We start from the raw sequence: 115,343 nt of genomic DNA, 5'->3' as shown, positions 1-115,343 counted from the left end.
CATAGGCCGGCATGGTGGCGAGCAGGGTTTCGCCGAGCTGCGCGCCGAGATCGCGCAGCGACATGCGGAAGGATGTCAGCGTCGGCTGCAGGAAATGTGTGCGCGGTTCTTCGCGGAAGCCGACGACGGCAAGGTCGCGGCCCGGCACGATGCCGGCTTCCGCCAGCCGCCGGTAAAGCCCGATCGCCATCAGTTCGTGGATCAGGATGATCGCGGTCGGCCGCTCTTCGATCATCAGCAGTTCGTGGCCGGCCTGATAGCCGCCCTGTTCGCTCGATTTGACCCGGATGACGAGGGCCGGATCGAAGGGGATACCGTGGCGTTTCAGCGCCTGACGGTAGCTGTCCAGGAAAATGTAGCCGAGATTGATATCGGAGGAGGGGGCAGCCACCGCGATCCGCCTATGGCCTTTTGCGACCAGCCGGTCGACACCGCGCGCCGCCACGCCTTCGAAGTCGAGATCCATCCAGGTATAGCTGCCACCCGAGGCGCTGCGGCCGAGCGCCACGAAGGGGATGCGGGCCTTTTCCAGAAGCTCGATGCGCCGGTCGGTGCGCCGCGTCGCCGAGATGATCAGCGCGTCGACGAGGCGGCGCGCGACCATGCGCTTCAGATATTCGTGCGGATCCTCGTCATCGGGGCAGGGCAGCATGACCAGATCGAGCTTGTGGCGGGAGAAGACGCTCTGCAGCCCGTCGGTGACGCCGAGGAAGAAGTCGTCGCTGTTTTCGACCGTCTCGCGACTTACCTCGAGCATCAGGCCGATGACATTGGTCATGCCCTGGCGAAGGCTGCGGCCCGACTGGTTGGCGACGTAACCGAGTTCTTCGGCGGCGGCGAGCACGCGCCGGCGCGTTTCTTCATTGACATCCGGCTTGCCGTTCAGCGCCCGGGACACCGTCCCGATCGAAATGTCGAGATGCTCGGCGAGCTGGCGAATTCCCTTCATGTCAGGCGACTTTCCTCCCCACCCGATCGCGTTACGCCCTTCTTGCCACAGGATTGCGCCCGCGAAAAGCCAGGGAGAGAGGTTAGGGCTTGAAGCTCTGGCGGATGACGAGTTCCGGAATGACGCGTTCGTAAGCCGGCGGCGCGTCGGGGTTTTCAAGCCGCCGCTCCATCAGTTCCACGGCGCGTTGCGCTATGGTCAACGGGTCCTGGCGGAAGGTGGTCAGCCGGTAACTCAGCCAGGAGGATTCCGGAACGTCGTCGAAGCCGATGATGGCGACATCTTCCGGAATGCGCAGCCGCGCTTCCTGGCGCACGACATCCATCAGCCCGAAGGCGATCAGGTCGTTGGCGCAGAAGACGGCGTCGGGCTTTATTCGCTCCGAGAAGAGTGCACGGCCGGCGGTAACGCCGCCCTCATAATCGGAATCTCCGCCGCGCGTGACGACAATGGATGCGCCGAGCGACTCGGCGGCTGAAAGGAAGGCGCTTTCGCGCTCGACGATCGCAGGCGTTCCCGAATTGGAGCCGATCACGGCCAGGCGACGCCTGCCGCTTTCGTAAAAGGCCGTCGCCGCCCTGCGCGAGGCTTCGGAATTGCCGGCGCGCACATGATCGGCGTCGGGCTCCGATCGGCCGATGACGACGAGCGGCTGGCCGTTGCGCTGGGCGAGTTCGAGGAAACTTGCAGGCGGTGAGCCGGACAGGATGATGATTGCCTCGGCGCGGTGGCCGATCAGCATCTTCTGGGCGGCGAGCAGTTCTTCTTCCGTCTGACCGGTATTGATCAGGATCGGGATGCTGCCCCGCCGGATCAGCGATTTGGCAAGGGCGGCGGCCAGATGCGCGCGAAAACCCACTTCCGGCCGGGTCGCGACGATGCCGACGAGGCGGCTCTGATTGGCAAGCACGCCGCGCGCCAGGTCGTTGACGTGGTAGCCCAGTTCTTCGGCCGCCCGCAGCACCTTTTCGCGCGTCGCCGGAGCGACGCTCGCGCCTGGTGTAAATGTGCGGGAGACGGCCGAGCGCGAAACGCCCGCCAATTGCGCCACCTGCTCGGCGCTGACGAAACGCATGCGTTCTTTCTTCGGCGTCTTGCCGCCGTTCACCGGGCCATCAATCATGGCCCTTCAGCTATTTGCCGTCTCTGACAGCCAGATGACAGCTGGCCGCACGGCAGCCAGATTTTTTCTAAAAGGGAGATAATCGCAAAGTACAGGCGATTTCGTTGCGGACAGCTGCCGGGCTGGCGAATTCAACCTCGGCTGAGGGAGTGAATGAGCGGCGCCGACAATGCTCAGGGGGCGCCGCTCCGAGAAGTTCGGCTACTCGCAGACGCGGACCGTTTCGGCGTGATAGCCGCCGTCATAGCGGTTGCGCACGTCGCGGTCCTCATACCAGCATCTCGGCTGGGGTTCGACATAGCGGGGGCTCTCCACATAACGAGGGCCGTCATCGACGTAACGCGGGCCGCCATTGGCGATCGCGCCTCCGATCAGACCGCCGACGACGCCTGCGGCAACACCTCCGGCGATGATGCGGCCGGTGTCGTTGTGGTGATGACGGTCACGCGCGGCAGCAGGCTGAATAGCCGATCCAACAAGGGCCGTCGCGATCAACAGGCTGCTAATAATTCTCTTCATAATATTCTCCTCAGTGGCACTTGCCCCGGATAAGAGGGAAATGCGGCAGCAAGGCGATTGTTCGTTCAAACTTTGCGACAGGCGTTAATGCAGGGCAAAGGGGTATCAGGTCGCCGATTCCGTCGTCGTCTCTTCCAGCACGTCCTCGGGAATATCGTCGAAGGAGGCATAGTTGAGGTTATAGAGCCTGGAATAAAGCTTGCGGTTCTTCATCAGTTGCCGATGGTTGCCGCTTTCGATGATTTCGCCGTTCTGCAGCACGATGATGCGGTCGGCTTCGCGGATCGTCGCAAGGCGGTGGGCGATGACGAGACCGGTGCGGTTTTCCAAGAGCTTCACCAGAGCCTTCTGGATCAGCATCTCCGTATAGCTGTCGATATTGGCCGTCGCCTCGTCGAGCACCAGGATCTTCGCATCCGCCACCAGCGCGCGGGCGAAGGAGAGGAGCTGGCGCTGGCCGAGTGAAAGATTGCCGCCGCGCTCGCCGAGCATGCTGTCGTAGCCTTCCGGCATGCGCATGATGAAGTCATGCGCGCCGACCGCCTTGGCGGCTTCGATCACCTGTTCGCGCGTCGCTTCCGATTTGTGGTAGCGGATGTTCTCGAAGACGGTGCCGGTGAAGAGAAAGGGTTCCTGCAGCACCATGGCGATCTGAGCGCCGAGCGAATCCTGTGTCAGCGCGCGCACGTCATGCCCGCCGACCAGAACCTGCCCCTGCTGCACCTCATAGAAACGGTGGATCAGCGACATGCAGCTCGATTTGCCCGATCCCGTCGGGCCGACCAAGGCCACCGTCTCGCCGGGATTGACCTTGAAACTGACGTGCTTGAGTACAGGATGCTTGGGATTGTAGCCGAAGACGACGTCGCGGAACTCCACCGAGCCGTCCATGTCTGCCGACAGCACCTTGGCATTGGGCGCGTCCTGGATCTCGATTGGTACGTCGAGCACGTCGGTCAAACGCTGGCCTGACGCCATGGCGCGCTGCATGACGGAATATTGCAGGGTCAGCGAACGGATAGGGTCGAAGAAGCGCTGGATATAGAAGAGGAAGGCGACGAGCACGCCGACGTCGAGCGCCTGGTTCAGGACGCGGGCACCGCCGACGACGATGACGAGCGCCATGGCGATGCCGGTCAGCGAATCGACGATCGGCACCATGATCTGGGCATAACGCGCCGCCGTCAGATGCGTCAGCAGGTTGGCATGCGCCTTGTCGTCGTAGAGCTGGAAGTTGACTTCCTGCCTGTCCATGCTCTGGACGGCGCGAACGCCATGGATCGCTTCGGCAAGCGCGCCGTTCGCCACGGAGTTCGTCTCGTGTGCGGCCATGAAGGACTTGCGGGCGAGCGGCAGCCAGAAGAGACGCACGACGAAGAGAACAGGCAGTGCGGAAAGCGTCAGCAGGCCGAGCTTGAAGTCGAGATAGAGCATCACGAAGACGATGCCGAAGAGCAGAAAGATGTCGCCGACCGACAGAACGCAGGTTTCGAGGAATTCCTGCATGGAGTTGACGTCGCCCTGCAGGCGCGACATCAGCCGGCCGACCTCCGTCTTGTCCATGAAGGAAAGCGAGACGCGCTGCAGATGCGAGAACATCGCCCTGCGGATATCGAAGAGCACGTTTTCCGCGACGCCGCCGACCAATGTCTCCTGCCAATAGCTGGCGCCGTAGTTGATGAGAATGGCGATCAGGAAGGCGACGATCGCCGAGATCAGCGCCGAATTGCCACCCGGCTGCATGCCGTGGTCGATGGCGTAGCGGATGATCAGCGGGATCATGAGCTGCATGGCGGTGAAGACGAGCACCGAAACGACCGACAGGATGACATCGCGCCGGTAGGGGTGCACGAAGGCCCAGATGCGCTTGATGATGTTGGAATCGAAGACCTTGCCGAAGATTTCCTCTTCGACGCGTTGCGATCCGACGACCGCCCGCGGCGGGCGCCTGCCATCCTCGCGAACGTCGGAGCGTTCGGTTTCCAGTTCCTCGGCCATCAGTTTCCTCCAGCGCCGGTTTCTTACGCGCTCAAAGCTCGTCGCCCGGCCGCACCTGCAAATCGTAAAGCGCCTTGTATCGCCCGCCGAGCGAAAGCAGCTCGTCATGCGTGCCCTGTTCGACGATGCGGCCGTCCTCGATGAAGAAGATCCTGTCGGCATGCATCAGCGAACTCAGGCGATGGGCGACGATGATGGTGACGCGGTCGGCGGCATAGCGGCGCATCGCGCTGCGGATGCGCTGCTCCGTGGCTGCGTCGATTGCCGCCGTCGAATCGTCGAACACCATCACTGCGGGTTTGAGCATCAGCGCACGCGCGATCGAAAGCCTCTGGCGCTGGCCGCCCGAAAGCGAGACGCCGCGCTCGCCGACAACGGTGCCGTAGCCTGTGGGGAGGCCGAGGACATAGTTGTGGAGCTGCGCGCTTTCGCTGGCGCGCTCGATGCGGCTTTCCTTGGCCCAGGGGTCGCCATAGGCGATATTGTTTTCGATCGTCGTGGTGAAGAGGAAGGAATCCTGCTGCACGACGGCGACGGCGCGGCGCAGCGACTGCAGCGTCGCCTTGCGGATATCCTGCCCGTCGATGGTGATCTTGCCGCCGGTCGCGTCGTAGAAGCGCGGGATCAGATGCGCCAGCGTCGACTTGCCGCTGCCGGGCGGGCCGACGATGCCGATCGTTTCGCCGCGCTTCGCCTCGAAGCTTACGTCGTGCAGCACCTCATGCATCGGCGAGGCCGGATAGGCGAAGCTGACATTCTCGAAGCGCAGGGTGCCATCGGTGACATCAAGCTCCCTGGCATCCGGCGCATCGCGCACGGCGATCTCCAGGTCGAGAAGATCGAAGAGGCGCGTTCCGCAGGTCGAGGCGCGCGCGAAGGCGTTGACCATCAGGCCGAGCTGGCGCACCGGCATCTGCAGGATGGTCATGAAGGTGAGGAAGGAAGCGAGCGTACCGACGGTGATCTCGCCTGAGAGCACCTTGCCGCCGCCGACCCACAGCACGAGACCCATGGCTGCGAAGAAAGAGAAGGTCATGGCGCTGGTATTGGTGACGCGGATGCCGACGCGCTGATGGGCAAGCTCCAGTGCATTCTTCGACGCTTTCTCGAATTTCGAGAGTTCGTGCTCCTGCGCCGCGAAAGCGCGCACGACGCGGATGCCGCCGAGATTTTCTTCCATGATGCGGGTCAGCACCGAAAGCCGTTGCTGCAGGTCCAGCCAGGTGGCGCGCAGGCGAAGCTGGGTGACGGACGAGCGCCAGCCTACGAAGGGGACGAAGGAAAGGGCCAGCAGGCCGAGCACCACGTCCGTCGACAGCAGCATGTAAGCCCCGATGCCGATCAGCATCGAAAGCAGGAAGACACGCACGAGCGCCGTCGAGAAGTACATGCGCACGCCTTCCAGGTCGAGCAGGCCGATGGTGATCAGGTCGCCGGAGTGCACGGTGTCATGAAAACTGAAGGAGAGGCGCTGGATCTTTTCGTAGCAGGCCAGACGCAGCTCGTAGCCCATGTGATGGCCGACGGATTCACTGAAATAGTTCTGCACCATGGTGAAAATGCCGCGCAGCACGCTGGCGCCGAGCAGAAGCAGCGCCGTCGTCAGCAGCGCGTCCTGTGCCTGCTGCCCGATCGTGCCGCCGTGAAGCGCCACCTGCGTATGATCGACGGCCTGGCCGAGAAGACGGGGGATCAGAAGCTGGAAGGTGGAGGCGATCAAGGTGGCGCCGATGGCAAGCCCGGCTTGCCAAGGGTGACGGAAGGCCATGACGGTGATGCGGAACAGTGTGTAGAGGCCCTTGCCCCACCCTGCCGCGGTTGCAAGCGCCATCGAAGCCGAAGGCTTCGCCGCGCGTATGGACGCATCGCTGCTCACGGTATTTTTTCCAATAGATGTGTGGTCGGACGCTGGCCCGGAAAGACGGCAAATCCATGAAGGGATTGATAGCACCGTCACTTTTGCCGATTCCATTTGGCCGTTCAAGTAAAGAATTCACCATCTGGTTATTTTTGCGTGAGGCCTCCCATATGCCGGCGGGAACAATCAGCCCGCGGGCGGGCTGCAGCAGGCAACCCTTTTCAGCAACCGTTACCGGGAGAGACACATGCCGCTGAAAGCCCTCGCTCTCAACGCCACGCTGAAGGCTAGCAACGCCAAGGATGCATCTTCGACCGAGCGGATGATCGGCCTCATCGACAAGGCAATGTCGGCGCATGGCATCACGACCGAAGTGATCCGCCTTGCCGATTTCAACATCAAGCCGGGCGTCACTTCGGACGAAGGCGACGGCGATGACTGGCCCGCGATCCGCGCGAAGCTGCTGGACGCCGATATTCTGCTCATGGCGACGCCGATCTGGCTCGGCCAGCCCTCCAGCGTCTGCAAGCGGGCGCTGGAGCGCATGGACGCCTTCCTCGAGGAGACGGATGATCAGGGCCGCATGGTTTCCTACGGCAGGGTCGCGGCCGTCGCCGTCGTCGGCAATGAGGACGGCGCCCATCACGTATCGGCCGAACTCTATCAGGCGCTGAGCGATGTCGGCTTCACCATCCCCGCCAATGCCGTCGCCTATTGGGTCGGCGAGGCGATGGGGTCCACCAATTTCGTCGATCTCGACAAGGTGCCGAAGCAGGTGACGACATCGGTCGATATGTTGGCGCGCAACGCGGCGCATTTGGCGGGTCTTTTGCAGGCGAAGCAGTATCCTGGCGAAGGCGGCTGACCGGAGAAAGTCGCTTCGGTAGTTAATATCTTTTTATTTCAATTAGTTATGGGGCGGTGCCGTAAACCCTCTTGCCACATCAGGCTTTTGGGGCTTTCATACACGACTAGTTTAATAGACTATGGGTGAGCATGATCGCCCTTTTATCTCTTTTGCGGGCCGCTGGCCGGACCCAATCCTGCGGCGGTGTTTGTGAATGGCCGTATGAACCTCAACAACGCGTGATCGCTTTATGCGTTGAAACCTCGATCGACAGACGGTGCGGCTGAAACCGCAAAGGAGTTGCGATGACGGTTCAGGGACTTTTTTCCGCGAGAGCCAATGCGGCGGCGCAAATTTCGGCCGTACCGCGCATTGCGATCGTCGGGCGGGGCTTTTCCGGAATGATGACGGCGATTGCGCTGATGAAGACGGTGCGCACGCCTTTCCACCTGCAGCTGTTCGATCCGCATTCGTCGGTGAGCGGCGGTCAGGCGCTGGCCTCGGTCCGCTCCTCTACGATCCTCAATACCCGTGTGCGCGATCTTTCGGTGTCGCTCGGCGACAATGACGATTTCAACGACTGGCTCTGCAGCAACGCCGCCTTCCGCGCCGCCGTGCCGGCCGCCATTCCGGGCTTTCGGCAGATCTTCGTGCCGAAGGAGATTTTCAGCGACTACGTCTACCAGCGCTTTTCGGAAGCGCTCGCCGCCCGCAAGGACATTACCGTCCAGGTGTGTACCGATCCTGTCGTGGCGATCCGCAGGAGCCACGGTAACCGCTTCCTGCTTGAAAGCGCCAATCCCGCCAACCCGCTGTTCGATACCGTCATCCTCGCTACCGGTTATGGTCTGGCACAGGCCGATGCCGGCGCGCAGGAAGCCTCGCCGATCAGGGCTCAGCGCCTCGTCGCCCGGCCGCATACGGTGCTGCTCGGCAGCGGCATCCGCGTCGTCGACCAGTTGCTGCAGCTGCGCGATTCCGGTTATGACGGCCAGGTGACGATCATTTCCCGGCGCGGCTTCCTGCCGCAGAGCCATACGCCGAATTCCGCCGATCCGGTCTTCCCGGCTGAAGCGCTGCCCCAGAGCCTGCCCGAGATCGTGCGCTTCATCCGCCAGGCCTGTCGCGAGGCGGAAGAACAGGGCCGAAGCTGGCAATCGGTGATGAACGGCTTGAGGAAACATGCCCGCTCGCTCTGGCGCTCGCTGCCGGCGCGCGACAAGCACCAGTTCAACCGGCATCTGAGGGCAATCTACGACAGCCACCGCAATCGCCTGCCGGAGGCCATGCACCTGCGCCTGAAACGCGAGCTGGCCGAAGGCCGTACGGTGCTGCGCCGCGGCCGCGTCGGCCGCCAGGGATTGAGCGGCCTGTTCTTCACGCCGGCCGGCTCATCCGCTGAAGAGGTCATTCATGCCGAGCGCATCATCGACTGCCGCTGTCAGGCGCCCGATCTTTCCGCGCCGCTGGTGCAGAGCCTGCTTTCCGCCGGACTCGCCATGCCGGACGAACTCTCGCTCGGCCTTGCGGTCAATGCGCGCGGCGAGCCTTTTCTCGACGATGGCTCGACGGTCGCCGGTCTCTTTGCCGTCGGCCCCCTCGGCCTCGGCAGCCTGCCCGATATCGATCTCGTGCCCGAAATCGTCTCGCAGGCCTATGCCGCGGCCGAGCGTGTCGCCGAACGGTTCTATCCGCAGGTCAAGGCCGTCTGAAAATTTGAGGAGGGTCCGGAACCATTCGCCTGCGGCTGCGTTATGTGCGCTGGTAACGCAGAGGGGCAGATGGAAGTGCTGGATCGACATGATACGTCTCTTACCGAAGAGGGACGCTTTCGCCTTTTGGTCGATGCCATCACCGACTACGCCATCTATATGCTCAGCCCCGAAGGCATCGTAACGAGCTGGAATACCGGCGCGCAACGCTTCAAGGGCTACAAGCCTTCCGAAATTCTCGGCCACCATTTCTCCCGCTTCTATCTGGAAGAGGATCGAGCCGCGGGAATTCCTGAGCGAGCGCTCGCCACGGCGGCCAAGACCGGCCGGTTCGAAGGGGAGGGCTGGCGCCAGCGCAAGGATGGCAGCCGCTTCTGGGCTCATGTGATCATCGACCCGATCCGCCATCCCTCCGGGGAACTCATCGGCTATGCCAAGATCACCCGCGACCTGACCGAACGCCGGGCAGCCGAAAACGCGATCCGCCAGAGCGAGGAACAGTTCCGCCGGCTCATCCAGGGCGTTTCGGATTACGCGATCTACATGCTCGACCCCGAGGGCAATGTCAGCAGCTGGAATTTCGGCGCCGAGCGCATCAAGGGTTATCGGCCCGAAGAAATCATCGGCCGGCACTTCTCGACCTTTTATACTCCCGAGGACCGGGCAGCCGGCGTGCCTGAAACCGCGCTTAGCGCCGCGCGCGCCGAAGGCCGGTTCGAAAGGGAAGGCTGGCGTGTTCGCAAGGACGGCACCCGTTTCTGGGCCAGCGTCGTCATCGACGTCATCCGTGACGACGATGGCCAGGTGCTCGGTTTCGCCAAGATCACCCGCGATATCACCGAGAAGATGGAAACCCAGCGGGCATTGGAGCAGGCCCGCGAGGAGTTGTTCCAGTCGCAGAAAATGGAGGCAATCGGGCAACTGACCGGCGGCATCGCCCATGACTTCAACAATCTGCTGATGGCCGTGCTCGGCAGTCTCGAAATCCTCAAGAAGCGCATGCCGCAGGATCTCTCGCTGACATCGCTGGTCGACAATGCCATGCAGGGCGCTCAGCGCGGAGCGGCGCTGACGCAGCGCATGCTTGCCTTCTCCCGCCGGCAGGAACTGCATGTGGAGCCGATCGACGTTTCCGGCCTGGTCCGCGGCATGATGGATATGCTGAGCCGTTCGCTCGGTCCCCTCACCATGATCGATACGTTCTTCCCCGTCAGGCTGCCGACGATCCTTACCGATCCGAACCAGCTGGAAATGGCGATCCTGAACCTCGTCGTCAATGCTCGCGATGCCATGCCGTCCGGCGGCAGAATCGTGCTTCGCGCTGCCGAGGAAGTGGTGCCGTCAGGCAAGGGCCGTCTGTCGCCCGGCCGCTACGTCCGGATCGCAGTGGTCGATGAGGGCGAGGGCATGGATGCCAGGACGCTGGAACAGGCCGTCACTCCCTTCTTCACCACCAAGGGCGTCGGCAAGGGCACCGGTCTCGGCCTTTCCATGGTGCAGGGCCTTGCGACCCAATCCGGCGGTTGCCTCTTCCTGGAGAGCACGCCCGGCGAAGGCACGACGGCCGAATTGTGGTTCCCGGTCGTCGTTGCCAAACAGGCGGCCGAGGCAGCGGCGCCGCTGCCGCAACGCGCAAAAAACGCGCCGCCGGGCCTGCGCGTCCTCGCCGTCGATGACGACGGTCTGGTGCTGATGAATACGACGCTAATGCTGGAGGATCTCGGCCATACCGTGCTCGAAGCAATGGCCGGATCAGAGGCGCTCGACATCCTGCGCAAGGAGCCGGTCGATCTGGTGATCTGCGACCATGCCATGCCGCGCATGACCGGCGCGCAGCTTGCCCGGGCGATCCGCACCGAATGGCCTGAGATGCCGATCATCCTTGCAACCGGTTACGCAGAGTTGCCAGAGGGGTCCGGCATGGCCAATCTGCCCCGGCTCGGCAAGCCTTTCTCGCAGGCACAGCTCGCCGAAGCGATCAGCCGGGTCGCTTGTTAGAGCATGTCGCGCAAAAGTGTGCAGCGGTTTTGCGCCAAAGACATGCGCAAACCAAAGACTTAAAGCGTGGCAAGCGAATCTGAAAGATCGCGACACGCTTTAGGCGTCCGGCTGGCGGCGCTCAATTCTCGGACGCGAACTGGTCCAGCGAGTGTTGTCGAGTGCCTGCGCCGGAAGCTTTAGGCGCGAAGCTTCTCGTCGCCATTATCCTGGATGATCGAGTGTTCGGCTCGCTCCCGGAGTTCTGCCTCCGTCGGAATTGGCGGTTCACCCGCCGAGGCTGAAGCTGCGCCGTCCAAGAGGCGCTTTTCAGTCTCATGCAGGTCAAGGATCGCCCGTTCGATCGTCTCCGCCGGAGTTTCGCGCGAGGGGATGCGCCACCGATGATGCTGCCACAACCCGACGAGCAGGCGTCGGCTCGGAACTTCTATCGTCTCATGAATGAACCATGCTCCTGCTGCCGCAACGAAAAGCGCCACCAGGATGAGCGCCGGTTCCGGCATCAGGGCCTCCAAGGCCCGGCGTACAAGGAACATTATGGGGACGTGGAAAAGATAGAGCGAGAAGCTGATCGTCCCCAGGAACCGTACGGGTGCAGATGCCAGGACATGGGCTGCGATGGGAGGTTGTCGAGCGACGAGCGCCACAATGACGGCTGCGGCGGCCGCGCTTTGCAGGCTCCAAAACTCAGGCGAGAAACCCGGCAAGATATTCCTGTACGTGAAGAACACCGCCAGAAGGAAGAGCGTGAAAGCTCCCGTGAGGGCGGATGGCGTCCATTTATCCCAGTAGGAATGCATCGCCCCGGCAAGGGCGCCGAACAGGAAGTAGGGGAGCTTGGAAACGAGCATTATCCCGGGCCCCGGCAATCCGAGCAGGCCATCCACCATGACGAACACCGTCAAGCCTACGATCACGCCGCTGTGGCGGTGCGGGCGGGCTAAGCAGAGCCAAAGGATCGGGAAGAACAGATAGAATTGAATTTCGGGCGGAATTGACCAGAAAACGCCGCTCGAGCCCAGAAGAAAGACATGGCGGAGAAAGTCCGTGCCGCCGATGATCGGCTGAACGAAATTGAGATCTTGGATGCTCGACAGCATCGCCACGAGCAGGACGGCAACCAGATAGACCGGATAGATCCGGGCAAAGCGGCTCACGAGAAAATCCAGGACGGTTTCTCTGGTCAACGGCCGCGAGCCGTAGAGATGAGCCATCAGAAAGCCGCTGAGGGCAAAGAACAAGCCGACGGCTTCGCTGCCCATGGTCATGGAATGCAAGGCTGTATTGGGAAAGATGAGCCCGATGTGCGCTTGCACGACCAGAAGCGCGGCGATACCGCGCAGACCATCGAGACTGGGGATGTAATCCGGCCGGCTCATGTGCAGCTTCAATATGTTCTCTTCAGGCAAGCAGTATCGGACATCGCTTTACAAGAGATTAATCCGGTGCGCGCGCAACTGCTGCTGCTTGCCGGAGCGTCCGCACGAGTGCAAAACGACGGCGGGTGCCAGGAACTACGCTCGGCGGTCTCTTCCGATCTCGCCGCGAAGAATGAACGCCAACAATGCCAGCACCATCGCCGCCAGCCCATACCAAGTGATCGCATAGACGAGATGGTTGTTCGGGAAATGGATGACGGTGAGGCCGCCGACCGGCAGGCCGCCGGGATTGGGCGTGGCATCCGCATCGATGAAATAGGGCGCGACCGCACCGATGCCGCGTTTCTCAGCGATTGCGGCGACATCGCGCGAATACCAGCGGTCGGCGGCGGTGTCGTTGGATTGCAGCAGCGATCCCTTCGGCTCCGTCATCCGCATGAGCCCGGTGATCTCGACGGGGCCCGACAGTTCGCCCTCGCGGCGCGAAGCCGGATCGCGCTTGTCGCTCGGAACGAAGCCGCGGTTGACGAGAACGGTTGCCCCATCGGCAAGCATCAGCGGCGTCATCACCCAATAGCCCGGGCCGAGCATCGTGGACGCATAGACCAGCGTCTCCCTGTCGTTTGCCAGAGTGCCAGTTGCCGTCACCCGCCGATATTCATCGTCGGCGGCATTGATCTTGTTCCAGTCGGTGGGGGCGGGGGCCGGCACGGGTGCCGCATGCACCCGCTCGTCGACGCGCGCGATGAGGTCGCGTTTCCAGGCGAGGCGCTGCACCTGCCAGGTGCCGAGTGCGGCGAGGGCCGCTGCCAGCAGCGCCAGGCAGAGGCAGAACATCGCGACCTTTGCCGGCGAACGCCGTCTTTCCGATTTTTCCGAGAAAGCCTTGTTCATGGGAACCGCCGAGGGCGGCGTTGCCGCCGCCCTTTTTTCACAATCACGGCATGTTCTTCATCATCTCGGGGCTCATCGGCATCATATTGGTGTTGAGATGATGCATGACCCAGAGGGAGCCGGAGAGCGCAATCGCGACGATGATGATCGTGAAGATCAGCGCCATCATCGTCCAGCCGCCCTCGCTCCTGGGATTCATGTGCAGGAAGAACACCATATGGACGACGATCTGGATCGCGCCCAGACCCATCACCAGCACCGCGGTCAAAGCCGGGCTGGCGACGACGCCTGACATGACAAGCCAGAAGGGGATGGCGGTGAGGATGACGGAGAGCACGAAGCCCGTCATGTAGCTTTTGAACGTGCCGTGGCCGGCCTGATGACCGTGGCTGTGGCCGTGGTGAGCCTCGTGGGCATCCTCATGTGCGGGGGCTTGCGAACTCATCCGAGAACTCCCAGGAGATAGACGAAGGAAAAGACGCCGATCCAGACGACGTCGAGGAAGTGCCAGAACATCGAAAGGCACATCAGGCGGCGGCGGTTGGCTTCGATCAGCCCGTGCATCGACACCTGCACCATCAGCGTGATCAGCCAGATGATGCCGAAGGTGACGTGCAGCCCGTGGGTGCCGACGAGCGTGAAGAAGGAGGAGAGGAAGGCGCTGCGCGTCGGCCCGGCGCCCTCGTGGATCAGGTGGATGAACTCGTAGAGTTCGAGCCCGATGAAGGCTGCGCCGAACAACCCGGTCACGGCGAGCCAGAACAGCGTTTCCGCCTTCGCGTTCCGCTCCATCTGCAGCATGGCGAAGCCATAGGTGATCGATGAGAACAGCAGCATCGACGTGTTGAGGGCGACGATCGGCAGATCGAAGAGATCGGCCGGCGACGGGCCGGCGGCATAATTGCGGCCGAGCACGCCATGCGTCGCAAACAGCACCGCGAAGATCAGGCAGTCGCTCATCAGATAGAGCCAGAAGCCGAGATTGGTGCTGTTCTCCGGATGATGATCTTCCGTCAGGTAGAATTCAGGCTTTTCGGCCGTGTCGACAGTGTGATCGCTCATGGTCATTACACCTGCTCGGCAAGCAGCGTCGTGCGCTTGCCTTCCGTTTCCGTGACTTCTTCGGCGGGGATGTAGAAGTCGCGCCTGTAGTTGAAGGTATGGCCGATCGCCACGGCGATCAGGGCGACGAAGGAGACGACGACCAGCCACCACATATACCAGATCAGGCCGAAGGCGAGTGCGACGCTGATGGCCGACAGGATCGCGCCGGCGCCGGTATTCCTAGGCATGTGGATCGGCTTGAAACCGCCGAGCGGACGCTCGTAGCCGCGCTTCTTCATGTCGTACCAGCTGTCATGATCGTGCACGACGGGCGTGAAGGCGAAGTTGTAGTCCGGCGGCGGCGAGGAGGTCGACCATTCCAGCGTGCGGCCGTCCCACGGATCGCCGCTGTCGTCGCGCAGTTCCTCGCGCTTCATGAAGCTGACGACGATCTGGATCAGGAAGCTGGCGATGCCGAGCGCGATCAGGCCGACGCCGAAGGCGGCGATGATGAACCAGATCTGCAGCGACGGATCCTCGAACTGGCTCATGCGGCGGGTGACGCCCATCAGGCCGAGCACGTAGAGCGGCATGAAGGCGAACCAGAAACCGATCTGCCAGAACCAGAAGCTCATCTTGCCCCAGAAGGGATCGAGCTTGAAGCCGAATGCCTTGGGGAACCAGTAGTTCACGCCGGCGAACATGCCGAAGAGAACGCCGCCGATGATGACGTTGTGGAAATGGGCGATGAGGAACAGCGAATTGTGCAGCACGAAGTCGGCCGGCGGCACGGCAAGCATGACGCCCGTCATGCCGCCGATGACGAAGGTCACCATGAAGCCGACCGTCCACAGCATCGGCACCTCGTAGCGGATGCGGCCGCGATACATGGTGAAGAGCCAGTTGAATATCTTCGCCCCTGTCGGGATGGAGATGATCATCGTGGTGATGCCGAAGAACGAGTTGACGCTGGCGCCCGAGCCCATCGTGAAGAAGTGGTGCAGCCAGACGATGTAGGACAGGATCATGATCACGCAGGTCGCGTAGACCATGGAGGCGTAGCCGAACAGGCGTTTGCCGGAGAAGGTGGCGACGACTTCCGAGAAGATGCCGAAGGCCGGCAGCACGAGGATGTAGACCTCCGGATGGCCCCAGATCCAGATGAGGTTGATGTACATCATCGGATTGCCGCCGAGGTCGTTGGTAAAGAAGTTGGTCCCGGCATAGCGGTCGAGCGACAACAGCACGAGCGTTGCCGTCAGGATCGGGAAGGAGGCGACGATCAGCACGTTGGTGCAGAGCGCCGTCCAGGTGAAGACCGGCATCTTCATGAAGGTCATGCCGGGGGCGCGCATCTTGACGATGGTGGCGATCAGGTTGATGCCCGAAAGCGTCGTTCCGACACCGGCGACCTGCAGGCCCCAGATATAATAGTCGACGCCGACGCCCGGACTGTAGGCGGCGCCCGACAGCGGCGGGTAGGCGAGCCAGCCCGTCTGCGCGAATTCGCCGATGAAGAGCGACAGCATGATGACGATCGCGCCGGCGGTGGTCATCCAGAAGGAGAAGTTGTTGAGGAAGGGGAAGGAGACGTCGCGCGCGCCGATCTGCAGCGGCACCACGAAGTTCATCAGGCCGGTGACGAAGGGCATCGCCACGAAGAAGATCATGATGACGCCGTGGGCGGTGAAGATCTGGTCGTAATGATGCGGCGGCAGCGGGCCCTCATTGCCGTTGAAGGCGATCGCCTGCTGGACGCGCATCAGGATGGCATCGGAAAAACCGCGCAGCAGCATGATGACGGCCAGGATCACATACATGATGCCGATCTTCTTGTGATCGACGCTGCAGATCCAGTCGTGCCAGAGCGGACCCCAGAACTTGAAATAGGTGATGGCGCCAAGCACGGCGAGGCCGCCGATGACGACGCCGATGAAGGTCACGACCAGAATCGGCTCGTGATAGGGGATGGCATCGAGGGTCAACCGGCCGAAGATGAACTTCAGGAGGTCAGGATTGGAAAACATGGAACAACCCGTTCATTATGTCTTGCGACGCAAAGCGCCAGGTTAATTGTTATTGTTGAGCTGCGCCGGCGCAGGATCGGCACCATTGCTCATGCCGGGCATGGAATGGCCATCATGCTGCATGTCCATTCCGGGCGTGCTGTGCATGCCGGGCATGTCGTGCTGCATGCTGTTGCCATCGGTGCTTCTGGCCGGCTCGCTGCGTGCCGGAGCACCCGTTGCCGGCACGGTGGCAGCCGGCGCCACGATGCCTTCGTCGGCATGGCGATTGTCGTATTGCAGCTTCTCGCGATTCTCCGCGCTTTCCTTGCCGCCGCCGCCCATCATGTCGATGTGCATCATCTCGTTCATGCACATCTTGCCCGGCGTGGCGCACATATTGAGGATGGCGTTGTAAAGATCCGCATCGGCGCTGGCATAGTAGCGTACCGGCTCTTTTTCGCTGGGCTTTTCAAGCTTCAGATAGGCGTCACGGTTGAGCATCGTGCCCTGCTGCTTGACCCGAGCCACCCAGGCGTCAAAGCCTTCTTGATTGAGGCCGTGGAACTTGAAGCGCATATGCGAGAAACCGGCGCCGCTGTAATTGGCGGAAAAGCCTTCATATTCGCCTTCCCGGTTGATGACGGCGTGCAGCTTGGTCTCCATGCCGGGCATGGCATAGATCTGGCCGGCAAGGGCAGGGATGTAGAAGGAGTTCATCACAGAGGAGGCGGTGATCTTGAAGTTGATCGGCATGTCGACCGGGGCAGCAAGTTCGTTGACGGTGGCAATGCCGAGCTCGGGATAGAAGAACAGCCACTTCCAGTCGAGCGCCACGACCTCGACGGTCAGCGGCTTGGTATCGGCCGGAATGGCGCGCTCCGCATCGAGACGGTCGAGGGGACGGTAGGGATCGAGTTTATGCGTGGAAATCCAGGTGACGGCGCCGAGCGCAATGATGATGGCGAGCGGTGCGGACCAGATGACGATTTCGAGGCGGGTCGAATGGTGCCATTCCGGGTCGTAAGTCGCGGCCGTGTTGGAACGGCGGTAGCGCCAGGCGAAAAGCAGTGTCAGGAAGATCACTGGTATGATGATGATCAGCATCAGTACCGTCGAGACGAGGATGAGATCGCGCTGCTGCGCGGCGATGTCGCCGGAAGGCGCCATGACCACCATGTTGCATCCTGCCAGGAAAAGCAGCGGCAAGACGGATAGAAGGCGGGAAAACTTCACGAGTTTTGGCACGTCTCTAAGCTCTTGTTGTTTCGTTTGGTTCGCGACTAAAGCACTGAACCCGATAGCGACATGAGGCGGAAGGTCGCAGTGCAGCATGTATGCCGCAGTGCGGCAGAAATCATTTAGGCTACCGCTTTGAAATCCTGATGAAAACAGAAAGGATTCTTCGCGGTGCGGGATCGTTGCGATCAATATATCCGCAAGCGCCGGACAAGCCAGCTTTCCCGGGAAAAATAGCCGGCCGGCGGCGCGATTCTTCTCCTGCGCCTCATTTTCAGCCGTGATGATGAACTATTTACGTCTTACGGGCTTGATAAGCCTGCGGGTTTGATCAAGATCACGCTTGAGGCGCTTTGCCGGAAGCGCCTTAACGAGGAGGCGTTTCATGGCAACAGCATCGCATTACGGACCGTCATCGTCGTCGCTCGAACGCGACGCGCGGCGCATTCACGACGACAAGCCGGTTTCCCCGGGCAGCATCGCCGTCGGCGTGGTGATCGGCCGCATGTCGGAATTCTTCGATTTCTTCGTCTATGGCCTTGCCTCGGTCCTGGTTTTTCCACAGCTGGTCTTCCCCTTCGCTCCCGACAGGCTGACGGCCACGCTCTATTCCTTCGCGGTCTTCTCGCTCGCCTTCCTGGCCCGCCCCGTCGGCTCCGTCGTCTTCATGACGATCGACCGGATGTATGGCCGCGGCACGAAGCTGACGATCGCGCTCTTCCTGCTCGGCGGTTCCACGGCCTCGATCGCCTTCCTGCCGGGTTATAACGAGATCGGCGTCTGGTCGATCGCGCTTCTGGCGCTCTTCCGTCTCGGCCAGGGCTTCGCGCTCGGCGGCGCCTGGGACGGTCTTGCCTCGCTGCTCGCCCTCAATGCGCCGGCCAATCACCGCGGCTGGTATGCGATGATCCCGCAGCTCGGCGCGCCGATCGGCTTTGCGCTGGCAAGCATCCTGTTCGGTTATTTCGTCGCCAATCTTTCGAGTGAGGATTTCCTCTCCTGGGGCTGGCGTTATCCGTTCTTCGTCGCCTTCGCGATCAACGTTGTGGCGTTGTTTGCGCGTTTGCGCCTCGTCATGACCAAGGAATTCGGCACGCTGCTGGAGCAGCACGAGCTTGAAGCGGCCCCGATCCTGGACGTGCTGCGCATTCACGGCCGCGACATCCTGATCGGCGCCTTCGTGCCGCTCGCGAGCTTCGCCATGTTCCACCTCGTCACCATCTTCCCGCTCGGCTGGATGAGCCTTTACGGCAACCAGCCGATCGGAGCCTTCATGGTGGTGCAGGTGATCGGCGCCATGGTCGGCGTCGTCGCCATCATCACATCGGGCCTGATCGCCGACCGCATCGGCCGGCGCGCCCAGCTTGCCGTCTGTGCCGTCATCATCGCCGTCTTCAGCTTTGTCGGCCCGATCCTGATTGCATCCGGCAACAGCGGTCACGATGCCTTCGTCATCATCGGCTTCGGTGTGCTCGGCCTTTCCTTCGGCCAGGCGACGGGCTCGATCTCGTCTCGTTTCGGCCGCGGCTATCGTTACACGGGTGCTGCCTTCACCTCGGACCTTGCCTGGCTGGTCGGCGCGGGCTTTGCGCCGCTGGTGGCCCTCAGCCTCTCCAGCCGCTTCGGCCTGACCTTCGTCGGCTACTACCTGCTCTCCGGCGCCATCTGCACGCTGGCGGCACTCGCCTTCAGCAAGGCGCTGGAACAGCGGGAATAGAAATGTAGACACGGGTTGCGCTCCAGACGCCGGCCCCTCATCCGCCTGCCGGCACCTTCTCCCCGCGCGCGGGGCGAAGGAGGCAAGCCGCAACGTCTCCGTTCCCCATCAGCCTCTCGCAGGGCACGTCCCCTCGCCCCGTTTACGGGGAGAGGGTTAGAGTGAGGGGCAGCCAATCGGTGTGAATTCGGCAGCAGCCGTGGACTTGTGGAGGGTGTAGCGTTGGTTTCCCGCTAAATGACGCAGGCGGAGAGCAAATGAAGAACAGCGCTTACGCACCCTCATCAGATAGCCAAATCCGCAATTGGCCGACCGACTTGTGGCGCCATCTGCGCGCGGCGGCGCGGGCCTTCAGCAGGCGTTGGAACAGTGTGAATAGAATGTGGACACGGGTACACACGCCAGATGCCATTACAATAATTAAATGCATTGCAATCTATAATTAATTGCGTATCATTGTTGGCCTGAACGAGGATATGTCATGACCGCCGAGACTATCGATCATTCGACCCTTTCCCGTCTTGTCGAAGCTGGAGCGGTCGATGCTGCGCATGTCGTCGGCAAAGCCGGCGGCTGGTCCGTCGTCATCCGCTACGGCAAAGCCGAACGCCCGCTCGCCGCCCAGCGCAGCCGGCAGGTGCGGGTGTTCAAACGCATCGACACTTTGGTTTCTTATCTCAAGGATGTCGGCATTGCGCAGTTCGATGTCGATGCCGGAGATTACATGCCTGAAACGGCCGCGCGGCCCGATCGAGCCGAAGCTCTGCGTCGTACCCATGAGGCGGCGGAATACGACAAGTGGTTCCGCGATCAGGTCGAAGAGGCGATCAGGGAAGCCGATGATCCGAACACGGTCTGGATCAATGCAGAAGATGCCGAAGAGCGAATGGACAAGATTCGAGCCGAACTGCTCGCGCAGTTGGAATCCGGAGATAAGGCTTGATCGTCAAATGGCTGCCACAGGCTCTTCTGGATCGGGAAGGTCAGATCCGGCACATCTTCACCCAAAATCCCAAGGCTGCAATCGCATTGGACGATGTCATCCGACATCAGGTAAGAATGCTTGCTGATCATCCGGAGGCAGGACGCGGCGGTCGTCTCGATGGAACGCGAGAACTGGTTGTTCCGCGTACCGCATTTTTGCTGATCTACCGCATCGACAGAAAAGTACAGAGAGTGGAAATATTGCGCTTTCTTCATGGCGCGCAGAAATGGCCGCCGAAACGCTGAATGCGTTCTACTGCGCCATCTGCGGCTGCTTTGCCGCGCGCGCCGCGGTCAACTCCGCTGTGGTGTGGTTCAGGCGATCGGCCAGCACCCTCATGATTTCCACCGCCATTTCGGGGAAGTCGCTGAGCAGCTTCAGGAAGTGCTCCTTGCTGATGCGCAGCACTTCGAGCGGCGAGGTGGCGCGCACCGTTGCCGTGCGTGAGACATCGCAGAGGATGGCGATTTCGCCGACGATGGAATTGAGCTCGACGTCGGCAACCTTGATCTCGCCTGCCGGCGAGGAGACGATGATATCGGCGCTGCCGGAGAGAATGACATAGGCGGCGTCGCCGACGTCGCCCTGATGAAAGAGATCCTGACCGGCCTTGTAGGTCATGCGATCGGAGGTGAAGGCCAAAAGCTTGAGCTTTGCTGGTGCAATCCTCGAAAAGATCGGCACCCGGCGCAGCATTTCGACTTCGTCTCTCAACAGCATGAGCGTTTCTAACCCCCTGCCGCATGGTCCCTGTGGAACCAGGCGCCTTCAACATTCCAGGGCGTTCCACCGGGAACGCCTACTACCGCCGCCCCAATAGAATATTACGATAACAGTTCCTTGAACATACCGTTTTTCTCGGAAAGTTCCGGATAGTTCCCGGCTTCCGCCAATCCGCCGCGGTCGAAGAGCAGGATGCGGTCGAACATCTCGGCGAGCCGTGCATTGGTGAGCACCCAGATGATCGCCGGCCGATGGCCTTCCTCGTGCAGGTCTTGGATGATGTTGCGGGTGATCTGATCCTGGACACGCTGATCGAGCGCCGAAAGCGGCCGGTTGAAGATGAAATAGTCCGAGCGCTTCAACAGCGCGCGGGCGAGATTCAGCTTCTGCCGCTGCACCATGGTCAGCCGCTTGCCGCCGGAGCCGACGTCGAATTCGAGGCCGATCGCCAGCACGTCGTCATAAAGGTCGAGCGCGTCGAAGAGCTCGCCCATGATGGCGCGGATACGGTCGGAGGCATCGGCCTGCTGGTAGGCGATACGGCCGAAGAGCACGTTGTCCATCAGGCTTGCCGAGGGAGTGAAACGCTCGGCGTCGTAGCGCTCGATCAGTTCGGAGAGATCGGCCGGAATATGCTCGTGGAACTGCTTGCGGGCGCTGACGATCTTGTCCATCAGCTCGTTCGTCAGCAGACCGAAGCGGTGGCGCGGCTCGATATAGGCGAAGCTCAGCCGGATGATGGCCGAGCGTTCCTCTGGCGTGGCGTCCTCGAAGCGGCGGCTCTGCAGCTTCTGCAGCAGCGCCTGGTAGGTCGGAATATCGTCCGCCGTCATGAAGGTCAGCTGCTGGAAGAACGGATGGTCCGGCGGCAGGTCGTGGAAGAGTTCCACCGCGTTCTCGGCGATTTCGAGGCCCATGGCGTAGAGATCGGTGCTCAAGCCCGTCTCGCGGAAAAGCTGCTGGAAATAGGGATGCGCGGCGAGCCTGCGATTGGTCATCAGAGGCCGCTTCATCGTGCCGAAGAGCAGGTTCTCGCCAACCGTCGCCTGGGCGTTGTAGGCGTCGAAATCGAAAGGCACGACGATGCCGTCGAGACCTTCGTCGCGCAGCCGGTCTCTCAAGGAGGCGCGCAGCGCCACGACATGGTCACTGACCGCCACGTGCACGTCGGTATTGACGTTCGAGCGCAGCGCCAGGTCGAGGATATCCTGCGAAATCAGAACGGCGTCGAGCACCGGCCGGATTGCTTTCAGGAGGTCATCCGGCCCATTGGCGCCGGCCGCCTTGTAATCCACCCAGTCGCTGTTGAGGTCGAGCGTCGGATTGCCGGCCTTCACCGCCTCGATGGAATGCCATTTATACTCCTGTGCTTCCTTCTCGTCGTAGACGGCATCGGTCATCGGCGCGTGCTTGAGGCCGTAGAGCAGATTGCTGGCGAGCGTGCCATGGAAGAAGAAGGTGTCGGCCGAGGCATAGGAGATGCGCCGGCCGGTGATCGATTCCGGCAGGTCAAGATGGTCGCGGCCGTCGATGGTGATGCGGCCGGAATCCGGCCAGACCATGCGGCCGAGCGCCTCGGCGAAGGCTTCCGCGCCGCTGCCGTTCGGGCCGACGATCGCAACCGTCTCGTTCGGTTTGATCTCGACGGAGACGTGGTCGACGAGGCGGGCGCCGCTGTCGTCGGAAACCGAAAGGTTGGTGACGACGAGCGCGCTCGTCAGCGCCCCGACCGGGGCGGTCGCGAGTTCCTGGATGCGGCTGTCGATCAGCGGCTCGACGTTGAATTGCTCGTAGACCTGCTGGTACTTCACCTGCACGTCCTGGCGCATCTGGTCCCAGTCGATCAGCTCCTTCAGCGGGCCGGGCAGGTCCTTGTAGGCCGAGATGACGGCGACGAGCTGGCCGATGTCGAGCCTGCCCTGCAGCGCGAGGTAGCCGCCGATCGCGTAGAACAGGAAAGGCGTGACCTGGGCGAGGAAGTTGTTGATGAACTTCACCAGGAATTTCCACTGGTAAAGGTCGTAGCGGATCGAAAAGATCCGGCCGAGCCGCGAGGCGATGTCGGCGCGTTCGAGGTTTGATGTGTCGTTGCCGTGGATCGTGCCGATGCCCTCGACGATTTCGCCGACACGGCCGGAAAGCTCGCGGGCCGTCAGCTGCCGCTGGCGGCCGAGCTCCAGCAGGCGCTTGCGCATGCGGGGAATGACGACCGCCTGCACGCCGACGATGCCGGCGGCGATCATGCCGAGCCAGAAATTCTGTACGATGATGAAGGCAAGCGCCGTGATCGCCTGGCCGCCGAGAAGGGCAGGCGAGACGAAGGCGTCGCCGGTGAAGCCGCCCATCGGCTCCACCTCATCCTTGATCATCGTGGCGATTTCGGCGGATTTCACCCGCTTGAAATGGGCGGGCGGGAAACGCAGCACCCGGTCGATCAGTTCGAAGCGGATGCGGCGCAGCATGCGTTCGCCGAGCCGGCCCTTATAGGTGTTGATATAGAATTTGAAGAGGCCGTTCAGCACTACCAGCGCCAGGAAAACCAGGCTGAGAGCCATCAGCATCTGAAAGCGGTTGAGCTGCAGGCCCTGAAAGAATTCGACATGACCGATCAGCGGAATGTCGTAGGCGATATGCATGAACCTCTGCGTTGCGCCGGGGCCTTCGAATCCGTCGCCCTGGATCGGCCCGTTGACGATCTGCTTCGGCAGGTCGAAGGACAGGAAATAGGGGATCATCGAGGCGGCGACGACGGCCAGGATCCACAGCTGCTGCAGCCGCGTGTTCTTCCAGATGTAGCGGGCGAGGCTTTTTTCCATGGCTAACCGTCAGCTTGCTGGGAAATTCCGGTGGCGCGATCCGGGCGCCGGGATGGAAGGATCTTTGAGAACAGGATCATGCAGCCGGACCGCCGATATCGCAACGAAAACAAGGCGAAGCGACCGGCCGCAAAACGCCGATTCTCGCCGGAACCTTGCTTATATCACAGGAATTTTGGATTAGGCGAGCGATTCGGCAATCATGGATCGAATGATGCCGGCCGTCTTCTCCGCCCCGTCGAGATCGAGCAATGCCGGCCGCCGTCGCGGCGCTGCGAGCGCCTTTTCGACGGCCTCCTTCACATGGCTCGATGTCAGCCCGTTTTCCGGCAGGATCTCGGCGAGATCAAGCGCCTGCAGCCGTTCTGCGCGCACCGTCTGCTCGGTCTCGCCGCCGGCGACGAAAGGAATGAGGATCGCGCGGCATTCGGTGCGCAGCAGATCGCCGACGGTGTTGTAGCCGGCCTGCGAGATCGAGACTTTGGCGCCGCGCAGCAGCGAGGGAAAATCCTTGCGGAAGCGCACCAGCGTTACATTCGGGGGCGCGTCCTGCGACAATGCGGCGAAATCGGCCTCCGGCAGGTTCGGACCCGAGATCAACAGCCAGCGAAGGTCGGCGGGCAGGAGCGCCGCCGCCTCTTTCGCCGCCCCGATCAGCTCGGCGCCGACCGCGCCGCCGCCTGCCGACGCGATGATGTCGAAGGTCTCGGTGGGTTCCGGCGCCGGCGGCGCTGCGACGAGGCCGGTATAGCGCAGCCTGTCGGCGATTTCGGGCGTCAGCGGGAATGTATCCTCGAGCCTGATGAAATCGGGGTCGCCGTGGACCAGCACGGCGTCGAAATGGTTCTTGACCAGCGCGACCGTCTCCGCGTCGCGGCCGGCCTTGCGGTTTTCCTGCAGGATGTCACGCACCGAACTCAGGAGCTTCGGCCGCGGTTCGGCCTTGTCGATCGCCTCGAGCAGCGGCAGCAATTCGAAGCGCATCTGCCGCCGGCCGAAGGGAAAGGCTTCGATGATCACGACGTCGGGCCTTGCGGCATGAAAGGCCTCGAGCAACCGATCGCGGCGGGCGGCGAGGAAGTCCTCGCCCGCCGGCCGGCCATCGGCATCGGCAAGGCCGGAGAAACCGGCGTTGCTGGCGACGACCGCCGGCAGGGCGACGGTCTTGACGCCCTCGCCGGGAAAGCCCGGCACCGGCAGGCCGCCGGTTACGACCGTGACGTCGAAACCGTCCTTGACGAGCGCATTGGCGATGCGGCTGGCGCGGGCGATGTGGCCGATGCCGAGCAGGTGCTGGACATAGAAGAAGATACGCGGTGCCGTCATGAGGCCTTCTGCCATTCGGCCTCGAACAGGCCGGTGAGCTGTCGGATGCTGGAATGATAGTCGAAATGTTCGCGCACCTGGCTTTCGGCGGCGTCGCCGAGGCGCCTGCGCAGCGCCGGATCGCGGATCGCCGTCTCCAGCGCCCGGGCCAGCAGCGCCGGATCTTCCGGCGGCACGACGAGGCCGTTTTCACCGTTCTTCAGGAGTTCCGGCACGCCGGATACGTCGGTCGAGAGGCAGACGAGCCGCTGGCTCGACGCTTCCACAAGCACGTTCGGCAGGCCGTCGCGGTCGCCATTGGCGGCGATCCGGCAGGCCAGCGCGAAGAGGTCGGCGCGGCGATAGTGATCGAGCACGTCTTCCTGCGCCATGGCGCCCTTCCAGACGATGCGGTCGGCGAAGCCGAGTTCGGCTGCGAGCGCCTTCAGTTTCGCAAGCTCGTCGCCGCCGCCGATATGGTCCATGCGCCAGTGGAGGTCGGCGGGCAGTAGTGCCAGCGCCCGCAGCAGCACGTCGTAGCCCTTCTTTTCGACGGCGCGGCCGACGCTGAGGATGAAGACCGGGTCATCGGGGTCGCTGCCATTCCGATCCGAACGCCGGCCGGCGAAATGACCGAAGCGTGCGAGGTCGAGACCGTGGTAACTCAGATGCACCGCATCCTTGCGTGATGTCAGGCCCCGCATGTGCTCGTAACCCGTTCTGGTGCAGGTGACCGCCCAGCGGGCGCTGCCGAGTTTTTCGTGGAGCTCCCAGTCGGGCGATGTCCAGATATCCTTGGCGTGCGCCGAACAGGTCCAGGGCGTGCCGGTCAGGATGCTCGCATATTCCGTTACCGAGGCCGGCGTATGAATGAAATGCGCATGCAGCCACTCGCCGCCGTCAGGCCATTCGCGGGCCAGGACGAGCGCCTGGCCGAGGCGGCGGAAGCGGTTGCGGGAGATGTCGCGCTTGAGGTCGGCGAGGAAACGTTTGATCAGTGCCTTGAAGCCAGGTTTCGAGAAGCCGGCGATGAGGCCTTTCAGCACGCGGATCGGTTCCTCATGCAGATATTCCGGCAGGTAGACGACGCGCGCCTTGATCTCGTCATGCACGGGATGGCGCTTCTTGTCGGTCGGCCGGCGCATCGAAATGAGCGTGAGGTCGAACCCGGCCTTTTCGAGGCCGAGCAGCTCCTGGGCGATGAAGGTTTCCGAAAGGCGGGGATAGCCTTTCAGCACGACGAGGATCTTGCGGCGTGGCGGCAAGGTTTTGCCCTATTCTGCGACGAGGGCAAGGTGGCTGGCGCGGCCGTCGATCCATCGGCCGACGGTCTGCGAAATATGATCGAGCCCTTCGAGATGCATATTGCTGCCGCTCTTCGACGGCGGCAGACGGGAGGGCAGACGCTTCAGCGCCTCTGCCATGATGCTCGGATCGGCCGACTGTTCCGGCAGCAGCATATCGACAAGGCCGAGCGCGCTTGCCCGCTGGGCGCGCAGCAGCTGTTCCTCGCGCGGCTTGACGCGCGGCACGATGAGGGCCGGCTTGTCGAAGGAGAGAATCTCGCAATAGGTGTTGTAGCCGCCCATGGCGACGACGCCGGTGGCGCCGTCGATCAGTTCTTCCATGTGATTGTCGAACTCGATCACTTCGATATAGGGAATGGCTTCCCCCTTCTGCACCAGCTTGGCGCGCTCGGCCGCCGGCATATAAGGCCCGAGCACGACGAGCGCCTTCTGCGTCAGCGTCGGATCGGCCTCGTAGGCGTTCATAACGTCGTGGACCAGATCGGAGCCGTCGCCGCCGCCGCCCGTGGTGACGAGGAGGTAATTGTCCTTGCGGGCGTTGACCGAGCTCTTGCCCCTGGAGACGCTGCGCTGCAGGAAGCCGACGAAATCCATCTTCCGGCGCAGGCTGGCCGGTACGTCGAGACCAACGAGCGGATCGTAGAAATCAGGCGGACCGTAAACCCAGACGCTGTCGTAATATTGGTCGATCTTCTGCATGATGCCGTTCTTCTTCCACTCGGCGTCGAGCAGATGCGGCGCGTCCATGATCTCGCGAAGCCCGAGCACCAGCACGGTGCCGCGGGCCTTGAGATAGGCGAGCGTATCCTCGACCTCTCCCTTCAGCCCCATCGGCTCCTTGTCGACGATGAAGATATCGGGCTGGAAGGTCTCGGCCGTGTGGCGAATGCTCGATTCGCGCATCTTCAGCGTTTCGTGCAGGTCGATATGGCTGGCAAGCGACGTATATTCGCCGTTGCGCAGCTTGATGACGCTTGGGATCTTCACGAAGTCGACGCGGGCGCGGTAATCGAAGGCGCCGGCGATCGTGGCGCCCGAAATGATCAGGATGTTGAGACCGCGATAATCTTCCACCAGCGCATGGGCGATGGCGCGACAGCGCCTGAGATGGCCAAGGCCGAAGGTGTCGTGGCTATACATGAGGATGCGTGCATCTTCGAGACGTCTGGCCATGGGCGTTCCCTCCGGGGTGAACAACATTTTTAGCACCCCCACCGTCCGGAGGCCACGAGGCGGGGGCGGTGCCGGAAGGCGCCGCCGAGCTTGCTGCTATTTGTAGGGATCTGCCGCATCACGCAAGCCGTCTCCCAGAAAGTTGAATGCCAAAATGACAAGAACAACAGGAATGATCGGAAAGAGCAGCCAAGGATAGAAGGCGATGACGCTGACGCTTTTTGCCTCGGTCAGCAGAATACCCCAGCTGGTGATCGGCGGGCGAAGGCCGAGGCCGAGGAAGGAAAGCGCGGTCTCGCCGAGGATCATGCCGGGGATCGAAATCGTCGCAGAGGCAATGAGGTGCGACATGAAGCCCGGCACCAGATGCCGGCCGATGATGCGCGGCGTGCTGGCGCCCATCAGCTGTGCGGCCTGCACGTAATCCTCCTCGCGCAGCGCCAGCAGCTTGGAGCGCACGGCGCGGGCAAGGCCCGTCCAGTCGATGATGCCGAGGATGACCGTTATGCCGAAATAGATGACGATCGGGCTCCACGTCACCGGCATGATGGCGGCCAGCGCCATCCACAGCGGCAGGCTCGGCAGCGACTGCAGCACTTCGATCAGGCGCTGGACGATGAGATCGAAAATGCCGCCCCAGTAGCCGGCGAGGCCGCCGATGACGATGCCGAGCACGAAGCTGATGGCGATGCCGATGAGACCGATCGTCAGCGATATCCGCGCGCCGTAGAGGATGCGCGAGAGGACGTCGCGGCCGAGCCGGTCGGTGCCGAGCAGGAACATCTGGCCGCCGATCGACGGGCAGACCAGATGATAGTTCGAGGCGACGACACCCCAGAACTTGTAGGAATCGCCACGGCAGAAGAACCGGATCGGCTGCACGTCGTTCGGCCTATCGGTATAGACGCGGTGCAGTGTATCGAGGTCGAGCGTCATGGTGCGCCCGTAGACGAAGGGACCGACAAACTCACCCTTGTCGAAGAAGTGGACGCGCTGCGGCGGCGCATGGATGAAATCGACGTTGCGCGTGTGCAGGCCGTAGGGCGCCAGGAACTCGACGATCAGGATCATCAGGTAGGTGACGGCGAGAAAGATGCCGGAGATCAAGGCAAGCCTGTGCTGCTTGAACTTCCACCACATCAGCTGCTTCTGCGAGGCGAGATGGATGCGCGACTGCGCAGCCGTCATCGTCTCGGTCGCGTGCGGATCGAAAGGAGCGGTCGAGACGTAGTGCGGAAGCGGCGCGCCGGGTGCGGGAAGGGGCGACATTATTTGGTGCTCCTGCCTTGCAGACGGATGCGGGGATCGAGGAAGCCGAGCGCGATATCGGAAATCAGCACGCCGATGACGTTCAGGAAGGCAAGGAACATCAGGAAGGAGCCGGCAAGGTACATGTCCTGGCTCTGCAACGCCTTGATCAACATCGGCCCGGTGGTTTCCAGCGACAGCACGATGGCGACGATCTCGGCGCCCGAAATGATCGAGGGCAGGATCGAGCCGATATCGGCGACGAAGAAGTTGAGCGCCATGCGCAGCGGATATTTGACCAGCGCCCGCATCGGATGCAGGCCCTTGGCGCGGGCCGTCGTCACATATTGCTTCTGCATCTCGTCGAGAAGATTGGCGCGGAGCCGCCGGATCATGCCGGCCGTGCCGGCCGTACCGACGATGATGACGGGAATCCAGAGATGGCCGAGGATCGACTTCGCCTTTTCCCAGCTCATCGGCGCATTGAGATATTGCTGGTCCATCAGATGGCCGATCGACAGCCCGAACCAGACATTGGCGAAATACATCAGGATCAGCGCCAGCATGAAGTTCGGGATGGCGATGCCGAGCAGGCCGAGGAAGGTCAGCCCGTAGTCACCCCAGCTGTATTGATGCGTGGCCGAATAGATGCCGATCGGGAAGGCGATCAGCCAGGTGAGCAGGATCGTCGTGAAGGAGACGAGGATCGTCAGCCACAGGCGGTCGCCGACCACGTCGGAGACCGGCAGCTGATATTCGAAGGAGTAGCCGAAGTCGCCGTGCAGCATGCCGCCGACCCAGTAGAAATAGCGCACGATCTCCGGTTTGTCGAAGCCGTATTGCTGGCGCATCTCCTCGATTTCCTGGAGGTTGGCGGTCTCGCCGGAGGCGCGCAGCTCGGCGATCTGGCTCTCGAAGAAGTCGCCCGGCGGCAGCTCGATGATGGTAAAGACCAGCGCCGAAATGACGAAGAGCGTCGGCACCATGGCGGCGATGCGCCAGAGAATGTATCTGAGCACGCCTCAGGCCTCCTTGTACCAGAATGCATCCGGCATGTAGACGCCGAGATAGGAGGTGGGATCGAAGCCGTAGAGCGCTTTCTCCGGCAGGTTCTGCAGCTTGGCGGCGCGAAGGATCGGCTGCAGCGTGCTGTTGATGAGGCCGATCGAGAAGACCTGCTGCGTATAGAGCGACAGCATCTTGTGCCAGATCACCTGGCGTTCCTCGAATTTCGCCGTCGACCCCCATTGTTTGAGAAGATCGACCAGTTCGGCCGCCTCCGGCAGGTCGGGTGCGACGCCTTCCTGGCCGGCGGAGAGGTAATGCATGCCCCAGAGCGGCCATTGCAGCTGATCGTCGAGCGTCGGCGCGAGCCCCGAGGGCGACATGTCGGCCGTCGGCACGCCGTTGTCGAGGCCATACCAGATCGACATCATGATCGAGCCGCTCATGGCGCGGTTGCGGAAGACGTCGCGCTGCGACGTGCGGGTATAGAGCGCAAGGCCGATATTGGCCCAGTGGTCGTGCACCAGTTCGAGCACGTCGGTATCGAGATTACTCTCGCCGGCGGTCTCGACGGTGATCTCGGCGCGACGCCCGTCGGGCAGCAGCCGGATGCCGTCATCGCCGCGCTTGGTCAGGCCGAGTTCGTCGAGCAGGCGATTGGCCTCGTCCGGATCGAACTTCACGAAAGCATCGGCATATTCCTGCTTGAAGAGCGGGCTGTCGGGCAGGACGGTATCGGCGCTCGGCGTGCCCAGGCCATAGAAGGCGACCATGTTGATCTCGTGCCGGTCGATCGCCAGCGACAGGGCCCGGCGCAGGCGCACGTCGCGGAAGAGGCCGCGCCACACCTCGTCGGCGCAGTTGAGGTTCGGCAGCAGCGTGATGCGCGAGCCGCGCGCGACCTTCCAGAGGTTGACCTTCACCGGGAAACGCTTCTCGGCCTCCTTCAGGAAGGTGTAGTCGTTGAAATCGATGCCGGTCGCCTGGAGGTCCGCTTCGCCGGCGCCTGCCTTGGCGGCGATGATCGATGAGGAGGAGACGTTGAGGACGAAACGGTCGAGATAGGGAAGCTGCCTGCCGTTCTCATCGACGCGGTGAAAGAACGCATTGCGCTCGAAGACGAATTGATCGGCCGGCAGCGGTGTCGTGTTGTGCCAGGGATCGAGCGTCGGCAGGTTCGGATTCTCGGGGCGGTAGGAGCGCGCCATCTTGATGTGCAGGTCCTGCCACTTCTTGACGCGGCTGGCCTTCATCATCTGTTCCATCTTCGCCTCGTCGGGCTGGAACTTCTTGTGGAACTGCTTGAGGTAATGTGCCGGCCCGAAGATGACGAGCGGCTGGGGGCCTGCCAGCGTCGGCAGGAACATCGGATTGGGCTTTTCCCAAGTGTAGCGCACGGTCAGCGGATCGAGCATCTCGAAGCGCGGCAGATTGCCGTGCGGGCGCAGCTCCAGCGCGCCGCCGCCGGGCGTCAGCTTGTCATTCAGGATGACGTCTTCCCACCAGTAGCGGAAATCGTCAGCGGTGAAGGGTTCGCCGTCGGACCATTTATGGCCCTCGCGCAGCGTGAAGGTGAAGACCGTGTCGTCCTCGGACTGGAAGGCCGCCAGGATATCAGGCTGGAATTGCAGGTGCTTGTCATAGCCGACCAGGCGGGAATAGCCGTAGATCGTCATGAAGCGGATGTCGCGCTGACTGCCGATGATGGTGCGCACCGTGCCGCCATAGGCGCCTGGGGCGAGCCCCATCTCCTTCAGGTTGACGATGCGCGGGCGAAGCGGAATGCGCTCGGCCATCGACGGCAGGCTGCCGGCGCTAAGCCGCTCCTTCAGGAATTCCGGCTCGGCGATTTGTTGGGCGCGCAGCACCGCGGGCGCGATCGCCGCGCCGACGAGGCCGCCGAGGAATGTGCGACGCGTCACCATCAGCGCAACTCCCTGATATCGGCGCCCTTGCGGGCGCGCACCAGATGGCCGTCGCCGAGGTCGGCATAGGCAAGCTCGGACGCGTCGTCATGCTCGGCGGTGAAGGTTACGCCCCAATTCTGCTTGTCGGCGGCGCCGTTTTCCCGGAGCGCCTTGAAATCGAGCGGCCGGTCGAGATCGGGGAAGGGGACGGCGGCGAGCAGCGATTTCGTATAGGGATGCACCGGATCGCGCAGGATGATTTCGCGCGGCGCGATCTCGACGATGCGGCCCTTGCACATGACAGCGATGCGGTCGGCCATGTAATCGACGACCGCGAGATTGTGCGAGATGAAGAGATAGGTCAGCCCCAGCTCTTTCTGCAGGTCCTTCAACAGGTTGAGGATCTGCGCCTGTACCGAGACGTCGAGGGCCGAGACCGGCTCGTCGAGGATGACGAGCTTGGGGCCAAGCGCCAGAGCGCGAGCGATGCCGATGCGCTGGCGCTGGCCGCCCGAAAAACTGTGCGGGTAACGGCTGAGGTAGCGCTTGTCGAGGCCGATCGCGCCCATCAGCCCCTCGACCTTGCGCTTGCGCTCGGCGCTGTCGCCGCGGTCGTGGATTTCGAGCGGTTCGCTCAGAATGTTGCGCACCGTCATGCGCGGCGAGAGCGAGGAGACCGGGTCCTGGAACACCATCTGGATCTTGGTGCGCAGTTCCTGCAGCTCTGAGCCCTTGACGGAGAGGACGTCGATCACGTCCTTGCCGTCGTTGAACACCACCGCACCATTGTCAGGCGTGACGGCGCGCATCAGGATCTTGCTGAGAGTGGTCTTGCCACAGCCGGATTCGCCCACCAGGCCGAGACATTCGCCCCGGCGGATGTCGAAGCTGACATCGTCGACCGCGTGCACGACGGTGGCTTCCTGCCTGCCGAGCAAACTGCGCTTTCGCGTCCTGTAGGTCTTGGAGAGATTGGCGACCGAAAGCAGCACGCCAGGCGTCTCCGCCTGCAGCGGCTTCTTCTTGCCCACGAGCGTTTCGAGATTGACCGGCACGTCGCGCAGCGCTTTCAGCCGCTCGCCGGGCTTCATGTCGAAATGCGGAACGGCGGCCATCAGCGCCTTGAGATAGGGGTGCTGCGGATTGCGGAAGATGGCCTCGACCGGCCCGGCCTCCATGATCTCGCCGTGATAGATGACGACCACCTCGTCGGCCATGTTGGCGACGATGCCGAGATCGTGGGTGATGAGCAGCATCGCCATGCCGAGCTTGGCCTGCAGGTCGCGCAGCAGTTCGAGGATCTGCGCCTGGATCGTCACGTCGAGCGCCGTCGTCGGCTCGTCGGCGATCAGCAGCGCCGGCTTGCAGATCAGCGCCATGGCGATCATCGCGCGCTGGCGCATGCCGCCCGACAGCTCGAACGGATACATGTCGTAGGTGCGGTGCGGATTGGAGAAGCCGACGAGGCCGAGCATCTCCTCGGTCCTGGCGCGTGCCTCCTGCTTGTCGACGTCGGTATGAATCAGCAGCACTTCGCTGATCTGGTTGCCGACCGTATGCAGCGGCGAGAGCGAGGTCATCGGCTCCTGGAAGATCGTCGCCATGCGCTTGCCGCGCAGATCGCGCATCTCCTCGCTGTCGCGCGGCAGCGACAGGATATCGGTCGTGCTGCCGTCGAGCGGATCGGTGAAGAGGATACGGCCGGAAGCCTTGGCCGGATTGGGCAGGATGCCCATGACGGACTGGCTGATCACGGATTTGCCGGAGCCGGATTCACCGACGAGAGCGGTGACCTTGCCCGGAAGGATGCGGAGATTGGCTTCCTTTACGACACGCAGCCGGTCGCCGAAAACCGAGAAGGAGACGTCGAGGTTCTCAATACGCAACAGATCGGCAGCAGACGCCATACCAATGAAATTCCCCAGTCTTCTATGTTCCCGTTAAGGCACACTATCGTACCGCAAACGGGGTGTCTAGCTGATGACAATTGCAGGGGAAATCGCCGCGTCCCGCCGAAGCTACCGGGCGGAGCGCGCTCATTTTACAGGGGTTGCAGCTCTTACTGGATGAACTTCTCCATGGTTGTGCGATTGACCTGTTTCTTGGCGTCGCGATGCAGGAGGATGACTTGCTCCGCTTCGGAAAGCCCGTTCTGCACGGCCTCGCGGAAGCCCTCGCCGGCGTCGATCTCGGGGGCCGGCGCACGCGGCTGCAGCACCGTCACCTTCTGGCGGATGCCGCGCAGCTTTTCCTCTCCGAGCGTCGTCCACTCGCCGCCGCAGTAACCGGCGAAGGCTTGGCTGGCGACGACCTCGCGGCCGTATTTCTTGGTAAGGATCTGCAGACGCTGGACCTCGTTGACCGCCGAGCCGAAGGCGGAGAAAGTCAGGCGGTCCTTGAGGCCGACATTGCCGAACATGACGTTGCCGACATGCAGGCCGATGCCGTAGCCGACCCTGGAAAGACCTTTCTGCTCGCGGTCCCTGTTGAGTTCGGCGACCCGCGCCTGCGCCTGATGGACGGCCGAAAGAGCGGCCTCGCAGGCGATTTTCGACGGGTCCTTGTGGCGGCCGCAGGGATAGACGGCGAGAAAACCGTCGCCGAGGAAGCTCAGGATTTCGCCGCCATTGCGGTTGAAGGGGGCGGCGATCGCGTCGAAGAACTGGTTCAGCGTGTCGATATAGGCCTGCCGGCCTTCCTTTTCGGCATACATCGTGGATTCGCGCATGTCGCCCATGACGAGCGCGGCGCGGATCGTCTCGCCGTCGCCGCGGCGGATCTGGCCGTTCAGCACCCGCTTGCCGGCATCGCCGCCGAGATAGGTGGTCAGCATGTTGTTGGCGAGCTTGCCGAGCACCGCCATCTTGGCGGCGACCGCCAGATGATCCTGCATCCGGAGCAGTGCGTCGATCATGTCGTCGGAAAAGCCGTTGTGGTGATCCGTCGACCAGGAGCCCATCATGCCCTGCACGGAACCGTCGCCGAAAGGCTGCACGAAGGCGAGGTAATCGGTGATGGCGTCCTTGCGCAGGTCCTCGAAGATCGGGAATTCGGCCGGTCCCTCCTGCATCAGCCGGCGCCGGATGTGCTGCAGGTTGTTGTCGAGCAGATAGTAGTAGGGGCTCTGCAGGAAGCGATCCGGCTTCTGCCCTGCGGGCATGCGGAAGCCCTCGATAGTGACGCCGCTGGCGCGCCGCCAGGTGAAGCTCAGTGCATCGTAGAGCGGATGCAGCATCGAAAAACTGAGATGCACGCGCGCTATCGGCAGGCCCGCGGCCGCAATCCTCTCGCAGAAGCCGCGCACGATGTTTTCAAGATCGTCTCCAGCCAGCGAAGAGTTCGTCAGCCATTCAGCGACCCGGTCCAACAGGATGGAGGACACGCTGGATTCGGTCGTGCTCATTCTCGGTATGATCCTCATAAGGCACGCCATCCCCAAGAACAGAAACCCCCTTGGCCGGCACATTTTCATGCGCAGGACATAAGGAAATCAGGATGTACGAGCGGTATTATTGTGTCAACGATCTGCCGGGAGCCCGGCAGCAACGCCCCTCAGCTCCCCGGTCGGAGATCGGACGGGCAGTCCTTTCATGGCGGTTTATTATCAAAAGACAAAATAGGGATGCTGCAAATGCGAAACAATGGGAGCCGGATTTTTTTGTGCGCTCAAGTTGTAGCAAGGCGGCCACCGGGGTTTTTCGGTCACACCTTGGATAGGGGGAGCCACCGGCGCGGAAGGACAGCGCGCTGGAGAAAGAGGAAGATCCACGCGCGGGTTTAATTTGCAGCGATCATGCATTAGATCAGCTTCCTGAGCTTCCCCATCTGAAAGATCCCGCCTTGGCCTCCTCCACCTTCGATACGCTTTTGCAGAAGATCGAAACCCGCGCGGCGCGTGCCGGCATCATCGGGCTCGGCTATGTCGGCCTGCCGCTGGCGATCGCGGTGGCGCGCAGCGGTTTTGCGGTCACCGGCTTCGACATCGATCCCGGCAAGATGGTGGCGCTCGAGGCCCGCCGCTCCTATATCGACGCCGTCAGCCACGAAGCGCTTGCCGCCGAGATCGAGGCGGGGCGGTTCCAGGCGACGACGGATTTCGCCGGCCTCGCCGCATGCGACGTCATCATCATCTGCGTGCCGACGCCGCTCACCAAGCACCGCGATCCCGACCTTTCCTTCGTCGAGGCGACGTCACGCTCGATCGCTCGGCATCTGCGCCCCGGCCAGCTCGTCGCGCTGGAATCGACCACCTATCCCGGCACGACCGACGATATCGTCAAGGTCATTCTCGAAGGCACAGGACTGAAATCCGGCTCGGATTTCTTTGTCGGTTTCTCGCCGGAGCGCGAAGATCCCGGCAATCAGCATTATCACACCGCCACCATCCCCAAGGTCGTTGCCGGCGACGGCGCCGAGGCGCTGGCGCTGATGAAGGCCTTCTATGGCGCGGCGGTCTCGGCCGTCGTCCCGGTCTCCTCGAATGCGACCGCCGAGGCGGTGAAGCTTACCGAAAACATTTTCCGCTCGGTCAACATCGCGCTCGTCAACGAGTTGAAGACCGTCTATGCGGCGATGGGCATCGATGTCTGGGAAGTGATCGATGCGGCCAAGACCAAGCCCTTCGGCTACATGCCCTTCTATCCCGGCCCCGGCCTCGGCGGCCATTGCATCCCGATCGATCCCTTCTACCTCACCTGGAAATCGCGCGAATACGAGCTCCCGACCCGCTTCATCGAGCTCGCCGGCGAGATCAATTCTGCGATGCCGCGCTATGTCGTCGGCAAGCTCGCAGAGGCGCTGGATATCCGCGCCGGCAAGGCGCTGAGCCGGAGCCGGGTGCTGGTGCTCGGCCTCGCCTACAAGAAGAACGTCGCCGATATAAGAGAGAGCCCGTCGCTGCGGCTGATCGAGATCATCGAGGAACGCGGTGGCCGGGCTGACTATCACGACCCCTTCGTCGCCGAGATCCCGCCGACGCGCGAATACCAGGCGCTGAAGGGCCGTAAGTCGGTGGCGCTGACGCAGGAAGCCATAGCCGGCTACGATGCGGTGCTGGTCGCGACCGATCACGACAAGGTGGATTACGCGGGCCTGTCGAAAAGCGCTTCGCTGATCGTCGATACGCGCAACGTCTTCGACCGGCTCGGCCTTTCGGCCGGTCACGTCATCAAGGCGTGACGGAAACGGCGGAAAGCGATTTGCCGGTCATCCGGCTTGCCGCCACCGCATAGCCGCCTGATGCACCGTCGATGAAATGCATGTGGTCTCGCGAAATCGGCGTCGGGACGAAACAGGTCATCAGCGCCGAGGCCTGCCGATGCAGACCGTAGCGGGCGATGCCTTTCGCGCGCGCCTCTTCCAGCAGCGTCTCGATCCGTTTCAGATGTTCGGCATCGACGTCTACCGTCATCTTCAGCCCGTCATCGAATTTGCGGAAATCGGAATTGCCGGCCACGTCGCGCTTGTAGCGGCGGGCGTCGAAACGGCCGAGCGGAATGCCGAGCTTGAAGCACAGGACGGTGATGGCAAGCTGCAGCAAGATGATGACCTTCTGCCGCAACCGCCGGCCGGCCGGCGCGGTGGCCTTGGCCTCGCGGTTGATGCCGTGCAGCGAGAAGGCAAGGTCCGGGCCATCGGCCGGCACCGGATGGCTGTCGCGGTTCTGCTCGGTGGTGATGGCGACGATGCCGTTGACGAGGTCGCGGAATTCCTGGCCCGGGCGGCCTTCGCCGGGCACGGCGATGATCGAGACGATCTCGCCGTTGCGTGCCTCGATCGGGCTCCAGCGGCAGGAAAGCCCGGTGAGATCGGGACGTGTTCCGGGGGCGGCACGGTCAACGCCGTATTGGCCGAGCTTCATCTGCCTTTCGGCCCAGCTCGTGCCGCCGCCCCAGAACATTGCGTATGTGACGTGGGGGCTTGCCGAATAACGCGCGACGCGGACGTCGAGGCCGTGAGCACGGATATCGGCGACCGGAACGATGGCGATGCGCAGCATCAGGCCGAGATCCTCCTCGACCCAGACCTGCACGGCGGCGAGTGCGGCGCGCGCGGTCTTATCAAGCGAACCAGGAAGCGCGATCAGCGCGCCGTCGCCGCCGAAGACGAAGGGATAGTCGCCCTTGCCGACGGAATTCAGGACCGCGGAAATGACGCTGGCGCCTGCCATGTTGACGTCCTTGTAGCGGCCGCCGGCGATCGCTTGTGTCGAGCCGACGATATCGGCGAGCGCCAGCACCCATCCGTCCGGCAGCGGCCGATAGTTGGCGGCATCGGTCACGCCTTCGAATGCGCTGAAGAGCGGAACGGCGGCAAAGAAATCTTCGTCGGTCACGGTTGTCATGTCACCCAGCTTAGCACAGACACAGGTTGCCACTGCAATGCCAATTCCCATTTACGGCAATCGACTTGGCAAGGTTTCAGTGTTAGCACGCGCTCAACGATTTTCATGACGGATACGCAATAGATGAGCCGCCTCGACAGCTTCATTCGCCGGTTGACGGCTCAACGCGACATTCTGAACTCCATTATCGAGCTGGTCGAAGAAATTGAAGGCCCGGTGCTGGAGTTCGGCCTCGGCAACGGCCGCACCTTCGACCACCTGCGCGAGAAGTTTCCGGGCCGGCGTATCGTCGCCTTCGACTGGGAAGTCCGCTCTTATTCTGCCTCGACACCGGAGGCGCAGGACATGGTGACCGGCAACATCCGCGAATCCGGCCAGGCCTTTCTCGGCATCGGCGCAGCACTCGCCCATGCAGATATCGGCACCGGCCATGACGAAATCGACGCCGTGACGCTGACCTGGCTGCCGCAGCTGATGGCCGGCGTGCTCGCCCCGAACGGCATCGCCGTCAGCGGCCTGCCGCTGGAGCATGCCGAACTGATGGCGCTGTCGCTGCCTGAGGGGATCAAGGAAGGGCGGTATTTCCTTTATCGGAGGAAATGAGCGCCAACTCCCCCATCGGAGGCTTTCCGCCACTTACGGACACCGAGTAGGATCTGGTTCCCAGAGTGTGCGGTCCTTTGTCTTCGAACTGCCGAAACGGTGGCTTATTGCAATTTTTGCGTTTAAATTGTAGCTGGTTTTCATCCGAGATGCCTATCTCGGCAAGGCGATGTTGGGTTGTCGCCACGCTTGCAACAAGCAGACATGGGGCATTGAAATGGGGTTTACTGAAGCTGTTCGAACAGTGCTGACGCAGAAATATGCAACCTTCTCCGGCAGGGCCTCTCGGTCGGAATATTGGTGGTTTCAGCTGTTCTATTTATTGTTGGCTATCGCGATAGTAGTTTTGGCCTTCACGGCAGGCGCCTTTTCCGGTCAACAGGGCGGGACTTCGTCGCTGGTCGTCGTCCTTATGATCATCGGCGGATTGTTGGCGCTTGCTCTTGTCTTGCCGATCATATCCCTCCAAGTCCGTCGCTTTCATGATCGCAACATTTCCGGTTGGTGGTATCTCGCGCTGATCGTCTTGGGCATGGTTCCCTATGTCGGTTCCGTCACGGGTCTCGTGATCACCGTTCTTTCGGTCATGAAGGGCACTGAAGGTCCGAACAAGTTTGGGCCGGATCCGTTGCGTCCAGACGCGAGAGCAGAGGTGTTTGCCTAGAGCATGGCCATCCGCGATATTGCCGCTACCATGCGAGCCCGTTTGGATAACCGACTTATTGCAATTTCCGCGTTTGAATTGTAGCTGTCATCAGCCGGAATGACTATCGTGGCAAGAAGATGCAAGGTCTGTCGCCGCGCCTGCAGCTAGCAGAGATGGGGGTATGGAATGGGATTTACTGAAGCTGTTCGAACCGTTTTCAAACAGAAATACGCAACCTTCTCTGGTCGGGCTTCCCGATCGGAATATTGGTGGTCTTATCTGGCCTATTGTTTGGTGATGATCATATTTGTATTGCTATTCGGCGGGATCGTCGTGGCTGCTGGTGAGGCAGGAGCTTCGTCATCACTGATTGCAATGGTGATCATCGGCGGCTTGCTTATGCTCGCAGCTTTCTTGCCGGCAATAGCGGTTCAGGTTCGGCGCTTCCATGATCGCAACATTTCCGGTTGGTGGTATCTCGCGCTGTTTATCGGCGGCTTCGTTCCCTACGTCGGTGTCATCGCGGGCATCGCGATCTTTGTGATCAGCGTGCTTCGAGGCACGGAAGGTCCGAACAAGTTCGGGCCTGATCCGCTCCGTCCGGAAGCAAGAGCAGAGGTCTTTGCCTAGAGCATGATCATCCGCAACGTCGGCCTGCTGGTGGCGCTGTTCCTGGCCGCATCGGCGCAATTTTCGCCTGCGCAGGCGCAGGTCAGCAGTCAGCAGGTCGAGGGTGGCGCTCGTCAAAGGAGCGCCGCCGGAGCCGAATATGCAGCGCAGTGCCTGCAGAATGGCCTGCGCTGCGGGCTCGTCTATGGCGATGCCTCTGAAAAGGCCGAGCCGGCATCGAAGACGACGTCTTCTTCACCTCCTCGACGCAGGCCGTTGACGATCCCGCGAGAGCCGGTCATCAGCGGTCCCGTGGCCGTTGTGATCGTGTTCGTCGGCCTCGTCCTACTCGTCGCATTGTGGTTGCGTTTCGGAAATGGCGGCGTGCTGCTGTCATCGGCCCCGCGCGACATCAAGCGGCGGCAGGGGGAGGCGCCGGAAAGCTGGCGCACCTCGGCAGCCGAGATCGAGGAAGGGTCGAACGACTTCCTCGATCGCATCGCCGCCATGGCGGATCGAAAGCAGGCGCTCGTTTTGCTGCTCAGGCATTGCCTGCTTCACGCAGCCGATATCACGGGAACGCGCCTTTTCCGCTCGGATACGGAACGGGCCGTTTTCGCCCGCCTGCCGGCAAACATGCCAGACCGCGATCGCCTCGAAAACATGCTGACCGCGGTGGAACTCGTGCACTACGGCGGCCGCACGTTCGCGGAAAACCATTTCGGCGTCCTTCTTTCGACCGCACGCGGCTTGCTGTCGACAGGCAGGCTGGCCAATGCGTAACTCCACCCCTCTTCTGTTTCTGGGGCTGTTGCTGGCGCTGGCGGCGCTGGCAATCTTTGCGCTCTCCAGGGGGAGCGATTACGACCGCTCTCCTCTCGGCAACAAGGGATTGGAATTGTGGCTGCAAGCCAAGGGCGTCCCTGTCCTCCGATCCGACCCTCATGTCAGCCAGGCGCGTTCCGAAGTCTCCTTGCGCATCTTTCCCTTGTCGATACGCCAAGGCAAACCTGCCGCACCGCAGACGGACGAGGAACTGGGTGAGGTAGGCCCGGAAAGCGCGGTCCAGGAATCGAGCGATTACGCCCTGCCGACACTGATCATCTTGCCGAAATGGCGTGGCAATGTGTCGACGAATGGTATCGCCAGCGCGGCGGGACTGATCGATCTCACCGAGATCGGCGGCGAACTCGAAAAGATCGGCTATTCAGATCTGGATCTCACGCGCAGCGAGACCGGATTTGAAGAGGCGCATCCGGCCCTGAAGCCGGGCCAGCCCATCGAGATCGCCTTGTACTATGCACAAACTTTCGACCGGGCGAGCCTGCCTTCCTCCTGCAGGGAGCTCGCCGGCACGCAGACGGGTGCGCTGCTCGTCCATTGCGACGACTACAATCAAGCCTATCTGCTGTCGGACCCCGACCTCTTCAACAATCACGGCCTGGCCCTGGCCGACAACGCCTCCTTTGCCGTGTCGCTCGTCACGCTGTTGCGCGGAACGGCCGAAACACGGCCGGTCTATCTGGATACGGCTGGCCAGCCGCTGGATGACGAGGAGCGGATCGACGAGGGCCGCACTTACGAGCGCTCGGCCTCCGATTTGACGCGATTTTTCGCTTATCCCCTGTCGCTCATCTGGGGAACATTGCTGGCCGTGGCGGCGATCTGCTTCTGGCGCGGCGCCTATCGTTTCGGGCCTGCTTTGCCCGAGGCATCCGCAAACACCGAAATGTCGAAGACAACGGCCATCGAAGCCACAGCGCGTCTGCTGCGCCTGTCGGGCAATGACGGCCGCATGACGGAACAGTTCGTTCTTCATCTGCTTGCGGACAAGGCGCAATTGGTCTTCGGCCCCGGAGCCGGAAATCAGGCGGGCATCGATCGGCTGTTCCAGCGCCTGGCACGCCGCGATCAGGCGACGGCGCGGGCATTGCATGTGTCGGCGCAGGCGCTGATCGAACGTGGACATCTGATGACGCGGGCAAACCTGTACCGCAATCTCGAGACATTCAGAAAATCGCTGGGGAGCATAGACCTTGGATCTAGGTGAATTTCGCAATCTTATCGCCGCGGTTCGCGGTGAAATCGGCAAGGCGGTACAGGGGCAGGATGCGATCATCGACCTCGTGCTGATCTCGATCTTCGCCGGCGGGCACTGCCTCGTCGAAGGTCCTCCCGGCACGGCCAAGACTTTGCTCGCCCGCTCCGTCTCCGCGGCGATGGCGCTGCAATATCGGCGCATCCAGTTCACGCCCGACCTGATGCCCGGCGATGTTCTCGGCGTCAATCTCTTCAATTTCCAGACCAATCAGTTCCACCTGACCAAGGGGCCTGTTTTCACCGACATTCTCCTCGCCGACGAAATCAATCGCGCCCCGCCGAAGACGCAATCGGCTCTTCTCCAGGCGATGAACGAGCGGATGGTCACGATCGACGGGACCGATTATTCGCTCGGGCCGGATTTCTTCGTGCTCGCCACGCAGAACCCGATCGAGCAGCAGGGCACTTACCCTCTGCCCGAGGCGCAGCTCGACCGCTTTCTCTTCAAGCTCATCGTCGATTTTCCCGACCGGGACACGGAAATTGCGATCCTCTCCAGACACGCGGATCAGGCGCTGAAATCGGATGTGCGCAATGCCGGCATCCGCCCGCTCGTCACCAGCGCAGCACTTGCCGCCGGGCGAGCGCTGATCGATTCGATCCATCTCGACAAGACGATCCTGACCTATGTCGTCGATCTCGTGCGCGCGACGCGCTCCGATCCCGATATTCTCTACGGCGCATCCACCCGCGCGGCGGATGCTCTTGCCGCGGCAGTGCGCGTGCGCGCGGCGTTCGAGGGCCGGGATTACGGCTTGCCTGATGATGTGCAGGCTCTGCTGGTGCCGGCACTGCGCCATCGCATCGTGCTTTCGCCTTCGGCGGAAATCGATGGCCGCACGCCCGACGAGGTGCTCCGCAACATCAAGAACCGCGTGGATGCGCCCCGTTAAATGCGGCCATCCTCATATCTGATCGCGTTCGTCCTGATTTTTGCTGCGGTGACGGTCTTCGCCAGCGTGTGGTGGCGCGACATGACCTATCTGCTGCTTCTCATGTGGCTTGCCCTTGCAGCCGTGACGGTCGCCGATCTGGTTATTTCGAACCTGTCCGGCCGGATGACGGTCGATACCGATCTGCCGCCGCAGGGCTTTGTCGGCCACACCACGACCTTCGCCGTCAGTATGCGGCCGCAGAAGAAAGCGCTGCCCGGGAATATCGAAATCCGGCTCGATCTCGCGCCCGAACTCGTCCTCGGCGAAATCAGATGGCTGTACCCGGCGGCGGATGCCGGAGAAAAACTGGTCAAAGCCTCTCTCGATCTTCACCTGAAGCGGCGGGGGCAGTTTGCGGTCAACGAGCTGTGGCTGAAATGGCCATCGCGGTTGAAGCTGCTCGAGTTGATCGCCCGCATGCCGGTCGGCAAGGAAATCGCCGTTCAGCCAGACATATCGCCCGTGCTGTCCGGAGCGATCAAGACCCAGATCCTGCCGCTGGAGGCCGGCCAGAAGGATTTGCGCTTGCGGGGCGAGGGATCGGAGTTCCATCAGCTGCGGGAGTTTGCCAGTGGCATGGACCCGCGCAGCATCGACTGGAAGCGGTCGGCGCGCATGCGCAGCCTCGTCGTGCGCGAAATGAGGGCGGAACGAAACCACCAGATCATCCTATGCGTCGATTCCGGGCGGCTGATGGCCGAGCAGCTTGCCGGCTTTACGAAACTCGATCGCGCCATCAACGCAGCGCTCGCCATGTGCTGGGGTGCGGGCCTCGCCGGCGATCTCGTCGGCTTCTACAGCTTCGACAGCCGCCCCCGCCTTTTCGTGCCGGCTCTGCCTGGACGCGCAGCCTTTCCGCGGCTGCAGACGGTGTGTGCCGGGCTGCGTTACGAAACGCAGGAGACAAACCACACGCTGGGACTGACGCATCTGTCCGGACGCCTGAAGCGACGTTCGCTGATTGTGATATTCTCCGATTTCGTCGATACCATCACGGCGGAACTGATGATCGAGAACATACAGGTGCTGGCCCGGCATCATTTCGTGGTCTATGTCGCCCTGCGCGACCCGATGCTGGCAAAGCTCATCGAACCCGAGGAAACGACGCTCGATGCCGTCGCCCGCTCCGTCGCGGCGCGCCAGGTCCTGCAGGAGAGGCGCGCCGTCATGGAAAAGCTGGCGCGCATGGGCGTGCTTTGCCTCGACAGCACGCCCGAAGCGCTGACGTCGGATCTCATTGCGCGCTACATCGAAATCAAATCCCGTGAGATGATATGATGGATATCGGTATCGACGGCAGGGTGGATACGGGCGCAGCGGCGAATGTCGGCGCCGTCCAGAACGATACGCTCCGCTCGGCCCGCTTTCGGCTGGAGCGCGAGGCGCACTGGCGTCAACTGGACGAACTCGTGACGCGCGCCGAAAAAGGCGGCACGGCCGCGCTCGGCTATGACGAGGTCCGCAATCTCGCGGCCGGATACAGGCAGGCGATGAACTCGCTGAGCGTGGCGCGCGATATTTCCCTCGACCGCGCCCTGATCGCCTATCTGGAAAGCCTCTGCGCCCGGGCCTATCTCGTCGTCTATGCCCCGCAGGAGAGCCTTGGCGGCCTGACCGCCCGCTTGTTGTTGCAGGGTATCCCGCAGGCAGTGCGTCGTTCGGCCCTGCCTTTGTTCATCGGCTTCCTGGCGCTCATTCTCGGGGCGGCCGCCGGTTACAAGCTCTGCCAAAACGACCCGAGCTGGTTCTATACGTTCGTGCCCCCGGAGCTCGCCGATCAGCGCACGCCCGATGCATCGGCCGATTATCTGCGCTCCACGATCTATGGCGATGAAGGGCATGACAGCGACAGGTTGGCCGCATTTTCCGCATTTCTGTTTTCCCACAACACGACCATCGTCATCCTGATCTTCACGCTCGGTATTTTCGTGTCGGTGCCGAGTTTCATTCTGACCTTTTACAACGGCCTGATCCTCGGTGCGTTTTTCGCGATGTTTGCTCGAAGGGGCCTTGGCTACGACGTCTTCGCCTGGCTCTCGATCCATGGCGTGACCGAGCTTGCGGCCATCGCCATTGCCTGCGCTGGCGGCGCAAGGCTTGGGCTGGCCGTTCTGCTTCCGGGTGCGCGAACACGCAAGGAGGCCTTGCGCCACCAGGCGCATGATGCCGTCAAGCTCGCCATCCTGGCGGCGCTGATGCTCATCATCGCAGCCGTCATCGAAGGGTTCTTGCGGCAGCTGATACAAGATCCCTTCTGGCGCATCGTCATCGGCTGGGGCATGGGTGTCTTCTGGATGAGCTGGCTGCTGCTCGCAGGTCGAGGCAGCAAGACATCGCGCGAGGCCGCGCGATGAACCAGACTGATAAGGACGGCAGGCGCATCGAGCAGTTCATCCCGCCGGAAGGCGTGCCGATCAATTTTGCCATTGCCTCGCTCGGAACGCGTTTCGGCGCGCAGATCCTCGACATGATCTTCACGGTCCTCGTCGTCGCCATCGTTGCCTTTGTGGTCCTGTACACCGGCATGCTGCCCGCAAGCGCGGAGACGATGCTGACGGTGCTGCTGGGCTATCTGGTGGGTGTCCCTTATTACGTCCTCTCGGAACTCATCTGGAACGGACGCACGCTCGGGAAAAGGATAACCGGCATCCGCGTCATCAACATGGACGGACGGCGGCTCACGCCGCATCAGGTGACCGCGCGCAACCTCATGAAGGAGGTGGAGATCTTTGCTCCCCTCGGCCTCTTGGCTTCGGTCGGCACTCAGTCGGCCTGGGAAAACGTTTTGACGGGTCTCTGGCTGCTGGTGGTGATCGTCGTCCCCTTTACCAACCGGCGCCGGCAAAGGCTCGGCGACATCATCGCCGGCACGCTGGTGGTCGACAATCCGCGCTCGGCGCTCCTCTCCGACCTCGCTTTGTCCGCCCCTGCCGCCGCATCATCGCAATCGGCCTTCGAGTTCCTGCCTGACCATCTCGATATCTACGGAAAGTACGAGCTGCAAACGCTGGAGGATGTGCTTCGCGACACGACGAAGAAGTCCAATCACGAAGAGATCGTCAAGATCGTGCGCACGATCACGAGGAGGATTCGCTACGAGGAGCCTGTGAAGCGCGGCCAGGAGCTGTTGTTCCTGAATGAGTTCTACCGCGCCCAGCGCGAGCATCTGGAAAGCCTGAAGCTGTTCGGGACGCTGCGCGAGAATAAATATCACGAGCATACGAAAACAGAGGCGAAGAAGCTGGTTTGAGCGGGGGAGTGGCCTTGCATCAGGTGAGGGGGAAGGCCCTGGGGACGGTTAGCCACTCTCCTCAACCAGCTCCCATAGATCAACTTTCTCGGCCCGCCCCTTCACCTGCACCAGACCCAACGGCCGAAACTCGAAACGATCGGCAACGGCGTCATGTATGGCCGAGCTTGCCAAGATCGACGTCCCAAACTCCTTGTTCAATCCCTCCAGGCGTGACGCGACATTGATCGTATCGCCCATGGCCGTGTATTGCTGCCGCGAAATGGCGCCGAAACTGCCGACCACCGCCGGGCCGGTGTGCAATCCAAATCGGGTGAAGAGCTCGGGGCGGCCATTCCTTCTGTTCTCCTCGTTCAGGCCGTCAACCGCCGCTTTCATCGCAAGCGCGCATCGGCAGCCGTGTTCGACATGCTGCATATCCGGAACGGGGGCGTTCCACATGACGAAAATGGAGTCGCCGAGATATTGGACGACTGTCCCGCCCTGGCCCTCGGCAATGGTGTTCAAGAGTTCGAAATAGGCCGACAGCGTATCGACCACGTCCTCGGGCGAATTCTGCTCGGATATGGTGGTGAAGTCCCTGATATCGGTGAACAGCACCGTCACATCCTGGCGCTTCGCCTTGACGACGGCTCGCCCTTCCGGGCTGACGATGCGCCGAACCACTTCACGCGGCACATAGAGCGCGAACTGGCCGATGGCGTGACGGCTTGCCGAGAGCGCGCCAGCCAGCGTGTTTATCTCCGTTATCCAGGAGTGCGACAAGGCTTTCTCGCCAACATCGAGATCGCCGATCCTGCGCGCCTCATCGGCGAGCCGGTAGAGTGAGCGGCTGACCATGCGCGAGAGAACCACCGATGCAGCGACACCCGCGAGCACGAAGGCGCCGGCAATCAGGAGATTGCGCACGAGCAGCCGGTTGGCTTCAGCCACAAGGTCTTCCAGCGGCACGACGATCGCGGCAGTGCTTCCCTGGAACAGACCGGATACGCTGACGGGTGCAATCTGCACGAGATAGCTTTCGCCATCAAGATCGAGCCGCGCCAAGCCGCCGTTTGCGAAGGCGGGATCCCGTCGCAGCCTGGCCACCGTTTCGAGACTGGCGTCGAAACGGTTTGCCGTTGTGGCGAAGGCGCCTGACGTTCTCGACCATATTGCGATGATCCTGCTCATGATTTCAGGGTCGGAATGAGCGACGAGATGACCGCTGCCATCGATGATATATGCTCGGGCATGCGGCGAAATCCCCTGCGCATCCAGCAGGCGACCGACCGTCTGCAGGTGAATGTTGATGCCTGCGACCACCCGGCCATCGTCCTTCATCGGCGCCGCGATCGTCAGCGTCGGAACCTTGAGCGTTCCGGTCACATAGGGGCCCACGGAGACCGGAACTCCGTCCTGAACGACGGCCTGATACCAGGGGCGTTGCCGCGGATCGAAGGACGCATCTTCCATATCCCGCTCGCCGATCGGTCTTGCCTTGCTGTCGAGAAAGCCGAGTGTCGATAGGACGTGCGCGCTTTGCCGCTCCGCGATCGTTCTGATCGCGAAAGCCGTATCGTCAGGCGCCGAGAGGGTCTGGCGGACATCCCTCCTTCCGGCGTTGATGACCTGCAGGTAGGAGCCGTCGGGATATCCGGCATAGACGCTCGTGGCCTCGGGGACGTTTCGCAGGATTTCCAAAAAGAGTTCCTGTTTTGCCTTCATATCCTGAGGCGGCGGGGAAACGAGCTGCGGCAGGGTAGATGCCAGCGCGACCGCCTCGGTGCCTCCCTCCAGCGTGTTGCGATATCCCTCGATCAGCCGCAGGCTCATCCCGCGCATCTGCTGTACGCCGGCGTTCACGGCGGCATCGCTTCCCTGCCTGAATGCCATCCAGATGATCGGCATCGACGTGCAAAGCAGCGATGCAACGACCAGGACGCCGAGATGCACTCTGAGCGGTTTGGACCAGCGCACGAGATTTCCCTCGAAATGCGGACGGCTCAGGGCACCTATTTTTCAATGGTCGTTTAATCGTGCGAATGAGCGTACCCCAACGATGCCAGCTAACTGCTTTTTTCGGGCTTGCACAAGGTTGATGTGAGTACTCCGCCCGTCATAGATAGCCTGGCTGTGGCTGCGGAAGATGCCCGTTCGCGGCTCGACCTCCTCGCTGGCCTCTGACTTTTGAGGGAGGTCGTTGGGACACGAATGAAAAGCCCGCGATTGAATGGCCTGCAAGCCTCTCGAAAATCGCTGGCCCGGTTCTATTTCCGTCATGGCCGGCATTTCGCGGGTATCGCCGTTGAGGGCGATGAACAATCATTTTCGAATGGGGGCGTTTTCATTGACGGACAATTTCTCTCAGGCCGCCGGCAGGGCCGAATGGACGCTCGCCGATTTCCTCAGCACCTATCGCTACTGGGCCTTGTTTTTCGCCTCGCTGCTTCTGGCTTTCGGCGGGCAGGGGCTGACGACGGTCTTTCCGCTGATTTCACAGGAGGCCGGAAGCGGCGTTCAAACGATCGCGATCTTCTATCTCGGCTCCAATGCCGGCTGGGTCATCGGCGCCTTCCTCGCCTTCGTCGTCGCCAGCCGCCATGGACGGCCGGCGCTGATCGCGCCGCTCGTCGCCTGCACCCTTGCCGCCATCGCTGTCATCCCGGCGCCGGCGCTTTGGGCCTCGCCGGTCTTCCTGTTTTTCTTCGGATTATTATTGGGCGCGGTCCGGGCGGTTTTCCCGCTGGCGATTGCGATTTTCCTGGTGGGCGGTCGCCCCGGCAGGATCGATTTCGGCTGCGCGCTGACGCTGATGTCGACCACGATCCTGACCTCGGCCTTCGCGCCCGTCCTCGCCTCCTGGCTCTACCAGGCGGATCGAGGCGGATTGTCCGTTGCGATCGCGTTTCTCGCCTGCCTGGTGATTGCCGCCGTCCTGCTCCTGCCGGCGCAGCCTCTCGCCTTCGATGACATGCCGCACCGGCGCCACAGGCCGATTGCGCCGCAAAGACGATCGCCGCTCATGGTCGCCGTCATCCTCACTGCGCCGCTGGTGCTGATCTTCCTTCTTAGTCTTGGTGTCTACGGCTTTCAGGGCGATGGGCTCGAAGCGAACGGCACTTTCGAGATCGCGCAGCTTCTCGCCTTGCTGGTGCTCGTCATCGCGATCGCCGCCCTCATTTATCTTGCCTATTGGGTCTATCGCATCCATGGCGAGCTTGCGGGCGCTGCACCTTCGCAACGCCTTCTCACGCCGCTTGCCGCCATGCTGATCGCGATCCTCGTGCCGCTCGGCCTGCCGGTTCTGCTGATGACGCTCGGCGATCTCCTCAACGATCGCGGGCGAGAGAGCGGCCATGGGCGCCTGATCTCTATCGCCTGGCTCGCCTTCTGGAGCTTCCTATTCCCGCCGATCGCCATCGCTTTGGTGCAGAATGCGGCGAACAAGAGCTATGACGGCGTTTAGCCGCAACATTCGCAATCAAATATCTACGGCAAAAACAGCACGTTGTATTGATCGAAATCACCCGGCAGTTCGCGGACCTTCATCTCCACCTCGCGGTCCTCGAAGACGACGAGGCAATCCTCGTAGAAACCGGATAGCATCGATATGAAGGCCTTCGTCCCCTCCGGCCCGTAGAAGAGCGGTGTGAACTCCATGTAGAGCGGCACGCGGCGGGCAAGCAGCGGCTGCATCGAGCGGCAGGCGACCGGCTCGTAGCCTTCGATGTCCATCCAGACGAGACCGATCGAGACCGGATCGACCGAAAGCCCGGCAAGGATTTCGGAAACCGGCTTCACCGGCACGCTGATCTTCTTGTCCTTCGGACTTTGGCGGATGGCGCTGCTTTTGCCGTGATTGTCGAGGTTGAGGAAAAAATCGATCTCGCCTTCGCTCTCGCCGGCGGCGCAATTGACGAGGCGGACCTTCTCCTCCAGCCCATTCTGGCGGATGTTGAGGGTAAGCAGCGGGAAATTGCGCGGGTCGGGCTCGACGCTGACGATCTGGGCGTACGTGCCGCTGAAAGCGAAATAGACGGTCTGGGTGCCGATATTGCCGCCGATCTCGAGCAGCGTCGCATCCTTCCTGAGAAGGCCGCGCTCGCGCAGGATGACGATCAGCCGGTCGACCGCCTCTCGCTCGAAGTGGCCCTTCCGGAAAACCTTGCGGCCGATATAGTCCGACGGCGAGAAGGTCATCAGGTGGTCACCGGCATCAACCGTCATCGAGACGACGCGCGGGCCGATATTCTCGATCAGCAGGCGGCGGCCGAAGCGGGTATCGAAGAAGCGCGAGGCGGCTCTATTGCGCGCCTTGCGCAGGCGGCGGCTCCAATATCTGGCGGTCAGCCAGGGCTTGCCGGGCATCAATCTTTTCCTTCGAGCGGTTCTGCCGCTTTCTCTCTCGGAATGACATAGACTTTCAAGGGCAGGGCACGGCCGCGCACATTGATTTCACGGCTTTCGATGCCGGCAAGAGCGGCGCCGGAAAGGTTCGCCACCGGCTCGGAGATGACGATCGCCGCTTCGAACTCCTTGGCGGCACTTTCCAGCCGGCTCGCGACGTTCACGGTATCGCCGATCGCCGTCATGCTGCGCACCCGGCCATATCCCATCGTGCCGACGACGGCGGGGCCGGTATGGATGCCGATCGCGATGCGCAGCGGCAGCGTCAGTTCCTCGGCAAGTTCGGCGGCGAGTTTCTCGATCTCGGCGACGATCGCGGCGGCGGCCTTGAGCGCCTGGCGGCAGGCCTCTTCCGGCGCGGTGTTGAGGCCGAAGAGCGCCATGGCGCCGTCGCCGATGAACTTGTCGAGCCGCCCGCCCGCCTGCTCCACCGCCTTGCCGATGATGGCGAAATAGCGGTTCAGCAGGAAGACGACATCGAAGGGCAGGCGCGTTTCCGTCAGCGTGGTGAAATGGCGGATATCGACGAAGAGCACGGCGATTTCGCGTTCGCGGCCGGGGCTGGTCTCCTGGCTATTGGCAGGGAGGGCGGCTTCGACCGCCGGCACAAGGAGCGGTGCGACCGCGACGTCGCGGTCCGGGCGAAGCTGGCAGGCGAGCCGGACATCCGGGCCGGCATTGATGCGCCTCAGCGTCGTCTGTTCCATCTTGTCGGGGATCGGCAGGCTTTCATAATCGCCGAGGATCTGCACGCGGCAGGTGGAGCACTGGCCCTTGCCGCCGCAGACCGAATAATGCGGCAGGCCGCCGAGCCGGCTTGCTTCCAGCACCGTGAAGCCGCGCGGCACGCGGATCACCTCGCCGCCCGGATAGTGCACGGCGACCTGGTCGATGCGCTCCTTCAGCCGGCGCCGGGCGCGGGCGGCAACGACGGCGAGCAGCGAGAACGAGAAAGCGCCATAGAGCCCGGCACGGACCGCGGCGATCCGGGCGCGCACCTCAGGGTCGGAGAGATAGTGGGCGTTGACGTTGACCTCGTAGGGATTGGTCGTCAGTTGATAGGAGGGATCGGCAAGCGTACGCCCCATCTGCACGAAGCCGAGAACCGAGAGCACCGGCACGAGGATCGCCAGCGCCAGCAGCAGTGGCGCAGCACCTGCATACCACGGGCGGTAGCGCAGCCAGAAATGGATGCCGATGCAGCCGTGGAACCAGACGGCGATGACGCCGAGCACCTGCCGCGCGCCATTCGCCGGGTTCTTGATCCACAGCTGCTCGACGACGGTCTCGTAATCGTCGATATAACCGTAGAGGTCGTGGGCGGTGCGTGTGCCGATGACGTGATCGATGAGAAGCAGCGGGATCAGCAGGCCGAGCACGATCTGGGCCGTTTCCCCCTTCGGCATGACCAGGCTGCGGCGCAGATAGATGGCGCGCAGCACCAGCGTCATGTGGATCACGACAGATGCGTAGAACACCACAGTACCGGCGGGATTACGCCAGATGGCGAGGAAAAGGTGGCGGGCCTTGTCGGCGGCATCGAGCGAAATCAGTCCGAGTGCATGGTTCGACAAATGCAAGAGGACGAAGATGAAAATGACGAGGCCGGAACCGAGCCTTGCCCTTCTGATCGAGCGTTCCGAAAAAATCCCTGTGACTGAGGCCGTCGTCATTCATTCCCGTTCTTGTCGATGTAACCGCGCGCCCATAGAGATTGGGAAAAAGGCGGAATTGTCTCGAGCGCGATCACATTCCATATGCTTATGCGCAAGTTTTAGGGAAAGGGACAATAGCGGATTTTTTCGCCCGGCAGCGAGCGCCGATTTGGAAACAGTCTGTCTTACGTGAGGGATGCGCAATGCGGGTGGCTTTCTACGCGCCGATGAAATCGCCGAACCATCCGGTGCCATCGGGCGACCGGCTGATGGCGCGGCTGTTGATCCGGGCGCTGGAGCTTGCCGGCCACGAGGTCGAGGTCGTTTCCGAGTTCCGCACCCATGTCTCGGCGCCGGAAGCGGCGGCAGGGCTCGAACCCGCCATCTCCGCCGAGCTGGAGCGGCTGCGGCTGAAATGGAAGTCCGGGCCGCGACCCGAGCTCTGGTTCTGCTATCATCCCTATTACAAATCGCCCGACCCCTTCGGGCCTGCAATTTCCGCCGAGTTCGCCATTCCCTATGTCACGGCCGAAGCCTCCTATGCGGCAAAACGCGACCGGACCGGCTGGGCCGCCAGACAGAAGCTGGTCGGTGGGGCGATCATGCAGGCGGCGGTCAATATCAGCTTCACGGAACGCGACCAGGCGGGGCTCGAAGCAGCTTTTCCGGCGGCAAGGCTTGCCCGCCTGAAACCTTTCATAGATGCGACGCTCTTCGAAACCGCGTCGCCGAGGCCCGATCCGCGCCGGCTGATGACGGTCGCCATGATGCGGACCGGCGATAAGATGGGCAGTTACGCGATGCTTGCAAAAGCGCTCCGGCTGATCGAAGAGCGGCCCTGGACTCTCGCAGTCATCGGCGACGGTCCGATGCGGGAAGAGGTGCAGGCGCTGTTTGCCGGCTTTGCCGGCCGTATCGAATGGCTGGGCGAGCGCAATGCCGCCGAAATCGCCGAGCTGCTCGGGCGAGGCGGCATTTATGTCTGGCCGGGTTGCGGCGAGGCCTACGGTCTTGCCTATCTGGAGGCTCAGGCCGCCGGCCTGCCTGTCGTGGCGCAGAAAACGGCGGGAGTGCCGGCGGTCGTCGAGACCGGCGTGACCGGGCTGCTGACGCCCGAGGGCGATATCACAGCCTATGCCGAGGCCGTGGCAGTCTTGCTCGACAACAGGGAAAGGCGCGACGCCATGGGGCAAGCGGCTCGGCGCTTCGTACTCGGGGAGCGCTCGCTTGCGATGGCGGCGCGCGTGCTGGACGGGATTTTACGGGATAAGGCAGGAACAGGAGTGACGTGATGACCGACAGGACCACCTGGGAGCCCCTGCGCCGCGAGCTCGATCGCTGGCAGGCCGCCGACCGTGTGGCGCGGTTCTGGCTGCGCGACGATGACGCGGTCGAGCCGACGCCGGCGCTGGAGACGCTGATGGCGTTGGCCGGGGAGAACGAGGTTCCGCTGACGCTCGCCGTCATTCCCGGGCTGACCGGCGAGGCACTGGCCACGCGCCTGGCGGAGGAGACCGCCGTCACCGTTGCGGTCCATGGCTGGTCTCATACGAATTACGCCGGTCCGGAACGAAAAAAGCAGGAACTCGGCAGCGACCGGCCGGCGGATGTCGTGCTCGGCGAATTGCGCGAAGGCTTCCAGCTCTTGGAGCGGCTGCATCCGGCCCGCTTCCTGCCGATGCTGGTGCCACCGTGGAACCGGATCGACGCGGCCCTGATCCCGGCGCTGCCGGGGCTCGGATTTGAGGCACTTTCCGTCTATGGGCGGGCAAGGCAGGACGGCCCGGTGCCGCTCCTCAACACCCATGTCGATATCATCAACTGGCACGGCACGCGCGGCGGGCGGAGCGAGGAGGAATTGGTGGCCGAGCTGGTGGCGGAGCTTCGCGACCGGTTTGCCGGCAACGCCGAGCCTGTCGGCGTGCTCGCTCACCATCTGGTGCATGATACGGCCGCATGGGACTTCCTGTCGGCCTTGTTCGCGGCGACGGGCCGGCATCCGGCCGTCCGGTGGTTGCCGACGGCCGAATTTCTGTCGTCGCGCGCGACGTAGTGATCACCCGGCATGAACGCGCCCGAGGAACTCTCGCATGAGCGCCACGACCTCATCGAGATGCGTTTCGAGCAGCCAATGGCCGCCGCCCAGCAGATGGAGTTCGGCCTCCGGCAGATCGCGCAGATAGGCCCGCGCCGACTTTTCCGGCATATAGTGGTCATTGGGACCCCACACAGAGGTCGGGCGGAATGGTGTCGGCTAGTGTCGGCGGCAAGTCGTTGAGGAATTCCTCCTTGAACGTCTCTTCGCTGATTGCCTCCGCCAAGACTTTCTTCATCTCGTCTCTCGGAAGCGACCACGTCGCTTCGATATCCGCATATTTCGGCCCCAGCGCATCCTCATAGGGGATGTCGCCGTTCTGGATGATGAGCGCGACGACGCGCTGAGGAGCCCTGATTGCCAGCCGGGCGCCGATCGGTGATCCGAAGTCGTGGAGATAGAGGGCGAAGCAATCGACCTTGACCGCATCGATGAAGGCCTCCAGCCAGACGGCATAACCATCGAAACTGTAGTCGAAGTCATCGGGCGTGCCGCTGTAGCCCGCACCCGGAAAATCCGGCGCAATGAGACGCCAGCGGTCGGCAAGGCGCGGCATGAGGTTGCGAAATTCATAGGACGAGCAGGGATACCCATGCGGCAGCAACAGGACCGGCGGATCTCGCCGGCCGGCCTCGCGATAAAAGGTTTCGATGCCTGCGACCGTGATCCGGCGATGCCGGACGAGAGTGATCATCGGCAATCTCCTTAGGAGTGTGGAGTTAGGGCGGCCGAATGCGTTCGGAGATCGAGCGAGGCGACGATGGCACGAAGGCTCACCCGCGATCGCTTCATGCTGCTCGGCGCGCTCCCAAAAAAACGGTCTGGTGCAGCATCTGTTCCATCGACATGCATACCCAGTCGAGGTTGCGAGGTCGATCTGTAGGAAACAGTGAAGACGGCCTTTAACAGGTCGCTAGATCACCACGGTCTGATTGTCGCGCGCGGCAAAGGCTTCGGGGAAGGCGGCCTGCGCCTGCGCTTCCATCTCAGCCAACTGTTCGTCCGTGCGGGACGGGGCGTGGTGAAACAGGGCGAAGCGTTTGGCGCCCGCCATCCTGGCAAGCTCGGTGCCGTGCTGCCAGGTTGAGTGGCCGAAGCCTTTGAAACGCTGCATCTCGTCTTCATTGTAGGTGCAGTCGTAGACGACGAGGTCGGCGTCCCGCATCATTTCCAGCGAGACCGGATCGTGAGCGCCGGGAATATGCTCGATGTCGTAGACGAGGGCGATCGACCGGCCCTGCCATTCGATACGGTAACCGATGGCGCCGCCCGGATGGTTCAGCATGAAGGTCTTGATCTCGATGCCCTCATGCGGGGTCAGCACCTGGCCGGGATGGAAATCGCGGAAGTTCATCGTCGCCTGACAGATGTCGGTCTTCACGGGAAACCAGGGCGGACTGATGAACTGCTCGACCATTTCCCGCGTGCTCATCTTGCCGTCGAGATGGCCGGACCAGATGGTGACGTTGATAGAGGGATAGTAGATCGCCTTGAAAAAGGGCAGGCCGATGATGTGGTCGTAGTGGCAGTGGCTGAAGAACAGGTCGACATCGCTGACGCCGTCGGCGAGCATCGACAGGCCGGCCTCGCGCAGGCCGGAGCCGGCGTCGAAGATCATCCGATGCTTTCCGCAGCGGATCTCAATGCAGGAAGTGTTACCGCCGTAGCGGTCGAACTCGGGGCCCGATACGGGAATACTGCCGCGGACACCCCAAAATTTAACTTGAAACAGTTCTGTCGTCATCGTTCTTCAAACCGGCCTTCCCGCGTCGCCATCGTAACCATAGTTTTTCCCGATGCGAAGCAGCAGAATTCCACGGGTTTGCCTGCGTCCCCTTTCATTCTCCTAACCGCTAGCGGAAGAAGAAGTAGATTTTCCTAAGCAATCGGCTTTCGCGTCGGAAAGCAACCCAGTATGGTTGGTTTTCGGTAAATGGGCTGCCGGGGGCGGGGACATTTTCCCGTAAGTCATGCCTATTAGATGGTTGCGCGCGATCGAAAAAGCAAATCGCCGCGCCTTGTCGCCCGAATTCCCGCCGCATGGCTTTGCCGCGACGTCGGTCCCCAACTGTGACCTCAGATCGTCCCAAGCCGCTTGATATTTCCTATCAGCTCTCCGGCGAGGCGCAGGCTCGCAGCGGTCGCCATCGTCATTTGCGGCAGGAGCAGCCATTCCAGCGTCCAGGCGGCACCCGAGCGTTCCTGTTCGTGGACGAGGGACTGGTGGATCCCCGAGAGCGCCGTGGCGTTGAAGCGGGCGAGCGAGATCAGGACTTCGGCGGAAACGGGGTTCTGCTTGTGCGCCATCGCCGAGGAGGCGCCGCCGCCTGCGATTTCGATTTCGTCGCTCGCTTGAGCGAGCAGCGCGATATCCTGGCCGAGCTTGCCGAGGCTGCCCGAAATCGAAGAGAACAGACCGGCGATGTCGGCGATCGGCAGACGCCCGCTCTGCCACTGCCTGACATCGGTGAGGCCGAGCTCCTGGGCGAGCGAAGCGCGGATTGCCGGGCCTTGCGCCCCGAGCGTGTCGAGCGTGCCGGCAGCCCCGCCGAACTGGACGGGAAAACTCTGCTCGGTCAGGCGGTCGCGATAGGTGATCAGCGGCGCGCGCCAGGCGTCAAGTCGGTTGGAGACGGTGATCGGGATCGCCGCCTGCATGCGGGTGTGACCCATCAGCCGGTTGCCGCCGAACTGGCGGTCGAGCGCATCGAGCCCTGCGGTAATAGTGGAAAGCCGGCCGGCAAACAGGAAGGTAATGGCCTTCAGGCGGATCATCAGGCTGGTGTCGATGACATCCTGGCTGGTGGCGCCGAGATGCAGGCTCTTGGCCGCTTCCTCGCCGACAGCGGTGCGCAGCTGCTTGACGAGATCGGGGACGACAACGCCGTCCCTTGCCGTTGCCGATCGCAGGCTGGTGAGATCGGGGGAAAAGCTGGTGCAGGTCTCGGCGATCTGTTTTGCTGCTTCGGCAGGGATGAGGCCATGGGCGGCTTCGGCCTTGGCAAGCGCCGCCTCGAAGGAAAGCATGACGCGTAGATCGGCCTCGGCGGAGAAGTAAGGCGCGATTTCGTCGTCGCCGATGAGGCCCGAGAGGAAAGGGTGGTCGAAGGGTGATGCGGTCATGGTCTGCTCGTTGTGGTGGTGGCCCCCTCATCCGGCTGCCGCCACCACTGGGTCGAGCCACCGGTCTCGACCCGTCCTTCGGACCCCCTTGGGGAGAAGGGACTTGGGGCAGCCCTGGCGCCTTGTGAGCGGGCGATCTCTTATGACACTGTTCCCCTCTCCCCATCGGGGAGAGGGCAGGGTGAGGGGGCCGCTCGCGCGGAGCTCTCCGACCCCCAGCATATTCTCAAATATCCAGAAACACCGTCTCCTTCGGACCCTGCAGATGGATATCGAAATGACAGGTCGCGCCGTCGCGGGTGGCGACCATCGTTGCCACCCGCTCGCGATGTTCGATGCGTAGGAGCAACGGATCGCTGGCGTTGGCCTCCGTCTCCTCCGGGAAATACATTCGGGTATGCAGGCCGATATTGATGCCGCGGGCGACGATCCAAAAGGTGATGTGCGGGGCTTGTCTGCGGCCGTCCTTGAAGGGGACCTGGCCGGGCTTGATGGTGTCGAAACTATAGACGCCGTCTTCGGCGCGCGTTGGGCAGCGGCCCCAGCCGGCAAAGTTCGGGTCGGCGGCATCACGCATTTCCGAGGGGCTGTTGTAGAGGCCGGCGCTGTCGGCCTGCCAGATTTCGATCACGGCATCGCGCACCAATGCGCCGCCGCCATCGAAGATGCGGCCGGTTATCGTGATACGTTCGCCGAGCGTCTTGTCATTGACCATCGCGTTGCCGAGATCAGTGTCGTAGACGCCTGATATGTCGCAGAAATTCGGCGTCAGACCGATATGGACATAGGGGCCTGCCGTCTGCGATGGCGTTTCCTTGAGATAGCCGAGCTGCTGCATGGTCAGTTGCCCTCCAGCCTGTTTTCGAACATCGTCGAGCGGCGGCCGCGCAGCACGATATCGAATTTATAGGCGCGTGAATCCATCGGGATCGTGTTGCCCCAGTCGAGCGGCGCGATCAACTGCTCGATCGCCGCCTTGTCAGGGATCGTGCCGACGATCGGACATTTCCAGATCATCGGGTCGCCCTCGAAGTACATCTGGGTGATTAGGCGCTGGGCAAAACCGTGGCCGAAGACCGAGAAATGAATATGGGCGGGGCGCCAGTCGTTGACGCCGTTCGGCCAGGGATAGGCGCCGGGCCGGACGGTGCGGAAATGATAGCGGCCTTCCTCATCGGTGATGGCGCGGCCGCAGCCGCCGAAATTCGGGTCGATCGCTGCGAGATAGGTTTCCTTCTTGTGGCGATAGCGCCCGCCGGCATTGGCCTGCCAGAATTCGACCAGAGCACCGGCGACGGGCTTGGCGCGCTCGTCGAGCACACGGCCATGGACGATGATGCGTTCGCCGATAGCGCTTTCGCCGGGCCGCGCATAATTCAGGATCAGGTCGTTGTCGAGGTCGCCGATCATCGAATGGCCGAAGACCGGTCCTGTCGTTTCGGAGATCGTGCCGTCGAGCGAGAGCAGCGCGCGTTGCGGCGAACGCAGCACTGACGTTTTGTAGCCGGGGGTCAGCGCCGGCGGATGCCAGGCGCGGTCGCGGGCGAAGAAGGCGCCGGTCTCGGGTTTTCTGTTTGGTCGTTCGGACATGTCTCTCCCTCAGGCCGCCTTTTCGGCGTCCATCTGTGCAAAAGCCTGCTTGGCGATCTTGATCGCGTGGTTGGCGGCGGGAACGCCGGCATAGATTGCCACATGCAGCAGCGCTTCGCAGATATCCTCGCGGGAGGCGCCCGTATTGGCGGTGGCGCGCACATGCATGGCAACCTCCTCATCCTGGCCGAGGGCGGCGAGCAGGGCGATCGTGACGATCGAGCGCTCGCGCTTCGTCAGCGCCGGGCGCGACCAGACATGACCCCAGGCGGCTTCGGTGATCAACTCCTGGAAGGGGCGGTCGAACTCCGTGGTTGCTGTTGCGGCGCGGTCGACATGGGCGTCGCCGAGCACGGTGCGGCGGGTCGCCATGCCCTGCCGATAGCGCTCCGAAGAGGAGGCGGTCTCGTTCATCGGTTGTTTTCTCCAGGCGGAAGTGATGTGAGGAAGGTGCGGATGATCGCCGTCAGCGCCTCCGGCTGCTCGACGCAGGGGATGTGCGCGCAATCGCGGATGACCTCGTAGCGGGCGTCTGGGATCAGCCGCGCCGTGGCGAGCACGAGATCGGGCGGAGTCGAGCCGTCTTGATCGCCGACGATGCAGATCGTGGGAACGGTGATCTTCTTTGCCGCTTCGGTGAAATCGGCATCGCGGATCGCGGCGCAGGCGGCGATATAACCCTCGACCGGCTGGCGCGTCAGCATGTTGCAATAGCCTGAATAGGCGGTGTTCTCAGGCCGGCGGAAAGCCGGGGTGAACCAACGCTCCATGACGGCATCGACGATGCTGCCGATACCGTTTTTCTCGACTGCGGCGATGCGGGCATTCCAGCTTTCTGCCGTGCCGATCTTATGGGCGGTGTCGCAGAGGATGAGGGCGCGGACGAGATCCGGGCGGCGCTGATAGAGCGATTGTGCGATGAGGCCGCCGACAGAGAGGCCGCAAATGACGGCGTCCTTCACCGACAAGAGATCGAGCAACCCGGCGAGATCGGTCGCATGGTCTTCGATCGACGCGGGAAGCTGGCCGACATCGGAAAGGCCATGGCCGCGCTTGTCGTAAAGCACGATGGCGCATTCGCCGGCAAGCCGCACCACGACGTCCCGCCAGATGCGGAAATCCGTTCCAAGCGAATTGGCGAAGACGATCACAGGCCTGTCGGCGGGTGCGCCGATGATCTGATAGTGGATCGTCACGTCGTTTATGCGGGCGAACTGCACGTGTGTTTCCTCCTGAATATGAAATTGAACGGTTGATCCGGTTAAGTAAAATGATATTTATCGGCTTTTCGATAACCCTGGAGTTATGGGAGAGATGATCGACAGCCGCGTCAAGTTTCGCCATCTGCAGACCTTTGTCGAGGTGGCGCGGCAGAAGAGCGTCATGAAGGCGGCTGAATTGCTGCATGTCAGTCAGCCGGCGGTGACGAAGACGATCCGCGAGCTGGAGCAGGTGCTGGGCGTCGCCGTTTTCGAGCGCGATGGCCGCGGCATCAAGATCACGCGCTACGGCGAGGTCTTCCTGCGGCATGCCGGGGCGGCGCTGACGGCGCTGCGCCAGGGGCTCGATTGCGTCTCGCAGGAACAATTCGCCGATGCACCGCCGATCCGCATCGGCGCGCTGCCGACGGTGTCGTCGCGCATCATGCCCCGGGCGATGGAACTCTTCCTCAAGGAAGGGACCTTGAGCCGGGTGAAGATCGTCACCGGCGAGAATGCCGTGCTCTTGGAGCAGCTTCGCGTCGGAGATCTCGACCTCGTCGTCGGCCGTCTGGCCGGGGCGGAGAAGATGGCCGGCTTTTCCTTCGAGCATCTCTATTCCGAGCAGGTGGTGTTTGCCGTGCGGGCCGGCCATCCGCTGCTCGGCGCCAGGCAATCGCCATTCGCCGGCTTCGCCGACTACACGGTGCTCATGCCGACGCGGGGTTCGATCATCCGGCCGGTGGTCGAAAATTTCCTCATCGCCAACGGCGTTTCCAGTCTGCCGAACCAGATCGAGACGGTTTCGGACTCCTTCGGCCGCGCGTTCCTCAGGGCAAGCGACGCGATCTGGATCATTTCCAACGGCGTGGTGGCCGACGATATCGCCGACGGACGGCTGGCCCTTCTGCCGGTCGATACCGGCGAGACCAAGGGACCGGTCGGCTTGACGATGCGCGCCGATGCGGTGCCATCGCTGCCGCAATCGATCCTGATGCAGACGATCCGGGAGGCGGCTGGGGAAATTTCCAGCAAGCCCTAGAAACTATAGATCGGCTCGACGCATCGACGTCAGAAGGCTTTCAGCCTGACGAAGGCAACCCTTCGGCCCATGCCTTTACCGCCTTCGCCATCGTGGAAAGATGATCGGCGCTGGAGAAGCCGGAGATCTTTTTGCGCGGCTTGAGGTCGTGGTCGCCGTCCTCGAGCCAGAGGATCTCGATCCGGCCGGAAAGATCGTAGTTTAGCACCTCCTCCCGCGTGCCGAATTCGTCGCGCGTTCCCTGGCAGATCAGGGTAGGCGTCGTCAGCTCCTTGAGATGGCCGGTGCGCAGCTTTTCCGGCTGGCCGGGCGGGTGGAAGGGATAGCCGAGGCAGAGCAGGCCGGCGATCTTCCCCCGATGATGCAAATCATCGGCGATCATGCTGGCGACCCTGCCGCCCATCGACTTGCCGCCGATGATGAGAGGGCCGTCGGCGCCAAGCTCGGCGATGGCCGCCTCATATTCGGGATTGAGCATTTCGGCGCGCGGCGGCGGTTTGCGCCCGCCGGTGCGGCGGGCAGCCATATAGGCGAATTCGAAACGGGCGACACGGAAGCCGACGCTGGCGAGCGCCTCCGCCGCTGCCGTCATCGATGCCGAATCCATCGGCGCGCCGGCGCCATGCGCAAGAAGGATCGTGAAACGCGCATCCTGCGGACCCTGAAGCAGAAACTTTTCGGGCATCGGCATCCTCCTGTCATCGGAACCATGTCGGCGGCCGTGACTTCTTCCTTCAAAGGAGACGGACAATGTCGACGAATGATGAAAACGTAAAGCCCGAACAGCGCCGGCCCAAGGATGTCGGCGCCGTTCCCGGCAAGCCCGAGCCCGCCGACTCGGAATCGATGCCGCCGCCTGCGGTGCAGCCGGCCGGAGTCAGGGACAAAAGCGAACGGCCGGTGGTCAATCCCGTAACCGGCGTCGCCTTTTAGCGGCCGCCAGCAACGATCATGCAGAACGCCCCTTGAAACCCTGTCGCAAAAGGTACATATAGCGGCCCTGCCTGAAAAATGGATGCATGGGGTATCGACGTCGTCGAGCCGCTTGCCGTCCAACAGGGTAAGGGCGCTCCCCGCAAGGGTCGAGCGCCCTTTTTGCTTTCCGGCATTGCACGGGTAAATTTTTCGCGGCGCGCTGTCGACTTTCCTATCCGCCGTTCGTCATCTTTACGGCGTGTTGAATTCCGTTGCGGCTTCGGCATGTCCTTTGCGCGTTGGACGCGCGGCAATAGAAGGAGGATCGTCATGGATAATCGGCATCTGGTACCTGCCGCCGTGCTTGCGGCGAAGAACGGCGTGCGTTTCCCCAATGAGAGCGAAGCCTATCGCAGCGCCCGCGACGCGCTGCTGGCCGAAGAGATCGAATTGCGCCGGCACATCGAGCGCGTGGCGGTGCAGCGCCGCGCGCTGCCGCCGGGCGGCGAAGTGAAGAAAGATTATCGCTTCGAAGGCGCCGACGGGCCGATAAGCTTCAGCGAACTCTTCGCCGACAAGGAGACGCTGATCGTCTACAGCTACATGTTCGGCCCCCAACGCGAGCGCCCGTGCCCTATGTGCACCTCGCTGCTGTCCGCCTGGGACGGCGAAGCGCTCGATATCCAGCAGCGCGCCGCGCTTGCCATCGTCGCCCGCTCGCCGATCGAAAGGCTGCTCGCCTTCAAAAAAGAGCGCGGCTGGCATCACCTGCCGCTCTATTCCGATCTGACGGACGATTATAGCCGGGACTACCATGCCATCGGCAATGATGGCAGCGATGATGCTGCCTTCAATGTCTTCACGCGGCGCGACGGCACCATCCGCCACTTCTGGAGCCAGGAGATGGGCGGCGTCACGGCCGATCCCGGCGAGGATCCGCGAGGTGCGCCCGATCTGATGCCGCTCTGGACCGTGCTCGATTCGACGCCGGAAGGCCGGGCACCGGACTGGTATCCGAAGCTTTCCTATTGATACCTGCGGGGTGTCAGCCGGTGGAGCGGTTTCTGGAGGTCTCGATCCATTCGAGGTTGGCGACCGAGGCCTCCGGCAGCAGCGATGGATCGAGATCGTAGACATAGCCGCTCAGCATGTCGGCGGCGCGTTCGGTCGCCTTGATCTTCGCCTCGGTTTCCGCGACCGCCTTGGAGATCGCTTCGATGCGGGCGCGGAACATGTGGGCGAGCACATCGCGGCCGGACTGTTTTTCGAGCCGCTCCAGGTGCAGTCCGATGCGCGAGGCGTGGCGCTCCAGCTCGCTCTTGCTGAAACGCGCCTTGCGCAATTCCTCGGAGAGGCTGTCCTGCATGACGGCGACGGGATCGAAGCTTCCAGGCGCCCGCTCGTCGAGCACCGCATCGGTGACGAGCTTCTCGATCATGACGAGCGCCTGCAGCTCGGCGGCATCGGCGAATTCGACGTCATAGCCGGTATCGTCGTAAACCTTGCGGCGGACCGGATCGAGAAGCAGCCCATAGGCTTTCTGCAAAATGTCGAAGGCTTCCGTATCGCCTCCCGAATCGGGATGAGCGACCTTGGCAAGGCGGCGATAGGCAGCCTTCAGCTTCGCCTCGTCCGCATCGCGTTCAACGCCGAGAATTTCGTATGGATCGGTCACGCCTGCTCCCCTGCTGCCCGAATGCCGGGGCAGTCTAGGTCTTCTTTTGCATCACAAAGGCAAAGTTTAGACCGAAAGGAGGAATGACGTCTATGGTCTGACATGAGAATGGTCGATGCGGTGGCCTCGATCATTTCTTGATGATCTATATTTTTCAATATGTTGTGCGGCGATCAGTTTGTGATCATCGAGGCGAGATAACATTTGGCCGTGCCGTCGATTTTTAGTTCGGTTCCGGCCGCATTCTCGATCAGCAGCGCATCGCCGGCCGCAAGCGCGCCGGTCTCGTCGTTCCACCGAAACGACACTGCGCCGCTATGGCAGAGCAGCAGGCATGCCGACGAAGCCAGAGGCACGCTCCTGCCACCGTCGACATCGATTCGGGTCAGCCTATGGGCGACCCCGTCGCGGCGGGTCATGACGTTGAGATCGGTGATCGCGCCGTCTTGGAGCCTGGCCGCCACCGGGATATCCGCCGGGAAGGCCAGGGGATCGCTTGCCGTCGTCAGCAGCGCCGGGGCGCTGCCCTCGATATCGAGCACCATGCCGTTGCCGTCGAGAATCACAAGCGTGCGGTCGATGCCGGGAAAGATCGAGAACGGACCGTCCGTTGCGACCGTCGCCATGCTGACGCGCCAGTCGAAGCCGGCAAGGCCGGCATCTTCCGGCGAAACGGCGATTTCCACCGTTTCGCCGCCGCCGTTCTTCCACGGCATGCGCTTGTGATCGCTGGCGCGCAGGATCTTCATGGAGCTCAGTTCCCGAGAATGCCGGGCAGGCGCAGGCCCTTGTCCTTGGCGCAGTCGATGGCGATGTCGTAGCCGGCATCGGCGTGGCGCATGACGCCGGTCGCCGGGTCGTTCCAGAGCACGCGTTCGAGACGCTTCGCCGCATCATCCGTGCCATCGGCGCAAATGACGACGCCGGAGTGCTGGGAGAAGCCCATGCCGACGCCGCCGCCGTGATGCAGCGACACCCAGGTAGCGCCCGACGCCGTGTTGAGCAGGGCGTTCAGCAGCGGCCAGTCGGAGACGGCATCGGAGCCGTCCTTCATCGCTTCGGTCTCGCGGTTCGGCGAGGCGACGGAGCCGGAGTCGAGATGATCGCGGCCGATGACGATCGGTGCGGAAAGCTCACCATTCCTGACCATCTCGTTGAAGGCCAGAGCCAGGCGGTGACGGTCGCCGAGGCCGACCCAGCAGATGCGCGCCGGCAGGCCCTGGAAGGCGATGCGTTCCTTGGCCATGTCGAGCCAGTTGTGCAGGTGGGTGTTGCCGGGGGTCAGTTCCCGCACCTTGGCGTCTGTCTTGTAGATATCCTCCGGATCGCCGGACAAGGCGGCCCAGCGGAAGGGGCCGATGCCGCGGCAGAACAGCGGTCTTATATAGGCCGGCACGAAGCCCGGGAAGGCGAAGGCGTTTTCGAGGCCTTCTTCCTTGGCGACCTGGCGGATGTTGTTGCCGTAGTCGAGCGTCGGAATGCCGGCGTTCCAGAAGGCGATCATCGCTTCGACATGTTCGCGCATCGAGGCGCGCGCTGCCTTTTCCACCGCCTTCGGATCGCTCTCGCGCTTGGCCTTCCACTCGGCCATCGTCCAGCCCTTCGGCAGGTAGCCGTTGATTGGGTCGTGCGCCGAGGTCTGGTCGGTGACCATGTCGGGGCGGATGCCGCGGCGGACCATCTCCGGCAGGATTTCGGCGGCGTTGCCGAGCAGGCCGACGGATTTGGCCTCGCCAGCCTTGGTCCAGCGGTCGATCATCGCAAGCGCCTCGTCGAGCGTCTCGGCCTTGGCGTCGAGATAGCGGGTGCGCAGGCGGAAATCGATCGAGTCGGGATTGCATTCGACGGCGAGGCAGCAGGCGCCGGCCATGACGGCTGCGAGCGGCTGGGCGCCGCCCATGCCGCCGAGGCCGCCGGTCAGGATCCATTTGCCCTTGAGATTGCCGCCGTAATGCTGGCGGCCGGCCTCGACGAAGGTCTCGTAGGTGCCCTGGACGATGCCCTGCGTGCCGATATAGATCCACGAACCGGCCGTCATCTGGCCGTACATGGCAAGGCCCTTTTTATCCAGCTCGTTGAAATGGTCCCAGGTCGCCCAATGCGGCACGAGGTTGGAGTTGGCGATCAGCACCCGCGGCGCATCCTTGTGGGTGCGGAAGACGCCGACCGGCTTGCCGGACTGCACCAGCAGCGTTTCCTCTTCCGTCAGCGTCTTCAGCGTGGCGACGATGCGGTCGAAATCCTCCCAGGTGCGCGCGGCGCGGCCGATGCCGCCGTAAACGACGAGCTCGTTAGGATTTTCGGCGACGTCGGGATCGAGGTTGTTCATCAGCATGCGCAGCGGCGCTTCGGTCATCCAGCTCTTGGCATTGAGATCGTTGCCGCGGGGCGCGCGGATTTCACGGATGTTGTGGCGTGGATTGTTCATGACGGTTCCCCTGTCGAGTGATCGTTATCGTTTCAGGCCGGGTGCGATCTGTTCGAGGCGCACCAGAATGTCTTTGAGATGGACGCGAAGTCTGTCCGCCTTGGCGGTGTCGTAGGCGAAGGGCACTGTTTCGGTTTCGAGATGCGTGGATTGTGTAAGCTCCATCTGGATCGCATGCACGCCGGTTTCGGGCCGGCCATAGTGGCGGGTCGTCCAGCCGCCCTTGAAGCGGCCGTTGAGCACGCTGTCGTAGCCTTCGGCGGCTTGCGTGACGGTCAGCGCCGCCTGCTCGATGGCACTGTCGCAGGTCTTGCCCATATCGGTGCCGATATTGAAATCCGGCAGCTTTCCTTCGAAGAGGAAGGGAATATGCGAGCGGATCGAGTGGCAATCGTAGAGGATCGCAACGCCATGGATTGCCTTGACACGCTCGATCTCGGCGGCAAGGGCGGCATGATAAGGCGCATGAAAATCCTTGAGCCGCGCCGCAATATCGGCTTCGTCAGGCGCCTGCCCATCCTTCCAGATCGCCTTGCCGTCGAAGTCCGTTTCAGGGACGAGGCCGGTGGTGTTCTGGCCGGGATAGAGGCTGACACCAGCCGGATCGCGGTTGGCGTCGATCACGTAGCGATGGAAGGTGGCGCGGACCGTCGTGACATCGTCGAGCAGGCCGTCATACAGCCGGTGGATGTGCCAGTCGGTATCGGCGAGGAGACGGCCGTTTTCGTTGAGGCGCTCGGCGATGTCAGGCGGCACGTCGGTGCCGGTGTGGGGGAAGCCGAGGATGATGGGCGAGGTGCCCTGGCGGGTTTCGTATGGTGTGGTCATCAAAACCCCTCCCCAACCCCTCCCCACAAGGGGGAGGGACTTAACCTGCGGCTCGTGCTGCATTCAATTTTGAACGCAGAGCGTGCGGCTAGCCTTAGCCCCTCCCCCTTGTGGGGAGGGGTTGGGGAGGGGACTTTTTCCTTCGCCATCATCTCAATTCTCCAAAACCGGCAAAATGCCTGTCGAAACCGAGCTGTTCAGCGCCCCCGTCGCCACCAGTTCGGCGGCGGCGGCGAGATCCCTGGCCATGTAACGATCACTATCGAGGCTCGGCACCTTGGCGCGGATCGCGGCAATCGCCTTGCCAAGCTCCGGGCTCGTCGACAGCGGTGCGCGCAGCTCTACGCCTTGGGCGGCGGTCAGCGCCTCGATGCCGATGATGGCGAACAGGTTTTCGGTCATGCCGAGCAGGCGGCGGGCACCGTGGCAGGCCATGGAGACATGGTCTTCCTGGTTGGCCGAGGTCGGCGTCGAATCGACCGAGGCCGGGTGCGACATCTGCTTGTTCTCCGACATCAGCGCCGCCGAGGTGACTTCGGCGATCATCAGCCCGGAGTTCAGGCCCGGCTTCTTGGCGAGGAAGGCCGGCAGGCCGTAGGAGAGGGTGGGATCGACCAGCAGCGCGATGCGGCGCTGCGAGATCGCGCCGATTTCGCAGACGGCGAGCGCGATCTGGTCGGCGGCGAAGGCCACGGGTTCGGCGTGGAAATTGCCGCCTGAGACGACGGAATTGTCCGAGAGCACCAGCGGATTGTCGGTGACCGCATTGGCTTCGATTTCGAGTGTGCGGGCGACCGAGCGCAACAGATCGAGGCAGGCGCCGTCGACCTGCGGTTGGCAGCGGATGCAATAGGGGTCCTGCACCCGCTCGTCGCCCTCGATATGGCTCTGGCGGATGACCGATCGTTCCAGCAGGCCGCGAAGCGCGGATGCCGTGTCGATCTGGCCCTTATGGCCGCGCAGCGTGTGAATGTCCGGATGGAAGGGCGCCGAAGAACCCATGGCGGCATCGGTGGACATGGCGCCGGTGATGAGGGCGGCCTGGGCGGCGCGATGGGCGCGGAAGAGGCCGGCAAGCGCTAAGGCCGTCGATGTCTGGGTGCCGTTGATCAGCGCCAGGCCTTCCTTGGCGGCGAGCACGACCGGTTTCAGCCCCGCTCTTTCCAGAGCTTCGGCGCCGGAGAGGCGTTCGCCGGCGAAGAAGGCTTCGGCCTCGCCCATCATCACGGCGGCCATATGGGCGAGCGGCGCAAGATCGCCTGAGGCGCCGACCGAGCCCTTTTCCGGAATCAGCGGGATGACGCCTTTCTCAAGCATGCCTTCGATCAGCCGTACCAGTTCCAGCCGCACGCCGGAGGCGCCGCGCCCGAGCGAGACCAGCTTCAGCGCCATGATCAGCCGCACGATATTTTCGGGCAGCGGCGCGCCGACGCCGCAGCAATGCGACAGGATGAGATTGCGCTGCAGGGTGGCGACGTCGGCGCTGTCGATCTTGATCGAGGCGAGTTTGCCGAAGCCGGTATTGATGCCATAGACCGGCGCGTTGCCGGCGGCGATCTCGGCGATGCGGGCGGCAGCCTTGTTTATGCCGGCATCGAAGGCGGGATCGAGCCTTGCCGGCTCGCCGGTCCAGTAGATGATTTCCAAATCCTTGAGCGAGACGGAGCCCGGGTGGAGCGTGATGGTCATCGGCCGTTCCTTTCGCCCTTGAAGACGCGTGCGTGAAGTGGATTGAAGCCGATGCGGTAGACGAGCTCGGCGAGGCTTTCGACATTCCAGACCGCGAGATCTGCGGATTTTCCGGCTTCGAGCGTTCCGGTCTTGCCAAGCAGACCGAGCGCGCGGGCGCCTTCGCGGGTGGCGCCGGCGATGCATTCCTCAACGGTCAGACCGAACAGCGTTGCCGACATGTTCATGGTCAGCAGCATCGAGGTGAGCGGCGAGGTGCCGGGATTGCAATCGGTGGCAATCGCCATCGGCACACCAGCCTGGCGCAGCGCCTCCACCGGCGGCTTCTGCTTTTCATGGATGGCGTAGAAGGCGCCGGGCAGGAGTACGGCGACTGTGCCGGCGGCAGCCATCGCGGCAACGCCGTCCTCGTCGAGATATTCGAGATGATCGGCCGAAAGCGCGCCGTAGGATGCGGCGAGCTTGGCGCCGCCGAGATTGGAGAGCTGTTCGGCATGCAGCTTGACCGGCAGGCCGAGCGCTTTTGCTTTGTCGAAGACGCGGGTGATCTCGGCCGTGGAAAAGGCGATGCCTTCGCAGAAGCCGTCGACGGCGTCGGCAAGGCCGAGATGATACATGTCGTCGAGTCCAGGCAGGACGACATCATCGAGATAGTCGCCGTTGCGGCCCTTGTATTCCACCGGCGTCGCATGGGCGCCGAGATAGCTGGTGGCGACACGCACCGGTCTGATATGGCCGAGAAGGCGGGCGCTCTGCAGCATCTTCACTTCGCCGGTCCGGTTCAGCCCGTAGCCGGATTTGACCTCGATCGTCGTCACGCCTTCGGCAAGCAGCGTGTCGAGACGCGGCAGAGCCTCTGCCACCAGTTCTTCGACCGACAGCGCATTGGTCGCCTTGACGGAGGAGACGATGCCGCCGCCGGCGCGCGCGATTTCTTCATAGCTCGCACCGGCAAGGCGCATTTCGAACTCGCGGGCGCGATTGCCGCCGTGAACGATATGGGTGTGACAGTCGACGAGGCCCGGAGTTACCCAGCGGCCTTCGAGATCGACGATCTCGGACCGTTCAATGGCCGAGCCCGGCAGGTCGCTTTCGCGACCGGCAAAGGTAATGCGGCCGTTTTCGACCAGGATTGCGCCCTTTTCGACGACGCCCAGCCCAGCTTTCTCAGGCGAGAGCGTGGCGAGCCGCGCATTGCGCCAAAGCACCGGCCTGATATCGGCGGATGCGGTTTCCTCTGAAAAATTGCTCCCGGTCATCGCTTTGCGCCTTTCCTTATGCCAAAACATGTATATACATAATAAGCAGGTGACAAGAGAAATTTTGCGCGCTCTTCTGGAAAAGAAAGATCGGCGGCGCGGCAAGAGGAGAGGGAAGGCCATGACCACACTTCACGCAGAGACGGCGCTGACCCCGCAAGGCTGGCGGAAGGACGTGCGGCTGACGCTGGAATCCGGGCGCATCGCGCGGGTGGAAAGCGGTGTTTCCCCCGCCTCCGGCGACGAGCGCCACGCTCTCCTCCTTCCCGCCATGGGCAACCTGCACAGCCATGCCTTCCAGCGGGCGATGGCCGGCCTTGCCGAAGTGCGCGGCCCCGCCAATGACAGCTTCTGGAGCTGGCGCATGGTCATGTACAAGTTCGCCCTGGCGATGACGCCCGATCATGTCGAGGCGGTCGCGGCGAAGCTCTATGCGGAAATGCTCGAGGCAGGTTTTTCCCGCGTCGGGGAGTTCCACTATCTCCATCATGACAGAGACGGCGGCGCTTATGCTAATATCGCCGAGCTTGCCGAACGCATCGGCGCGGCAAGCGATATGACGGGCATCGGCCTGACGCTGCTGCCGGTCTTCTATGCCCATTCCGGCTTCGGCGGTGCCGCGCCGATCGACGGCCAGCGGCGCTTCATCAATTCGCTGGAAAGCTTCGAAAGGCTGATGGAGGGATGCCGGGCGGTGACCGGCCGGCTCGACGGCGCCGAGCTCGGGCTTGCGCCGCACAGCCTGCGCGCCGCAACGCCGGGGGAATTGGCAAGGCTCGTGCCGATGGCGGGTGATGGCCCGATCCATATCCATGTCGCCGAGCAGGTGAAGGAGGTCGAGGACTGCATCGCCTGGTCCGGGGCGCGGCCTGTGGAATGGCTGCTCGATCATGCACCTGTCGATCAGCGCTGGTGCCTGATCCATGCGACGCACATGACCGAAGACGAGACGCGGCGAATGGCAAAGAGCGGGGCGATTGCCGGCCTCTGCCCGATCACCGAAGCCAATCTCGGCGACGGCGCCTTTGCGGCGCCGCTTTTTCTGGAAGAGGGCGGGCGTTACGGCATCGGTTCGGATTCCAACGTGCTGATCTCCGTGCCGGAGGAACTGCGTCAGCTCGAATATTCGCAGCGCCTGGCGCTGCACGCCCGCAATGTCGTCGCAGCTCCCGGTGGCTCGACGGCGCTTTCGTTGTTCATAAACGCTCTTGCCGGCGGCGGCGCCGCGCTGAAAGCGCCGGCGGGCCTTACCGAGGGCCATCACGCCGATATCGTTTCGCTCGATACCACGGCCGTTCCCTATCTCTCGGGCGACCAGATCCTCGATCACTGGCTGTTTGCGGGCGGGGTTTCCGTCGATTGCGTCTGGACGCGGGGCCACAAACGGGTGGCGGGCGGGCGCCATATCGAGCGTGACGCGATCGACCGGCGTTTCCTTGCCGCGATGGGCGAATTGCTGGCTGCCTGAAAAAGCGCTTTTCCTTTCAAGGCATTCGATCTAGAGCGGGAGAACAACCGGAGCGTGGCGATGAATCAAAGCAGGGACCCCACCTTGCATCAGCGCATCCTGAGCGAGATCGAGGGCCGTATCGTCTCGGGCGAATGGCCGCCGGGGCACCGCATTCCCTTCGAGGTCGATCTCGCCACGCAATATGATTGCTCGCGCATGACGGTGAACAAGGTGCTGACCCAACTCGCCAAGGCGGGCCTGATCGAGCGCCGCAAGAAATCCGGCAGCTTCGTCACCCAGCCGCAGGCGCAGTCGGCCGTTCTCGAAATCCACGACATCAAAGCCGAAGTGCAGTCGCTGAACCTGCCTTATTCCTATGCGGTTTCGAAGAAGGCGAGCCGAAAGGCCAGGGCGGAAGACAGAAGTCGCCTGGAATTGCCGATCGCTTCCTCGGTCGTCGAGGTCGTCTGCATCCACAATGCCGGGGCGCGGCCCTTCTGCCTGGAGGAGCGGCTGATCAGCCTGGCGACCGTGCCGGAAGCTGCCGATACCGATTTCCTGGCGATGGCGCCGGGGCCCTGGCTGCTTAACCAGGTGCCGTGGAGCACCGCCGAACACCGTATCCACGCCGTCTCCGCGACAGCCGAGGTGGCGGCGGCCCTGGATATCGCCCGAAACACCGCCTGCCTCGTCGTCGAGCGCCGCACCTGGAGCGGCGCCGGCCCGGTGACGCATGTGCGCTTTACCTATCCGGGCGATCGTCATGCGCTGGTGGCGCGTTTCACGCCGGCATCGCAATAGGTTCCATATACAAGATAGCTGGTGTTTTACTCTTCGAACATCTTGCCGCTGCGGGCTTCGAGCCGGTAGCGATAGCCGGGATAGACGAGGCGGGCGGTCGAGACGATCTGTCTTGCCGACCATGTGCGCCGGCGGATGGTGAGGCAGGGTTCGGTCTTCAGGATGGTCAGCAGCTTGCATTCCCAGGCCTGCGGCATCGCCGCCTCGACGACGTGTTCGGAGCCGCTGAGCGGGGCTGCGGCCGTCAGATAGGCGTTCGGCGTGAGCGTCGTGAAGTCCTGGTCGAGATATTCGGGAGCGGCCTCCGGATGAACGAAACGGTCCTCGATCTGCACCGGAACGCCGTTTTCGCTGTGGACGATCAGCGAGTGGAAGACCGCCGCGCCGATCGGCAGTTCGAGCGCGTCGGCGATTTCGGGAGAGGCTGTTTCCTGGGCGAGGACGACGACGGAAGCCTCATGGATATGGCCGCGTTCGGCAATTTCCTCGGCAATGTTGCGCACTTCGAACAGCGCCGAATAGCCCTTGCGCTCGGCGACGAAGGAGCCGACGCCCTGGATGCGGATGAGTTCGCCTTCGTTGGCGAGTTCGCGCAGCGCCCGGTTGGCGGTCATCTTGCTGACGCCGAGTTCGACGACAAGCTCGTTTTCCGACGGCACGCGGTATTTCGGCGGCCATTCGCCGCTGTGGATGCGGTCGAGGATCACCTGCTTGACGCCGGCATAGAGCGGGGTGCTGTCATTTCCCGCCAGTTCCCGCTTCATCTCCCCGGAACGCTTCATTGCCTATTCCTTTTGCGCGCATAAACCGACTTTCCTCTTGCATATCACAAAATATCTCATATGGTACCATATACAACCTCCCAATCGGTCCTCGAAACAGAAAAAGGACGGAAAGGGCAAGCCGGCGAAGATCGGCCCCTGGTGCCGCAAGGTCAGTTTCAATCTCAGAGGAGAATTCATCTATGAAATTCAGCACGATCCTGTTTTGCGGCGTCGCCGCTCTTTCCGCCGTCGCAGCGCCCGCCTTCGCCAAGGACTGGACGAAGGCGACCATCACGCTCGAAGGCGCCTATGCGCCGTGGAACCTCACCAATGCCGACGGCACGCTCGGCGGCTTCGAGCCGGAGCTTGCCAAGGTTCTGTGTGAGCGCGCCAAGATCGAATGCACGCTGGTTGCCTCCGACTGGGACGGCATGATCCCGGCGCTCAATGCCGGCAAGTTCGATGTCATCATGGACGCGCTTTCCATCACCGAAGAGCGCAAGCAGGTGATCGGCTTCACCATCCCCTATGCCGCCACCCCTGCCGCCTTCGCCACCGCCAAGGACAGCCCGCTGGCCAAGGCCGCCGGCACCGGTGCCACGATCAAGATGACGCCCGGCCAGACCGGCGTGAAGGAAATCGATGCGCTGAAGGAAGCCTTCAAGGGCAAGACGATCGGCATCCAGGCGGCGACCGTCTACGCCAAGTTCGTCTATGACAATTTCGGCGATATCGCAGAGATCCGCGAATACAAGACCGGCGCCGACCGCGACCTCGACCTGCAGAACGGCCGCATCGACCTCGGCTTCGATGACGCCGTCTATTTCGCCAACGCGTTTAAGACCGCCAACGACACGCTTGATTTCACCGGTCCGGAAATCGTCGGCTCGATCTGGGGCGAGGGCGAAGGCCTCGGCGTCCGCCAGGCCGATACGGACCTGCGCGACAAGTTCAACGAGGCGATCAAATCAGCCCTTGCCGACGGCACGGTCAAGAACCTGTCGATGAAGTGGTTCAAGGTCGACGTCAGCCCGCAGCAATAAGCGTTTCGGCCTTCCGGCCGCAAATAACTGTCTCCGGCTTTATCGCCGGAGACGGCATGTTATTGTCACGCAAAACACTGCCACGGACGGGGAACGGACGATATGGCAAGCTTGGAACTGCTCGGCTTCGGCTCGACCGGATGGGGCGCGCTGCTCATTGCCGCCGCCTTGATGACGCTGGCTGTCACGGCGACGGCGCTTGCCATCGGTGCGGTGCTCGGCGCGATCGTCGCGGCGGCAAAACTCTCCGGCAAACTTGTTCTCGTCACGCTCGGCAACGTCTATACGACCGTGTTTCGCGGCGTGCCCGAGCTGCTGATCATCTATCTGATCTATTTCGGCGGCTCTTCGGCCGTCACCTCGATCGGCAAGGCGATGGGTTATGAAGGCTTCCTCGGCCTGCCTTCCTTCATCGCCGGTGCCCTTGCCGTCGGTATCATCTCCGGCTCCTATCAGGCGGAAGTGTTCCGCGGCGCCTTCCTCGCCATCTCGAAGGGCGAGCTCGAAGCGGCATCGGCGATCGGCATGCATCGCAGCCTGCGTTTTCGCCGTATCATCATGCCGCAGGTGCTTCGCCTCGCCATTCCCGGTCTCGGCAATGTCTGGCAGCTCAGCCTCAAGGATTCGGCGCTGATCTCCGTCACCGGCCTTGCCGAACTGATGCGCACCAGCCAGGTGGCGGCGGGTTCGACGCGGCAATATTTCCTGTTCTACATCGCCGGCGGCTGCCTCTATCTGATCCTGACCAGCCTTTCGGACCGCGTCTTCAACGGCGCCGAACGCCGCGCCAATCGCAGCATGCCGGCCTCGGCCATGGGCCAGGCGTAAGGAGACGACGATGGATTTCACCTTCATCGCCTCGACCATGGTAACGCTGCTCAAGGCCGTGCCGACGACGCTCATCCTGTTTTCGCTGTCCATTCTCTGCGGCGGCCTGCTGGCGCTCGTCATCGTCTGGATGAGGGTCAGCGGCAACCCGGTGCTTTCGGGCTTCGCGAAGGGCTATATCTTCGTCTTCCGCGGCTCGCCGCTGCTGATCCAGATGTTCCTGGTGTTCTACGGCCTCGGCCAGTTCGGCTTCATCCGCTATTCCTTCCTCTGGCCATTCCTGCGCGAGCCGATGGTCTGCGCCATCCTGTCGCTGGCGCTCTGCACGGCCGGCTACACGGCGGAGATTTTCCGCGGCGGCATCCGCGCCGTCTCCCCGAAAGAGATCGAGGCGGCGCGCTCGATCGGCATGTCCGGCTTCCTGCTGGTGCGCCGCATCCTGGCGCCGATCGCCTTCCGCCATGCGTTGCCGGCCTATTCCACCGAGATCGTGCTGATGATGAAATCGACGGCGCTCGCAAGCCTCGTCACCGTCTGGGAGGTCACAGGTGTCGCCCAGCGGCTGATCTCGCAGACCTACCGCACGATGGAAGTCTTCCTCTGCGCGGCGATTATCTATCTCGTTTTGAACTTCATCATCCTGCAGGGCATGGCCCTGCTCGAATATTCGCTCTCCCGACACCGCCGCGCGATCCCGCAGGCGCTGAAGGCTTGAACCTGATTAAACGCGATTGGAGCTTCCATGCCAGGCGTTACCCGACTTTCGGTCCGCAATATCCGCAAGAGCTTCGGCACGCATGAAGTCTTGCGCGGCATTTCTCTCGATGCTGAGGACGGCGACGTGATCTCGCTGCTCGGCGCTTCCGGCTCCGGCAAATCGACTTTCCTGCGCTGCATCAACCTGCTCGAAACCGCGAGCGACGGTGAAATCTGGGTCGACGGCGAGCATATCGAGATGGTTCACAAGAACGGCAAGACAAAGCCGGCGAGCCAGAAGCAGGTGGATCATATCCGCTCCGAACTCGGCATGGTGTTCCAGTCCTTCAATCTCTGGTCCCACATGACCATCCTGCAGAATGTCATCGAGGGACCCATCCATGTGCTGAAGCGGCCGCGCGCCGAATGCATCGCCGAGGCCGAGGCGCTGCTCGAAAAGGTCGGCATCGCAGACAAGCGCCACGCCTATCCCGCCCATCTCTCCGGCGGCCAGCAGCAGCGCGCCGCAATTGCTCGCGCGCTTGCAATGAAGCCGAAGGTCATGCTCTTCGACGAGCCGACCTCGGCGCTCGATCCGGAGCTTGTCGGCGAGGTGCTGCGCGTCATGCGCGCGCTTGCCGAGGAAGGCATGACTATGCTCGTCGTCACCCATGAGATGAGCTTTGCCCGCAACGTCTCGAACCGGGTCGTCTTCATGCGCGAAGGCCTGGTCGAAAGCAGCGGCCCGCCGGATGAGATGTTTACCGGCGGCGCGTCGCCAGCCTTCCGTCAGTTCATCGGCCATTTCGGAACAGGTCAATGACGATCACGATCGATAAAGTGCTGACCTGGCGCGACGTCGCGCGCGTCGGGGCAGGGGAGGCGCTTGCGCTGTCGCCGGCCGCCTGGGCGCGGGTCGAGCAGGCAAGCCGCATCGTCGCCAGCATCGTTGAAACAGGCGTGCGCGCCTATGGCGTCAACACCGGCGTCGGGGCGCTCGCCGATACCGTGGTCGATCGCGCTTCACAGAGCCTGTTGTCGCGCAGCATCGTGCTGAGCCACGCCTGCGGCGTCGGGCCGCTGCTTGCTGCCCGCGAAGTGCGGGCCATCATCGCCGCTCAGATCGCCAATTTCGCCCATGGCCATTCCGGCGTGCGGCGCGGGATCGTCGAGTATCTCACAGTCCTGCTGGCGCATGATTGCATTCCCGACGTCCCGTCGAAAGGTTCGGCCGGTTATCTCACCCACAATGCCCATACCGCGCTCGTGCTGATCGGCGAGGGCAGTGCGACGCTCGGCGGCCAACGCATGAACGGCCGCGAAGCACTTACGGCACGGCCTGCGCCACCGGCTTGATGGCTGTCGCGCTTTCCCGCGCCGAACGGCTGCTCGATTGGGCCGATGCCATCGCGGCGCTGACGCTGGAAGCGGCAGGCTGCCAGATCGCCGCCTTCGACGAGGCCGTGCTGGCGCTGCGCCCATCGGCGGGGATCGAGAAGGTTGGAGCAACGCTCCGCGCGCGCCTCCAGGGCAGCGGCCTTGTCGCCGCCGCGCGCGGCCGGCGCACCCAGGATGCGCTGAGCCTGCGCTCGGTGCCGCATGCCCATGGCGCCGCCCGCGACGTTTTCGACAATTCCACCCGCGTAGCCGATCAGGAACTGGCTTCGGTAACGGACAATCCGGCCGTCTCAGGCACGCCGGAGCAGCCGATCGTCTCCTCCGAGGCCCATGCGGTCGCCCCGGCGCTCGGGCAGGCGGCCGATAGTCTTGCGATTGCGCTGGCGCAGATCGGCGCGATCAGCGAAAGGCGCATGGACCGGCTGGTCAATCCGCTGGTGAGCGGCCTGCCGCCCTTCCTGGCAAGCGACGCCGGCAGCCATTCCGGCTTCATGATCGCGCAGTATACCGCAGCGGCGCTGAGCAACGAGAACCGCCGCCTTGCCGCACCCGCGGCGATGGACGGCGGGCTGACTTCCGGCCTGCAGGAGGATTTCCTCGCGCATCCGACGGCAGCCGCCGGCAAGCTGCTCGCCGTCATCGACAATGCGGAATATATTCTGGCGATCGAACTGATGGCGGCGGCCCAGGCGCATGATTTCCTGGCGAAGACGGCGCCACGGGCGGCAGGCACGGACCTCGTTTATAAGGCCGTGCGGCAGCATGTTTCCCATTATGGCGACGAGCGGCCGCTCAACGGCGATATCGAGGCCGTGCGCGGCCTGATCCGCGATACCGCGCCGCCGCCAGTCAGCTGAGACCTGGGGTGGCGGTCAGAACGGTTTGCTGGTTTCGGAATCCTGCTTGGGTTTTCCGCCGGCCTCCAGTCGCTTGAGGCATTGGGTGAAGGTCGGATAGAGCTGGTCCACCCGCGAGAGCGGAAGCGTCCAGTCGCCTTCGTCGCCGGCAAAGGTCAACTGCACGTCAGGCGTTCCGGCAAAGGAATTCTTGATGATCTTCTTCAGTCCGGCGCTTCCCTTGCTGCCGAGAGGCCAGAGGCGCAGCGTGTTCTTGTCGAAAAATTCGGCCGCGACCACCTTCGTCACCTGGCGATCGGTCAGCGTCACCTCGGTTTTCGTATCGGCGGGAATGTCCCAGGTGTTCTTCGCGACCAGCCAAAAGGTCTCGGTCGCACTCTGGCGGAATTCCATGGTCTTGCCGATCTCGCTGTCCCAGCGCAGGCGGCAATAGGGCTGCGGGGCTTCGTTGGCAAAGCCGACCGACCATTGTCTCGCGCCGCCCATCCATTCGGTCTCGCCAAGGGCTGCGACCGGCTGCAGGACGGATGCCATCAGAACCATCGGGGTCAGAATTTTCATCGCCGAAACCATCTCCAGGACAATCGCTCCAGCCATAACAAAAGAAGGTTGAGCTTTTGCTACCGGGCATTCCGATATCGCCGGTGACAGCCCCCGGGGTTGTTCTTGAATGTCGCAAGGTCTTGAATTTGCGGCTCACCTTGCCGATCTGGCGATGAAGGACATGGTGCGAAGGGAGTTCGACAGTAGGCATGAGCGAGGTTCAACGACGCGGATTCTTGGCGAGGCTCACCGCATACGAGCCGCTGACGCTGATCACGCTGGCATCGGTCGCGGGCGGGCTGTTCGTGCTGCAGCGGCTGACGAGCGAGGTTCTCGAGGGCGAGACCTTTGGTTTCGACAAGGCCATCCTGCTGGCGCTCAGACAACAGGGCGATCTTGCCGTGCCGATCGGTCCGGCCTGGCTGACGCATGCGATGGACGACATCACCAGCCTCGGCGGCGTCACTGTACTCACGCTGATGACGGTTCTCATCACCGTCTATCTTCTGCTCGACCGGCGCTGGCAGATCGCGATCTTCGTCTTTTCCTCGGTGTTGACAGGCTGGCTCGCGAGCACGCTCCTGAAGATCCTCGTCGCGCGTCCGCGCCCGGATATCGTGCCGCATCTCGTCGAGGTGAGCGACCTCAGCTTTCCCTCAGGGCACGCCATGGTCTCGGCGGTCACTTATCTGACGCTCGGCGCTCTCGTGGCGCGCACGCAGCGCTACCGCTCGACGCGGATCTTCGTCATGGGGGCCGGCGTCTTCCTGGCCGTAATCGTCGGCCTGAGCCGCGTCTTTCTCGGCGTCCACTATCCCACGGACGTTTTCGCCGGATGGTGCGCGGGCGCGCTCTGGGCGCTCGGCTGCTGGCTGATCTCGAAGCGCTTCATTCCAAGCCGCGCCGCGGACGATGGTGCCGAAGCCGAAAACGGCGACGGCAGATAGCGTCTCCATACGCAGTTGAGCGTGGCGCCCCGTGCTTAGGGCGCCACAAGTGCCTGAGCGCTTAGGTGCGCGGCTTCAGATTTTCCGGGTCATAGATCGGCTTGTAGCCGACGCCGACCACTTCCACCGGATAGGTCTCGGCAAAGTACTCGATATTAAGCTTGCGTCCGACCTGGCAATGCGACCATGGCAGGTAAGCCAAGGCAATGTTCTTTCCGACCGTCGGGCCGTAGGCGATCGAGGTCGTGTAGGAGCGACGGCCGAGTTCGTCGATCAGAACCTCTCCCGTGGCGGGATCGATAACCGGCAGGTTGCCGAGGGGATAACGCTTCACGCCCGATTTGTCGGTATTTTCGGTCATTACGAGCGTGCAGAGCATGGCGGGCTGGTGCTCGCGCGCCTTGTATTCCAGATGTTTTTCCTTGCCGCGGAAATCGGCTTCCTTGACCTTCGGACGGGCGAGATCGGCTTCGATCAGGTTGTACTGGGTCAGGAGGTCGGCGTTCTGCAGGCGCAGGCTCTTTTCCATGCGGCGCGAGTTTGCATAGGTCTCGACGCCGAAGGCCATCACACCGGTCGAACGCAGCGCATCCCAGACGGCGAGGCCGTCTTCGTACTTCATGTGCAGTTCCCAGCCCTGCTCGCCGACATAGGAAATACGGAAGGCGGTGACGGGCTTACCTGATATTTCGATCGGCTTGATCGCCGCAAAGGCGAAGTTTTCCTGATCGAGCCCGGCCGGATCGGCCACGACCTTCTTCAGCGTGTCGCGTGCGTTCGGACCCCAGATGCCGATCGTCACGAATTTTTCCGAGACGTCGGTGACGGTCACGTCAAGGCCGCGGTCCTGGGCGACGCGCTTCATATAATGCAGGTCGCGCGGGCCGGCATCGGCGCCGTTGACCAGACGGCACCGGTCGGCCATGCGGAAGACGGTGAAGTCGGCGCGCACCATGCCCTCGTCGTCGAGGAAGTGGGTGTAAACGCCCTTGCCGATATTGGCATCGCCGCCGACCTTGGCGGCGCACAGCCATTCCATCAGCTCCACATGGTCAGGCCCTTCGATATCGACCATGTGGAAGTGGCTGAGATTGACGATGCCGCAATCCTCGCTCATCGCCAGATGCTCGGCATTCGACACGCGCCAGAAATGGCGGCTGTCCCATTCGTTCTCGCGAACGGGCACGCGGTCGGCGTATTTTTCCAGAAGGTGCTCGTTGGCGGCGTAGCCGTGCGCACGCTCCCAGCCGCCCAGTTCCATGAAGTAGCCGCCGAGTTCCTTTTCGCGCTCGTAGAAAGGCGAGCGCTTTGCGTTGCGTCCGGATAGATAGGGTTCGCGGGTGTGAACAGCCGGGAAATAGATCTTCTGGGCGGCTTCGAAGCAGCGGCCTTCGATGAATTCTTCCGTCAGCTGATGCGGATAGAAGCGGGCATAGTCGATGCTGTTGTGATCGATTTCGGTGCGGCCGTCGGTCATCCAGTCGGCGATCAGCTTGCCGTAGCCAGGGCCGTCCTTGACCCAGATGGCAACGCAATACCAGAGACCCCTAACCTTCTGGCTCTCGCCGCAGGATGCGCCGCCGCCGGCGGAAACCTGCAGCAGGCCGTTGAAGGAGTGGCCTTCGTTATAGCCGAGTTCGCCGAGGATCGGCGTCAGTTCCATGGCGCGCTCGAGCGGCTCGATGATCTGTTCCATCTCGAGGTCACGCTGCGAGGGCGAAAGGCGCGCTTCGTGTTTTTCGAGAAGATCGCGCGGATGGCACATGCGCGGATTGGTGGCTTCGTAATAGCCCCACTCGATCTGGCCGCCCTCGGTCGTCGACGGGTCGCCGGTATCGCGCATATAAGCGGAGTTGCCCTGGTCGCGCAGCAGCGGGAAGCCGATTTCCTTGCCGGTGCCTTCAAACTCGTTATAGGGACCGAAGAAGGTGAGCGGGTGATCGACCGGCATAACAGGCAGGTCTTCACCGACCATCTCCGCGATCAGGCGTCCCCAGAGGCCGGCGCAGACGATGACGTGGTCGGCCATGATGGTGCCGCGATGGGTGACGACGCCCTTGATACGGCCGCCTTCGACGATCAGCGACTTCGCCGGCGTGTTGCCGAAGACCTGCAGCTTGCCTGCCTTTTCGGCGGCGTCGACCAGCTTGCCGGCAACGGTCTGCGAGCGCGGAATGACGAGGCCGGCATCCGGATCGTAAAGGCCGCCCATCACCTGATCTTCCTCGATCAGCGGGAACTTCTCCTTGATCTCGGAAGGGCTGACATAATGGGCGCGCGTGCCGAAAGCGCGTGCCGAGGAAAGCTTGCGCTTGATTTCCTCCATCCAGGCGTGGTCGCCGGTGCGCGCCACTTCGAGGCCGCCGATGCGGGCGTAATGGCCCATCTTCTCGTAGAAATCGATCGAATATTGCGTGGTCCAGACCGAGAGGTAGTCGTGGCTCGTGGTGTAACAGAAATCCGAGGCATGGGCTGTAGAGCCAATATCGGTCGGTATGCCCGACTTATCGATGCCGACGATATCGTCCCATCCCCGCTCGACGAGATGGTGAGCGATGGAGGCGCCGACGATGCCGCCGAGGCCGATGATGACGACCTTTGCCTTTTCCGGAAATGCTGCCACGTGCTGTTCCTTTTACTTATCGGACGAATTAAAGATGCCTGGCCACGCGTGACTTCCGCTTTGCGCGTCAGATGCAGAGCCATGTCAGCCTCGTAAGGGTTTGTCACATTTGCCGAAGCTGCGGAACCCCTAGACCTCTCAGCATGGAAGCTGCGAAGAGGCCATTATGCATAAGGCTCACAATCGTCATTGGTCCTACGCCGTCGAGTAACGGCGTAATTGCGTCAGCCCGGATCAAACGGCCAGGCGATGATCGGCAACGACGGCATGGGCAAGCCCCTTGCGGTTGTCCGGTCGGACGGCGGGGGACTGAAAAGGCCGAGCTTTGGGATCAGGATGCCCGCTGACGGACCCGAAGGCGACCGTAACGTTCTCAAACAACGGAGGTTCTTGCGTAAGCTAGTCAATCATTTAAGTTGCAGCCATGATAAAAATGGCGTTGGTGATTGCGGCAGCTTTGACGTTTGGCGCGGTATTTTGGGTTATGCTGACCGAGATCGGGAAGAAAACCGGTATCATGAGAGCGCCGCCGTCATTCCATGCCAGGCAAGCCAAGTTGATACTTCCGCTTATGGCGCTTTTCGTCTTGCTTATTTTGCTCGCCAGCCAAGCCGGATCGTGGGGATGGCCATAATCGGGTGACTCCGTGTCCGCTGGCAGTTCCCGCATTTTTTCTGGCTGGGCGATTATGAGGACTTGCAGGAGCCGTTTGGTCCGGCAAGGAGGATGCACGACAATTCCGGCATGAAACGGGTGTTACTTCACCGGAGCCTGAACGCGATCCTTGCGCTCACGCTTCTTCTGGTCGTTGGCCTCGTTCTGGCGATCCTTGGCGGAAATCGTCAGGCCCATGCGGCGGCTTTCGGCCAGTGCTTCCCGGCCGATCTGCTTCAGGGCTTCCTTGTTTTCGTGGTACTTCTGCAAGAGCATCGTCCATCTCCAATCTCGGCCACAAACATAATGCTTCCAGTCGGTTCCTGCAAATTCCGCTTCTCAGGGCTTCGGAACGCCGACTGTAAATTCGATGCCATCCATTTCGATGTAGACCGACGCGAAATATTTGCCGTCGTATGCGGGCATATTCTCAGGAAACGTCCCGGTTCCGAATACCGTGACTTGATCTTCCCCGCTCGCATGCCTGGCTCACGGCACCGAAATCGCCTCGAGCCGGTCGATGTCCCCGAGCGCGATCTCTTCGGAAACAGGTTCGCGATTATGCAGCCGGAACCATTCGGCCGCTTCGCGCACACGGTCTCCGTGAGGCGATGGATAGGCGCCGAGTCCGAAGACCCATTCCCGCACGGTTTCGCGCTCCATCCGCCCGGCTCGGTATCGGTCGCAGACTGTTTTCGCCGAGGCGACGAGATCATTGATGCTTTTCACAAATATCCCTCAATGCGTGGAAGGTTCGTCGTCTTCCAGAAAGGATCGAATACCGTCCCGCGCCACCACTGCCAGGAATTCATCGAAAGCATCCCGGTCGGTGGCGAAAGGCTCGTCCCACTGGATCAGGTCCTCCGACTGGGTAACGACTTCCATCGTCCAGTCTTCATTGCTGCCGGAGGTTCGAAAGATATCGACGAGCACGGTAATCCCGTCATCGGTAAATTCCCCCGCCAATTCGGAGTGTTCAAACTTCTGCTTCGTTGCCATTCAACCGCCAGCGCCGGGAGGGGCGTCGTTTTTGAGATATTCTTCGTATTGAACCGTCTCGGTTTCGTCAGTGTCTATAGAAGCCGATGCCGGTCTTGCCAAGCGAACACCGGCGCCGCCGCCATTCTCCGGAATGAAAAGCACGCCCGCATCCTCCAGGCTCCGCTTCATACCCTGCAGGGTGTGCTCATCGGGGGAAAGTCTCCCGGCCTCGAAACCGGCAATCGTCGCCTTGGCGATCTTCGAGGCTGATGACAGATCGCCCTTCGACCACGCGATGAGAGCACGTGCCGCGCGGCACTGCGCTGGGGATAGATAAAAATCATTACCTGGCATTGAAACACGGATTGTTGCTCGGGGTCAGCACCATGAGAGATGTAACCGCCAGAGAAGAAAGCAAGCGAATGTGGTGCTGACGTGGAACAGGGTAGTTCGCTTGTGACGGTTGCAGTCGCGCGCATCCTGTCAAGCTACCCTCATTGGGCGATAGGGAGGTTGATTGACTGAATATCATTAAAGCCTAATTTAAATCCCTTTATCACGCGCCGGGGAGGAAACAATGCGTGAGCCGGATATGCAGAAACTCGATGCGCTTGTTGGTCGTCTTGTAGGGGACGTCGGCGCCGCCATGTCGGGTGCTTTGGTCGTGCTGGGCGACAAGGTGGGAATCTTCAAGGCGATGGCCGACGGGACGCCTTTGAGCGTCGAACAGCTTGCCGCGAAAACGGGAGTGAAGGAGCGTTATCTCAGGGAATGGCTGAGCGCCCAGGCGGCTGCCGACTATATAGCCTATGACGAAAAGACCGATCGCTTCAGCCTGACGGCCGAACAGGCGATGGTCTTTGCCGAGGAAAACAGCCCTGCCTTCTTCGTCGGCGCCTTCGAGGTCGTGCAGTCGATGTGGATGGACGAGCCTAAAATCGCCGACGCCTTCCGCACCGGCAAGGGGCTCGGCTGGCATGAGCACAGCACCTGCCTCTTCCGGGGAACCGAGCGGTTCTTTCGCCCGGGTTACAACAGCCATCTCGTCAATGAATGGATTCCGGCTCTTGCCGGAGTGGATGAAAAGCTCAAGGCCGGCGCCAGTGTCGCCGATGTCGGCTGCGGTCACGGCGCCTCGACCATCCTGATGGCGCAGGCCTATCCCGCCTCCCGTTTTACCGGCTTCGACTATCACGGCCCGTCGATCGAAACGGCAAGGGCGGCGGCGAAAGAGGCTGGTGTCGCGGACCGGGTGACCTTCGAGCAGGGCAAGGCGGCTGAATTTCCGGGGCGTGGCTACGATATGGTCGCCATGTTCGACTGCCTCCACGACATGGGCGATCCGGTCGGCGCCGGCCGGCATGTCAAGGAAACGCTTGCGCCGGACGGCACGTGGCTCATCGTCGAACCCTTTGCCCATGATCACCTCAAGGACAATCTCAACCCGGTCGGCCGCGTCTACTACGGCGCATCGACGATGATCTGCACGCCGGCGTCACTCTCCCAGGAGGTGGGACTCGGGCTCGGCGCCCAGGCGGGAGAAATGAAACTGCGCAAGGTGGCGCTCGACGCCGGCTTCACGCATTTCCGCCGCGCGACGGAAACGCCGTTCAACATGGTGTTCGAGGTTAGGGCCTGAAGGCACTTGGCTCGTGGGCAAGACAATCTGGAGTGAAATCAGCCTACATCGGTTCTAGCTAAAGCATGATGCCGAAAGGTGTCAGCGGTTTTCGGAGGACATCATGCTCAAGCTCTTTAATTAAGAACAGGATTAAGCCGGGTTGGCCTAATCCTGTTCTAGCCGGCGGCTCTACGGGTTGATCCTAAATAGTTTGACCGCGCCTGCGCCAGCCCCGACGTCTTCGTCAATCACGTCCTCATCGACCGTGACCAATGTACGATCGATGCCGCCCACCTTGAGTAACTTGCCATTGTTCTTACCGCCCACCACGGCCAGGTAGTCATTCGGGCGGATATCGATTCCGCTATCCGCAAGCCTTATACGGTTCGGAGTCTGGAAGACGATGCCAGTAGCATCGTAGCTTCGAGGGCCGATGCCGTCGTCGCGCGTGAGGAACCGCCAATGACGTTCACCTATCCGCACCCCGACTTGCATGTAAATCTGGCGCAAGCGGTGCACATGAGGGTCATCAAGGCGCATCTGAATGTTGGCGATAATCGCCTCGGGACTGAAGTCGGACTTGTCGTCCTTCTGGCCCAGTAGATGCTTGCCAATGGATTGGAGAAGCTCGGGATGGCGACAACGTTCATCGAGCGCGGCTCTTTCCAGATCGAAAAGAGTTCGCACACCGAGCTTCCACATGGACGTCATAGCCTCGGCACCGACGGACGCGCAGAGCTGCGCTTGCGCCACCCAGTCCATGATCTGGTACACTCCGAACGGCGTCTCGACGAAGAGCATGAGCGGATTGGCGGTCGCCAGGTTCTGTGTCGTGGCGATATGAAAATCGGAAAGCCGATTGCGAATGTCTGTGTCGATACCGTCGATAAGCTCTACAGGCGTCGCAAGCGTGTATTTGTAGACCGAGAGGTTCTCGCGCTTAAAGTTCTTTAGCTTCGACCGTCCGACGAGCGCGCGTTGCGCGGCGTCCGGGAAGAAACCGATTGCGAATGCCAGGACAGCCACCCCCTCCCTCACACCCGCTCCGTCAGGCAGGCCTTCAAAAGCTCCATAGATAGCATGCACGGCATACGCGAAAATTGCAGCGAGAACGATGCCCGAAAATATCTCCGTGGCCAGTGCTACGATCAACGAGGGACTAAGGTCGAAATTCTGTATGGATTGGGTCAAAGTCCGCATCGAATTTAGATAGCCACCGCAGAATGCCGCACTTACAGCTATCATACAAAGAACGACGGGAGCGTGTGTTCCGAAGAGCGTGCCAGTGAAAGTGGGGTCCTGAAAAAACTCGATGCAGACGTAACTTGTCGAACTGACGACCAGAAAGAAAGGAAAGACAGCAACCGCCCAGGCCCAGGCTTGGAAGTCCTGCCTCTGCCCTCGCTCAGGTCCCGTCGGGACGAAGTATTTGAATTTGACGAATTCGAAAGACGGGATCAGCCGCTCCGATTCCGGTTCTTTTGCCGAATGGAAGACGGCAGCCAGGTCCTGAATTATCTCGCCTCGGTGCAATTTAACGGTTTGTCGGATGGCAATGACAATGACAGGCACGACCAATGAAAGTAAAAAGGCCACAACTAGGCTAAGCGGGTCCATGATGGAGCCCTCCCCGATATTTGATGGATCGCCTAAGCTTGAAATTTCATACTCGTAGACGGAGACACTTTCCTTTGAAAGGGCCGTTACCTTTACGCCGTCATTGAAATACTATAGCACGTTCAAATTGTTTTTCAATAATGCTTGAATCACGTCTAAAGTGTTTTGATGTGATGCGCCGACCGTTTTGCGCGGAAGGCACTTCAAATGCAGAAGCGCGGCAGCGTAGGTATACTTCAGCAAATCGGTGACCGCCTGGGCACTCGTTATATCGAGGCAGCGTAGGGTGTGCTGGCTTTGAACTTCATCCTTGCTCCTCGATCGATCATGGCGATCTCCTGATGCCCCGGCGACCCGAACCGATGCATTGACTGAGCGAGTGGGAGTTTATTTCGGCTTGCCGATGCTGGCATACATGCCGGTCGTGCGGAATTCGGTGGGGTTGGTGCCGTAGACGCGGCGGAAGACCTTTGAGAAATAGTTGGCGTCCTCGAAGCCGCACATGATGGCGACCTCCTTGACCGGCAGGAAGTCCGCCTTGGTCAGAAGCTTGACGGCGCGCTGCAGGCGCTGCTGCAGCACGAACTCGGCCGGCGGCATGCCCTCGCTCTCGCCGAAGCTGCGGGAGAAATGCGCGCGGCTGAGGCCGACGATGCCGGCAAGTTCGCTGACCGGCAGCGGCTTGTCGAGATTGGCATTGATATGGTCGATGACAGGCTGCATCAGGCTGAGCTCGGCGGCAAAGGCCGGCGAGCCGAAGACGTCGTCATAGAGCGCCATCGCCGCTTCATAGGCGATCGCCGAGGCAGCCCCCGGCGACGTTGCGCCCTTGACGAGGCGCAGGCTGCAATCGGCGAGATGATCGACGGTCGACGGCTGCAGCTTCAAGACCGGGCCGGCGGTCGACAGCACCAGCTGATGGATGCGCAGCGTTTCCTCACCGTTCATCGAGATCCAGAAATATTCCCAGCGCTCGCCCTTCTCCAGCCAGTAACGGTGGTTGTGCGGAACGAGCACCAGAAGCGTGTCGCCGCCCTGGAGGCGATAGTTGCGGTTCTGGTAGCGCAGCCGGCCGTTGCCGCTGATCGTGTGCTGCAGCACGGTGAAGGGCGTCTGGCCGCGCTTTCGGCCGTCCCAGTCATAGGTCTCGTTCTCGCGCACCTCATAGCCGGCACTGGTCGGCATGGCGTGCAATCGCTGCCGGCCGCGGGGCAGCGAAACCGTCCTCATCGACTGTCCGTTGGCGATCAAATCCCGCAGCACAAAATTACCCTTGAAAGCATAATCCTTCTCTGGTCGGCCTGCCGATTTCGGGCATAATCCCGCTCGACAAGAACGAAGGGACCACGGCCGATAGAGCGGTCGGGAGGAAAACAGGCAGTTTTACGGCTTTTTCAACCACATGCGGCGGCATGCGGCCTGATCCTCCATATCAGTCCTTTCTCTAGCATTCCATTGGGTCGAGGTGAAGATCATGAGTTTCAAAATCGCTATCATCGGTGCGGGCAGCGTTGGTTTCACCAAGAAGCTGTTCACCGATATTTTGTGCGTTCCGGAGTTTCGCGACATTGAATTCGCGCTGACGGATCTCAGCGAACACAATCTCGAAATGATCAAGGCGATCCTCGACCGCATCGTCGAGGCGAACGGGCTGCCGACCAAGGTGACCGCGACGACCGACCGGCGCAAGGCGCTCGAAGGCGCGCGCTACATCATCAGCTGCGTGCGGGTCGGCGGGCTCGAGGCCTATGCCGACGATATCAGGATTCCGCTGAAATACGGCATCGACCAGTGCGTCGGCGATACGATCTGTGCCGGCGGCATCCTCTACGGCCAGCGCAACATCCCCGTCATCCTCGACTTCTGCAAGGATATAAGGGAGGTCGCCGAGCCGGGTGCGAAGTTCCTGAACTATGCCAATCCGATGGCGATGAACACCTGGGCGGCGATCGAATACGGCAAGGTCGATACGGTCGGCCTCTGCCACGGCGTCCAGCACGGCGCCGAACAGATCGCCGAGGTGCTCGGCGCCAAGTCGGTGAGCGAACTCGATTACATCTGCTCCGGCATCAACCACCAGACCTGGTTCATCGACCTGCGCCTCAACGGCCGCAAGATCGGCAAGGATGAGCTGGTTGCCGCCTTCGAGGCGCATCCCGTCTATTCGCAGCAGGAGAAACTGCGCATCGATGTGCTGAAGCGTTTCGGTGTCTATTCGACAGAAAGCAACGGCCATCTCTCGGAATACCTGCCCTGGTATCGCAAGCGGCCGGAGGAAATTACCCGCTGGATCGACATGTCCGACTGGATCCACGGCGAGACCGGCGGCTACCTCCGTCATTCGACGGAAACGCGCAACTGGTTCGAGACGGAATTCCCGCAATTCCTGGAATCCGCTTCGAAGCCGATCGATCCCGCCAGGCGCTCGAACGAGCATGCCAGCCATATCCTGGAGGCCTTGGAGACCAACCGGGTCTATCGCGGCCACTTCAACGTCAAGAACAACGGCGTCATCACCAACCTGCCTGCTGATGCGATCATCGAATCGCCCGGCTTCGTCGATCGCTTCGGCATCAACATGGTCTCCGGCGTCACCCTGCCGGAAGCCTGTGCGGCGACCTGCATTTCCTCGATCAACGTCCAGCGCATGTCGGTGCATGCCGCCATTTCGGGCGACATCGACCTCTTGAAGCTCGCCGTGCTGCACGATCCGCTGGTCGGCGCCGTCTCGACTCCTGAGGAGGTCTGGCAGATGGTCGACGAGATGGTCGTTGCCCAGGCCCGTTGGCTGCCGCAATATGCCGATGCCGTGCCGGCCGCCAAGGAGCGGCTGTCGAAATCGAAGGTGCAGACCCGCGACTGGGCGGGGGCTGCGCGCCGCAACGTCCGCTCGATCGAGGAGCTGCGCGCCGAAAAGGCGGCTTTGAAACAGGCCGTGTGAGTTCGTGGAGGACGGGCCGCCATGGGTTTCCGGGAGGGAAAGCCATGGCGCCAGGCCCGCCTTCACGTCGTTAGAGGAGAAGGGAGCTCCGTGGAAACGCGCTCCGGAACCAAGAGGGAGAAACGATGATGAATTTCCGCACCGCAGGCATTCTCGCCGGGTTGGCGCTCGGCGTCTCGGCCGCCGCGCTGAACGCATATGCCTCTGAGCCAACCAATCCGCCCGTGCCGCCGGACTTCCCGGCCGAAGGCAAGATCAACTACGTCGCGCGCGACTCCATCCTGGAGTTCAAAGCGCTGCCCGAATATCACGAGCCCGACTGGGTCACGAAGAATTTCGTCGCCACCGGCAAGCTGCCACCGGTCAAGGATCGCCTGCCGAAGGAGCCGCTGGTCTTCAAGACGGGCAATATGCCCGACGGCATCGGCGTCTATGGCGATACGATGCGCCACGTCATCGGCGGCCGGCCGGAAGGCTGGAACTACGGCGCCGGCCAGACGCAGGGCTGGGGCGGCATCGATATCGGCCTTTCCGAATGCCTGACCCGCACCGCGCCGCTCTTCCAGGTGGAAGCCAAGGATACCGAGCCGCTGCCGAACCTTGCCAAGAGCTGGGATTGGTCGGAAGACGGCCACAAGCTGACCATGCACCTGATCGAAGGCGCCAAATGGTCGGACGGCGCGCCGTTCAATGCCGACGACATCATGTTCTATTGGGATGACGAAGTCGTCGACCCGAACGTCTCGCCGCTCGGCGGCGGCGCATCGCCTGAGGCTTTCGGCGTCGGTACGACGCTGAAGAAGATCGACGATTACACCGTCGAATGGACGTTCAAGGAAGCCTTCCCCAAGCAATACCTTTACACTATGTCCTACCCGAACTTCTGCCCGGGTCCGTCGCATATCCTCAAGCCCCAGCACCCGAAATATTCGAAGAACACCTATGATCAGTTCAAGAACGCCTTCCCGCCGGAGTTCATGAACATGCCTGTCATGGGCGCCTGGGTGCCGGTGGAATATCGTCCTGACGACATCATCGTCCTGCGCCGCAACCCGTATTACTGGAAGGTCGACGAGAATGGCGATCAGCTGCCCTATCTGAACGAGCTGCACTACAAGCTCTCCACCTGGGCCGATCGCGACGTTCAGGCGGTGGCCGGGTCTGCCGATTTCTCCAATCTCGAGCAGCCGGAAAACTTCGTGGCCTCGCTGAAGCGCGCCGCGGAAAAGACCGCGCCCGCCCGGCTTGCCTTCGGTCCGCGCCTCATCGGCTATAACCTGCGCATGAACTTCTCCGCCAATGGCTGGGGCAACCCGGACGAGCGTGGCCAGGCGATCCGCGAGCTGAACCGCAACGAGGATTTCCGCAAGGCCGTCACCATGGCGCTGGATCGCAAGGCGATCGGCGACTCGCTGGTCAAGGGGCCGTTCACGGCGATCTATCCGGGCGGGCTTTCCTCCGGCACCAGCTTCTACGACCGCAACTCCACTGTCTATTATCCCTTCGATCTCAAAGGCGCCAAGGCGGAACTCGCCAAAGCCGGCCTCAAGGATACCGATGGCAACGGCATCGTGAACTTCCCGGCCGGCACGGCGGGCGGCAAGGATGTCGAAATCGTCATGCTGATCAACAATCAGTACACGACCGACAAGAGCCTTGCCGAAGGTGTCGTCGCTCAGATGGAGAAGCTCGGCCTGAAGATCGTCATCAACGCGCTCGACGGCGCCAAGCGTGACGACGCGCATTATGCCGGCCGCTTCGACTGGCTGATCCAGCGCAATACAACGGAACTGTCGTCCGTGGTGCAGAATACCGAACAGCTTGCCCCTGTCGGTCCGCGCACCAGCTGGCATCATCGCGCCGGCAAGGATGACCAGCTCGATCTCATGCCCTTCGAAAAGGAGCTGGTCGACATCGTCGACAAGTTCAGGACGAGCCAGAACAACGACGAGCGCGTCGATCTGATGAAGCAGTATCAGAAGATCTCGACGGAACACGTCAACACCGTGGGCCTGACGGAATATCCGGGCGCGCTGATCGTCAACAAGCGCTTCTCGAACGTGCCCCAGGGGACGCCGATCATGATGTTCAACTGGGCTGAGGATTCGGTCATCCGCGAACGCCTGTGGGTGGCCGCCGACAAGCAGGGCAAGTACGAGCTGTTCCCCGAGCAGCTGCCCGGCAAACCCGGCGACAAGGGTCCGATCAACTGATGCATGATGCAATGGGTTAAAGCGCGTCGCATCTGATGCGACGCGGGAAAGCTCCCTCCCAGCTGAAGTGAGTTTCCGGCCGCGCGTGGCGCGCGGCCGGACAAGACCAACGAGCCGGCCGCGCCGACGAGGAGCGACTGGCGGCAAAGAGAAGCGAACCGTTAGATGTTGCGATTCCTGCTCGTGCGCATAGCCTCCGCGATCCCCGTTCTCCTCATCCTGAGCGTGGTGACTTTCGCGATCATCCAGGCGCCGCCCGGCGACTATGCCGACTATATAAGATCGCAGCTGATCAACCAGGGCGGTGCATCCTACGCCCAGGCCGAGGCGCAGGCGCAGGCCTACCGGGTCGAACACGGTCTCGATAAGCCGATGGTCGTCCAATACGTCAACTGGATCGGCGGCATCCTCACCCGCGGCGATTTCGGATACAGCATGTTCTACAACAAGCCGGTCGCCGACGTCGTCGCCGAACGCCTGCCGCGGACATTGCTCCTGGCGCTCGTCTGCCACATCTTCGCCTCGGTGCTCGGCATCGGCTTCGGCATCTGGGCGGCGACGCGGCAATACAGCTGGATCGACAGCACGCTTTCGGGAATTTCCTTCCTCGGCATGACGGTGCCGCGCTTCCTTATGGCGCTGATCATCGTCTACCTCCTGGTCTTCCAGTTCAACGTTTCCGAAATCGGCAGCTTCTTCTCGCCGCAATATGGCGGGGCGCCCTGGTCCTGGGCGAAATTCGTCGATCTCTTCCACCACGTCTGGCCTGTCGTGGCGATCGCCACTTTCGGCGGGCTCGCCTATAACATGCGGGTCATGCGCGGCAATCTGCTCGATACTCTGAACGCTCAATATGTCGAGACGGCAAAGGCCAAGGGCCTTTCCGGCGGCGCGGTGGTGATGCGCCATGCGGTGCCGAACGCGCTGCATCCGCTTGTCATGTATCAGGGCGTCGTGCTGCCCTATATGCTGACCGGCGAGATCGAAACCGCGATCATCTTCGCCTTGCCGACCGTCGGCCCGGCGATCGTCGGCTCGATGGCGATCGGTGATGTCTATGTCACCGCCACTTTCATGATGGTGCTGTCGGCGACGCTGATCGTCGGCAATATCATCGCCGACATGCTGCTCGCTCTGCTCGATCCGCGCGTACGCCAGTTCGGAGGAGCCTGAGATGCTTGCTTTCGACTCTTCCGACACGCCGCCGACAGCAGAACCCGCCATCAAGAAGCCTTCACACGGCAACGAAAGCTATCTCGCGCTCGTCTGGCGCCGGCTGCGGCGCTCCTGGACCGGCATGGCTGGGCTCGTGCTGGTCGCGCTCCTAATCATCATGGCCGTCTTTGCCGATTTCTTCGCGCCGATGGACCCGAAGGCGACCGATGTCGGCTTCGCGCCGCCGCAGGTGATGAGCTTCCACGACAAGGACGGGAACTTCGTCTTCCAGCCGCGCGTCTATGCGCTGTCCGATTCCGAAGAGCTCGACCCGGTGACCTTCCAGCCGATCGTCGGCGTGGATTACGACAATCCGCGGCTGCTCGGCTTCTTCGTCAAGGGTGCGGACTACAAGCTGTTCGGCCTCATTCCTGCGAACCGGCATTTCTTCGGCTCGACGGACGGCCAGCCGGTGCATTTTCTCGGCACCGACAAGTTCGGCCGCGATGTGCTCTCCCGCGCCATCATTGGCTCGCGCATATCGCTGACGATCGCGCTGACAGTCGTGTTCATCGTCACCGTCATCGGCACGACGGTCGGCATGGTGTCGGGCTATTTCGGCGGAACCTTCGATATCTGGCTCCAGCGCTTCGTCGAGCTGGTGCTCGCCTTCCCGCAACTGCCGCTCTACCTGGCGCTGACTTCGCTGATCCCGGTGACGGCGCCGACCAATGTCTTCCTCGCCTTCGTCATCGTCGTGATGTCGGCGCTCGGCTGGGCGCAGATGTCGCGCGAGGTGCGCGGCAAGACCTTGGCACTTGCCCGCATCGACTATGTCAAGGCCGCGATGGCCGTGGGCGCTACTGATAAGCGCATCATCATGCAGCATATCTTTCCGAACGTGATGAGCCACGTCATCGTCGCGGTGACGCTGCACATACCGAGCGTCGTGCTGCTTGAATCCTTCCTCGGTTTCCTCGGTTTCGCCGTCAAGCCGCCGCTGATCTCCTGGGGACTGATGCTGCAGGATACGGCGACCTATTCGGTCATCGGCTCCTATCCCTGGATTCTCTCTCCCGTCGGCTTCGTGCTCGTCACCGTCTTCGCCTTTAATGCGCTCGGCGACGGACTGCGCGATGCGGTCGATCCTTATTGAGGTGATTGATATGGCTCTTGCACTGGTCAATTCCTTCGCCCCGCCCGTCCGTCACGACCATGATGGCCGCTCGGAAGCGCCGATCATCGACGCCCGCAACGTCGCGGTGAATTTCAAGGTCGAGGACGGCATGGTCGAAGCCGTCAAGGACGTCTCCTTCCAGCTCTATCGCGGCGAGACGATCGCCATCGTCGGCGAATCCGGTTCCGGCAAATCGGTGACGGCGCGAACGGTGATGGGGTTGCTGTCGAAACGCGCCGTCGTTTCCGACAAATCGACGGTCTCCTATGACGGCAGCAACATCCTGAAATTTTCCGAGCGGGCGCGCCGAAAGCTGCGCGGCGACCGCATCTCGATGATCTTCCAGGAGCCGATGAGTTCGCTGAACCCGATCTATACGATCGGCAGTCAGATCGTCGAGGCGATCCGCGTCCATCGCCGCATCAGCAAGAGGGATGCGGAAAAGCGGGCGCTCGAACTGCTCGAACATGTGCAGATCCCCGATCCGGCCGCGCGGCTCAAGCAATATCCGCATCAGCTTTCCGGCGGCCAGCGCCAGCGCGTGATGATCGCCATGGCGCTCGCCAACGATCCCGACGTCCTGATCGCCGACGAGCCGACGACGGCACTCGACGTCACCGTGCAGGCGCAGATCCTGAACCTCATCCGCAACCTGCAGAAAGAGCTGGGGATGGCGGTGATCCTCATCACCCATGACCTGACGGTGGTGCGGCAGTTTTCCGATTACGTCTATGTGATGCAGCATGGCGAAGTGCGCGAGCACAACGTCACCGAAGCGCTCTTCGCCAATCCGCAGCATCCCTATACCCGGCATCTGCTTGCCTCCGAGCCGCGCGGCGAGGCCAATCCGCTGCCGGAAGGGTCGGATGTCATCCTCGACGCCAAGGGCGTGCGCGTCTCCTTCATGATGCGCCATGGCACCATCCTCAAGCCCGAGATGCGCGAGCTTGTCGCCGTCGACAGCCTCGGCCTGACGCTGCGCCGTCACGAAACGCTCGGCCTCGTCGGCGAATCCGGCTCCGGCAAGACGACCTTCGGCCAGGCCATCCTGCGGCTGAACACGCCCCAGGCCGGCGAGATCCATTTCGACCGCCAGCCGATCCACGGGCTTTCCAGGGCCGAGATGCGGCCCCTGCGCGCCCGTATGCAGGTGGTGTTCCAGGACCCGTTCTCATCGCTCAACCCGCGCATGACGATCGGCCAGATCATCGAGGAGGGGCTCGTCGTCAACCGGCTGGGCGCCACGCGCGGCGAGCGGCAGGATCGGGTGCGCGAGGCGCTCGTCGCCGCCGGCATGCCCGGCAATATCCTGTCGCGTTTCCCGCATGAATTTTCCGGCGGCCAGCGCCAGCGCATCGCGATCGCCCGCGCCATCGCGCTGGAGCCGGAATTCATCCTGCTCGACGAACCGACGTCGGCGCTCGACCTCTCGGTCCAGGCGCAGATCATCGAACTGCTGCGCAAGCTGCAGGACGAGCGGGGCCTGAGCTACCTCTTCATCTCCCACGACCTCAAGGTCGTCAGGGCGCTTTGCCATCGCGTCATCGTCATGCAGCATGGCAGAATCGTCGAAGAGGGACCCGTCAGCGAAGTTCTCACCCATCCCAAGACCGCCTACACCGAACGGCTCGTCAAGGCCGCTTTCGAGGTAGCATGATTATCGAATGCCGGAGGCTATAATGGCAGGAAATCCCAAAATCACCTTCATCGGAGCAGGCTCCACCGTCTTCATGAAGAACATCATCGGCGACGTGCTGCAACGCCCGGCGCTCTCGGGCGCGACCATCGCGCTGATGGATCTCAATCCGCAGCGGCTTGAGGAAAGCGCCATCGTCGTCAACAAGCTGATCTCGACGCTCGGCGTCAAGGCGAAAGCCGAGACCTATTCCGACCAGCGCAAGGCGCTTTCAGGCGCCGATTTCGTCGTCGTCGCCTTCCAGATCGGTGGCTACGAGCCCTGCACCGTCACCGATTTCGAGGTGCCGAAGAAATACGGTCTGCGCCAGACGATCGCCGATACGCTCGGCGTCGGCGGCATCATGCGCGGGCTTCGCACCGTGCCGCACCTGTGGAAGGTCTGCGAGGACATGCTCGCTGTCTGCCCCAATGCGATCATGCTGCAATATGTCAACCCGATGGCGATCAACACCTGGGCGATCTCGGAGAAATATCCGACCATCCGCCAGGTCGGCCTCTGCCATTCGGTGCAGGGCACGGCGATGGAATTAGCGCATGACCTCGACATTCCCTACGAGGAAATCCGCTATCGCGCCGCCGGTATCAACCACATGGCCTTCTATCTCAAATTCGAGCATCGCCAGGCCGACGGCTCCTACCGCAACCTCTATCCCGATCTCCTGCGCGGCTACCGCGAGGGCAGGGCGCCGAAGCCCGGCTGGAATCCGCGCTGCCCGAACAAGGTGCGCTACGAGATGCTGACGCGGCTCGGCTATTTCGTCACCGAAAGCTCGGAGCATTTCGCCGAATACACGCCCTATTTCATCAAGGAGGGCCGCGAGGACCTGATCGAGAAATTCGGCATTCCGCTCGACGAATATCCGAAGCGCTGCATCGAGCAGATCGAGCGCTGGAAGGGCCAGGCCGAAGCCTATCGCTCGGCCGACAAGATCGAGGTGCAGCCGTCGAAGGAATATGCCTCCTCGATCATCAATTCGGTCTGGACCGGCGAACCCTCGGTGATCTACGGCAACGTCCGCAACAATGGCTGCATCACCTCGCTGCCGGAAAATTGCGCCGCCGAAGTGCCCTGTCTGGTTGACGCTTCCGGCATCCAGCCGACCTTCATCGGCGACCTGCCGCCGCAGCTGACCGCGCTGATCCGCACCAACATCAACGTGCAGGAACTGACGGTGCAGGCGCTGATGACCGAAAATCGCGAGCACATCTACCACGCCGCGATGATGGACCCGCACACGGCCGCCGAACTCGACCTCGACCAGATCTGGTCGCTCGTCGACGACCTGCTCGCCGCCCACGGCGACTGGCTGCCCGAATGGGCGCGCACATCTAGCAAAATCAAGGCCGCCTGACCCCCTCTCCCGGGTAAGGCGTCAAAGAGCCCCGCGGTGTGGCAACGACCGCGGGGTTTTTGCGTGGGGATGGGGAACGGCAACTTGCTACCTCGGACTGGCTGCGAACCGCTCCTTCAAGGCCTCGACCTCTTGTGCAAGCTTCTCAAAATCGGCTTGCGACGCTGCTTGCGATACAGCGGCTGTCTTGGGAACATTTATGTTCCCGTTGCCGTCGCAATCATCAGGGATAGTGTATGTGAAGCGAAGATTGTCAGCCCCATCCGTTGCATAGGTGATAACCGCACCTACGCCGTTGATGAGCGCCACGGATATTTCATAGGTTGCGTTAGCGAGCACATTCAAATTTTCGAGCGTGACATTATTTTTGTCGACGTACGGATTATGCCCGTTGGTCACCGTGACTGCTGTGTAAGCTTTCTTGAAGTTGATTTTCACTATACATGGCATGATTGTTCCTCCATGTGAAAGCCGGTTAGTCGTTACCAAGGCGACCATTGCGATGTGCCATTCTGAGGGTGATGGCGTAGGAGTTGGGCGATCTTTTACCCGGTAACTGCGAGTCCAGAATGAGCGTTTTCGCGTCGCCGAGAGCTGTTGAAATCTCCAGGATCTGTTCCGCGCTGCTGATGCGCCACATCTTATAGCCTAGCGCTTTATCGAAGCCGCAACCCTCTGCAGGTTCGGCATTTGGTCCTGTGACAATAAAGATCCGGTTGGAGTCAAACCGATAGCAGTGACCGTCGAAAGCGTAGCCATAGGCGAGTACGGTCGATCCGGTTATATGCGCCGGACCCCCCAATTTTATTTGGAGTTCAGCTTTGCTGGCCAGTCCAACGTCCAAACGCGTAAGACCTTTAGCATCATTCAAGTCTATGCCGTAGAGTATGATCTGACCCGCCACATAGGGAAGTCCAGGAAGTGAAGGTGCTGGAACGCTGTCGTCTGCCATCGATGCCTCCCGTCGTTTGGTTAAAGAATGCCGCGCCACCTCATGCAGTCTTCGAGCTGGTCGATGTAAACCCGCCCGCGCCCCCGCCAGGCGGCCTCGAGCAGGGCCGAAGCCCCGTCCTCGAAGGTCAGGCTGTCCGGCTCGAGATAGTTCCAGGAGCGCGTCACCGCTTCGCCGATCACGTCGCGCGCCTCCTGCAGGGCGGCTTTCGCTGCGAAATGCGTCCGTTCATAGGATGCTGGTGATGCCCGAAGTCCCTCTTCCATCAGCGCCGGCGCCATCTGCTGGCGAAGGTCGCGGAACTTCCTCGGATCGATATCCGACAGCCCGCGCTCGAAGAGCAGCGATTGGTAGACTTCCACCAGGCAGTCGAAGAGGCCGGCCGCGAAGGGCTTCGACCGATCGTGCACTTCCTGGCTGACATCATTGATGCGCAGCGAGTTGTTGAGTGACCGGAGCTGCTTCTCGTCACTGAGCTCGGCAAACCTATCGAGTTCATTGTGCAGCAGCAGATTCCCGCTGGTGCGGCGAAGCAGCCGGTCGAGAGCGGTATCGAATTGCAGCAATCCCAGGAGCGATATGAAATCGGCGATCGCTTCGTGGTAGGAAAAGAAATCGCTGCCGAATCCATCGCCCTCGAGCAGGCCGAGTTCGCTCAGCAGAATGAGATGGCCCATTTCATGGGCAACCGCGTCGAAATTCAGCGCGAAACAGGATGTCGGGCCTTCAGGCTCGTTCTCGCCCAGCTCCAGAAAACCGAAGCCGGATTGCGCATTCTGCCAATGGGGAATGCGGGGGACGATTTCCAGCCGTTCCAGCGTCGGCTCGAAGAACCAGCGGATCGGGCGCCCGGCATAGCTCTCGCAGATATCGAGCACCCGGCGCGCGCAGGCATAGCTGTGTGTCGAAAGGAATGCCGGTGAACCGGGTCCGATGTGATCGAAATGTCCGTCCGGGCCGGGCTCGGCGGGCGGCTGCAAAAGGCCGGGATAGGGAGGGATATAGGGCGCCGCATAGGGCGATTTCGGCTCGACGGGATTGGCCACATAGATCCGGCTGTCGGACGGCCCGGCCAGGATGGGTCCGGCGGATGATCCGATCCACACCACTTCGGGTTTTTCATAGCCGGGAATGAAGGGTGGCTGGGGAAAAACGAGGAAACGCGTCCCGAGCGGCCGCTCCGAAGCCGCTATGTCCCCTGCGCCCTGCGGATGTGTGATGGCATCCACTGCTGCCCCCACCGCTCGTTGCCCAACGCCGACCGATCGTGCACTATACCAGTGCTACTTGCATTTCGGCAATAGTGTTTCGAGCATTTTGCAGTAATGCATGTCGTTTGCGAAGGATTCCGTAAGTTCAAATTCGAAACGATTCGATTCTTCCAGAGGGTTTATCTTGTGATCTGCGAGATGTATCAGAAGATTTACCGCATCGCTTCGCTTCTGATTGACAGCCCCGGCTTTCAGCCATGTTTGTAGCGCCGCAAGCCGCTCGGCTGCGCCGGGATTGTTTTCAGCCGCCTGGAGAAGCCGGGTGAACGACCTTTCGCTGAAGTGCAGCGACCGCGCCAGCGCCTCGAGTTCATGCCGCAGCCGTCTTTCGATGACCCCGGCGCGTTCGGCCTTTCTCAAGCTCAGCCTCATGTCGATGAGAGCGTCGCCCAAGGCTCGTGATCCCAGTTCGGCGGGCGCCATCGGCACCGTGACATCGGCATCGTCGGCGAGCGGATGTCTTCGATACCAGCGGTAGATCAATCCGTGCCCGATCATTCCCTGAGGCGCGAGTTCTGCCGCTCTGAGCGCGCCGATGCTGGCCGCGCCGTAGATGCGTACGCCCCGGGCCATCGCCCAGAGAATCTCCTGGTGGCGAACGGCCGGGCGCTGCGCGAAGACGCCGTCGATCAGCACGATCACTGAGGGAGCGTAATCTGCCACCGCCCGCACGACATCGGCGCAGCCGACGGGAGGCAGATAGATCGCGTCGAGATATTTCCGCGCTTTTGACGCGGAGAGGGTGGGGCCGAGAAAAACCACGATATCGTCACGCAAGATCCGCCTCCGGATTCGTTTCCAGCGGCGGAGCAACCACCCGGACGACGTGAAGGGGAATGCGATCGTCACAATGCAGAACCACGAGGATTGCCGCCGCCGCGCCGGCGAGTTTCAGCGCCTCGATGACCGGCGGGATAGAGCGGCCGCTGGAACATTCATCGGCGGCATAGGCGCGGCCACCCCTCGCGAGCTGGCTGCGCCATGCGGCAAGCTCCGAGGTATCGGCATGTGCGTAGACGTCGCTCGCAATATCGTCCCGCGCCGCCGAAATCACCCCCAGCCGGGATTGGCAGGCTTCGAGCAATGCGCTGGTCAGCGCCCGGTCATGGCTGAAGTCGCAGCCGAAGCCTTCGGCCGGCAGGGGCGCAAAGGGCGCTCGGCCTGCATCTTCCATCACGTGGCACCAGTAGACCGGCAGCGCGTGCGGCGCCGGGATCTGCCAGATGCCGACGACGAAACCGGCTTCGGCGAGCCGCTGCATGACCTCGCCGGCGCGGCCGGAGCGGACCGAGCGGCTGTCGATCTGGAAGCGGTCGAAAAAATGCGGGGTCTTCATCGCCGTGCATCGCGCCTGCCGCTCCAGAATCTCCAGACAGGCATGTATTGCCGCGCTTTGAAGGCTGGTGCCGCCCGCAAGGCCGGTCGTGTCCCGCGGCAGCCAATGCGGATGCGGCGAGGGAACGGTGTAGGCGGAATCGACAAGCGCAAGCGGGACAGGAATTCTCCGGCCGGAAAAGAGATCCAGCCCGTCGATCCAGGAAAGCCTCCCGGCGTCGCGCCCGGCGCAAAGGTGCGACCAGTGTCCCTGTCGGTTCATCTCGCCGACGGCTGCAGTGAAGATGCGGTCCGGGGCAATCCGCTCCGAGGCCCATCCCTCCAGCGATTCCATCAAGCCTGATATCGCCGCCAGCGGCACAGTCAAACCCTTGCCCTGGCTGACGGCGACGGAAAGGGCCCACGGCCTGACGACCTGGACGACGGGAATGCCGATCCGGTCGAGTTCTGTGACCGAGCCCAGCCTGGTGATCCCGTATTCGTGCTTGCGCGCCAGGATGCGCTGCACCGCCTGCCAGGGGTCGGGGGGCGGTGAGAGGGGGGCATCGAAGATGGTGTCGAGCACCGCGTCGTCCATCGCGCCCTCCTGGCCCTACGCCCTTGGCAGTTCGGCCAAGACGCGGCTCGCCCGGCCAGCGAGCCAGGCGGCTTTCTGCCCTTCGGCGATCTGGATCGCTCTCGTCAGGTCGCGTTTGATCAGGGAGGGAGGCTCGTTCAGTTCTCTTCTCAGCCCTGCGCTGAGACGATAGAGTTCTGCGAGCCAGAACCGCTGGCCGCTGTTGCGGCCGACATGGATCGCCGTATGAAGGGTGGCGAGCGCTTCGGCGGGCTTGCCGAGCTGATGCAGCACCTGCGCATGCATGTCGCTGTGCATGGAGAAATTATCGTCGGTGCCCAGTTGCTGCTGCAGCAGCAGACCGCCCTGGAAGCGCTCCCGGCCGCGTTTGCCGGCGGAGGTCATCAGCTCCGCCCAGCCGCAATACATATTGGCGCGCGCCTGGCTGGCGGCGAGGCCGTGCCGCTCGGCAAGCGCCAGCATCTCTTCGCCGAGCGCATGGACGTCGTCATAGCGGCTCTGGCAGCGGCGAAGCACGATTGCGTAATAGAGCGCATGAACCATGCTGCCGGCGTGATCGGTCGCGGCTGCCCATTCCAGGCACTGCCCGATCGCATGTTCGCTGGCATCGCCATCGTCGAGGAGCAGATAGGAGAGGGCGCTCTCGCCCAAGCCGCAGACCCTGGCGTCATGCCCGCCGAAGAAGGCGCGGTTTCTGATGGCTCTCTCGGGATCGTAAAGGCCGAGGCCCTTGGAGACGCATTCGAGGCAGAATTCATGCTCGCCGGCGTGGAAGCTCGTCGCCCAGCCGCAATGATAGGATTGAAGCCTCGTCTCCTGATCCTCGACTGCCTGCATGTCACCGACGAGAATGCGGGCGCGGGACTGCTGCGCCGGAATGTTCGGCGCCGTGAACCACCATCCCCAATAGACCGGGAAGTGTTTGACGCGAACGTCCGAGGCCTGTTTGCGCAGAAGCTGCATGGCGCGGGAATAGACCCGCCGCGCGCTGTCCGAGCCCTCGCCCTCCAGCGCCGTGGCAACGACGCCCTGAAGTTCGAGCAGGCCCAGTGCCAGCTCGGCGCGATCGGGATGGCGCCGGGAAAGGCCGGCGACCTCCCGCGCGCAGAGTTCGAGCGACACGTTCGCCTCATGCATGGCCGAGCGCAGAACGCTGAGCTCCGCCGCCGCCAGGGCAAACCTCGCCGCCGCATCATGCAGGCCGGCTTCCGCGCATTGCCAGGCGGCAATAGCCGCCGGCAGGCTGGGTTTTGCTTCTGCGATCAGGAGATCGGCGATCCGCCTGTGGATGCGGCGCCGGTCGCTCTTGAGCAGGCTGCTATAGGCGGCCTCCTGGGTCAGCACGTGCCGGAACTGAAACGAACCGGGGATGACGGAAGAAGGCTCGATGATGCCTTGAGAAAGGAGACGCTCGACGGCGACATCGACCGCCTGCCGGTCGACCCCTTCGAGGAGGTAGGCGAGCAGCGACAGGCTGAATTCGCGGCCGATGACGCTGGCAAATTGCGCCGCCCGCCGCGCCGAACCGGTCGCAGCCAGTCTGGCGGCCAGAAGATCGTTGAGCGAAGTGACGCCGCCTTCCCTGAGCAGCCCCTGCCATTCGGATGGAGCCTTGCCGAGCGGTTGCCTTGCCCGGAAGAAGGTCGCCAGTTCTTCCGCATAGAGCGGCATGCCGTCGCATTGATCCAGGATGAAATCGGCCAAGCCCGGCGGCGGAGGCTCGCCCCAGATCGAGGCGACGAGATCACGCACCGCGCTGGCGGCCAGGCCCGACAGTTCGATTTCGCTCGCAAGCGCCAGGGACCGCCTGATCCTCGATGTCTGAACCACGAGAAGAGGCAGCTGGCCGGCGAGCGATCCGAGCCGGTCGATCAGTTCCAGCGTCATGCCATCGGCCCAGTGGACATCCTCGAAGACGAGCAGCGTCGGGGCCGCCGCCCTGCATGCCAGGATCCCGGCCGCAGCTTCGATTACCTCCCGCCGGAATGCCTGCCCCGACAGATCCGACACGCGAATATTGCGCGAGGCCGCCGGCGATCGCTCCGAGGTGAAGGCTAGAATGGTGTCGGCGACGCCCGCATCGACCTTTCGGCCGGATGCTTGAAGCGCCTGCATCAAAGCCCCGCTGTCGCCCTCCTTCAGAACCGAAGCCTCGCCCACAAGCCTTTCGAGAAAAGACACGAACGGGTGCAGCGGCTGGCTTTCCAGGCGCCTGCCGCACTGGAAGACCAGGGTCTCGTGCGGCGTTTGCGACAGGCTGCGGGAAAATTCGCCGATCAGCCTGGATTTGCCGATGCCGGCCTCGCCGATCACGGTGATCGCGCTGCCCCGGCCCTCGCGGGCCGAATCCCAGGCGCCCGACAGCGTGGCCAGCTCTCTCTCCCGGCCTCGGATCGGCCGGTCCCACTCATGCGAAAGCGACGGCGCCGATCGTAACCGATCCCGCTCGCGCGGGCGCCAGAGCGCGACCGGATCGTCGAAGCCCTTGAGCCTCGCCTTCCGGATCAGGCTGTAGTCGAATTTGTGCCGGGTGAGCTGAACGGTCGAGCCGGCGACCAGGATGGAATTCGGTTCGGCCTCCGCCTGCAGGCGCGCCGCCAGCACGGGGGCCGTGCCGACGATCTCGTCCCCCTGCGTGGAGAAGACGACCAGACCGGTGGCAACCCCGATCCGCAGCCTGAAAGCGGTACGCGGCTTTGCCTTGACGCTCGCGGCAATGCCCAGCAAATCAAGCGAAGCCTGCACCGCGCTTTCAGCCGCATCTTCGGATTGATCGGGATAACCGAAGAAGCAGCATCCCCCATCGCCGAGCCGCTGATGAAGAAAGCCGCCATGCTTTTTGATGATCGCCTCGGCGCTCTGATGTAATGCCGAGACGGAGCGAAAGAATTTCTCCGGCTCGCTCCGCAACAGGAGTTCCGTGGAGCCGACAATGTCATAGAAAAGGGCCGTGACCTGGCGCCGTTCACCTGTGAACCGAATTCGCGCGTCGAGGGTTTTCATTCGGGGTCGCCCAACACCACAGAAGTCTTTCTCAGGACATCCGATTTATAGCTTGCATGCAAGCTTTTCGTGCGGCAACGCTAATATATAAGTTCAGCTGGGCTGCGGCTTGATCATCAGCCGTACCCGCCAGACTGCGGCGCATGTGAATGCCGCACATGCCGTTCGCCGTGGCGACCCATTCACCACGACGGCGGGCGCCGGCATTACAGCGCCAGGGGGCCTTTGGCCTCAATATCCAAAGAACGCACGAAGCTGAGCGAAAAAACCACCTGGCTGGTAATCCGCCATCTTTCGAACACGGCGAGCAAGTGTTGCCGCGCTGACCTGTTCACCGAAATGGCAGAAGCAGACAAGGCCGTGCAATTGCTCGTCGCTGAGTTCGAAGAACCGTTTGGCTTCGCCATAGGTATCGTCTTCCATTCCTGCCGCCCGCAGAATGGGATCAGCGAATGCAACGGAGATCGGGGTGTCGTCATCCCTGAGGGCAAGCCGCTCTGCAATCGGGCTATACTCGGTTTCGTGAAGCGTCCTGAGAAACGGCCTGGGGCTGCGTTCGAGACTTTCGGCCCATCGTTCGAGCCGCTCGCGCCGCGTCAAGTCAAGGCGCGTGCAGGTCGTGCTGACCTTTGCGATGTTCTTCAACTGGTCTAATGCGTACTGTTCCATCTCGGCCTCCTATCTCCGAAAAAATAGACGGTCCGCCTCCAAGAACAGCCTCGCTCAGGTCGCAGCCGATGTCCAATCACGATTGGACACCGCATCTCGTTGACGTTTCCGAAAGCACTGGAAGCGCCTTTGCTTGCCGGCCGGCTCTTTTCTCGTAGGATTTCTGCGCCATGTCATGCCAAGGCCACCAGACAAGGTTGGGTATGGACGCAATAGTCGAACAGCTTCTGCATCTTTCCGCACGGACCGAAACGCTGATTGCGGTCTATGACGGCGATGACCGGCTGCAATATGCCAACAGCGCCTTCCGCTCGGCCTATTTCATCGAGCCGGATGAAACGCCGCTCTGGCCGGATCTCATGCGGCGCAATTTCGAGCTGCGGCGCGGCACAGTTATTCGAACGAGCGATTTCGAGGAGTGGCTGCGCTCGACGCAGTCGCGCCGCGGCAAGATCGGGTATCGCGCTTTCGAGACGGATCTGTGCGACGGCCGATGGCTTTGGATGACCGAGGCGGTCGAGAAGAACGGCGGGATGCTGTGCATCGCGAGCGACATCACCGGTCTCAGAACGCATGGCAGGACTGTCCGGCAGGATCGCGACCAGGCGATCAAGGCGTCTTACACCGACGAGCTCACGGGCGTGGCCAACCGCCGCTTCGTGATGGCGCGCGTCGACGACATGCTGGCGGCCGCAAAGCACGGAAGCACCGGATGCCTCGCCGTCTTCGACATCGACAATTTCAAACACATCAATGATCGGCTCGGCCACCACGCCGGGGATATCGTGCTGCGCGATTTCGCCCATCGCATCCATCAGAATGTTCGCCGCAACGATTGTTTCGGGCGGGTCGGCGGAGAAGAATTCCTTCTTGTGATGCCGGCAACCGCGCCGGAGGACGCCATCGATATGGTCGAGCGCATGCTGACGGTGATCCGCTTCTCCCGGCCCCTGCCGGACTCGCCCGACTTCAGCTACACCTGCTCCGCCGGCATCGCCGCCTGCGCCCCGTCAGACAGCGCGTCCGATCTTTACCGGCGCGCCGATCAGGCGCTCTATGCCGCCAAGCTGAGCGGCCGGGACAGGGTGCGCGCAGCGTAGGGTTAAGAACGGCAATCCGAACCTGCCCGCCGCGGCCAGAACCGATCTCATCGGCCGCGATATCTCAAATCCCCGAACCGTCGAGCTGCGGTCCGTCGTCGCCCTCCCAAGGGGAGGGGATCGCGCTGCGCCCGAGATTGGCCGAGGGCATCGGCATCCAACACTTCAACTCCGGCTCGGCATATTCGATGATGTGCCCGGGCGAGGAATCCGAGGCGCGCCAGCCTTCCCCACCGAACTGGTCCCCATGCGACCAATAGGCGAGATCAACCTCCGCCGGCCCCTGTTCGGACGGGCGGATCGTGACGAGAATCCGGCTGCCGTCTTTCGGAGCACTTGCCATGTGGCGCCAGCGATCTGGTTCGTCCATTGTTTCCTCCTGCCTTGGTCTGGGGTCGAGTGTCGCCTTGCCAAGGGGAAGGGTCAATTGAAAGTTTGCGAGACCTATTGTCTGTCGATGCTTAACTCGTGACGCGTGCGACCGTTCCTCGCCGGCGCGAACTATCCGCGCTTTGAATGCCGGCTACAACGTGCGCGTTCGCCCGAACGACCGCAGCAAAAGGTTGAGAGAGACCGCGACTTTGTCGATGTCGCGAATGTCCTGCGAATATTGGCCGGTGTAGAGTTTCACGATCATGCTGTCGCGCGCAGCGCCACTGAGTTCGAAATAGAGGTGCAGGTAGTAGGCTTGCTTGTCACCGGTACGGCTTATGCTCCTTCGTCGTTGAGTGACGTGTCTGAGCTCTGCCTGGAACGGGGCGAAGCCGGGGAGTTTCAGCATGACCGATTTGGATTGAAATCGGGCCATGTTGGGGACGGCGACGACCGCCTTATCAAGCGCCAGACTGACGACCTGGCCGGGCACATCGTCGACGGTGGCGGCTTCATCGAGTTTGAACGCATGAAACAGGCGCCGAGGCTTCTCAAAGCAGATCAGCGACGCGATGAGCAGGACGATGATATTGATCCCCGACCAGAAGGCGGCGACCGGCGAAAACTGACCTTGTGTGTGCGCCGTTTCCGGCACGATATTGACCAGCAGGCCAACGATAGTGACCGTGATCAGGCCGGCGATCCAGGCAAAACTGTAGCGGTCGAACTGGTTCGCCTCGTTGCCGCTGCCCTTCGGCGTCACCCTGAACGGTTTGCCGAATGGTCTCACCAGGCTGGAGATGACGGTCGGCAACATGCGGAAGGCCGCAAAGGTCCCGACTGCGCTCGAGATCACAGGCAGATAACGCGTCGGCGTGATCCACAGCATCAGGAGAAAATACGCCGCCAGCAGCGGCACCTGATGCGACACGTAATCAGCTATGGACGTGAAATGGAGCGGCAGCAGGCCGAGCCAGAGATAGACGATCGGGACGAGCAATATCGTGAGGCGGACCAGATATTGTACCAGCCATGATATCGGCAGAAACATGATCCGCTGAAACAGCGTCAATCCGGGGCCGCGCAGCGGGCCATTGTACAGGTACAGGGTTTGAATGCCGCCCTGGCACCACCGTTCGCGCTGTACGAAATAACCGGTCAGGTTTTCGGCGGCCAATCCCATCGACAGCCGCTCGTTCAGATAGCGCGTCTTGTAGCCTTTGTTGAGCATCGAAAGCGTTGTCAGCAGGTCTTCCGTGATCGACTCCGTCGGAAACCCGCCGATGGCGTCGATCGCCTCGCGGCGCGCAACCGAGCATGATCCGCAGCAGAAACTGACGTCCCAGCTGTCTCGGCTGGGGGCGATCTCGTCGAAGAACAGGCGCTGCTCGTCTGGCCAGATATTCTCCAGGCCGAGGTTCGATTGCACCGGATCGGCATTGAAGAAATGTTGCGGCGTCTGGACGATGCCGACGCTTTCGTCGCTGAAGAAGGGCAGCGTCCGGCGCAGGAAATGTCGATAGGGAACAAAGTCCGCGTCGAAGACCGCGATAAATTCGCCCGAACTGACCTTGAGCCCATTGTTCATATTGCCCGCTTTGGCGTGGCTGTTGTCGCCGCGCGTGACATGGATGGCGTTTTTCTCCTCGCAATAGGCCTTGAGCCAGTCCCGGCGCTGGTCGTCGAGCACATAGACGTTCAGTTTGTCGGCAGGATAATCCAGCGCACGCGCGCCGATGATGGTTCGCTCGAGCACGTCGAGCGGCTCGTTATAGGTCGGAATGAAAACATCGACAGTCGGCAGTTCGCGCTCGTCGCGCGCAAAGAAAACGCCGGCCAGCCTGTCCGCTTGCGCACTCCGGTCGACGTAGCGGCTCATCAATATCAGAAAGAGGACCACTTCGACGCAAGCCAGAATCTCGACCACGAAGAGGATCCAGACCCAATAGAAATTCAGACCGTCGTTGGGATAGGGAAGCACGGTCTCCGTCAGGCGCCAGAACATGTAGCGCAATACAGTTGCTGCCACGAACGCGCAGGTCACCGCCCGCGTCCAGGTGCGATGGCGCGACCAATTGAAAGGCCCCAGGAAAAAGAAAGCCAGAACGAAAAAGGTGGGAACCAGCGCTAGAAGATACTGAACCACAGTTTTTTGACCCAATTTGACACGTCGATGCGGTGTTTGGAAAACCGTACCTGCACGCTGCGTCCCACTTGGCAAAAGTTCGCGAAATCGTCGTTCATGAAGGAAGGATCGAGGCGGACCCGAATACGGGCGTTACGCTGTGTCGATGGCGGCAGACTGGCGGCAAAGGAATCGGTTTCGACAGCCGCCGAGCTGCCTCTGACCGAAATGACCGTACCCTTGAAGACATCGCTGCGGCCGAACAAGCGCACCTGCGCGGCAAGTCCCGGATAGATCTGGTCATAATCGACCTCGGGAACAAGGATATCGACAAACAGCTCTCGACAGTCGAGGAGGCGCATCAACTCGTTGTTGAGCACGACGTTCGAACCGTCGACGATGCTCCTGCTCCAGACAACGCCGTCGAACGGTGCTATTGCAGTCGCGGATTCAAGGCTGCTGACGCGGTTTTTCTCTTCGGTGAGCTGTTTTTGAGCTTCGGCCGCGCGTGTCTCATTTTCCGCGATGCGCGAGTTCAGGTCGTTGATGTGAACGATGACCTCGTCCTCGCGCTGTCGCGAATAGGGCACATCATTCTGTCCGTCGCCGAAGACAAAGATGCCTTGGCGGACCGCATTGAGCCTTTGTTGCAATTGATCGACGGTTAAATTGCTGATTTCGACTTCGCCGCCGGTCGCAGCACCGGCGGCGCGCGCGGCCTCGACCAGCTTCTGCGTCAGAATGCCCTTTGACTCGAGCGCCATCCGGCGGTTCAGATCGACCTGCGCGACCAGATCCTGAGCCTGTGACACCTCGACTTTCTTCCGCAGGATTTCGACTTCGCGTTCAAGATTGGCGATGGTGGTCTGCCGGTAGACTTCCAATCTGGCGGACAGTTCCTCGCGAAGCTGAGAGAGCTCGTCCCGTTCCTTTTTCAGCGCCGCGACGCGGTCGAGCGCCGTATTGCGATCGGCCTCGAGCGAAGCGAGGATCGCGCGATTGACGCGCGGATTTCTGATCTCCGCGAGAGACTGTCCCCCTTTGGCCGGGCTGCCTACCTTGAGGGGCTCTGCTGCAATCGTGCCGTCGATCGGTGCATTGACGATAGCGAAACGCGCGTTGACCGTGCCGTCAAGGCTCGTAAACCCAGTGATTGCCGGCAATGAGACGACAGTGATGAGCACCAGCAGCAGCAGGCCGACAGTGATGCGTGTGATGCGATGGTTCCAGATCATGGCGTCATCCGAAGGTATCGCTTCAGCATCCATCAACCTTTCGATCTAGTCCAATGGATACAACTAAATCTTGCATAAGCTAACGCAAATAAGCGCGATAGACAAGTGATGGTCGTAAATGTTCGGTGGAAGCAGGGCTGTGGGCGAAGTGCGGGATTGGCAGCCAAATCCGCCCGCCGCCGAGTAGGACACCGCCGACACGTAACGACGATATCTTTACGGAGCTTGTAAAGATATCGTCGTTACGCTATATCTGCTCCAGATAGGAGTTCCCATGCCCACCTCGCACACCAACAAAAGTCCGGACACAAGCGTGCCGCTGAACATGCGCATCAAGCCTGCGACCCGCAACTTGATCGATCGCGCCGCCGAACTGCTGGGCAAGACCCGCACGGATTTTATGCTGGAGGCTTCCGAGCGCCGCGCCGAGGAAGTGCTGCTCGACCGTACCATATTCACGGTCAGCCCCGAAATCCATGCCGAATACCTTGCCCGCCTGGATGCGCCCGCACAGCCGAATGCGCGCCTGAAACGGACCATGTCGACCAAAGCGCCATGGGATGAGGCGTGACCCTCAGCCCGCCGACACCCCTGGCCGATCATCACGAACTGGCCGAATTCAGTTCCGGCGTGCCTGAACTGAATAATTGGCTGTGTCGCCGCGCCCGCGCCAATCAGGCAGGCGGCGCATCGCGTACCTTCGTCGTGTGCGAGGGAAACAAAGTCATTGCCTATTATGCGCTAGCTTCAGGCGCGGTAAAGCAGCCGGAAGCGCCCGGCCGTTTTCGGCGTAACATGCCCGATCCGATTCCGGTTGCCGTGCTTGGCCGTCTCGCCATCGATCAGTCTTACCAGGGACGCGGTATCGGCAGAGCATTGGTGCGCGATTCGGGCTTGCGCCTGCTCAATGCCGCAGACATCCTCGGAATCCGCGGCCTGCTGGTGCATGCGATTTCCGACGACGCCCGCGCTTTCTATGAGGCGGTCGGCTTCCTGTCCTCGCCATCCGACCCGATGATGCTGATGGTTGGGTTGCATGATCTCAATAGCGCGCTGCGCTGACACTCGTTGCGGGCAATTCGTGCACTTCTCCAACGGCCAGGGGATATGTATCAGCGAGGTATCCGGTGCCGCCAGCGCGTGCGAATTTGCTGCTCCAGGAATTTTCGGACGTCGGCGCCGTCTCGTTGACAGTTCCGAAATCACCGGAGGCGCCTTTGCTTGCCGGCGCCTTGCTCATCGGATTTTTGTGCCGTGTCATGCCACGGCAACCAGAAGGGGTTAGGTCTCGAGCTGGAGGAAACGCCGGTGCGCCAGATGGCAGCCTCGCTAAGGCTTGAAAATTTCGGAAAATTCTACTAAAATAGCACCAGAAACAATAACTTAACTAGGTTTACGACCATGTCCCCCAAGAGAGATAAGAAAACAAAATTGACAGCCGCAAAGAAAAGTCGACGCCTTGCTTTTTTCCCTCTTCGTTTCCTCGCGAGCAAGCTCGCGAGGTCGTCCCTCAGCCTGATCGGGAGCGGAAAGCGCTCTATGAAGCAGATCAGTAGCACAGCGTTAACACGCTTTCCGCTCCCGATCAGGCTGATCGCGGAATAGCATATTTCTGCTGATTCGTCAATAGGTTAGGCGGATCGGTGTCGTCAATCCCACAATATTCTGCATTAGATTCCGCTCATCTCATCCGCACTCACGTCGGCGCTGCCGCGGTCAGGCGGCTACTTCGTATGTGTCGACGAGTGTTTTGGCGATATTGGCGGCTTTCCGTGCTACGCATCGGATATGGGATTCGGGGTTTTCATTCACCGCTCAGATTCGATCTACGACGACAGCCCGGCAGAACAATATCAGTTCCCGCGCCAGTATCTCGGTCGCGTGCAAGCCTGCCTCGGAGACTGGATCGTTTATTACGAGCCGCGCAAGGTTGCGGCAACCCGCGGCTATTTTGCCATCGCCAAGGTAGCTCAGGTCATTCCGGATCCGAAGGCGCTCGGCATGTATGTGGCACTCATCGAGCCGGGCAGCTACCTCGATTTCATCAATGCCGTTCCGTTCAGTGGGCCGCACGGTGTCATTGAGCGAGGCGTGCTGAATGAGGAGGGGCGGATTTCCGGCAGAGCACAGGCCGCAGTGCGCCCGATATCGGCGGCGGATTTCAATCGCATCGTGTCGATTGGCCTGGACGAACACGAGCCTGAACTGCCTCGATTGGATGAGCCGGGAGCAGTGCTCCCTGCCGATGGGTTTGAAGAAGGAGCTCAGGCGCCGTTCCTATTTGAGCACGAGCGCGACCGAGTCATGCAGCTCTCGTCTCGGATCGTTCGCAATCGGCTGTTTCGCCGGCTCGTTCTGCAGGCCTATGACAAACGCTGCGCAATCACCGGCTTGAAGCTCATCAATGGCGGCGGCCGTGCGGAAGTCGATGCCGCACATATCCGCCCCGTGGAGGCAAACGGACCCGACATCCTCACCAACGGCATTGCTCTGTCCGGCACCGCGCACTGGATGTTCGACCGAGGGCTGATCGGGCTCTCGGATGAGCTCCATATTCTGATCTCGCGGCAAGCCAACGATCCGGAGAGCATTCGAGGACTAATCAACAAGACTGGAAGAGCAATTGTGCCTTCAAAGCCGTTCGAGCGGCCGCATCCCCATTTTCTCCGGTGGCACCGTGAAAATTGCTTCAAGCACTAGGTAGATGCGCTGCAGCGTCAACGGCACCGCTCTCCAATGCATTAAGACATCGTATCGATGTAAATCACGTTTCGGAAATCCTGCTGAAGGTGCGCGATCACGCTGGGGTTGCCACAGCAATGATGTTGAGCGGTCGTCCCGCGTTTCGGCTAATCTACGAAGCTCGCCAATATAAAATTGGCGCCGTGCCTTTTTGCCAGAGCGATGGCGCTACACCGCGTTCAGTTCGAGTCGTCTGAAGAGAAGATCTGGGAAGTGATGAGAAGGTCGGTGTGCTCAAGCTCTCACGCAAAATAGCGGTCGATAGTTCCTATCCTTTCAACTGCTACATTTTGCGTTCGAAAACCATCACCCGGTCAGTATCAATTAGTCTGGCGACGAAAGGTCGGCGAGGCCGCGAAGCAACTACGTCGCGTGCTTTGATATTTAAGTTATCGAGCTGTCTCAAATCCTCCTCGTTGTCTGTAAATGGCATAATACGCTCTCTACTCATTGCGTAGGCCTCCGATCCACACGCTTCCTGAGCGCAAAGCATCACATCCGAAATATATGGAACGATTGAAACATAAACGGATAACTGAAGCGCCCAAGACCAGAGATATCTGTTCCACCTCGCCGCAAAAGCAGCGCCGAGAACCGCTAGAAATTTTTCCTCAACAGCTTCAACCTCATCGGCATACCGAGAGAGAGCGTCTGCGTCTCCTAGACGGATATCGATTGAGCGCTCCAAAAACCACTCGGCGAGCAACCTCTTAAGTCGCGCTTCGGCGGCCAGGGTCGCGTCTTCCGAATCTGCCAACAGAGCCAGCGTGGAAGCAGCTTTACTTAAGTCTCCACTATGGAGTAGAGCGTCTCCAAGGCAGAATGTCGTGCTGGGGTCGGGCGTCAGGTCCATCGCCTGGTGGTAGGCGATTGCTGAACAGCGGAATCGGCGGCCCTCAAATAACGCGCCGCCCAATTCCCTTAGAAAGTAGTCGGCGTTTAGGTATCTTGGTCGAAGCTTCCTAGCCGAATTAAAGGCTTGGATGGCTTTTGCGTATTCATGGTTATTTGCCCGGACATTCGCCATCGAGTACATAATTGCGCCGCGGCTTTCATCCGTTGGAGCTTGACTGATCGCTGGTAGGTAAAACTCTTGAATTGCAGCAGCGACTTCAGCTTTTTCTGCCGATTGCGCGGTAATGAGCTCGGACGTGAAGGCAAGGAAAGCTTCATCCTGCTGGCGATGCAAGCCTGCGTAAATCGCAAGCTTCGATGCCTTGAGTGGTTCGCCCTTTAATGCAACGCAGGCGTACAGCGAAAGCTCTCGGGGAACCGTCATCCAAGCATCCGCGAGCGACAAACAGTAATTTGCTGCGGTCGTCGCGCGATCGCTAAATCCCGTTCGCATGAAGACCGCCGTAAGTGCGTAAGCAAGAGTTTGCAGCGTTCTCCTCAATGACTCGTAGTTGATCTCCAGCTCTAGGTAGCCGAGACCCATAGTGATCCGCACATGTTCAGGGAAGAAGGAAATTTCGACGGGAACACGCGATCTGTCGTCAATGGTCCGTATAAAGCTCAGGTTCTTCAGGAGCTCATTCAAAGCTTGGGATGCGATCAGCTCAGCAGCGTAGGGCAGTTCGTATCGACAGGCCAAGGCAAAGCGTTCACTCGGCCGTTTTTCTTTTAGGCGTCGCGTGACTCCCAACACCTTCAAAACGTTCTCGGGCGTCTCGTCCGTCCATTCCTTGTTAAAAACGATTGTGGCTGTCTTCGTAGATTGGGCGAGCTGATTTGAGGCTTCGAAGTCCCACAGCCAAAAAAGCCTACCGGAAACCGAGCAATACCTTACGATAACGGCCGGCAATTCCAAAGTTGTCAGATACTGAATGCGATCGACCTCCATTGAAGTCTTACGCTCGCGCTTGATATTATCGGTGGCCTTTAGCTGCACGTAGAACATCAGCCCCGTGGCTCTTCGGTCCTCGGCGAAAATCTCGACTTCAAGATCAACCCCGTAGTCGCGGCTCTTTTCCCGGATCACCCAGCGTCGGGGTATAGCAGCACGAAATTTATCAATCGATTCATCTTCGAGTTCATGGGAACGAGATCGAGTGGGCAATGAATTCTCCAGGACCAGACATGGAGTTATGGCAGCGCGGCCCCTGACTTGCCAAGACCCAGTGCTGGATGTCCCATTGAAACTCGTACATATGCGAACTCCCATCTCGTTGACGGTAGCTAAATACAACTAATGATAGCAACATGACAAATTAGTTCGGAAGGTAAGGTATTCGATTCGGCTGTATTTACGTGCACCTGATTTTCCGGTCACCTCCCACGTCGGCAGACTGGAGCGCTGCCCATTTGTCCGCTTCTGTCGCTGGTTGGCACGCGCACTCAGCGCCGCTTCATCCCACACCACTCACCCCACCGCACCAAAATCCGCCGCCAACACCGCATCCTTCAGCGCTCTTGAATATTCATGCTGCGGATCGTCCAACACCGCCCGCGCCCGCCCGCGCTCGACGATCTCCCCCT

The 115,343-nt window shown here is 61.8% G+C and carries 99 protein-coding genes and 3 pseudogenes (1 of these 102 running past the window's edge); 42 read left to right on the top strand and 60 right to left on the bottom strand.

What is annotated here, in order from left to right; genetic code table 11:
- The 5 genes from ATY78_RS17285 to ATY78_RS17265 all read right to left on the bottom strand — a co-directional run.
- A protein-coding gene (locus ATY78_RS17285; RefSeq protein ID WP_088683535.1) for a LacI family DNA-binding transcriptional regulator crosses the window boundary here: on the bottom strand, positions 1 to 949 show its 5' portion. 89 nt of this gene lie to the left of the window's left edge; the window shows 949 of its 1,038 coding nt (coding positions 1-949); it begins with the start codon at positions 947 to 949; its stop codon lies beyond the left edge, outside the window.
- 82 nt (positions 950 to 1,031) lie between these two features.
- Positions 1,032 to 2,072, bottom strand: a complete 1,041-nt coding sequence (locus tag ATY78_RS17280) for a LacI family DNA-binding transcriptional regulator (protein WP_088683534.1) — start codon at positions 2,070 to 2,072, stop codon at positions 1,032 to 1,034.
- A gap of 201 nt (positions 2,073 to 2,273) precedes the next feature.
- Positions 2,274 to 2,591: a hypothetical protein gene (locus ATY78_RS17275; RefSeq protein ID WP_088683533.1), complete on the bottom strand. Its 318-nt coding sequence runs from the start codon at positions 2,589 to 2,591 to the stop codon at positions 2,274 to 2,276.
- A 105-nt stretch (positions 2,592 to 2,696) separates the two neighbouring features.
- Positions 2,697 to 4,589, bottom strand: a complete 1,893-nt coding sequence (locus ATY78_RS17270) for an ABC transporter ATP-binding protein (RefSeq protein ID WP_088683532.1) — start codon at positions 4,587 to 4,589, stop codon at positions 2,697 to 2,699.
- 31 nt (positions 4,590 to 4,620) lie between these two features.
- Positions 4,621 to 6,573: an ABC transporter ATP-binding protein gene (locus tag ATY78_RS17265; protein WP_190237481.1), complete on the bottom strand. Its 1,953-nt coding sequence runs from the start codon at positions 6,571 to 6,573 to the stop codon at positions 4,621 to 4,623.
- Positions 6,574 to 6,694: 121 nt separating this feature from the next.
- On the opposite strand from ATY78_RS17265, the gene ATY78_RS17260 reads away from it, so the two are divergent.
- From ATY78_RS17260 to ATY78_RS17250, 3 genes are all read left to right on the top strand, one after another.
- Positions 6,695 to 7,312 (top strand): NAD(P)H-dependent oxidoreductase, encoded by a 618-nt coding sequence (locus ATY78_RS17260; protein WP_088683531.1) that lies wholly within the window; start codon positions 6,695 to 6,697, stop codon positions 7,310 to 7,312.
- A gap of 287 nt (positions 7,313 to 7,599) precedes the next feature.
- A complete protein-coding gene (locus tag ATY78_RS17255; protein ID WP_088683530.1) occupies positions 7,600 to 9,006 on the top strand; it encodes an FAD/NAD(P)-binding protein in 1,407 nt (468 codons plus the stop codon).
- A 69-nt stretch (positions 9,007 to 9,075) separates the two neighbouring features.
- Complete coding sequence (locus tag ATY78_RS17250) at positions 9,076 to 11,004, top strand: PAS domain-containing sensor histidine kinase (protein ID WP_088683529.1); 1,929 nt, start codon at positions 9,076 to 9,078, stop codon at positions 11,002 to 11,004.
- 179 nt (positions 11,005 to 11,183) lie between these two features.
- Here ATY78_RS17250 and ATY78_RS17245 read toward each other — a convergent pair whose 3' ends face one another.
- The 6 genes from ATY78_RS17245 to cyoA form a co-directional block, all read right to left on the bottom strand.
- A complete protein-coding gene (locus ATY78_RS17245; protein WP_088683778.1) occupies positions 11,184 to 12,383 on the bottom strand; it encodes an acyltransferase in 1,200 nt (399 codons plus the stop codon).
- Positions 12,384 to 12,518: 135 nt separating this feature from the next.
- Positions 12,519 to 13,277: an SURF1 family protein gene (locus ATY78_RS17240; RefSeq protein WP_088683528.1), complete on the bottom strand. Its 759-nt coding sequence runs from the start codon at positions 13,275 to 13,277 to the stop codon at positions 12,519 to 12,521.
- A gap of 43 nt (positions 13,278 to 13,320) precedes the next feature.
- Complete coding sequence (gene cyoD, locus ATY78_RS17235; RefSeq protein ID WP_088683527.1) at positions 13,321 to 13,722, bottom strand: cytochrome o ubiquinol oxidase subunit IV; 402 nt, start codon at positions 13,720 to 13,722, stop codon at positions 13,321 to 13,323.
- Positions 13,719 to 14,339, bottom strand: coding sequence for a cytochrome o ubiquinol oxidase subunit III (gene cyoC, locus ATY78_RS17230; RefSeq protein WP_088683777.1), 621 nt, complete (start codon positions 14,337 to 14,339; stop codon positions 13,719 to 13,721). Before cyoC ends, cyoD begins: the two co-directional genes overlap by 4 nt.
- Before the next feature lie 5 nt (positions 14,340 to 14,344).
- Positions 14,345 to 16,348, bottom strand: a complete 2,004-nt coding sequence (cyoB, locus tag ATY78_RS17225) for a cytochrome o ubiquinol oxidase subunit I (protein ID WP_088683526.1) — start codon at positions 16,346 to 16,348, stop codon at positions 14,345 to 14,347.
- Positions 16,349 to 16,390: 42 nt separating this feature from the next.
- Positions 16,391 to 17,575, bottom strand: a complete 1,185-nt coding sequence (gene cyoA / locus ATY78_RS17220; protein ID WP_088683525.1) for a ubiquinol oxidase subunit II — start codon at positions 17,573 to 17,575, stop codon at positions 16,391 to 16,393.
- A gap of 376 nt (positions 17,576 to 17,951) precedes the next feature.
- Between cyoA and ATY78_RS17215 the strand changes: the two genes are divergently transcribed.
- The 3 genes from ATY78_RS17215 to ATY78_RS17205 all read left to right on the top strand — a co-directional run bounded on the left by ATY78_RS17215 (position 17,952) and on the right by ATY78_RS17205 (position 20,513).
- A complete protein-coding gene (locus ATY78_RS17215) occupies positions 17,952 to 19,283 on the top strand; it encodes an MFS transporter (RefSeq protein ID WP_088683524.1) in 1,332 nt (443 codons plus the stop codon).
- A gap of 481 nt (positions 19,284 to 19,764) precedes the next feature.
- Entirely contained in the window at positions 19,765 to 20,226 is a 462-nt protein-coding gene (locus tag ATY78_RS17210) for a hypothetical protein (protein ID WP_088683523.1), read from the top strand.
- A complete protein-coding gene (locus ATY78_RS17205) occupies positions 20,223 to 20,513 on the top strand; it encodes a type II toxin-antitoxin system RelE/ParE family toxin (protein WP_088683522.1) in 291 nt (96 codons plus the stop codon). Before ATY78_RS17210 ends, ATY78_RS17205 begins: the two co-directional genes overlap by 4 nt.
- A gap of 7 nt (positions 20,514 to 20,520) precedes the next feature.
- Here ATY78_RS17205 and ATY78_RS17200 read toward each other — a convergent pair whose 3' ends face one another.
- The 10 genes from ATY78_RS17200 to ATY78_RS17155 all read right to left on the bottom strand — a co-directional run bounded on the left by ATY78_RS17200 (position 20,521) and on the right by ATY78_RS17155 (position 35,155).
- Positions 20,521 to 20,988: a cyclic nucleotide-binding domain-containing protein gene (locus tag ATY78_RS17200; RefSeq protein ID WP_004679746.1), complete on the bottom strand. Its 468-nt coding sequence runs from the start codon at positions 20,986 to 20,988 to the stop codon at positions 20,521 to 20,523.
- 104 nt (positions 20,989 to 21,092) lie between these two features.
- Positions 21,093 to 23,807: an ABC transporter ATP-binding protein gene (locus ATY78_RS17195; protein WP_088683521.1), complete on the bottom strand. Its 2,715-nt coding sequence runs from the start codon at positions 23,805 to 23,807 to the stop codon at positions 21,093 to 21,095.
- A 180-nt stretch (positions 23,808 to 23,987) separates the two neighbouring features.
- Positions 23,988 to 25,133: a glycosyltransferase gene (locus ATY78_RS17190; RefSeq protein ID WP_088683520.1), complete on the bottom strand. Its 1,146-nt coding sequence runs from the start codon at positions 25,131 to 25,133 to the stop codon at positions 23,988 to 23,990.
- Positions 25,130 to 26,377, bottom strand: coding sequence for a glycosyltransferase (locus ATY78_RS17185; RefSeq protein WP_088683519.1), 1,248 nt, complete (start codon positions 26,375 to 26,377; stop codon positions 25,130 to 25,132). The genes ATY78_RS17190 and ATY78_RS17185 overlap by 4 nt, the downstream gene beginning before the upstream one ends.
- 9 nt (positions 26,378 to 26,386) lie before the next feature.
- Positions 26,387 to 27,592: a glycosyltransferase family protein gene (locus ATY78_RS17180; protein ID WP_088683518.1), complete on the bottom strand. Its 1,206-nt coding sequence runs from the start codon at positions 27,590 to 27,592 to the stop codon at positions 26,387 to 26,389.
- 96 nt (positions 27,593 to 27,688) lie between these two features.
- On the bottom strand, positions 27,689 to 28,861 hold the full coding sequence (locus tag ATY78_RS17175) for an ABC transporter permease (protein ID WP_190237480.1): 1,173 nt from the start codon (positions 28,859 to 28,861) through the stop codon (positions 27,689 to 27,691).
- Complete coding sequence (locus tag ATY78_RS17170) at positions 28,861 to 29,859, bottom strand: ABC transporter permease (RefSeq protein ID WP_088683516.1); 999 nt, start codon at positions 29,857 to 29,859, stop codon at positions 28,861 to 28,863. The genes ATY78_RS17175 and ATY78_RS17170 overlap by 1 nt, the downstream gene beginning before the upstream one ends.
- 3 nt (positions 29,860 to 29,862) lie before the next feature.
- A complete protein-coding gene (locus ATY78_RS17165) occupies positions 29,863 to 31,770 on the bottom strand; it encodes an ABC transporter substrate-binding protein (protein ID WP_088683515.1) in 1,908 nt (635 codons plus the stop codon).
- Positions 31,770 to 33,659: an ABC transporter ATP-binding protein gene (locus tag ATY78_RS17160; RefSeq protein ID WP_088683514.1), complete on the bottom strand. Its 1,890-nt coding sequence runs from the start codon at positions 33,657 to 33,659 to the stop codon at positions 31,770 to 31,772. The genes ATY78_RS17165 and ATY78_RS17160 overlap by 1 nt, the downstream gene beginning before the upstream one ends.
- Positions 33,660 to 33,811: 152 nt before the next feature.
- The gene (locus ATY78_RS17155; RefSeq protein WP_088683513.1) at positions 33,812 to 35,155 is read right to left on the bottom strand and encodes an adenylate/guanylate cyclase domain-containing protein; all 1,344 of its coding nucleotides are present in this window, start codon (positions 35,153 to 35,155) and stop codon (positions 33,812 to 33,814) included.
- A 437-nt stretch (positions 35,156 to 35,592) separates the two neighbouring features.
- Here ATY78_RS17155 and ATY78_RS17150 point away from each other — a divergent pair, with 437 nt between their 5' ends.
- Positions 35,593 to 36,930 (top strand): nucleotide sugar dehydrogenase, encoded by a 1,338-nt coding sequence (locus ATY78_RS17150; RefSeq protein WP_088683512.1) that lies wholly within the window; start codon positions 35,593 to 35,595, stop codon positions 36,928 to 36,930.
- Here the strand turns inward: ATY78_RS17150 and ATY78_RS17145 are convergent.
- Positions 36,920 to 38,095 (bottom strand): DUF3095 domain-containing protein, encoded by a 1,176-nt coding sequence (locus ATY78_RS17145; protein ID WP_088683511.1) that lies wholly within the window; start codon positions 38,093 to 38,095, stop codon positions 36,920 to 36,922. The genes ATY78_RS17150 and ATY78_RS17145 overlap by 11 nt on opposite strands.
- Before the next feature lie 123 nt (positions 38,096 to 38,218).
- Here ATY78_RS17145 and ATY78_RS17140 point away from each other — a divergent pair, with 123 nt between their 5' ends.
- From ATY78_RS17140 to ATY78_RS17100, 9 genes are all read left to right on the top strand, one after another.
- The gene (locus tag ATY78_RS17140) at positions 38,219 to 38,698 is read left to right on the top strand and encodes a class I SAM-dependent methyltransferase (RefSeq protein ID WP_088683510.1); all 480 of its coding nucleotides are present in this window, start codon (positions 38,219 to 38,221) and stop codon (positions 38,696 to 38,698) included.
- A gap of 217 nt (positions 38,699 to 38,915) precedes the next feature.
- Entirely contained in the window at positions 38,916 to 39,362 is a 447-nt protein-coding gene (locus ATY78_RS17135; protein ID WP_088683776.1) for a DUF805 domain-containing protein, read from the top strand.
- Positions 39,363 to 39,530: 168 nt separating this feature from the next.
- Positions 39,531 to 39,974, top strand: a complete 444-nt coding sequence (locus ATY78_RS17130; protein ID WP_088683509.1) for a DUF805 domain-containing protein — start codon at positions 39,531 to 39,533, stop codon at positions 39,972 to 39,974.
- Positions 39,975 to 39,977: 3 nt separating this feature from the next.
- The gene (locus ATY78_RS17125; RefSeq protein ID WP_088683508.1) at positions 39,978 to 40,736 is read left to right on the top strand and encodes a hypothetical protein; all 759 of its coding nucleotides are present in this window, start codon (positions 39,978 to 39,980) and stop codon (positions 40,734 to 40,736) included.
- Complete coding sequence (locus ATY78_RS17120) at positions 40,729 to 42,003, top strand: hypothetical protein (protein WP_088683507.1); 1,275 nt, start codon at positions 40,729 to 40,731, stop codon at positions 42,001 to 42,003. The genes ATY78_RS17125 and ATY78_RS17120 overlap by 8 nt, the downstream gene beginning before the upstream one ends.
- The gene (locus ATY78_RS17115; protein ID WP_088683506.1) at positions 41,990 to 42,946 is read left to right on the top strand and encodes a MoxR family ATPase; all 957 of its coding nucleotides are present in this window, start codon (positions 41,990 to 41,992) and stop codon (positions 42,944 to 42,946) included. Before ATY78_RS17120 ends, ATY78_RS17115 begins: the two co-directional genes overlap by 14 nt.
- On the top strand, positions 42,947 to 44,266 hold the full coding sequence (locus ATY78_RS17110) for a DUF58 domain-containing protein (protein WP_088683505.1): 1,320 nt from the start codon (positions 42,947 to 42,949) through the stop codon (positions 44,264 to 44,266).
- Entirely contained in the window at positions 44,266 to 45,342 is a 1,077-nt protein-coding gene (locus ATY78_RS17105; RefSeq protein WP_088683504.1) for a stage II sporulation protein M, read from the top strand. The genes ATY78_RS17110 and ATY78_RS17105 overlap by 1 nt, the downstream gene beginning before the upstream one ends.
- Positions 45,339 to 46,238, top strand: a complete 900-nt coding sequence (locus tag ATY78_RS17100; protein ID WP_088683503.1) for an RDD family protein — start codon at positions 45,339 to 45,341, stop codon at positions 46,236 to 46,238. Before ATY78_RS17105 ends, ATY78_RS17100 begins: the two co-directional genes overlap by 4 nt.
- Before the next feature lie 48 nt (positions 46,239 to 46,286).
- Here the strand turns inward: ATY78_RS17100 and ATY78_RS17095 are convergent, their stop codons facing one another.
- Positions 46,287 to 48,197 carry an adenylate/guanylate cyclase domain-containing protein gene (locus tag ATY78_RS17095; protein WP_088683502.1) on the bottom strand — a complete coding sequence of 637 codons (1,911 nt, stop codon included), beginning with the start codon at positions 48,195 to 48,197 and terminating at the stop codon, positions 46,287 to 46,289.
- 370 nt (positions 48,198 to 48,567) lie between these two features.
- Here ATY78_RS17095 and ATY78_RS17090 point away from each other — a divergent pair, with 370 nt between their 5' ends.
- Positions 48,568 to 49,686 carry a hypothetical protein gene (locus ATY78_RS17090; protein WP_245313590.1) on the top strand — a complete coding sequence of 373 codons (1,119 nt, stop codon included), beginning with the start codon at positions 48,568 to 48,570 and terminating at the stop codon, positions 49,684 to 49,686.
- Between the two features lie 23 nt (positions 49,687 to 49,709).
- Here ATY78_RS17090 and ATY78_RS17085 read toward each other — a convergent pair whose 3' ends face one another.
- Both ATY78_RS17085 and ATY78_RS17080 read right to left on the bottom strand, forming a co-directional pair.
- The gene (locus ATY78_RS17085; RefSeq protein WP_088683501.1) at positions 49,710 to 50,588 is read right to left on the bottom strand and encodes an FkbM family methyltransferase; all 879 of its coding nucleotides are present in this window, start codon (positions 50,586 to 50,588) and stop codon (positions 49,710 to 49,712) included.
- Positions 50,588 to 52,300 carry an adenylate/guanylate cyclase domain-containing protein gene (locus ATY78_RS17080; protein ID WP_088683500.1) on the bottom strand — a complete coding sequence of 571 codons (1,713 nt, stop codon included), beginning with the start codon at positions 52,298 to 52,300 and terminating at the stop codon, positions 50,588 to 50,590. Before ATY78_RS17080 ends, ATY78_RS17085 begins: the two co-directional genes overlap by 1 nt.
- A 185-nt stretch (positions 52,301 to 52,485) precedes the next feature.
- Here ATY78_RS17080 and ATY78_RS17075 point away from each other — a divergent pair, with 185 nt between their 5' ends.
- Both ATY78_RS17075 and ATY78_RS17070 read left to right on the top strand, forming a co-directional pair.
- Positions 52,486 to 53,574, top strand: a complete 1,089-nt coding sequence (locus ATY78_RS17075) for a glycosyltransferase family 4 protein (protein ID WP_088683499.1) — start codon at positions 52,486 to 52,488, stop codon at positions 53,572 to 53,574.
- Positions 53,574 to 54,335 (top strand): polysaccharide deacetylase family protein, encoded by a 762-nt coding sequence (locus ATY78_RS17070; RefSeq protein ID WP_088683498.1) that lies wholly within the window; start codon positions 53,574 to 53,576, stop codon positions 54,333 to 54,335. The genes ATY78_RS17075 and ATY78_RS17070 overlap by 1 nt, the downstream gene beginning before the upstream one ends.
- 3 nt (positions 54,336 to 54,338) lie before the next feature.
- Here the strand turns inward: ATY78_RS17070 and ATY78_RS17065 are convergent.
- The 7 genes and pseudogenes from ATY78_RS17065 to pcaD all read right to left on the bottom strand — a co-directional run bounded on the left by ATY78_RS17065 (position 54,339) and on the right by pcaD (position 60,310).
- Positions 54,339 to 55,071: pseudogene (locus ATY78_RS17065) on the bottom strand (alpha/beta fold hydrolase).
- A gap of 219 nt (positions 55,072 to 55,290) precedes the next feature.
- Positions 55,291 to 56,121, bottom strand: a complete 831-nt coding sequence (locus tag ATY78_RS17060; RefSeq protein WP_088683497.1) for an MBL fold metallo-hydrolase — start codon at positions 56,119 to 56,121, stop codon at positions 55,291 to 55,293.
- A 332-nt stretch (positions 56,122 to 56,453) separates the two neighbouring features.
- Complete coding sequence (locus tag ATY78_RS17055) at positions 56,454 to 57,500, bottom strand: 3-carboxy-cis,cis-muconate cycloisomerase (protein WP_088683496.1); 1,047 nt, start codon at positions 57,498 to 57,500, stop codon at positions 56,454 to 56,456.
- 226 nt (positions 57,501 to 57,726) lie between these two features.
- Positions 57,727 to 58,338, bottom strand: coding sequence for a protocatechuate 3,4-dioxygenase subunit alpha (gene pcaG, locus ATY78_RS17050; RefSeq protein WP_088683495.1), 612 nt, complete (start codon positions 58,336 to 58,338; stop codon positions 57,727 to 57,729).
- Positions 58,339 to 58,340: 2 nt separating this feature from the next.
- Positions 58,341 to 59,090 (bottom strand): protocatechuate 3,4-dioxygenase subunit beta, encoded by a 750-nt coding sequence (gene pcaH / locus ATY78_RS17045; RefSeq protein ID WP_088683494.1) that lies wholly within the window; start codon positions 59,088 to 59,090, stop codon positions 58,341 to 58,343.
- 9 nt (positions 59,091 to 59,099) lie between these two features.
- Positions 59,100 to 59,504, bottom strand: a complete 405-nt coding sequence (gene pcaC / locus ATY78_RS17040; protein WP_088683493.1) for a 4-carboxymuconolactone decarboxylase — start codon at positions 59,502 to 59,504, stop codon at positions 59,100 to 59,102.
- The gene (pcaD, locus tag ATY78_RS17035) at positions 59,501 to 60,310 is read right to left on the bottom strand and encodes a 3-oxoadipate enol-lactonase (RefSeq protein ID WP_088683492.1); all 810 of its coding nucleotides are present in this window, start codon (positions 60,308 to 60,310) and stop codon (positions 59,501 to 59,503) included. Before pcaD ends, pcaC begins: the two co-directional genes overlap by 4 nt.
- Positions 60,311 to 60,404: 94 nt before the next feature.
- Here pcaD and pcaQ point away from each other — a divergent pair, with 94 nt between their 5' ends.
- Positions 60,405 to 61,331, top strand: a complete 927-nt coding sequence (gene pcaQ / locus ATY78_RS17030) for a pca operon transcription factor PcaQ (RefSeq protein ID WP_088683491.1) — start codon at positions 60,405 to 60,407, stop codon at positions 61,329 to 61,331.
- Positions 61,332 to 61,371: 40 nt separating this feature from the next.
- On the opposite strand, the gene ATY78_RS17025 is transcribed toward pcaQ, so the two are convergent.
- A complete protein-coding gene (locus ATY78_RS17025) occupies positions 61,372 to 62,016 on the bottom strand; it encodes an alpha/beta family hydrolase (RefSeq protein ID WP_088683490.1) in 645 nt (214 codons plus the stop codon).
- Positions 62,017 to 62,081: 65 nt separating this feature from the next.
- Between ATY78_RS17025 and ATY78_RS17020 the strand changes: the two genes are divergently transcribed.
- Positions 62,082 to 62,264 carry a hypothetical protein gene (locus ATY78_RS17020; protein ID WP_088683489.1) on the top strand — a complete coding sequence of 61 codons (183 nt, stop codon included), beginning with the start codon at positions 62,082 to 62,084 and terminating at the stop codon, positions 62,262 to 62,264.
- A 312-nt stretch (positions 62,265 to 62,576) separates the two neighbouring features.
- Positions 62,577 to 63,278: a DUF899 family protein gene (locus ATY78_RS17015; protein ID WP_088683488.1), complete on the top strand. Its 702-nt coding sequence runs from the start codon at positions 62,577 to 62,579 to the stop codon at positions 63,276 to 63,278.
- Positions 63,279 to 63,291: 13 nt separating this feature from the next.
- Here ATY78_RS17015 and ATY78_RS17010 read toward each other — a convergent pair whose 3' ends face one another.
- From ATY78_RS17010 to hutI, 6 genes are all read right to left on the bottom strand, one after another.
- A complete protein-coding gene (locus ATY78_RS17010; protein ID WP_088683487.1) occupies positions 63,292 to 63,921 on the bottom strand; it encodes a J domain-containing protein in 630 nt (209 codons plus the stop codon).
- A gap of 173 nt (positions 63,922 to 64,094) precedes the next feature.
- The gene (locus ATY78_RS17005; RefSeq protein WP_088683486.1) at positions 64,095 to 64,670 is read right to left on the bottom strand and encodes a HutD family protein; all 576 of its coding nucleotides are present in this window, start codon (positions 64,668 to 64,670) and stop codon (positions 64,095 to 64,097) included.
- Between the two features lie 5 nt (positions 64,671 to 64,675).
- Positions 64,676 to 66,349: a urocanate hydratase gene (hutU, locus tag ATY78_RS17000; protein WP_088683485.1), complete on the bottom strand. Its 1,674-nt coding sequence runs from the start codon at positions 66,347 to 66,349 to the stop codon at positions 64,676 to 64,678.
- Between the two features lie 24 nt (positions 66,350 to 66,373).
- The gene (gene hutG, locus ATY78_RS16995; protein ID WP_088683484.1) at positions 66,374 to 67,177 is read right to left on the bottom strand and encodes an N-formylglutamate deformylase; all 804 of its coding nucleotides are present in this window, start codon (positions 67,175 to 67,177) and stop codon (positions 66,374 to 66,376) included.
- 153 nt (positions 67,178 to 67,330) lie between these two features.
- Positions 67,331 to 68,866, bottom strand: a complete 1,536-nt coding sequence (gene hutH / locus ATY78_RS16990; RefSeq protein ID WP_088683483.1) for a histidine ammonia-lyase — start codon at positions 68,864 to 68,866, stop codon at positions 67,331 to 67,333.
- Positions 68,863 to 70,125, bottom strand: coding sequence for an imidazolonepropionase (gene hutI / locus ATY78_RS16985; protein WP_088683774.1), 1,263 nt, complete (start codon positions 70,123 to 70,125; stop codon positions 68,863 to 68,865). Before hutI ends, hutH begins: the two co-directional genes overlap by 4 nt.
- 121 nt (positions 70,126 to 70,246) lie before the next feature.
- Here hutI and ATY78_RS16980 point away from each other — a divergent pair, with 121 nt between their 5' ends.
- Positions 70,247 to 71,593, top strand: a complete 1,347-nt coding sequence (locus tag ATY78_RS16980) for a formimidoylglutamate deiminase (protein ID WP_088683482.1) — start codon at positions 70,247 to 70,249, stop codon at positions 71,591 to 71,593.
- Between the two features lie 60 nt (positions 71,594 to 71,653).
- Positions 71,654 to 72,376, top strand: a complete 723-nt coding sequence (gene hutC / locus ATY78_RS16975) for a histidine utilization repressor (RefSeq protein ID WP_088683481.1) — start codon at positions 71,654 to 71,656, stop codon at positions 72,374 to 72,376.
- A 26-nt stretch (positions 72,377 to 72,402) separates the two neighbouring features.
- Here the strand turns inward: hutC (ATY78_RS16975) and hutC (ATY78_RS16970) are convergent, their stop codons facing one another.
- Positions 72,403 to 73,158, bottom strand: coding sequence for a histidine utilization repressor (gene hutC / locus ATY78_RS16970; protein WP_088683480.1), 756 nt, complete (start codon positions 73,156 to 73,158; stop codon positions 72,403 to 72,405).
- 182 nt (positions 73,159 to 73,340) lie between these two features.
- On the opposite strand from hutC (ATY78_RS16970), the gene ATY78_RS16965 reads away from it, so the two are divergent.
- The 5 genes and pseudogenes from ATY78_RS16965 (at position 73,341) to ATY78_RS16945 (ending at position 77,962) form a co-directional block, all read left to right on the top strand.
- The gene (locus tag ATY78_RS16965; protein ID WP_088683479.1) at positions 73,341 to 74,183 is read left to right on the top strand and encodes a transporter substrate-binding domain-containing protein; all 843 of its coding nucleotides are present in this window, start codon (positions 73,341 to 73,343) and stop codon (positions 74,181 to 74,183) included.
- A gap of 102 nt (positions 74,184 to 74,285) precedes the next feature.
- On the top strand, positions 74,286 to 75,011 hold the full coding sequence (locus ATY78_RS16960) for an ABC transporter permease subunit (RefSeq protein WP_088683478.1): 726 nt from the start codon (positions 74,286 to 74,288) through the stop codon (positions 75,009 to 75,011).
- Between the two features lie 10 nt (positions 75,012 to 75,021).
- Positions 75,022 to 75,726, top strand: coding sequence for an ABC transporter permease subunit (locus ATY78_RS16955; RefSeq protein ID WP_047613446.1), 705 nt, complete (start codon positions 75,022 to 75,024; stop codon positions 75,724 to 75,726).
- Positions 75,727 to 75,753: 27 nt separating this feature from the next.
- Positions 75,754 to 76,530 (top strand): ATP-binding cassette domain-containing protein, encoded by a 777-nt coding sequence (locus tag ATY78_RS16950; protein WP_088683477.1) that lies wholly within the window; start codon positions 75,754 to 75,756, stop codon positions 76,528 to 76,530.
- Positions 76,527 to 77,962, top strand: a pseudogene (locus tag ATY78_RS16945) (aromatic amino acid lyase). Before ATY78_RS16950 ends, ATY78_RS16945 begins: the two are co-directional and overlap by 4 nt.
- Positions 77,963 to 77,977: 15 nt before the next feature.
- Here the strand turns inward: ATY78_RS16945 and ATY78_RS16940 are convergent.
- Positions 77,978 to 78,523, bottom strand: a complete 546-nt coding sequence (locus ATY78_RS16940) for a hypothetical protein (protein WP_088683773.1) — start codon at positions 78,521 to 78,523, stop codon at positions 77,978 to 77,980.
- 191 nt (positions 78,524 to 78,714) lie between these two features.
- On the opposite strand from ATY78_RS16940, the gene ATY78_RS16935 reads away from it, so the two are divergent.
- Positions 78,715 to 79,452, top strand: a complete 738-nt coding sequence (locus ATY78_RS16935; RefSeq protein ID WP_088683476.1) for a phosphatase PAP2 family protein — start codon at positions 78,715 to 78,717, stop codon at positions 79,450 to 79,452.
- Positions 79,453 to 79,513: 61 nt separating this feature from the next.
- Here ATY78_RS16935 and ATY78_RS16930 read toward each other — a convergent pair whose 3' ends face one another.
- Positions 79,514 to 82,075 carry an FAD-dependent oxidoreductase gene (locus ATY78_RS16930; RefSeq protein ID WP_088683475.1) on the bottom strand — a complete coding sequence of 854 codons (2,562 nt, stop codon included), beginning with the start codon at positions 82,073 to 82,075 and terminating at the stop codon, positions 79,514 to 79,516.
- Between the two features lie 249 nt (positions 82,076 to 82,324).
- Here ATY78_RS16930 and ATY78_RS28230 point away from each other — a divergent pair, with 249 nt between their 5' ends.
- Positions 82,325 to 82,717 carry a hypothetical protein gene (locus ATY78_RS28230; RefSeq protein ID WP_141105650.1) on the top strand — a complete coding sequence of 131 codons (393 nt, stop codon included), beginning with the start codon at positions 82,325 to 82,327 and terminating at the stop codon, positions 82,715 to 82,717.
- 114 nt (positions 82,718 to 82,831) lie between these two features.
- Here ATY78_RS28230 and ATY78_RS28580 read toward each other — a convergent pair whose 3' ends face one another.
- From ATY78_RS28580 to ATY78_RS16910, 4 genes are all read right to left on the bottom strand, one after another.
- Positions 82,832 to 83,005, bottom strand: coding sequence for a hypothetical protein (locus tag ATY78_RS28580; protein ID WP_190237479.1), 174 nt, complete (start codon positions 83,003 to 83,005; stop codon positions 82,832 to 82,834).
- 213 nt (positions 83,006 to 83,218) lie between these two features.
- Positions 83,219 to 83,458 (bottom strand): hypothetical protein, encoded by a 240-nt coding sequence (locus ATY78_RS16920; RefSeq protein ID WP_088683473.1) that lies wholly within the window; start codon positions 83,456 to 83,458, stop codon positions 83,219 to 83,221.
- A gap of 9 nt (positions 83,459 to 83,467) precedes the next feature.
- On the bottom strand, positions 83,468 to 83,728 hold the full coding sequence (locus tag ATY78_RS16915) for a hypothetical protein (protein WP_088683472.1): 261 nt from the start codon (positions 83,726 to 83,728) through the stop codon (positions 83,468 to 83,470).
- Positions 83,729 to 84,064, bottom strand: a complete 336-nt coding sequence (locus ATY78_RS16910; RefSeq protein WP_088683471.1) for a hypothetical protein — start codon at positions 84,062 to 84,064, stop codon at positions 83,729 to 83,731.
- 223 nt (positions 84,065 to 84,287) lie between these two features.
- On the opposite strand from ATY78_RS16910, the gene ATY78_RS16905 reads away from it, so the two are divergent.
- A complete protein-coding gene (locus tag ATY78_RS16905; protein WP_088683470.1) occupies positions 84,288 to 85,349 on the top strand; it encodes a class I SAM-dependent methyltransferase in 1,062 nt (353 codons plus the stop codon).
- Between the two features lie 171 nt (positions 85,350 to 85,520).
- Here the strand turns inward: ATY78_RS16905 and ATY78_RS16900 are convergent, their stop codons facing one another.
- A complete protein-coding gene (locus tag ATY78_RS16900) occupies positions 85,521 to 86,948 on the bottom strand; it encodes a hypothetical protein (protein ID WP_088683469.1) in 1,428 nt (475 codons plus the stop codon).
- A gap of 387 nt (positions 86,949 to 87,335) precedes the next feature.
- A complete protein-coding gene (locus ATY78_RS16895; protein WP_088683772.1) occupies positions 87,336 to 88,178 on the bottom strand; it encodes an AraC family transcriptional regulator in 843 nt (280 codons plus the stop codon).
- 244 nt (positions 88,179 to 88,422) lie between these two features.
- Between ATY78_RS16895 and ATY78_RS16890 the strand changes: the two genes are divergently transcribed.
- The 6 genes from ATY78_RS16890 (at position 88,423) to ATY78_RS16865 (ending at position 97,484) form a co-directional block, all read left to right on the top strand.
- Positions 88,423 to 89,889, top strand: a complete 1,467-nt coding sequence (locus ATY78_RS16890) for an alpha-glucosidase/alpha-galactosidase (protein WP_088683468.1) — start codon at positions 88,423 to 88,425, stop codon at positions 89,887 to 89,889.
- 125 nt (positions 89,890 to 90,014) lie between these two features.
- A complete protein-coding gene (locus ATY78_RS16885; RefSeq protein WP_088683467.1) occupies positions 90,015 to 92,102 on the top strand; it encodes an ABC transporter substrate-binding protein in 2,088 nt (695 codons plus the stop codon).
- 165 nt (positions 92,103 to 92,267) lie between these two features.
- Positions 92,268 to 93,275, top strand: coding sequence for an ABC transporter permease (locus tag ATY78_RS16880; protein WP_088683466.1), 1,008 nt, complete (start codon positions 92,268 to 92,270; stop codon positions 93,273 to 93,275).
- 1 nt (position 93,276) lies between these two features.
- The gene (locus ATY78_RS16875; protein WP_088683465.1) at positions 93,277 to 94,413 is read left to right on the top strand and encodes an ABC transporter permease; all 1,137 of its coding nucleotides are present in this window, start codon (positions 93,277 to 93,279) and stop codon (positions 94,411 to 94,413) included.
- A gap of 10 nt (positions 94,414 to 94,423) precedes the next feature.
- Complete coding sequence (locus tag ATY78_RS16870) at positions 94,424 to 96,091, top strand: ABC transporter ATP-binding protein (protein WP_088683464.1); 1,668 nt, start codon at positions 94,424 to 94,426, stop codon at positions 96,089 to 96,091.
- A 22-nt stretch (positions 96,092 to 96,113) separates the two neighbouring features.
- Entirely contained in the window at positions 96,114 to 97,484 is a 1,371-nt protein-coding gene (locus ATY78_RS16865; protein ID WP_088683463.1) for an alpha-glucosidase/alpha-galactosidase, read from the top strand.
- An 87-nt stretch (positions 97,485 to 97,571) separates the two neighbouring features.
- On the opposite strand, the gene ATY78_RS16860 is transcribed toward ATY78_RS16865, so the two are convergent.
- The 7 genes from ATY78_RS16860 to ATY78_RS16830 all read right to left on the bottom strand — a co-directional run bounded on the left by ATY78_RS16860 (position 97,572) and on the right by ATY78_RS16830 (position 105,291).
- Positions 97,572 to 97,934 (bottom strand): hypothetical protein, encoded by a 363-nt coding sequence (locus ATY78_RS16860; RefSeq protein ID WP_088683462.1) that lies wholly within the window; start codon positions 97,932 to 97,934, stop codon positions 97,572 to 97,574.
- Between the two features lie 25 nt (positions 97,935 to 97,959).
- On the bottom strand, positions 97,960 to 98,436 hold the full coding sequence (locus tag ATY78_RS16855; RefSeq protein ID WP_088683461.1) for a hypothetical protein: 477 nt from the start codon (positions 98,434 to 98,436) through the stop codon (positions 97,960 to 97,962).
- 20 nt (positions 98,437 to 98,456) lie between these two features.
- Positions 98,457 to 99,665 (bottom strand): hypothetical protein, encoded by a 1,209-nt coding sequence (locus tag ATY78_RS16850; protein ID WP_245313589.1) that lies wholly within the window; start codon positions 99,663 to 99,665, stop codon positions 98,457 to 98,459.
- A gap of 54 nt (positions 99,666 to 99,719) precedes the next feature.
- Positions 99,720 to 100,484: a TfuA-like protein gene (locus tag ATY78_RS16845; RefSeq protein ID WP_088683459.1), complete on the bottom strand. Its 765-nt coding sequence runs from the start codon at positions 100,482 to 100,484 to the stop codon at positions 99,720 to 99,722.
- A complete protein-coding gene (locus ATY78_RS16840) occupies positions 100,477 to 101,619 on the bottom strand; it encodes a YcaO-like family protein (RefSeq protein ID WP_088683458.1) in 1,143 nt (380 codons plus the stop codon). Before ATY78_RS16840 ends, ATY78_RS16845 begins: the two co-directional genes overlap by 8 nt.
- Positions 101,620 to 101,634: 15 nt before the next feature.
- Positions 101,635 to 104,622, bottom strand: coding sequence for an AAA family ATPase (locus tag ATY78_RS16835; protein ID WP_088683457.1), 2,988 nt, complete (start codon positions 104,620 to 104,622; stop codon positions 101,635 to 101,637).
- A 231-nt stretch (positions 104,623 to 104,853) separates the two neighbouring features.
- Positions 104,854 to 105,291 carry a hypothetical protein gene (locus ATY78_RS16830; protein WP_088683456.1) on the bottom strand — a complete coding sequence of 146 codons (438 nt, stop codon included), beginning with the start codon at positions 105,289 to 105,291 and terminating at the stop codon, positions 104,854 to 104,856.
- Positions 105,292 to 105,494: 203 nt separating this feature from the next.
- On the opposite strand from ATY78_RS16830, the gene ATY78_RS16825 reads away from it, so the two are divergent.
- Positions 105,495 to 106,391 carry a GGDEF domain-containing protein gene (locus ATY78_RS16825; protein ID WP_088683455.1) on the top strand — a complete coding sequence of 299 codons (897 nt, stop codon included), beginning with the start codon at positions 105,495 to 105,497 and terminating at the stop codon, positions 106,389 to 106,391.
- Positions 106,392 to 106,455: 64 nt separating this feature from the next.
- On the opposite strand, the gene ATY78_RS16820 is transcribed toward ATY78_RS16825, so the two are convergent.
- From ATY78_RS16820 to ATY78_RS16810, 3 genes are all read right to left on the bottom strand, one after another.
- Positions 106,456 to 106,761 (bottom strand): hypothetical protein, encoded by a 306-nt coding sequence (locus ATY78_RS16820; RefSeq protein ID WP_088683454.1) that lies wholly within the window; start codon positions 106,759 to 106,761, stop codon positions 106,456 to 106,458.
- 153 nt (positions 106,762 to 106,914) lie between these two features.
- On the bottom strand, positions 106,915 to 108,909 hold the full coding sequence (locus tag ATY78_RS16815; RefSeq protein ID WP_088683453.1) for a glycosyltransferase: 1,995 nt from the start codon (positions 108,907 to 108,909) through the stop codon (positions 106,915 to 106,917).
- Positions 108,891 to 110,123, bottom strand: coding sequence for an HlyD family efflux transporter periplasmic adaptor subunit (locus ATY78_RS16810; protein WP_088683771.1), 1,233 nt, complete (start codon positions 110,121 to 110,123; stop codon positions 108,891 to 108,893). Before ATY78_RS16810 ends, ATY78_RS16815 begins: the two co-directional genes overlap by 19 nt.
- A gap of 274 nt (positions 110,124 to 110,397) precedes the next feature.
- Here ATY78_RS16810 and ATY78_RS16805 point away from each other — a divergent pair, with 274 nt between their 5' ends.
- The 3 genes from ATY78_RS16805 (at position 110,398) to ATY78_RS16785 (ending at position 112,823) form a co-directional block, all read left to right on the top strand.
- The gene (locus ATY78_RS16805; protein WP_088683452.1) at positions 110,398 to 110,694 is read left to right on the top strand and encodes a DUF1778 domain-containing protein; all 297 of its coding nucleotides are present in this window, start codon (positions 110,398 to 110,400) and stop codon (positions 110,692 to 110,694) included.
- Complete coding sequence (locus ATY78_RS16800; protein ID WP_088683451.1) at positions 110,691 to 111,185, top strand: GNAT family N-acetyltransferase; 495 nt, start codon at positions 110,691 to 110,693, stop codon at positions 111,183 to 111,185. The genes ATY78_RS16805 and ATY78_RS16800 overlap by 4 nt, the downstream gene beginning before the upstream one ends.
- Positions 111,186 to 111,911: 726 nt before the next feature.
- On the top strand, positions 111,912 to 112,823 hold the full coding sequence (locus ATY78_RS16785) for an HNH endonuclease (protein WP_088683448.1): 912 nt from the start codon (positions 111,912 to 111,914) through the stop codon (positions 112,821 to 112,823).
- 325 nt (positions 112,824 to 113,148) lie between these two features.
- On the opposite strand, the gene ATY78_RS16780 is transcribed toward ATY78_RS16785, so the two are convergent.
- Both ATY78_RS16780 and ATY78_RS28885 read right to left on the bottom strand, forming a co-directional pair.
- Positions 113,149 to 114,924 (bottom strand): DUF4365 domain-containing protein, encoded by a 1,776-nt coding sequence (locus tag ATY78_RS16780; RefSeq protein ID WP_190237478.1) that lies wholly within the window; start codon positions 114,922 to 114,924, stop codon positions 113,149 to 113,151.
- 303 nt (positions 114,925 to 115,227) lie between these two features.
- Positions 115,228 to 115,343: pseudogene (locus ATY78_RS28885) on the bottom strand (ABC transporter ATP-binding protein); the annotation flags it as partial.

The sequence above is a fragment of the Rhizobium sp. R635 genome (assembly GCF_002211285.1).
In the GTDB taxonomy this organism is placed as follows: domain Bacteria; phylum Pseudomonadota; class Alphaproteobacteria; order Rhizobiales; family Rhizobiaceae; genus Rhizobium.
Note: the sequence above shows the minus strand (reverse complement) of the source record. Positions and strands in the feature narration are given on the sequence as shown.

Bases quoted from the DNA above. Each gene is read 5' to 3' on its own strand.
- ATY78_RS17280 (WP_088683534.1), bottom strand. From the start codon at position 2,072: ATGATTGATGGCCCGGTGAACGGCGGCAAGACGCCGAAGAAAGAACGC.
- ATY78_RS17275 (WP_088683533.1), bottom strand. From the start codon at position 2,591: ATGAAGAGAATTATTAGCAGCCTGTTGATCGCGACGGCCCTTGTTGGA.
- ATY78_RS17270 (WP_088683532.1), bottom strand. From the start codon at position 4,589: ATGGCCGAGGAACTGGAAACCGAACGCTCCGACGTTCGCGAGGATGGC.
- ATY78_RS17260 (WP_088683531.1), top strand. From the start codon at position 6,695: ATGCCGCTGAAAGCCCTCGCTCTCAACGCCACGCTGAAGGCTAGCAAC.
- ATY78_RS17255 (WP_088683530.1), top strand. From the start codon at position 7,600: ATGACGGTTCAGGGACTTTTTTCCGCGAGAGCCAATGCGGCGGCGCAA.
- ATY78_RS17250 (WP_088683529.1), top strand. From the start codon at position 9,076: ATGGAAGTGCTGGATCGACATGATACGTCTCTTACCGAAGAGGGACGC.
- ATY78_RS17245 (WP_088683778.1), bottom strand. From the start codon at position 12,383: ATGAGCCGGCCGGATTACATCCCCAGTCTCGATGGTCTGCGCGGTATC.
- ATY78_RS17240 (WP_088683528.1), bottom strand. From the start codon at position 13,277: ATGAACAAGGCTTTCTCGGAAAAATCGGAAAGACGGCGTTCGCCGGCA.
- cyoD (WP_088683527.1), bottom strand. From the start codon at position 13,722: ATGAGTTCGCAAGCCCCCGCACATGAGGATGCCCACGAGGCTCACCAC.
- cyoC (WP_088683777.1), bottom strand. From the start codon at position 14,339: ATGAGCGATCACACTGTCGACACGGCCGAAAAGCCTGAATTCTACCTG.
- cyoB (WP_088683526.1), bottom strand. From the start codon at position 16,348: ATGTTTTCCAATCCTGACCTCCTGAAGTTCATCTTCGGCCGGTTGACC.
- ATY78_RS17215 (WP_088683524.1), top strand. From the start codon at position 17,952: ATGGCAACAGCATCGCATTACGGACCGTCATCGTCGTCGCTCGAACGC.
- ATY78_RS17210 (WP_088683523.1), top strand. From the start codon at position 19,765: ATGACCGCCGAGACTATCGATCATTCGACCCTTTCCCGTCTTGTCGAA.
- ATY78_RS17200 (WP_004679746.1), bottom strand. From the start codon at position 20,988: ATGCTGTTGAGAGACGAAGTCGAAATGCTGCGCCGGGTGCCGATCTTT.
- ATY78_RS17195 (WP_088683521.1), bottom strand. From the start codon at position 23,807: ATGGAAAAAAGCCTCGCCCGCTACATCTGGAAGAACACGCGGCTGCAG.
- ATY78_RS17190 (WP_088683520.1), bottom strand. From the start codon at position 25,133: ATGACGGCACCGCGTATCTTCTTCTATGTCCAGCACCTGCTCGGCATC.
- ATY78_RS17180 (WP_088683518.1), bottom strand. From the start codon at position 27,592: ATGGCCAGACGTCTCGAAGATGCACGCATCCTCATGTATAGCCACGAC.
- ATY78_RS17175 (WP_190237480.1), bottom strand. From the start codon at position 28,861: ATGTCGCCCCTTCCCGCACCCGGCGCGCCGCTTCCGCACTACGTCTCG.
- ATY78_RS17165 (WP_088683515.1), bottom strand. From the start codon at position 31,770: ATGGTGACGCGTCGCACATTCCTCGGCGGCCTCGTCGGCGCGGCGATC.
- ATY78_RS17160 (WP_088683514.1), bottom strand. From the start codon at position 33,659: ATGGCGTCTGCTGCCGATCTGTTGCGTATTGAGAACCTCGACGTCTCC.
- ATY78_RS17155 (WP_088683513.1), bottom strand. From the start codon at position 35,155: ATGAGCACGACCGAATCCAGCGTGTCCTCCATCCTGTTGGACCGGGTC.
- ATY78_RS17145 (WP_088683511.1), bottom strand. From the start codon at position 38,095: ATGACAACCGTGACCGACGAAGATTTCTTTGCCGCCGTTCCGCTCTTC.
- ATY78_RS17140 (WP_088683510.1), top strand. From the start codon at position 38,219: ATGAGCCGCCTCGACAGCTTCATTCGCCGGTTGACGGCTCAACGCGAC.
- ATY78_RS17135 (WP_088683776.1), top strand. From the start codon at position 38,916: ATGGGGTTTACTGAAGCTGTTCGAACAGTGCTGACGCAGAAATATGCA.
- ATY78_RS17130 (WP_088683509.1), top strand. From the start codon at position 39,531: ATGGGATTTACTGAAGCTGTTCGAACCGTTTTCAAACAGAAATACGCA.
- ATY78_RS17125 (WP_088683508.1), top strand. From the start codon at position 39,978: ATGATCATCCGCAACGTCGGCCTGCTGGTGGCGCTGTTCCTGGCCGCA.
- ATY78_RS17120 (WP_088683507.1), top strand. From the start codon at position 40,729: ATGCGTAACTCCACCCCTCTTCTGTTTCTGGGGCTGTTGCTGGCGCTG.
- ATY78_RS17110 (WP_088683505.1), top strand. From the start codon at position 42,947: ATGCGGCCATCCTCATATCTGATCGCGTTCGTCCTGATTTTTGCTGCG.
- ATY78_RS17105 (WP_088683504.1), top strand. From the start codon at position 44,266: ATGGATATCGGTATCGACGGCAGGGTGGATACGGGCGCAGCGGCGAAT.
- ATY78_RS17100 (WP_088683503.1), top strand. From the start codon at position 45,339: ATGAACCAGACTGATAAGGACGGCAGGCGCATCGAGCAGTTCATCCCG.
- ATY78_RS17085 (WP_088683501.1), bottom strand. From the start codon at position 50,588: ATGCCCGGCAAGCCCTGGCTGACCGCCAGATATTGGAGCCGCCGCCTG.
- ATY78_RS17080 (WP_088683500.1), bottom strand. From the start codon at position 52,300: ATGACGACGGCCTCAGTCACAGGGATTTTTTCGGAACGCTCGATCAGA.
- ATY78_RS17075 (WP_088683499.1), top strand. From the start codon at position 52,486: ATGCGGGTGGCTTTCTACGCGCCGATGAAATCGCCGAACCATCCGGTG.
- ATY78_RS17070 (WP_088683498.1), top strand. From the start codon at position 53,574: ATGACCGACAGGACCACCTGGGAGCCCCTGCGCCGCGAGCTCGATCGC.
- ATY78_RS17060 (WP_088683497.1), bottom strand. From the start codon at position 56,121: ATGACGACAGAACTGTTTCAAGTTAAATTTTGGGGTGTCCGCGGCAGT.
- ATY78_RS17055 (WP_088683496.1), bottom strand. From the start codon at position 57,500: ATGACCGCATCACCCTTCGACCACCCTTTCCTCTCGGGCCTCATCGGC.
- pcaG (WP_088683495.1), bottom strand. From the start codon at position 58,338: ATGCAGCAGCTCGGCTATCTCAAGGAAACGCCATCGCAGACGGCAGGC.
- pcaH (WP_088683494.1), bottom strand. From the start codon at position 59,090: ATGTCCGAACGACCAAACAGAAAACCCGAGACCGGCGCCTTCTTCGCC.
- pcaC (WP_088683493.1), bottom strand. From the start codon at position 59,504: ATGAACGAGACCGCCTCCTCTTCGGAGCGCTATCGGCAGGGCATGGCG.
- pcaQ (WP_088683491.1), top strand. From the start codon at position 60,405: ATGATCGACAGCCGCGTCAAGTTTCGCCATCTGCAGACCTTTGTCGAG.
- ATY78_RS17025 (WP_088683490.1), bottom strand. From the start codon at position 62,016: ATGCCCGAAAAGTTTCTGCTTCAGGGTCCGCAGGATGCGCGTTTCACG.
- ATY78_RS17020 (WP_088683489.1), top strand. From the start codon at position 62,082: ATGTCGACGAATGATGAAAACGTAAAGCCCGAACAGCGCCGGCCCAAG.
- ATY78_RS17015 (WP_088683488.1), top strand. From the start codon at position 62,577: ATGGATAATCGGCATCTGGTACCTGCCGCCGTGCTTGCGGCGAAGAAC.
- ATY78_RS17005 (WP_088683486.1), bottom strand. From the start codon at position 64,670: ATGAAGATCCTGCGCGCCAGCGATCACAAGCGCATGCCGTGGAAGAAC.
- hutU (WP_088683485.1), bottom strand. From the start codon at position 66,349: ATGAACAATCCACGCCACAACATCCGTGAAATCCGCGCGCCCCGCGGC.
- hutG (WP_088683484.1), bottom strand. From the start codon at position 67,177: ATGACCACACCATACGAAACCCGCCAGGGCACCTCGCCCATCATCCTC.
- hutH (WP_088683483.1), bottom strand. From the start codon at position 68,866: ATGACCATCACGCTCCACCCGGGCTCCGTCTCGCTCAAGGATTTGGAA.
- hutI (WP_088683774.1), bottom strand. From the start codon at position 70,125: ATGACCGGGAGCAATTTTTCAGAGGAAACCGCATCCGCCGATATCAGG.
- ATY78_RS16980 (WP_088683482.1), top strand. From the start codon at position 70,247: ATGACCACACTTCACGCAGAGACGGCGCTGACCCCGCAAGGCTGGCGG.
- hutC (WP_088683481.1), top strand. From the start codon at position 71,654: ATGAATCAAAGCAGGGACCCCACCTTGCATCAGCGCATCCTGAGCGAG.
- hutC (WP_088683480.1), bottom strand. From the start codon at position 73,158: ATGAAGCGTTCCGGGGAGATGAAGCGGGAACTGGCGGGAAATGACAGC.
- ATY78_RS16965 (WP_088683479.1), top strand. From the start codon at position 73,341: ATGAAATTCAGCACGATCCTGTTTTGCGGCGTCGCCGCTCTTTCCGCC.
- ATY78_RS16960 (WP_088683478.1), top strand. From the start codon at position 74,286: ATGGCAAGCTTGGAACTGCTCGGCTTCGGCTCGACCGGATGGGGCGCG.
- ATY78_RS16955 (WP_047613446.1), top strand. From the start codon at position 75,022: ATGGATTTCACCTTCATCGCCTCGACCATGGTAACGCTGCTCAAGGCC.
- ATY78_RS16950 (WP_088683477.1), top strand. From the start codon at position 75,754: ATGCCAGGCGTTACCCGACTTTCGGTCCGCAATATCCGCAAGAGCTTC.
- ATY78_RS16940 (WP_088683773.1), bottom strand. From the start codon at position 78,523: ATGAAAATTCTGACCCCGATGGTTCTGATGGCATCCGTCCTGCAGCCG.
- ATY78_RS16935 (WP_088683476.1), top strand. From the start codon at position 78,715: ATGAGCGAGGTTCAACGACGCGGATTCTTGGCGAGGCTCACCGCATAC.
- ATY78_RS28230 (WP_141105650.1), top strand. From the start codon at position 82,325: ATGATCGGCAACGACGGCATGGGCAAGCCCCTTGCGGTTGTCCGGTCG.
- ATY78_RS28580 (WP_190237479.1), bottom strand. From the start codon at position 83,005: ATGCTCTTGCAGAAGTACCACGAAAACAAGGAAGCCCTGAAGCAGATC.
- ATY78_RS16915 (WP_088683472.1), bottom strand. From the start codon at position 83,728: ATGGCAACGAAGCAGAAGTTTGAACACTCCGAATTGGCGGGGGAATTT.
- ATY78_RS16910 (WP_088683471.1), bottom strand. From the start codon at position 84,064: ATGCCAGGTAATGATTTTTATCTATCCCCAGCGCAGTGCCGCGCGGCA.
- ATY78_RS16905 (WP_088683470.1), top strand. From the start codon at position 84,288: ATGCGTGAGCCGGATATGCAGAAACTCGATGCGCTTGTTGGTCGTCTT.
- ATY78_RS16900 (WP_088683469.1), bottom strand. From the start codon at position 86,948: ATGGACCCGCTTAGCCTAGTTGTGGCCTTTTTACTTTCATTGGTCGTG.
- ATY78_RS16895 (WP_088683772.1), bottom strand. From the start codon at position 88,178: ATGAGGACGGTTTCGCTGCCCCGCGGCCGGCAGCGATTGCACGCCATG.
- ATY78_RS16890 (WP_088683468.1), top strand. From the start codon at position 88,423: ATGAGTTTCAAAATCGCTATCATCGGTGCGGGCAGCGTTGGTTTCACC.
- ATY78_RS16885 (WP_088683467.1), top strand. From the start codon at position 90,015: ATGATGAATTTCCGCACCGCAGGCATTCTCGCCGGGTTGGCGCTCGGC.
- ATY78_RS16880 (WP_088683466.1), top strand. From the start codon at position 92,268: ATGTTGCGATTCCTGCTCGTGCGCATAGCCTCCGCGATCCCCGTTCTC.
- ATY78_RS16875 (WP_088683465.1), top strand. From the start codon at position 93,277: ATGCTTGCTTTCGACTCTTCCGACACGCCGCCGACAGCAGAACCCGCC.
- ATY78_RS16870 (WP_088683464.1), top strand. From the start codon at position 94,424: ATGGCTCTTGCACTGGTCAATTCCTTCGCCCCGCCCGTCCGTCACGAC.
- ATY78_RS16865 (WP_088683463.1), top strand. From the start codon at position 96,114: ATGGCAGGAAATCCCAAAATCACCTTCATCGGAGCAGGCTCCACCGTC.
- ATY78_RS16860 (WP_088683462.1), bottom strand. From the start codon at position 97,934: ATGCCATGTATAGTGAAAATCAACTTCAAGAAAGCTTACACAGCAGTC.
- ATY78_RS16855 (WP_088683461.1), bottom strand. From the start codon at position 98,436: ATGGCAGACGACAGCGTTCCAGCACCTTCACTTCCTGGACTTCCCTAT.
- ATY78_RS16840 (WP_088683458.1), bottom strand. From the start codon at position 101,619: ATGGACGACGCGGTGCTCGACACCATCTTCGATGCCCCCCTCTCACCG.
- ATY78_RS16835 (WP_088683457.1), bottom strand. From the start codon at position 104,622: ATGAAAACCCTCGACGCGCGAATTCGGTTCACAGGTGAACGGCGCCAG.
- ATY78_RS16830 (WP_088683456.1), bottom strand. From the start codon at position 105,291: ATGGAACAGTACGCATTAGACCAGTTGAAGAACATCGCAAAGGTCAGC.
- ATY78_RS16825 (WP_088683455.1), top strand. From the start codon at position 105,495: ATGGACGCAATAGTCGAACAGCTTCTGCATCTTTCCGCACGGACCGAA.
- ATY78_RS16820 (WP_088683454.1), bottom strand. From the start codon at position 106,761: ATGGACGAACCAGATCGCTGGCGCCACATGGCAAGTGCTCCGAAAGAC.
- ATY78_RS16810 (WP_088683771.1), bottom strand. From the start codon at position 110,123: ATGATCTGGAACCATCGCATCACACGCATCACTGTCGGCCTGCTGCTG.
- ATY78_RS16805 (WP_088683452.1), top strand. From the start codon at position 110,398: ATGCCCACCTCGCACACCAACAAAAGTCCGGACACAAGCGTGCCGCTG.
- ATY78_RS16785 (WP_088683448.1), top strand. From the start codon at position 111,912: ATGGGATTCGGGGTTTTCATTCACCGCTCAGATTCGATCTACGACGAC.